General features: G+C 74.0%; 104 protein-coding genes, 3 tRNA genes and 1 pseudogene (1 of these 108 running past the window's edge). 76 read left to right on the top strand and 32 right to left on the bottom strand.

Annotation, left to right across the window (positions count from 1 at the left end; all coding sequences use genetic code 11):
- Positions 1-181: 181 nt before the first annotated feature.
- Positions 182-1,888 carry a sulfatase gene (locus Q0858_RS08635; protein WP_299052772.1) on the bottom strand — a complete coding sequence of 569 codons (1,707 nt, stop codon included), beginning with the start codon at positions 1,886-1,888 and terminating at the stop codon, positions 182-184.
- A 97-nt stretch (positions 1,889-1,985) separates the two neighbouring features.
- Between Q0858_RS08635 and Q0858_RS08630 the strand changes: the two genes are divergently transcribed.
- Together Q0858_RS08630 and Q0858_RS08625 are read left to right on the top strand one after the other, a co-directional pair.
- On the top strand, positions 1,986-3,134 hold the full coding sequence (locus Q0858_RS08630) for an acyl-CoA dehydrogenase family protein (RefSeq protein ID WP_366916002.1): 1,149 nt from the start codon (positions 1,986-1,988) through the stop codon (positions 3,132-3,134).
- Positions 3,135-3,198: 64 nt separating this feature from the next.
- Positions 3,199-3,615 carry a hypothetical protein gene (locus Q0858_RS08625; RefSeq protein WP_299052770.1) on the top strand — a complete coding sequence of 139 codons (417 nt, stop codon included), beginning with the start codon at positions 3,199-3,201 and terminating at the stop codon, positions 3,613-3,615.
- Positions 3,616-3,742: 127 nt separating this feature from the next.
- On the opposite strand, the gene Q0858_RS08620 is transcribed toward Q0858_RS08625, so the two are convergent.
- Positions 3,743-4,966 carry a DUF4032 domain-containing protein gene (locus Q0858_RS08620; protein WP_299052769.1) on the bottom strand — a complete coding sequence of 408 codons (1,224 nt, stop codon included), beginning with the start codon at positions 4,964-4,966 and terminating at the stop codon, positions 3,743-3,745.
- 22 nt (positions 4,967-4,988) lie between these two features.
- On the opposite strand from Q0858_RS08620, the gene Q0858_RS08615 reads away from it, so the two are divergent.
- Entirely contained in the window at positions 4,989-5,894 is a 906-nt protein-coding gene (locus tag Q0858_RS08615; protein WP_299052766.1) for an amidohydrolase family protein, read from the top strand.
- Between the two features lie 21 nt (positions 5,895-5,915).
- Here the strand turns inward: Q0858_RS08615 and soxR are convergent, their stop codons facing one another.
- Positions 5,916-6,362, bottom strand: a complete 447-nt coding sequence (gene soxR / locus Q0858_RS08610; protein WP_299052763.1) for a redox-sensitive transcriptional activator SoxR — start codon at positions 6,360-6,362, stop codon at positions 5,916-5,918.
- A gap of 110 nt (positions 6,363-6,472) precedes the next feature.
- On the opposite strand from soxR, the gene Q0858_RS08605 reads away from it, so the two are divergent.
- The 3 genes from Q0858_RS08605 to Q0858_RS08595 all read left to right on the top strand — a co-directional run bounded on the left by Q0858_RS08605 (position 6,473) and on the right by Q0858_RS08595 (position 7,754).
- Positions 6,473-6,790 carry an alpha/beta hydrolase gene (locus Q0858_RS08605; RefSeq protein WP_299052760.1) on the top strand — a complete coding sequence of 106 codons (318 nt, stop codon included), beginning with the start codon at positions 6,473-6,475 and terminating at the stop codon, positions 6,788-6,790.
- Complete coding sequence (locus Q0858_RS08600) at positions 6,787-7,542, top strand: alpha/beta fold hydrolase (protein WP_299052758.1); 756 nt, start codon at positions 6,787-6,789, stop codon at positions 7,540-7,542. The genes Q0858_RS08605 and Q0858_RS08600 overlap by 4 nt, the downstream gene beginning before the upstream one ends.
- A gap of 139 nt (positions 7,543-7,681) precedes the next feature.
- A tRNA-Thr gene (locus Q0858_RS08595) sits at positions 7,682-7,754 on the top strand.
- Positions 7,755-7,894: 140 nt separating this feature from the next.
- Here Q0858_RS08595 and Q0858_RS08590 read toward each other — a convergent pair.
- Together Q0858_RS08590 and Q0858_RS08585 are read right to left on the bottom strand one after the other, a co-directional pair.
- Entirely contained in the window at positions 7,895-8,197 is a 303-nt protein-coding gene (locus Q0858_RS08590) for a hypothetical protein (protein ID WP_299052755.1), read from the bottom strand.
- Complete coding sequence (locus tag Q0858_RS08585) at positions 8,194-9,414, bottom strand: MFS transporter (protein ID WP_299052753.1); 1,221 nt, start codon at positions 9,412-9,414, stop codon at positions 8,194-8,196. The genes Q0858_RS08590 and Q0858_RS08585 overlap by 4 nt, the downstream gene beginning before the upstream one ends.
- 124 nt (positions 9,415-9,538) lie before the next feature.
- Between Q0858_RS08585 and Q0858_RS08580 the strand changes: the two genes are divergently transcribed.
- Both Q0858_RS08580 and ppsA read left to right on the top strand, forming a co-directional pair.
- Positions 9,539-10,423 (top strand): pyruvate, water dikinase regulatory protein, encoded by an 885-nt coding sequence (locus tag Q0858_RS08580; protein ID WP_299052751.1) that lies wholly within the window; start codon positions 9,539-9,541, stop codon positions 10,421-10,423.
- Positions 10,416-12,824 (top strand): phosphoenolpyruvate synthase, encoded by a 2,409-nt coding sequence (gene ppsA, locus Q0858_RS08575; protein WP_299052748.1) that lies wholly within the window; start codon positions 10,416-10,418, stop codon positions 12,822-12,824. The genes Q0858_RS08580 and ppsA overlap by 8 nt, the downstream gene beginning before the upstream one ends.
- A gap of 164 nt (positions 12,825-12,988) precedes the next feature.
- Here the strand turns inward: ppsA and pdxY are convergent, their stop codons facing one another.
- Positions 12,989-13,870 (bottom strand): pyridoxal kinase PdxY, encoded by an 882-nt coding sequence (gene pdxY, locus Q0858_RS08570; protein WP_299052745.1) that lies wholly within the window; start codon positions 13,868-13,870, stop codon positions 12,989-12,991.
- A 53-nt stretch (positions 13,871-13,923) separates the two neighbouring features.
- On the opposite strand from pdxY, the gene Q0858_RS08565 reads away from it, so the two are divergent.
- On the top strand, positions 13,924-14,613 hold the full coding sequence (locus tag Q0858_RS08565; RefSeq protein WP_299052742.1) for a uracil-DNA glycosylase: 690 nt from the start codon (positions 13,924-13,926) through the stop codon (positions 14,611-14,613).
- 166 nt (positions 14,614-14,779) lie between these two features.
- Here the strand turns inward: Q0858_RS08565 and Q0858_RS08560 are convergent, their stop codons facing one another.
- The 3 genes from Q0858_RS08560 to Q0858_RS08550 form a co-directional block, all read right to left on the bottom strand.
- On the bottom strand, positions 14,780-15,421 hold the full coding sequence (locus Q0858_RS08560) for a sulfotransferase family 2 domain-containing protein (RefSeq protein ID WP_299052739.1): 642 nt from the start codon (positions 15,419-15,421) through the stop codon (positions 14,780-14,782).
- 29 nt (positions 15,422-15,450) lie between these two features.
- Entirely contained in the window at positions 15,451-15,855 is a 405-nt protein-coding gene (gene msrB / locus Q0858_RS08555) for a peptide-methionine (R)-S-oxide reductase MsrB (RefSeq protein WP_299052737.1), read from the bottom strand.
- A 62-nt stretch (positions 15,856-15,917) separates the two neighbouring features.
- Positions 15,918-17,195: a GNAT family N-acetyltransferase gene (locus Q0858_RS08550; protein WP_299052735.1), complete on the bottom strand. Its 1,278-nt coding sequence runs from the start codon at positions 17,193-17,195 to the stop codon at positions 15,918-15,920.
- An 84-nt stretch (positions 17,196-17,279) separates the two neighbouring features.
- Between Q0858_RS08550 and Q0858_RS08545 the strand changes: the two genes are divergently transcribed.
- Together Q0858_RS08545 and Q0858_RS08540 are read left to right on the top strand one after the other, a co-directional pair.
- The gene (locus tag Q0858_RS08545) at positions 17,280-18,131 is read left to right on the top strand and encodes a sulfotransferase (protein WP_299052733.1); all 852 of its coding nucleotides are present in this window, start codon (positions 17,280-17,282) and stop codon (positions 18,129-18,131) included.
- A gap of 28 nt (positions 18,132-18,159) precedes the next feature.
- Positions 18,160-19,254, top strand: coding sequence for a DNA polymerase domain-containing protein (locus tag Q0858_RS08540; protein ID WP_299052731.1), 1,095 nt, complete (start codon positions 18,160-18,162; stop codon positions 19,252-19,254).
- Between the two features lie 441 nt (positions 19,255-19,695).
- Here Q0858_RS08540 and Q0858_RS08535 read toward each other — a convergent pair whose 3' ends face one another.
- Genes Q0858_RS08535 through Q0858_RS08520 form a run of 4 tightly spaced genes read right to left on the bottom strand, consistent with a single transcriptional unit; the run spans position 19,696 to position 23,576 of the window.
- A complete protein-coding gene (locus Q0858_RS08535; RefSeq protein ID WP_299052729.1) occupies positions 19,696-20,640 on the bottom strand; it encodes a hypothetical protein in 945 nt (314 codons plus the stop codon).
- Positions 20,637-21,836, bottom strand: a complete 1,200-nt coding sequence (locus Q0858_RS08530) for a sulfotransferase family protein (protein WP_299052727.1) — start codon at positions 21,834-21,836, stop codon at positions 20,637-20,639. Before Q0858_RS08530 ends, Q0858_RS08535 begins: the two co-directional genes overlap by 4 nt.
- A gap of 49 nt (positions 21,837-21,885) precedes the next feature.
- Positions 21,886-22,464: a hypothetical protein gene (locus Q0858_RS08525; RefSeq protein WP_299052725.1), complete on the bottom strand. Its 579-nt coding sequence runs from the start codon at positions 22,462-22,464 to the stop codon at positions 21,886-21,888.
- Entirely contained in the window at positions 22,461-23,576 is a 1,116-nt protein-coding gene (locus tag Q0858_RS08520) for an ATP-dependent DNA ligase (RefSeq protein WP_299052722.1), read from the bottom strand. The genes Q0858_RS08525 and Q0858_RS08520 overlap by 4 nt, the downstream gene beginning before the upstream one ends.
- A gap of 72 nt (positions 23,577-23,648) precedes the next feature.
- On the opposite strand from Q0858_RS08520, the gene Q0858_RS08515 reads away from it, so the two are divergent.
- Both Q0858_RS08515 and Q0858_RS08510 read left to right on the top strand, forming a co-directional pair.
- Positions 23,649-25,802, top strand: a complete 2,154-nt coding sequence (locus Q0858_RS08515; RefSeq protein ID WP_299052719.1) for an acyltransferase family protein — start codon at positions 23,649-23,651, stop codon at positions 25,800-25,802.
- 30 nt (positions 25,803-25,832) lie between these two features.
- A tRNA-Gln gene (locus Q0858_RS08510) sits at positions 25,833-25,914 on the top strand.
- Positions 25,915-25,938: 24 nt separating this feature from the next.
- On the opposite strand, the gene Q0858_RS08505 is transcribed toward Q0858_RS08510, so the two are convergent.
- Complete coding sequence (locus Q0858_RS08505; RefSeq protein ID WP_299052716.1) at positions 25,939-26,631, bottom strand: hypothetical protein; 693 nt, start codon at positions 26,629-26,631, stop codon at positions 25,939-25,941.
- 161 nt (positions 26,632-26,792) lie between these two features.
- On the opposite strand from Q0858_RS08505, the gene Q0858_RS08500 reads away from it, so the two are divergent.
- Genes Q0858_RS08500 through ddaH form a run of 3 tightly spaced genes read left to right on the top strand, consistent with a single transcriptional unit; the run spans position 26,793 to position 29,389 of the window.
- A complete protein-coding gene (locus tag Q0858_RS08500; RefSeq protein WP_299052714.1) occupies positions 26,793-27,935 on the top strand; it encodes a histidine kinase in 1,143 nt (380 codons plus the stop codon).
- Positions 27,932-28,591: a response regulator transcription factor gene (locus tag Q0858_RS08495; protein ID WP_299052711.1), complete on the top strand. Its 660-nt coding sequence runs from the start codon at positions 27,932-27,934 to the stop codon at positions 28,589-28,591. Before Q0858_RS08500 ends, Q0858_RS08495 begins: the two co-directional genes overlap by 4 nt.
- Before the next feature lie 9 nt (positions 28,592-28,600).
- The gene (gene ddaH / locus Q0858_RS08490; RefSeq protein WP_299052708.1) at positions 28,601-29,389 is read left to right on the top strand and encodes a dimethylargininase; all 789 of its coding nucleotides are present in this window, start codon (positions 28,601-28,603) and stop codon (positions 29,387-29,389) included.
- 68 nt (positions 29,390-29,457) lie between these two features.
- Here the strand turns inward: ddaH and Q0858_RS08485 are convergent, their stop codons facing one another.
- Complete coding sequence (locus Q0858_RS08485; protein ID WP_299052705.1) at positions 29,458-31,551, bottom strand: neutral/alkaline ceramidase; 2,094 nt, start codon at positions 31,549-31,551, stop codon at positions 29,458-29,460.
- The gene (locus Q0858_RS08480; RefSeq protein WP_299052704.1) at positions 31,548-33,092 is read right to left on the bottom strand and encodes an FAD-dependent oxidoreductase; all 1,545 of its coding nucleotides are present in this window, start codon (positions 33,090-33,092) and stop codon (positions 31,548-31,550) included. Before Q0858_RS08480 ends, Q0858_RS08485 begins: the two co-directional genes overlap by 4 nt.
- Before the next feature lie 86 nt (positions 33,093-33,178).
- Here Q0858_RS08480 and glmU point away from each other — a divergent pair, with 86 nt between their 5' ends.
- The 4 genes from glmU to pth all read left to right on the top strand — a co-directional run bounded on the left by glmU (position 33,179) and on the right by pth (position 37,636).
- Entirely contained in the window at positions 33,179-34,630 is a 1,452-nt protein-coding gene (glmU, locus tag Q0858_RS08475; RefSeq protein WP_299052702.1) for a bifunctional UDP-N-acetylglucosamine diphosphorylase/glucosamine-1-phosphate N-acetyltransferase GlmU, read from the top strand.
- A gap of 111 nt (positions 34,631-34,741) precedes the next feature.
- Positions 34,742-35,713, top strand: coding sequence for a ribose-phosphate diphosphokinase (locus tag Q0858_RS08470; RefSeq protein ID WP_299052977.1), 972 nt, complete (start codon positions 34,742-34,744; stop codon positions 35,711-35,713).
- Positions 35,714-36,344: 631 nt separating this feature from the next.
- A complete protein-coding gene (locus Q0858_RS08465) occupies positions 36,345-37,043 on the top strand; it encodes a 50S ribosomal protein L25/general stress protein Ctc (RefSeq protein WP_299052700.1) in 699 nt (232 codons plus the stop codon).
- Positions 37,040-37,636 (top strand): aminoacyl-tRNA hydrolase, encoded by a 597-nt coding sequence (gene pth / locus Q0858_RS08460; RefSeq protein WP_299052697.1) that lies wholly within the window; start codon positions 37,040-37,042, stop codon positions 37,634-37,636. The genes Q0858_RS08465 and pth overlap by 4 nt, the downstream gene beginning before the upstream one ends.
- A 22-nt stretch (positions 37,637-37,658) precedes the next feature.
- Here pth and Q0858_RS08455 read toward each other — a convergent pair whose 3' ends face one another.
- Positions 37,659-38,417, bottom strand: coding sequence for a TetR/AcrR family transcriptional regulator (locus tag Q0858_RS08455; protein WP_299052695.1), 759 nt, complete (start codon positions 38,415-38,417; stop codon positions 37,659-37,661).
- A 308-nt stretch (positions 38,418-38,725) separates the two neighbouring features.
- On the opposite strand from Q0858_RS08455, the gene Q0858_RS08450 reads away from it, so the two are divergent.
- The 3 genes and pseudogenes from Q0858_RS08450 to Q0858_RS21525 form a co-directional block, all read left to right on the top strand.
- Complete coding sequence (locus Q0858_RS08450) at positions 38,726-40,246, top strand: exopolysaccharide biosynthesis polyprenyl glycosylphosphotransferase (protein WP_299052693.1); 1,521 nt, start codon at positions 38,726-38,728, stop codon at positions 40,244-40,246.
- 13 nt (positions 40,247-40,259) lie between these two features.
- Positions 40,260-40,739: a UDP-N-acetylglucosamine--LPS N-acetylglucosamine transferase gene (locus Q0858_RS08445; RefSeq protein WP_299052690.1), complete on the top strand. Its 480-nt coding sequence runs from the start codon at positions 40,260-40,262 to the stop codon at positions 40,737-40,739.
- Positions 40,682-41,137 (top strand): annotated as a pseudogene (locus Q0858_RS21525) (glycosyltransferase); the annotation flags it as partial. The gene Q0858_RS08445 and the pseudogene Q0858_RS21525, both read left to right, overlap by 58 nt.
- A gap of 165 nt (positions 41,138-41,302) precedes the next feature.
- Here the strand turns inward: Q0858_RS21525 and Q0858_RS08440 are convergent.
- Positions 41,303-41,848, bottom strand: coding sequence for a DapH/DapD/GlmU-related protein (locus Q0858_RS08440; RefSeq protein WP_299052686.1), 546 nt, complete (start codon positions 41,846-41,848; stop codon positions 41,303-41,305).
- A 32-nt stretch (positions 41,849-41,880) separates the two neighbouring features.
- Between Q0858_RS08440 and Q0858_RS08435 the strand changes: the two genes are divergently transcribed.
- From Q0858_RS08435 to Q0858_RS08400, 8 genes are all read left to right on the top strand, one after another.
- Positions 41,881-43,275, top strand: a complete 1,395-nt coding sequence (locus Q0858_RS08435) for an O-antigen ligase family protein (RefSeq protein WP_299052684.1) — start codon at positions 41,881-41,883, stop codon at positions 43,273-43,275.
- A complete protein-coding gene (locus tag Q0858_RS08430) occupies positions 43,275-44,411 on the top strand; it encodes a hypothetical protein (RefSeq protein ID WP_299052682.1) in 1,137 nt (378 codons plus the stop codon). Before Q0858_RS08435 ends, Q0858_RS08430 begins: the two co-directional genes overlap by 1 nt.
- Positions 44,408-45,346: a glycosyltransferase family A protein gene (locus Q0858_RS08425; protein ID WP_299052680.1), complete on the top strand. Its 939-nt coding sequence runs from the start codon at positions 44,408-44,410 to the stop codon at positions 45,344-45,346. The genes Q0858_RS08430 and Q0858_RS08425 overlap by 4 nt, the downstream gene beginning before the upstream one ends.
- Positions 45,347-45,348: 2 nt before the next feature.
- Complete coding sequence (locus Q0858_RS08420) at positions 45,349-46,917, top strand: MATE family efflux transporter (protein WP_299052677.1); 1,569 nt, start codon at positions 45,349-45,351, stop codon at positions 46,915-46,917.
- Positions 46,914-47,813 (top strand): sulfotransferase domain-containing protein, encoded by a 900-nt coding sequence (locus tag Q0858_RS08415; protein ID WP_299052674.1) that lies wholly within the window; start codon positions 46,914-46,916, stop codon positions 47,811-47,813. Before Q0858_RS08420 ends, Q0858_RS08415 begins: the two co-directional genes overlap by 4 nt.
- A 124-nt stretch (positions 47,814-47,937) precedes the next feature.
- The gene (locus Q0858_RS08410; protein ID WP_299052671.1) at positions 47,938-49,557 is read left to right on the top strand and encodes a hypothetical protein; all 1,620 of its coding nucleotides are present in this window, start codon (positions 47,938-47,940) and stop codon (positions 49,555-49,557) included.
- Positions 49,558-49,733: 176 nt separating this feature from the next.
- Positions 49,734-51,350, top strand: coding sequence for a delta-60 repeat domain-containing protein (locus tag Q0858_RS08405; protein ID WP_366916003.1), 1,617 nt, complete (start codon positions 49,734-49,736; stop codon positions 51,348-51,350).
- A gap of 130 nt (positions 51,351-51,480) precedes the next feature.
- Complete coding sequence (locus Q0858_RS08400; protein WP_299052666.1) at positions 51,481-53,169, top strand: hypothetical protein; 1,689 nt, start codon at positions 51,481-51,483, stop codon at positions 53,167-53,169.
- A 9-nt stretch (positions 53,170-53,178) separates the two neighbouring features.
- On the opposite strand, the gene Q0858_RS08395 is transcribed toward Q0858_RS08400, so the two are convergent.
- Entirely contained in the window at positions 53,179-54,384 is a 1,206-nt protein-coding gene (locus Q0858_RS08395; RefSeq protein ID WP_299052664.1) for a phosphotransferase, read from the bottom strand.
- 112 nt (positions 54,385-54,496) lie between these two features.
- Between Q0858_RS08395 and Q0858_RS08390 the strand changes: the two genes are divergently transcribed.
- Both Q0858_RS08390 and Q0858_RS08385 read left to right on the top strand, forming a co-directional pair.
- Complete coding sequence (locus tag Q0858_RS08390) at positions 54,497-55,399, top strand: glycoside hydrolase family 16 protein (protein ID WP_299052663.1); 903 nt, start codon at positions 54,497-54,499, stop codon at positions 55,397-55,399.
- Between the two features lie 21 nt (positions 55,400-55,420).
- Positions 55,421-56,194 (top strand): 3'(2'),5'-bisphosphate nucleotidase CysQ, encoded by a 774-nt coding sequence (locus Q0858_RS08385; RefSeq protein WP_299052660.1) that lies wholly within the window; start codon positions 55,421-55,423, stop codon positions 56,192-56,194.
- A 295-nt stretch (positions 56,195-56,489) separates the two neighbouring features.
- Here the strand turns inward: Q0858_RS08385 and Q0858_RS08380 are convergent, their stop codons facing one another.
- Positions 56,490-57,434 carry a lytic transglycosylase domain-containing protein gene (locus Q0858_RS08380; RefSeq protein ID WP_299052657.1) on the bottom strand — a complete coding sequence of 315 codons (945 nt, stop codon included), beginning with the start codon at positions 57,432-57,434 and terminating at the stop codon, positions 56,490-56,492.
- 126 nt (positions 57,435-57,560) lie between these two features.
- On the opposite strand from Q0858_RS08380, the gene mfd reads away from it, so the two are divergent.
- The 8 genes from mfd to Q0858_RS08340 all read left to right on the top strand — a co-directional run bounded on the left by mfd (position 57,561) and on the right by Q0858_RS08340 (position 67,956).
- Positions 57,561-61,163 (top strand): transcription-repair coupling factor, encoded by a 3,603-nt coding sequence (mfd, locus tag Q0858_RS08375; RefSeq protein ID WP_299052656.1) that lies wholly within the window; start codon positions 57,561-57,563, stop codon positions 61,161-61,163.
- A complete protein-coding gene (locus Q0858_RS08370; protein WP_299052654.1) occupies positions 61,160-61,840 on the top strand; it encodes a hypothetical protein in 681 nt (226 codons plus the stop codon). Before mfd ends, Q0858_RS08370 begins: the two co-directional genes overlap by 4 nt.
- Entirely contained in the window at positions 61,833-63,173 is a 1,341-nt protein-coding gene (locus Q0858_RS08365) for a MazG nucleotide pyrophosphohydrolase domain-containing protein (protein ID WP_299052652.1), read from the top strand. The genes Q0858_RS08370 and Q0858_RS08365 overlap by 8 nt, the downstream gene beginning before the upstream one ends.
- A gap of 175 nt (positions 63,174-63,348) precedes the next feature.
- Positions 63,349-64,140 (top strand): mycofactocin-coupled SDR family oxidoreductase, encoded by a 792-nt coding sequence (locus Q0858_RS08360; protein WP_299052650.1) that lies wholly within the window; start codon positions 63,349-63,351, stop codon positions 64,138-64,140.
- Positions 64,141-64,304: 164 nt separating this feature from the next.
- Positions 64,305-64,574 (top strand): DUF4242 domain-containing protein, encoded by a 270-nt coding sequence (locus tag Q0858_RS08355; protein ID WP_299052648.1) that lies wholly within the window; start codon positions 64,305-64,307, stop codon positions 64,572-64,574.
- A 31-nt stretch (positions 64,575-64,605) separates the two neighbouring features.
- On the top strand, positions 64,606-65,823 hold the full coding sequence (locus Q0858_RS08350; protein WP_299052647.1) for an iron-containing alcohol dehydrogenase: 1,218 nt from the start codon (positions 64,606-64,608) through the stop codon (positions 65,821-65,823).
- Between the two features lie 8 nt (positions 65,824-65,831).
- Positions 65,832-67,256: a histidine kinase gene (locus Q0858_RS08345; protein ID WP_299052645.1), complete on the top strand. Its 1,425-nt coding sequence runs from the start codon at positions 65,832-65,834 to the stop codon at positions 67,254-67,256.
- Between the two features lie 4 nt (positions 67,257-67,260).
- Positions 67,261-67,956 (top strand): response regulator transcription factor, encoded by a 696-nt coding sequence (locus Q0858_RS08340; RefSeq protein WP_299052643.1) that lies wholly within the window; start codon positions 67,261-67,263, stop codon positions 67,954-67,956.
- A gap of 187 nt (positions 67,957-68,143) precedes the next feature.
- Here Q0858_RS08340 and mftM read toward each other — a convergent pair whose 3' ends face one another.
- From mftM to mdo, 4 genes are all read right to left on the bottom strand, one after another.
- Positions 68,144-69,061: a mycofactocin oligosaccharide methyltransferase MftM gene (gene mftM, locus Q0858_RS08335; protein WP_299052642.1), complete on the bottom strand. Its 918-nt coding sequence runs from the start codon at positions 69,059-69,061 to the stop codon at positions 68,144-68,146.
- Positions 69,058-70,599, bottom strand: a complete 1,542-nt coding sequence (locus tag Q0858_RS08330; protein WP_299052640.1) for a VWA domain-containing protein — start codon at positions 70,597-70,599, stop codon at positions 69,058-69,060. The genes mftM and Q0858_RS08330 overlap by 4 nt, the downstream gene beginning before the upstream one ends.
- An 18-nt stretch (positions 70,600-70,617) precedes the next feature.
- Positions 70,618-71,892 (bottom strand): MoxR family ATPase, encoded by a 1,275-nt coding sequence (locus Q0858_RS08325; RefSeq protein WP_299052638.1) that lies wholly within the window; start codon positions 71,890-71,892, stop codon positions 70,618-70,620.
- Between the two features lie 99 nt (positions 71,893-71,991).
- A complete protein-coding gene (mdo, locus tag Q0858_RS08320) occupies positions 71,992-73,284 on the bottom strand; it encodes an NDMA-dependent methanol dehydrogenase (RefSeq protein WP_299052636.1) in 1,293 nt (430 codons plus the stop codon).
- Positions 73,285-73,517: 233 nt separating this feature from the next.
- Here mdo and mftA point away from each other — a divergent pair, with 233 nt between their 5' ends.
- From mftA to mftF, 5 genes are read left to right on the top strand one after another with little or no spacing between them, the layout of a single operon-like run.
- Positions 73,518-73,622 carry a mycofactocin precursor MftA gene (gene mftA / locus Q0858_RS08315; RefSeq protein WP_299052634.1) on the top strand — a complete coding sequence of 35 codons (105 nt, stop codon included), beginning with the start codon at positions 73,518-73,520 and terminating at the stop codon, positions 73,620-73,622.
- A gap of 1 nt (position 73,623) precedes the next feature.
- Positions 73,624-73,962: a mycofactocin biosynthesis chaperone MftB gene (gene mftB, locus Q0858_RS08310; RefSeq protein WP_299052631.1), complete on the top strand. Its 339-nt coding sequence runs from the start codon at positions 73,624-73,626 to the stop codon at positions 73,960-73,962.
- Positions 73,959-75,284: a mycofactocin radical SAM maturase gene (gene mftC / locus Q0858_RS08305; protein ID WP_299052629.1), complete on the top strand. Its 1,326-nt coding sequence runs from the start codon at positions 73,959-73,961 to the stop codon at positions 75,282-75,284. Before mftB ends, mftC begins: the two co-directional genes overlap by 4 nt.
- Positions 75,281-76,063, top strand: a complete 783-nt coding sequence (gene mftE, locus Q0858_RS08300) for a mycofactocin biosynthesis peptidyl-dipeptidase MftE (protein WP_299052627.1) — start codon at positions 75,281-75,283, stop codon at positions 76,061-76,063. Before mftC ends, mftE begins: the two co-directional genes overlap by 4 nt.
- Positions 76,060-77,526, top strand: a complete 1,467-nt coding sequence (gene mftF, locus Q0858_RS08295) for a mycofactocin biosynthesis glycosyltransferase MftF (protein WP_299052624.1) — start codon at positions 76,060-76,062, stop codon at positions 77,524-77,526. The genes mftE and mftF overlap by 4 nt, the downstream gene beginning before the upstream one ends.
- Positions 77,527-77,734: 208 nt before the next feature.
- Here the strand turns inward: mftF and Q0858_RS08290 are convergent, their stop codons facing one another.
- Complete coding sequence (locus Q0858_RS08290) at positions 77,735-78,109, bottom strand: DUF202 domain-containing protein (protein ID WP_299052622.1); 375 nt, start codon at positions 78,107-78,109, stop codon at positions 77,735-77,737.
- Positions 78,110-78,232: 123 nt separating this feature from the next.
- Here Q0858_RS08290 and Q0858_RS08285 point away from each other — a divergent pair, with 123 nt between their 5' ends.
- From Q0858_RS08285 to Q0858_RS08225, 13 genes are all read left to right on the top strand, one after another.
- Positions 78,233-81,202: a M14 family zinc carboxypeptidase gene (locus tag Q0858_RS08285; protein WP_299052620.1), complete on the top strand. Its 2,970-nt coding sequence runs from the start codon at positions 78,233-78,235 to the stop codon at positions 81,200-81,202.
- A 292-nt stretch (positions 81,203-81,494) separates the two neighbouring features.
- Positions 81,495-82,772, top strand: coding sequence for a phosphopyruvate hydratase (eno, locus tag Q0858_RS08280; RefSeq protein ID WP_299052617.1), 1,278 nt, complete (start codon positions 81,495-81,497; stop codon positions 82,770-82,772).
- Between the two features lie 19 nt (positions 82,773-82,791).
- On the top strand, positions 82,792-83,277 hold the full coding sequence (locus Q0858_RS08275; protein ID WP_299052614.1) for a septum formation initiator family protein: 486 nt from the start codon (positions 82,792-82,794) through the stop codon (positions 83,275-83,277).
- Positions 83,274-83,819 (top strand): DUF501 domain-containing protein, encoded by a 546-nt coding sequence (locus tag Q0858_RS08270; protein WP_299052613.1) that lies wholly within the window; start codon positions 83,274-83,276, stop codon positions 83,817-83,819. The genes Q0858_RS08275 and Q0858_RS08270 overlap by 4 nt, the downstream gene beginning before the upstream one ends.
- Positions 83,816-84,757, top strand: coding sequence for an exopolyphosphatase (locus Q0858_RS08265; protein WP_299052611.1), 942 nt, complete (start codon positions 83,816-83,818; stop codon positions 84,755-84,757). Before Q0858_RS08270 ends, Q0858_RS08265 begins: the two co-directional genes overlap by 4 nt.
- A 55-nt stretch (positions 84,758-84,812) precedes the next feature.
- Entirely contained in the window at positions 84,813-85,172 is a 360-nt protein-coding gene (locus Q0858_RS08260) for a hypothetical protein (protein ID WP_299052608.1), read from the top strand.
- A 47-nt stretch (positions 85,173-85,219) separates the two neighbouring features.
- Positions 85,220-86,062, top strand: a complete 843-nt coding sequence (locus tag Q0858_RS08255; protein WP_299052605.1) for a uracil-DNA glycosylase — start codon at positions 85,220-85,222, stop codon at positions 86,060-86,062.
- A gap of 68 nt (positions 86,063-86,130) precedes the next feature.
- Positions 86,131-87,138, top strand: coding sequence for an ABC transporter ATP-binding protein (locus Q0858_RS08250; RefSeq protein WP_299052603.1), 1,008 nt, complete (start codon positions 86,131-86,133; stop codon positions 87,136-87,138).
- On the top strand, positions 87,135-87,896 hold the full coding sequence (locus Q0858_RS08245) for an ABC transporter permease (RefSeq protein ID WP_299052600.1): 762 nt from the start codon (positions 87,135-87,137) through the stop codon (positions 87,894-87,896). Before Q0858_RS08250 ends, Q0858_RS08245 begins: the two co-directional genes overlap by 4 nt.
- Entirely contained in the window at positions 87,893-89,011 is a 1,119-nt protein-coding gene (locus Q0858_RS08240; RefSeq protein ID WP_299052597.1) for a histidine kinase, read from the top strand. The genes Q0858_RS08245 and Q0858_RS08240 overlap by 4 nt, the downstream gene beginning before the upstream one ends.
- The gene (locus Q0858_RS08235; protein ID WP_299052595.1) at positions 89,008-89,619 is read left to right on the top strand and encodes a response regulator transcription factor; all 612 of its coding nucleotides are present in this window, start codon (positions 89,008-89,010) and stop codon (positions 89,617-89,619) included. Before Q0858_RS08240 ends, Q0858_RS08235 begins: the two co-directional genes overlap by 4 nt.
- Before the next feature lie 258 nt (positions 89,620-89,877).
- Positions 89,878-89,951 (top strand) — tRNA-Leu (locus tag Q0858_RS08230).
- A gap of 378 nt (positions 89,952-90,329) precedes the next feature.
- The gene (locus Q0858_RS08225) at positions 90,330-91,193 is read left to right on the top strand and encodes a Bax inhibitor-1/YccA family protein (RefSeq protein ID WP_299052592.1); all 864 of its coding nucleotides are present in this window, start codon (positions 90,330-90,332) and stop codon (positions 91,191-91,193) included.
- A 57-nt stretch (positions 91,194-91,250) separates the two neighbouring features.
- Here Q0858_RS08225 and Q0858_RS08220 read toward each other — a convergent pair whose 3' ends face one another.
- On the bottom strand, positions 91,251-92,276 hold the full coding sequence (locus tag Q0858_RS08220) for an SGNH/GDSL hydrolase family protein (RefSeq protein WP_299052589.1): 1,026 nt from the start codon (positions 92,274-92,276) through the stop codon (positions 91,251-91,253).
- 55 nt (positions 92,277-92,331) lie between these two features.
- Between Q0858_RS08220 and Q0858_RS08215 the strand changes: the two genes are divergently transcribed.
- Positions 92,332-93,735, top strand: a complete 1,404-nt coding sequence (locus tag Q0858_RS08215) for a cystathionine beta-synthase (RefSeq protein ID WP_299052587.1) — start codon at positions 92,332-92,334, stop codon at positions 93,733-93,735.
- Between the two features lie 126 nt (positions 93,736-93,861).
- On the opposite strand, the gene Q0858_RS08210 is transcribed toward Q0858_RS08215, so the two are convergent.
- The gene (locus Q0858_RS08210; RefSeq protein ID WP_299052584.1) at positions 93,862-94,707 is read right to left on the bottom strand and encodes a cobalamin-binding protein; all 846 of its coding nucleotides are present in this window, start codon (positions 94,705-94,707) and stop codon (positions 93,862-93,864) included.
- 60 nt (positions 94,708-94,767) lie between these two features.
- Between Q0858_RS08210 and Q0858_RS08205 the strand changes: the two genes are divergently transcribed.
- From Q0858_RS08205 to Q0858_RS08195, 3 genes are all read left to right on the top strand, one after another.
- Positions 94,768-95,562 carry a TSUP family transporter gene (locus Q0858_RS08205; RefSeq protein ID WP_299052582.1) on the top strand — a complete coding sequence of 265 codons (795 nt, stop codon included), beginning with the start codon at positions 94,768-94,770 and terminating at the stop codon, positions 95,560-95,562.
- 61 nt (positions 95,563-95,623) lie between these two features.
- Positions 95,624-96,688 (top strand): YihY/virulence factor BrkB family protein, encoded by a 1,065-nt coding sequence (locus Q0858_RS08200; RefSeq protein ID WP_299052580.1) that lies wholly within the window; start codon positions 95,624-95,626, stop codon positions 96,686-96,688.
- Positions 96,688-97,353, top strand: a complete 666-nt coding sequence (locus Q0858_RS08195) for a sulfotransferase family protein (protein WP_299052577.1) — start codon at positions 96,688-96,690, stop codon at positions 97,351-97,353. The genes Q0858_RS08200 and Q0858_RS08195 overlap by 1 nt, the downstream gene beginning before the upstream one ends.
- On the opposite strand, the gene Q0858_RS08190 is transcribed toward Q0858_RS08195, so the two are convergent.
- Positions 97,326-97,730 (bottom strand): YchJ family metal-binding protein, encoded by a 405-nt coding sequence (locus tag Q0858_RS08190; protein WP_299052573.1) that lies wholly within the window; start codon positions 97,728-97,730, stop codon positions 97,326-97,328. The genes Q0858_RS08195 and Q0858_RS08190 overlap by 28 nt on opposite strands.
- 139 nt (positions 97,731-97,869) lie before the next feature.
- On the opposite strand from Q0858_RS08190, the gene Q0858_RS08185 reads away from it, so the two are divergent.
- From Q0858_RS08185 to Q0858_RS08145, 9 genes are all read left to right on the top strand, one after another.
- Positions 97,870-99,282 carry an MFS transporter gene (locus Q0858_RS08185; protein WP_299052570.1) on the top strand — a complete coding sequence of 471 codons (1,413 nt, stop codon included), beginning with the start codon at positions 97,870-97,872 and terminating at the stop codon, positions 99,280-99,282.
- A 124-nt stretch (positions 99,283-99,406) separates the two neighbouring features.
- Positions 99,407-100,822, top strand: coding sequence for a magnesium chelatase (locus Q0858_RS08180; RefSeq protein WP_299052567.1), 1,416 nt, complete (start codon positions 99,407-99,409; stop codon positions 100,820-100,822).
- 33 nt (positions 100,823-100,855) lie between these two features.
- Positions 100,856-102,883 (top strand): VWA domain-containing protein, encoded by a 2,028-nt coding sequence (locus Q0858_RS08175; protein WP_299052565.1) that lies wholly within the window; start codon positions 100,856-100,858, stop codon positions 102,881-102,883.
- A gap of 69 nt (positions 102,884-102,952) precedes the next feature.
- A complete protein-coding gene (locus Q0858_RS08170) occupies positions 102,953-103,294 on the top strand; it encodes a hypothetical protein (RefSeq protein ID WP_299052562.1) in 342 nt (113 codons plus the stop codon).
- Between the two features lie 53 nt (positions 103,295-103,347).
- On the top strand, positions 103,348-104,061 hold the full coding sequence (locus tag Q0858_RS08165) for an AzlC family ABC transporter permease (RefSeq protein ID WP_299052559.1): 714 nt from the start codon (positions 103,348-103,350) through the stop codon (positions 104,059-104,061).
- The gene (locus tag Q0858_RS08160) at positions 104,058-104,378 is read left to right on the top strand and encodes an AzlD domain-containing protein (protein ID WP_299052557.1); all 321 of its coding nucleotides are present in this window, start codon (positions 104,058-104,060) and stop codon (positions 104,376-104,378) included. Before Q0858_RS08165 ends, Q0858_RS08160 begins: the two co-directional genes overlap by 4 nt.
- Complete coding sequence (locus Q0858_RS08155) at positions 104,375-105,004, top strand: YigZ family protein (RefSeq protein ID WP_299052554.1); 630 nt, start codon at positions 104,375-104,377, stop codon at positions 105,002-105,004. The genes Q0858_RS08160 and Q0858_RS08155 overlap by 4 nt, the downstream gene beginning before the upstream one ends.
- Positions 105,005-105,199: 195 nt before the next feature.
- The gene (locus Q0858_RS08150; protein WP_299052551.1) at positions 105,200-105,727 is read left to right on the top strand and encodes a DinB family protein; all 528 of its coding nucleotides are present in this window, start codon (positions 105,200-105,202) and stop codon (positions 105,725-105,727) included.
- 157 nt (positions 105,728-105,884) lie between these two features.
- Positions 105,885-106,262 carry a pyridoxamine 5'-phosphate oxidase family protein gene (locus Q0858_RS08145; RefSeq protein ID WP_299052548.1) on the top strand — a complete coding sequence of 126 codons (378 nt, stop codon included), beginning with the start codon at positions 105,885-105,887 and terminating at the stop codon, positions 106,260-106,262.
- A gap of 22 nt (positions 106,263-106,284) precedes the next feature.
- On the opposite strand, the gene Q0858_RS08140 is transcribed toward Q0858_RS08145, so the two are convergent.
- The gene (locus Q0858_RS08140; protein WP_299052545.1) at positions 106,285-107,649 is read right to left on the bottom strand and encodes an AarF/ABC1/UbiB kinase family protein; all 1,365 of its coding nucleotides are present in this window, start codon (positions 107,647-107,649) and stop codon (positions 106,285-106,287) included.
- Between the two features lie 75 nt (positions 107,650-107,724).
- Positions 107,725-109,185 carry a GAF domain-containing protein gene (locus Q0858_RS08135; protein WP_299052542.1) on the bottom strand — a complete coding sequence of 487 codons (1,461 nt, stop codon included), beginning with the start codon at positions 109,183-109,185 and terminating at the stop codon, positions 107,725-107,727.
- A gap of 188 nt (positions 109,186-109,373) precedes the next feature.
- On the opposite strand from Q0858_RS08135, the gene Q0858_RS08130 reads away from it, so the two are divergent.
- The 4 genes from Q0858_RS08130 to Q0858_RS08115 all read left to right on the top strand — a co-directional run bounded on the left by Q0858_RS08130 (position 109,374) and on the right by Q0858_RS08115 (position 113,220).
- The gene (locus tag Q0858_RS08130; protein WP_299052538.1) at positions 109,374-110,423 is read left to right on the top strand and encodes an amidohydrolase family protein; all 1,050 of its coding nucleotides are present in this window, start codon (positions 109,374-109,376) and stop codon (positions 110,421-110,423) included.
- Between the two features lie 28 nt (positions 110,424-110,451).
- Positions 110,452-111,246 (top strand): iron-sulfur cluster assembly protein, encoded by a 795-nt coding sequence (locus tag Q0858_RS08125; protein ID WP_299052535.1) that lies wholly within the window; start codon positions 110,452-110,454, stop codon positions 111,244-111,246.
- Positions 111,243-112,277 carry an NAD(P)-dependent alcohol dehydrogenase gene (locus Q0858_RS08120; protein WP_299052532.1) on the top strand — a complete coding sequence of 345 codons (1,035 nt, stop codon included), beginning with the start codon at positions 111,243-111,245 and terminating at the stop codon, positions 112,275-112,277. Before Q0858_RS08125 ends, Q0858_RS08120 begins: the two co-directional genes overlap by 4 nt.
- Before the next feature lie 238 nt (positions 112,278-112,515).
- Positions 112,516-113,220 carry a hypothetical protein gene (locus Q0858_RS08115; protein ID WP_299052529.1) on the top strand — a complete coding sequence of 235 codons (705 nt, stop codon included), beginning with the start codon at positions 112,516-112,518 and terminating at the stop codon, positions 113,218-113,220.
- A gap of 25 nt (positions 113,221-113,245) precedes the next feature.
- On the opposite strand, the gene msrA is transcribed toward Q0858_RS08115, so the two are convergent.
- Both msrA and Q0858_RS08105 read right to left on the bottom strand, forming a co-directional pair.
- On the bottom strand, positions 113,246-113,893 hold the full coding sequence (gene msrA / locus Q0858_RS08110; protein ID WP_299052526.1) for a peptide-methionine (S)-S-oxide reductase MsrA: 648 nt from the start codon (positions 113,891-113,893) through the stop codon (positions 113,246-113,248).
- Between the two features lie 162 nt (positions 113,894-114,055).
- Positions 114,056-114,531 carry the end of an amidohydrolase gene (locus Q0858_RS08105; protein WP_299052523.1) on the bottom strand. It continues 868 nt past the right edge of the window, so only the last 476 of its 1,344 coding nucleotides appear in the window; its start codon lies beyond the right edge, outside the window; it ends in the stop codon at positions 114,056-114,058.

The raw sequence follows: 114,531 nt of genomic DNA, 5'->3' as shown, positions 1-114,531 counted from the left end.
GCCTGGCGGCGGTGGTCTCGACGACGCGGACTCGCTGGCGCGAGTCTGCTGCTCGACCGGCTTGAACGCGGACTCGCTGGCGCGAGTCTGCTGCTCGACCGGCTGAAGGAGGCCCGGTGGTCGAGCAGCCCGCGAGCGCAGCGAGCGCGCGTCGTCGAGACCCGGTGAGGACCGCGCGGCGTCAGCGGCGGTAGCCGTAGACCTTGTCGTGGCGCCGGGCGTACTCGACGCCGCGGGTGCGGTTCTCCGCGGCGTCGGCCTGCAGCTGCCCCGGCAGGGCGACCCGGCAGGACGCACCGCGGCAGTCGCGCAGCTCGTCCCAGACCCCGCGCAGCAGTCGCTGCTGCTCGGCGTACGCCGGGTCGCGGATGACGCTGCGCTGCTGGAACGGGTCCCGCTGCAGGTCGTACAGCTCGTCCTGCCCGCCGCGGTTGCGGAAGTAGGCCCAGCGTGAGGTCCGCACCCCGATCTCGGTGCGGGGGCCGGAGAAGCCGGCCTTCTTCCGCAGCGGGCTGGTCCGGACGGCCTCGGTGGGGACGGCCTGCGTCCACCCCTGGTCGGCGGTGAGGGTGTCGACGCGGCTGGTGCCGTCGAGGCCCCACGGCAGGTCGGCCTCGGCGAGGTCGAGCAGGGTCGCGGACAGGTCGACGGTCGAGACCGGGTCGTAGCGGGTCCCGCCGGAGCGCAGGCCGGGACCGGTCATCACGAGCGGCACCCGCAGCGACGGGTCGTGGGGCCAGACCTTGCCCTGGCGCATGCGGTGCTCGCCGAGGAAGTAGCCGTTGTCGGAGGTGAAGGCGAGGACGGTGTCCTGCCACTCGCCGCGCTTCTTCAGGGCCTTGACGAGGCGGCCGACCTGGCGGTCCATCACGTGGATGGACTCGGCCCGCTGGCGGGTGAGCTCGCGGACGGCGGCCCACTCGCGGGAGGTCGGCTCGGTCAGGGTGCGCATCCGCGGCGGCTTGTCGGAGTTGTCGCGCTCGGCGGGCCCGCCGCGGCGCGGACGGCCCGGCGGGTGGGAGATGACGTCGTCGTACCGGCCCTTGACCCAGTCCGGTCGGGCGGGGGTGGCCGCCAGGTAGGTGCGGCCCTTCGTGTCCTTCATCGGCCGCGGGTCGTCGGGCTCGTCGGGGCCGCCGAAGTGGGGCGCGACGTAGTTGAGGTAGAGGAAGAACGGCTTGCGCCCCGCCACCGACCGCATGGTGCTGATCGACAGGTCGCCGATGACGTCGCTCTGGTAGCGGCCCTCGTAGCTGTTGTCGATGCGCCCGTTGCGGTTGTACGGCGTGTCGAAGTAGTAGTACGTGCCGCCGTGGATGCCCTCGCGGCCCGGGTTCTCGATGGCGGCGTGCCACTCGTCCCAGCCGCGCGGCACGTAGCGGTACGACGGCCGCCCGCTCACCTTCGAGTCCATGACGCCGTAGCCGTTCAGGTACTTGCCGACGAAGCCCGTCTCGTAGCCCGCGCCACGCATCGCGGTCGCGAGCGTGCGGGAGTCGTCGAACGCGCCGTACCCCCAGGGCTTGCTGTGGCTCCAGACCTCGTGGTTGCGCGCGAGGCGGCCGGTGAGGAACGAGGCCCGGGCCGGGCAGCACAGCGGGTAGTTCGAGAACGCGTTGCGGAAGGTCAGGCCCTGTTTCGCGACGAGCTTGCGGATCTGCGGGGCGAAGCGCAGGTCGTCGAACCGCATGTCGTCGGCCATGACGACCACGAGGTTCGGCTTGCGCGGCATGCCCGGCGGCCGGGCCCCGTCGTCGGGCGCGGACGCCCCCGCCGGTGGCGACGCCGGGGCGCGCCCCGCGGGCACCAGGAGGTTGACCCCCACCACCAGTGCCACGGCGAGCAGCACGGCGAGTGCCGCCGTCCCCACGTGCTCCCTGCTCGTCACGGTCGTCCCCTCGTCGGTGTTGCGGTGGTCCTCCCCTCAGGGAGGACGCCCCAAACGCGTCTGGGGTTGCCCCGACGCGGGGCCTACCATGGGCGACATGTCCTTGGACGTCCAAAGAATTCTCCCGTCCTCCGAGGCGACCGACCTGATCGGGCTCGTGCGTGACATCGCCCGGGAGGAGCTGGCGCCCCAGGTGGACGCCGCCGAGGCGGCGTCGCTGTTCCCCGCCGAGGCCTACGCCCTGCTCGGCAAGTCGGGCCTGATGAGCCTGCCGTTCGAGGAGCGGTGGGGTGGCGGCGAGCAGCCGTACGAGGTGTACCTCCAGGTCATCGAGGAGATCGCGGCGGTCTGGCCGAGCGTCGCGGTGGGGACGTCGGTCCACGCACTGACGGCGACCGTGCTCGACAAGAACGGCACCGACGAGCAGCGGGGGACCTGGCTGCCGCGGATGCTGGGCGGGGAGTGGCTGGGCGCGTACTGCCTCTCCGAGGCGCAGGCCGGCTCGGACGTCTCGGGGATCCGGACGAAGGCGGTCCGCGAGGGTGACGAGTACGTCGTCACCGGCACCAAGCAGTGGATCAGCAACGGCCCGCACGCCGACTACTACGTGCTCTTCGCCCGCACCTCCGACGACGGCCGCTCCGGGCTGTCGTCGTTCCTGGTGCCCGCGGACTCGCCCGGCATCAGCCACGGCGCGCCCGAGAAGAAGATGGGGCTGCACTGCGACCCCACCAGCACGGTGACCTTCGACGGCACCCGGGTGCCGGTCTCCCAGCGGATCTCCGACGAGGGCCGCGGCATGGCCGTCGCCCTCTCCGCGCTGGACGCCGGCCGGCTCGGCATCGCCGCCGTCGCGACGGGCATCGCGCACGCGGCCCTGTCGCTGGCGACGTCGTACGCGAAGGAGCGGCAGCAGTTCGGCCAGCGGATCGGTGACTTCCAGGGGATGCAGTTCCTGCTCGCCGACATGGCGGCCGCGGTCGGCGCCGCGCGGGCGACGTACCTGCACGCCGCGCGGCTCAAGGACGCCGGCCAGCCGTTCGGGTCGGAGGCCAGCATCGCGAAGCTCACCGCGACCGACGCCGCCATGAAGGTGACCACCGACGCCGTCCAGGTGCTCGGCGGGGCCGGCTACACCACGGACTTCGCCGCCGAGCGTCTCTTCCGCGACGCCAAGGTCACCCAGATCTTCGAGGGCACCAACCAGATCCAGCGCATGGTGATCGGCCGCTCGCTCCTGAAGTGAAGCCGAGATCCGGTGAGGTTGATTGCGGTCAGAACCAGACCGCTTGACGGGTCATGCTCAGACCATGACCCGCACCGTCGCGCAGAAGATGGGCGTCCGCGAGGGATCGCGCGGCCGCCACGTCGGCCTTCCCGCCCCCGTGGCGACGTCCCTCGGGCTCCCCGCACTCGTCTGGGTGGACGACGGGCCCGTCGACTACCTGCACCTCGCGGTCGTGACCGCCGACGAGATGCGGACGGTGCTGCCGCCCCTGGTCGGGAGCCTCGCGCCCCGCGGCACGCTCTGGGTCTCGTGGCCGAAGGGCCGCCGGCTGGGCTCGGACCTGACCCTGCCCCGCGTCATCGAGGTGGCGTACGACGCCGGGCTGGTCGAGAGCACCTGTCTGCGGGTCGACGAGACCTGGGCGGGCCTGAAGCTCACCCACCCCAAGCCCGGCAAGGTCTACGCCAACAGCTACGGCACGCTGCCCTGGCAGCGCTGAGCTGCGCAGACGTGCCGAGTCGAGGGCTCTGAGCTGCGCAGACGTGCCGACTCGAGGGCTCTGAGCTGCGCAGACGTGCCGACTCGAGGGCTCTGGGGTGCGCAGACGTGCCGAGTCGACCCCGGCGCTACTCCGTCGCCACGGCCTCCTCCGGGTGGGCCGGGAGGACGGTGGCGAAGTAGTCCCGCGCGGCGTCGAAGATGTCGACGCCCTCGCCGGCGCGCTCGGAGAGGTACCAGCGGTGCTCGAGGATCTCGTGGAAGATCTCGGCCTGCTCCAGCTTGCCGTGGCCGCCCGGGGGGACCATCGCCATGATCGGCTCGTAGATCTGCGTCATCCACCGGTTCGCGACGAGGGAGCGGTCCTCGCGGCCGAGGTCGAGGTGGGCGGTGAAGGCCGCGAGGTCGTTGAGCAGGCGGCGGGCCTGCCCGTCCTCGACGTTCATCCCCGTCAGCGACTGGAGCTCGCGGCAGTGGTGCCCCAGCTCGACCACCTTGGGCTGGATCCGGATCTCGTCGCCGCCGAGGTCGGTGACGATGTCGAGCTCGTCCACGTCGAAGCCGAGGTCGTTGAGCCGCTCGATGCGCTGCTCGATGCGCCACATCTCGTCGGCGCCGAACCGCTCCTCGCCGGTCAGCTCCGTCCACAGGGCGTCGTACCGCTCACGGATCAGGTCGACGACCTCGTGGGCGCGCAGCTCGCCCTCGACGGTCTGCGCGGCCTGCAGGTCGAGCAGCTCGGCGAAGACGTTCTCGCAGCCGACGGTGACGTCGTGCTCGCGCATCCCGTCCGACAGGGTCGGACGCAGCTCCCCGGTCTCCGCGTCGACGAGGTACGCCGAGAACGACCCGGCGTTGCGCCGGAACAGCACGTTCGACAGCGACACGTCACCCCAGTAGAAGTCCGAGAGGTGCAGCCGCACCAGCAGGACGACGAGCGCGTCGACCAGCGCCGGCAGGTTGTCGGCGCGCAGGCCGTGGCTGAAGAGGCTGCGGTAGGGCAGCGAGAAGCGCAGGTGCTCGGTGATGAGCGCCGCCGGGAGCTCCTCGCCGTCCGCGCCGGTGCGCCCGGCGACCACCCCCTGGGGGACGACGGCGGGCAGGCCGAGGCGGTGCAGGTCGCGCAGCGTCCGGTACTCCCGGAACGCGATCGGCTCCTGCGTCTCCTTCACCGCGTAGGTCCGGTCGCGGAGCCGGATGATCCGCACGACGTGCCGCGAGAGGCCCCGGGGGAGGGGCACCAGGTACTCCGACCCCCAGTCCTCCAGCGGGGTCGACCACGGCAGCGTGACGATCGCCGGGTCGGGCCGGCTCGCGACGATGCGCAGGGCCGGGTGGGTGGACGAGGGCATGGTCCTCAGTATGGTGCCGGGCGTGCCCTGTGAGGTCGATCTGCCGCCCGACGAGCCCGCGCTGGTACGGCGGGTCTGGGACGACCTCGGCCTGCCGGGGCTGGTCGACGTCCACACCCACTTCATGCCCGACCGGGTGCAGCAGAAGGTCTGGGCGTTCTTCGACGCCGTCGAGGAGCGCACCGGGACCGCGTGGCCCGTCGCCTACCGGCTGCCCGACGAGGTCCGCGCCGAGCGACTCCGTGCGTACGGCGTCCGCGCGTTCACGGCGTTGGCCTACCCGCACAAGCCCGACATGGCCGCGTGGCTGAACGACTGGACCCTCGCCTTCGCGGACCGGACACCGGGCTGCGTGGGCTCCGCGACGTTCTTCCCCGAGCCGGGCGCCCCGGCGTACGTCGCCGCCGCGCTCGAGGCCGGCGCACGGGTGTTCAAGGCGCACGTGCAGGTCGGGGCGTACGACCCCTCCGACCCGCTGCTCGACGGCGTCTGGGGCCTGCTCGCCGAGGCCGGCGTCCCGACCGTCATCCACGCCGGCTCCGGGCCGCACCCCGGCCGCTTCACCGGCCCGGGCCCCGTCGCCGAGGTCCTCCGCCGCCACCCCGACCTCCCGCTGGTGGTCGCCCACCTCGGCATGCCCGAGTACGACGAGTTCCTGACGCTGGCCGAGACCCACCGAGGTGTGCACCTCGACACCACGATGGCGTTCACCGACTACATCACCCCCAGCCACCCGTTCCCGGACGCGCTGCTCGGCCGGCTGGCCGCCGCGGGCGACAAGATCGTGCTGGGCACCGACTTCCCGACCATCCCGCACCCCTACCTCCACCAGCTCGAGGCCGTCGTGGGTCTCGGCCTGGGCGAGGACTGGCTCCGGGCCGTCCTGCACGACAACGGGGCGCGGCTGCTGCGCCTCGACGCCGCCTGACGCCGTTCCGACTGCGCGCGGTCAGGCCGCCCCGCCGCCGGGCTCCAGGAACACCGCTCCGGGCCCGCGGACGGCGGCCCGGTCACCCGGGTTGTTCAGGGCGCAGGTGCTGAGGCTGAGGCAGCCGCACCCGATGCAGCCGTCGAGGTTGTCCCGCAGGCGCTCGATGCGCTCGATCTGGGCGTCCAGGCGGGAGCGCCAGGACGCTGAGAGCCGCGCCCAGTCCGCGCGCGTCGGCGTCCGCGAGGAGGGGAGGGTGGCGAGCGCCTCGCCGATCTCCTCCAGCGTCAGCCCGACCCGCTGCGCCGCCCGGACGAACGCGATGCGCCGCAGCGTGCCGGCGTCGTACCGGCGCTGGTTGCCCGTCGTCCGCGTGGCCGCGACCAGGCCGCGGGCCTCGTAGAACCGGATCGCGGACGTGCTCACCCCCGAGCGCTCCGCCACCTGGCCGATGGTGAGCTGCGTCATGGCCCGAGGATGTCTCGACCTCGATCGAGGTTCAAGAGTCCGGGTGACTGGTGGAGGAATGCGCTATCAGACGGGCCCGAACGTGGAGGATCGACCGCTCCGGCGCGGCGGTGGCCCGCCTCGCCGAGCGCCTCGGCGGGATGCCCGCCTTCCGCGACCCCGTCGCCCCGGAGACCCTGCCGCTGCTGCAGGACCACGCGCTCGCCGACTGGCGCGACGTCGTACGACGCTTCCCGCTGCCGCTCCTCATGATCGCCGGGCGCGAGAGCCAGGTCTGGCCCTGCGAGCACGCCGAGGCGGCCGTGGCGGACACCGCGCACGGCCGCGCCCTCGTCGTCGAGGACGCCGGCCACGCCGTCAGCATCGACCAGCCGGACGCCTTCAACGAGGCGCTCCTGGCCTTTCTCGCCGAGACCGTCCCCGCGTGAGGCTCGCGACCCGGCGGTACGGCGCCGGCGGGCGCCACGTGGCGCTCGTCCACGGCCTCGGCGCGGACGGCGACCTGTGGCGCGGCCTGGTCGAGCGCGTCGTTGCCGCGGGCGGGACCACCGTCACGACGGTCGACCTGCGCGGCCACGGCCTGAGCGACCGGGCCACCGACCACACCCTGGACGCGTTCGCCGGCGACCTCGTCGACACGCTCCCGACCGGGCTCGACCTCGTGGTCGGGCACTCGCTCGGCGGGTCGGTGCTGGAGCGGGCCGTCGCCCGGCTGGCCCCCGCCGAGGCGCTCTACCTCGACCCCGGCTTCCGGCTCGGCCTCCCCTCCGCGGGCCTCACCGGTCGGCTGTTCTGGGCCACGGCCCCGGTCGGGCTCACCGTGGCCGCCCTCGCCCAGCGTCGACGGAGCCGGGGCCGCCCGGAGCCGTCGGCCCGGGACGCGGCCCTCCGGACCGCGGCGACCGACCGCTTCGACCGGGCCATGACCCTGTCGGTCCTCCGCGACGTCGCCCACCACCCGGCATCCGTCGCGGCACCGGTGGTCCCCTCGACGCTCCTGCTCTCCGACGACGCCCCCGCCGTCGTCGCCGACAAGACGGTCACCCGCCTCGCCGCCCTGGGCTGGCGGGTCCGCCGGCTGCCCGGCATCGGGCACGACCTCTGGCTCGAGGACCTCGGACGCACCTGGGACGCCGTCCGCGACGTCCTGCTGGGGGAGCGGCCCGCGATCCGGTCGTGAGCGGTCCGGGCACCCCGCCCGCCGGCCCTCGGGGCCGTCGAGCCGCCGGTGCACCCGTGGAGGGCTGAGGCCGAGGGCGCCCGCGCCGCGCCCTATCCTGGGTGGCCGCGGCGCGCCTCTCGGGGTGGTGCGCACGCACGCCGGTGTAGCTCAGTTGGTAGAGCGCCTCACTTGTAATGAGGATGTCGCGGGTTCGACTCCTGTCACCGGCTCGATGGATGGGTGGGTGCCGCCATGCGTGGTCGAGTCCCTCACGCCGAGCGCACGCCAGCGCCGCGCGCGCTGCCGTCCAGCGTTCGCCGCACGACCCGTCGGCCTTCGGAGGTCGGAGGCAGGTGACGGCGAGGTGGGCTCAGTCGTCCTCGATGTGGCCCGTGACGGGATCCACCATCCACAGGAACCACCGGCACTCCTCGAGGTGGTCGGCCATGTCCCGGTGCCAGCCTCCGGTGCCGGACGAGAACCCGTGCCCGGGGTCCGGCCCGGTGAGGCGGCTGTAGTCGTAGGTGTCCGCGCGGTCCGTCGGCCGGTCGACGAGGAAGAGCTCTCCGTCGACCCAGAGCCGGAAGCGAGCCGGCAGCGTGGAGGGGGGCCTCGGCGGGCGCTTCTTGCTGGTCCACTCGAACCTGTCAGGGTCGTGCTCACCGCTCGTCACGGCGCGTGCGCGCCTCGGCCGCGCGCCATCCGGTGCGCCAGCACCGCCGCGACCAGGCCCGCCGCCACCGGCACGAGCAGCGCCACCCGCAGGCTCGTCGACTCCGAGATCACGCCGATCACCGGTGAGGTCAGCAGGAACCCGAGCCGCATCAACCACCCGATGATCGCGATGCCCGTGCCCTCCGCGAGGCCGGGGATGCGGCCGGCCGCGGCGAACGCGGCCGGCACCAGGGTCGCGCAGCCGAAGCCGGCGAGCGCGAAGCCCACGAACGCGCCCGGGTACGACGGGGAGAGGGCGGCCACGCCGGCACCGAGGGCGATCAGCAGCCCGCCCGTCCGGGCGACCGCGTCCCGGCCGTACCGGTCGGTGAGCGGGTCGCCGACGAGCCGTCCCACGAACTGCGCGCCGATCACGACGGTCAGGCCGAGCGCGGCGACCCCGGCGGGGGCGCCCGCCTCGCCGCCGAGGTAGAGCACGGCCCAGTTGTTGGCGACGTCCTCGACGAGCGTCCCGCAGACCGCGATGACGACCAGCGGCAGCAGCAGGCGCCACGCGCGCCGTCGTACGCCGCCCGTCGGGGCGCCCGCCCGGGTGGTCGGGCTGGCGGCGGGGTCGGGCACCGGCTCGGCCAGACCCGCCTTCACGTCCGCGGGGACGACGGCCAGCCGGGCCGCGACGACCGCCACCACGGCCCACAGAGCTCCGCTCACCGCCATCTGCAGGCCCAGGTCGACCGAGGCGGCGGCGCCGGCGGCGCCGATGAGCCCGCCGATCGCGGCGCCGATGCTCCAGGTGGCGTGCAGCGAGTTCATGATCGACCGGCCGCGCCACTGCTCGACGACGACGCCCTGGACGTTCTGGGCGGCGTCCACGAGCGCGTCGAGCGCCCCGCCGAGCGCCATCGCGACCACGAACGGCGCCACCCCCGGACTGGCCCCCGCGACGGCGAGGGACGCGGCCAGCAGCACCGAGCCGAGCGCGGTGACGACCAGGGCCCCGAGCCGCCGGATCGCGACACCGGCCACCGGGGCGGCGACGATCGCGCCGAGCGGGAACGCCACGACCAGCAGCCCGAAGCGGGCGTCGTCCAGGGCGAACGCGGCCTTGATCTCCGGGTAGCGCGGCAGGAGCGCGCTGAGGATGACCCCGTTGGTGAGGAACAGCAGCGCGACGCCGACGCGGGCCCGTCGCGGGCTCGGTCGGGAGCGGGGCACCGCGCCGACGGTAGGGGACACCGGGGCCGAGAGGTGGGCGGGCCCTCCCGCCCCGGACCCAGCAGCGTTAGGTTGCCCCCAGGCCGCGACGGGGTCGTCGGGGCAGCGGTCGGAGGAGGTCAGTGTGGTGGACGACGACGGTGTGGTGCCGGTCTACTTCCTCTCCGACTCGACCGGCATCAGCGCCGAGACGATGGGCAACGCGCTGCTCATGCAGTTCCCGGACACCGTGTTCGAGCGGACGACGATCCCGTTCATCACGACGGTCGAGGCCGCCCAGGACGTGGTCCGCCAGCTCGACGAGGCCATGGACGGTCCGGTGACCCCGCTCGCCTTCACCACGGCGGCGGAGGACCACATCCGGCTGACGCTGCGGGAGACCCGCGCCCCGCTCATCGACTTCTTCGACATGCACATGGAGCGGGTCGAGTCGATCCTCGACCGCCGCGGCGTCCGCCTGCCCTCGCGGCTCCACGGCGTCCACGACGTGAAGCGGTACAACACCCGGATGGCGGCGGTGGAGTTCACCATCGAGCACGACGACGGGCAGAGCGTGCGCGCGCTCGACCGGGCCGACGTCATCCTGCTGGCGCCGTCACGCTGCGGGAAGACCCCCACGAGCATGTACCTCGCGCTGCAGCACGGCCTGTTCGTCGCGAACTACCCGCTGGTCGAGGAGGACCTCACCGCCAGCGAGCTGCCCGCCCCGGTCCGCGACCACCTCGACCGCTGCTTCGGCATCACCACGACCGCCGAGCGGCTCTCGCGGGTGCGCAACGAGCGCCGCGCCGGGTCGACGTACGCCTCGGCGGGGCAGTGCCGCTGGGAGCTGCGCCGCGCCCAGCAGCTCTTCAGCGAGTTCGGCGTGCCCGTCATCGACTCCGCCACCAAGTCGGTGGAGGAGATGGCCGCGCTCGTCCTGCAGACCCTCAAGCGCAACGGCGGCGTCCCCAGCCGCGAGCGAAGCAAGGCCCGTCACTCCCCGACCGGAAGGCACACCGATGACTGACGAGACCGCCGACAACATCCGTTGGTTCTCCGAGCTCGGCATGGACGACATCGACCAGGTGGGCGGCAAGAACGCCTCCCTGGGCGAGATGGTCTCCAACCTCGCCGACCTGGGGGTGCGCGTGCCCGACGGGTTCGCGACGACCTCGTCGGCGTACCACCGCTTCATCGGGGAGACCGGCCTCGCCGAGCAGATCTCCGGCCTGCTCGACGGCCTCGACACCGACGACGTACGACGCCTCTCCGAGGTCGGCAAGGAGATCCGCGGGCTCGTGGTGGGCCAGGAGTTCCCCGACGACCTCGAGGCCGACATCCGCTCCGCCTACGACACGCTCGTCGAGGGCTCGGGGGAGGAGGCGTCGTTCGCCGTCCGGTCGTCGGCCACCGCGGAGGACCTGCCCGACGCCTCGTTCGCGGGCCAGCAGGAGACTTTCCTCAACATCAAGGGCATCGACGGGGTCCTCGACGCGATCCGCGAGGTGTTCGCCTCGCTGTACAACGACCGCGCGATCTCCTACCGGGTCCACCACGGCTTCGAGCACGGCGACGTGGGGCTGTCCGCCGGCGTGCAGAAGATGGTGCGCTCCGACATCGGTGCCGCCGGCGTGATGTTCACGATGGACACCGAGTCCGGCTTCACCGACGCGGTGTTCGTGACCTCGGCGTACGGCCTCGGTGAGGGCGTCGTCCAGGGTGCGGTGAACCCCGACGAGTTCTACGTCTACAAGCCCGCGCTGCGCGCCGACCGGCCCGCGATCCTCAAGCGCAACGTCGGCGGCAAGCTGACGAAGATGATCTACACCGACGACGCGACGGTGGGACGGACGACCGAGTTCGTGGACGTCGACGCCGCCGACGCGCGGCTGCTGTCGCTGAGCGACGACGAGGTCACCGAGCTCGCCCGGCACGCCCTGACCATCGAGGAGCACTACGGCCGCCCGATGGACATCGAGTGGGCCCGCGACGGCGTCGACGGCAAGCTCTACGTGCTCCAGGCCCGCCCCGAGACGGTGCAGTCCCGGCGCAGCGGCGTCATCGAGCGCTTCAGCGTGAAGTCCGCGGTCTCGAAGGCGTCGACCGTCATCGTCGAGGGCCGCGCCATCGGTCAGAAGATCGGCGCCGGCCCGGTCAAGGTCATGAAGTCGATCGACGAGATGCACGACTTCGACCCCGGGCAGGTCCTCGTCGCCGACATGACCGACCCCGACTGGGAGCCGATCATGAAGCGCGCCTCCGCGATCGTGACGAACCGCGGTGGCCGTACCTGCCACGCCGCGATCATCGCCCGCGAGCTCGGCATCCCCGCGATCGTGGGCACCGGGACCGGCACCAAGGACCTCGCCGACGGCCGCGAGGTCACCGTGTCGTGCGCCGAGGGCGACACCGGTCTCGTCTACGAGGGGATCATCGACTACGACGTCGAGACCACCGAGCTCGACGCCCTCCCCGAGCTCGACGTGAAGATCATGATGAACGTCGGCACCCCCGACCAGGCGTTCTCCTTCGCGCAGCTGCCCAACGCGGGCGTCGGCCTGGCGCGGCTGGAGTTCATCATCAACCGGCAGATCGGCGTCCACCCGAAGGCGCTGCTCGACCTGGAGCGCGACCCCGACTCCCTCGACCCCGACCTCCGCGCCGAGATCGAGGAGATCATCGCCGCGCACCCCGGCCCGCGGGAGTTCTTCGTCCGCCGGGTCGCCGAGGGCGTCTCCATGCTGGGGGCGGCGTTCGCACCCAGCCCGGTCATCGTCCGGATGAGCGACTTCAAGTCGAACGAGTACGCCAACCTGCTGGGCGGCGAGGCGTACGAGCCGCACGAGGAGAACCCGATGATCGGCTACCGCGGCGCGTCGCGGTACCTCTCGAAGGACTTCGCCGAGTGCTTCGCGCTCGAGTGCGAGGCGCTGAAGCACGTCCGCGACGAGATGGGCCTGACGAACGTCTGGATCATGATCCCGTTCGTGCGGACCATCAAGGAGGCCGAGGGCGTCATCCGCCTCCTCGGCGAGCACGGCCTGGTGCGCGGGGAGAACGACCTCAAGGTCGTGATGATGTGCGAGGTCCCCTCCAACGCGGTGCTGGCCGACAAGTTCCTCGACCACTTCGACGGGTTCTCGATCGGCTCCAACGACCTGACCCAGCTGACGCTGGGCCTCGACCGGGACTCCTCCCTGGTCGCGGACGGCTTCGACGAGCGCGACCCCGCGGTGAAGCACATGCTCTCGATGGCCATCACGGCCTGCAAGGAGCGCGGCAAGTACGTCGGGATCTGCGGCCAGGGCCCCTCCGACCACCCCGACCTCGCCGAGTGGCTGATGGAGCAGGGCATCGAGTCGATGTCGCTCAACCCCGACACCGTCGTCGCGACCTGGGAGCGCCTGGGCGGTCTGCAGAAGGGCTGAGCTCGCCGGCCCGGCCGGGCCCGTCTCCACAGGTCGCGGCCGGGTAGCGGGGTAGTCCCCTGAGGAACGGTCGTCGGGCGGGGCTCGGGAGGACCGTCGGTCAGGGGACTATCCCGCGAGGGCCGCCGTGCCTGTGGAACACGCCCGCCCCGGTCTGCGGTGCGCTACCGGACCTGACGGGCCTCGAAGATCTGGCCCGGGCGCACGATCTCGTCCTGCGCGGGCACCAGCCGCAGCTCGCGGTGGCCGGACTCGAGCGTCGCGCGCAGGACGCCGTACACCGCGGACGTCGTCGCCGACAGCGCGGCGGGGACGGAGTCGGCGGTCGTGAGGTGGGCCAGCCACAGCGCGGAGGTCAGGTCGCCGGCGCCGTTGGGGCTGATCGGCAGCTGCGGGGTGGTGACGGTCCAGGCGCCCTCGTCGGTGACGGCGAGGACGTCGAGGTGGCCCTCGGGGACCTCGTCGTGCAGCAGGCTCGTGACCAGCACGGTGCGCGGGCCACGGGCGCGGACGGCGTCCACGGCGTCGAGGACCTCCGCCATCGTGCGGGTCTCGCGGCCCGCGAGGAAGTCGAGCTCGAAGTGGTTCGGGGTGATGAGGTCGGCGGCGGGCACGACGGAGTCCCGCATGAACTCCGGGATGCCGGGCCGGACGAACATGCCGCGGCCGACGTCGCCCATCACGGGGTCGCAGCAGTAGACGGCGGCCGGGTTCAGCTCCTTGACCCGGGCGACGGCGTCGAGGACGACCTGGCCGACGTCCTCGGCGCCCTGGTAGCCGGTGAGGACGGCGTCCGCGGTCGCCAGCACGCTGACCGCCGACCCGTCGGGGCCCGGCACCTCGCGCTCGCCGATGCCGCGGATGACGTCCGCGACGTCGGACGCCGCCAGCAGCGGGCCGCGCCACTCGCCGTACCCGGTGTGGTTCGAGAAGTGGACCGTGATGACGGGCCACACCTCGTGCCCGAGGCGCTGGAGCGGGAAGACCGCGGCGGAGTTGCCCACGTGGCCGTAGGCGACGGACGACTGGACGGACAGGATCCTCACGGCGCGATGGTCCCACGCCCCGTCGTCGCCTCACCGCTCGGCATGATGGCGGGATGGGCGCGCTCGCAGGACTCGTGGACAAGGGCCTCATGGCACCGGACTGGGCGGAGGCCCTGGCGCCGGTCGACGACCGGATCGCTGCGATGGGGGAGTTCCTGCGCGCGGAGGTCGCCGCCGGGCGGGGCTACCAGCCGGCCGGCGAGCGGGTCTTCCGTGCGTTCGAACGGCCCCTGGCCGACGTCCGCGTGCTCGTCGTGGGCCAGGACCCCTACCCCAACCCCGCCCACCCGATCGGGCTGAGCTTCGCCGTGGAGGCCCACGTCCGGCCGCTGCCGGGCAGCCTGCGCAACATCTACGCCGAGCTGCGCGACGACCTCGGCGTCGAGACCCCGGAGCACGGCGACCTGTCCGCCTGGGCCGACCAGGGCGTCATGCTGCTCAACCGGTGCCTGACCGTGCGTCCGGGTGACTCCAACTCCCACCAGGGCAAGGGGTGGGAGGAGGTCACCCAGGCGGCGATCGAGGCGCTCGCCGCCCGCGGCGGTCCGCTCGTCGCCGTCCTCTGGGGCTCGAAGGCGCAGGGCCTCGCGCCGCTGCTCGGCGACGTCCCCGTCGTCGCGTCGACCCACCCCTCCCCGCTCTCGGCCCACCGCGGCTTCCTCGGGTCGAAGCCCTTCAGCAAGGTCGACGCGCTCCTGGCCGAGCAGGGCGCCGAGCCGGTCGACTGGCGCCTGCCGGGCTGAGTCGCGGCGCGGGCGGGGTCGCTGCGGCCGGCGGTTCCCACTGCCGTTTCTGCCGAAACGGTGCCTTCCGGGCCCGGCGAACTGCCGTTTCTGCAGAAACGGCAGCGCCACCGGCCGCCCTCACCGTGATCCGCCGTCGCGTCCTCGCAGGCTCGGACGCGGTGGATCAGAACTCATACCCGAAGTACGCCACGTCCTTCGCGAAGAGCTCGCCGACGCGGGTGCGGGTGGCGTCGTCGTAGTAGGGCCGGTGGGAGTCCGGCGGCGACGGGTCCGCGTTCGCGGACGGCAGCGGCGTCCAGGGCAGGTCGAAGCGGGCGGCGACCGCGCGGAGGTCGGCCTCGAGGGTCTCCTGGCGGCCGACGAAGTCCGGCAGGCGGTCCTTCGTCATCAGGTAGTCGACCTGGGGGCGCTGGAGGCGCGTCCACTCCTCCGTCCCGCGGAGGATGAACGTCTCGAAGTCGGGGCACGTCTGCTCCAGCCCCGACCAGAACGGGTGCGGGTCGGGTCCGCGCAGGCGGGCGACGGCCTCGGGGTCACCCTCGGCGGCCCGCGCCCGGCCGCGCTCGACCATGCGCCACCACGACACCATCCGCGACCACGGGTTCCGGACCACGCCGAACGTGAAGTACGAGCGGTACTCCGGGTGCCGGCCGAGGATCGTGCCGAGCCGCGAGTGCCGCTCGACGTCGGTGTCGCGCGCGGTGACGCCGTCCGGCATCAGCTCCCGCAGTCGGCGCTCGACCGTGACCCCGCCCGTCTTCTGCACGTGGACGAACAGGAAGCGGTGATCCTCGGAGACGAACACGCCCTCATCCAAGCACCCGGGGCCGGGACCTAGGAGCGGTCGTTCTCCTCGAGCGTCAGCGAGATCGAGTTGATGCAGTAGCGGTCACCGGTCGGGGTGCCGTAGCCGTCCGGGAAGACGTGGCCCAGGTGCGAACCGCAGCTCGCGCAGCGCACCTCGGTCCGCTTCATCCCCAGCGAGGTGTCGTCGATGTACTCGATCGTGTCGCTGATCGGCTGGTAGAACGACGGCCAGCCGCAGCCCGAGTGGAACTTGGTGTCCGACTCGAACAGCTTCGCCTGGCAGGCCTTGCACCGGTAGATCCCGACGGTCTCGGTGTCGGTGTACTCCCCGACGAACGGGCGCTCCGTGCCCGCCTGCCGCAGGACCTGGTACTCCTGCGGCGAGAGCTCCTCGCGCCACTGCTCGTCGGTCTTCTCCACGTTGTACGCCACGGCTCCAGGATAGTCCGCCGGGCCAGGCGCCCCGGGGTGCCAGGGGCCCGGGGCGTGCCGGCTCAGAAGTGCGTCGCGCAGTGCGGCGCCGGCCCGCCGTCAGCCATGGCGGCGTACCGCTCCACCGCGGCGGGGTCGCCGTCGTCCGGGACGGTCACCCGGCCGGCCTCCGCGAGCGTGCCGATCGCGACGTCGCCCAGGTACGACGCGCCGAGCGCCTCGACGTCCAGGCTGAGGTCGGGCGCGGCGTCGGTCGCCGTCACCTCGGCGCGGCCCCCGGAGGTCTCGACCCGCCACGACCCCGCGGCATGGCCCAGGGGGTCCTCGACGCCGAGCACGACGGTGCCGTCCGCGCTCCAGGGCCGGGCGCCGAGGGCGCCCGGGACGTCCAGGACGCGCAGCCACAGGTGGTCGTGCAGGCTCGTGGTGCGGACGGCGCGGGGCTCGCGCAGCGCCCACTCCAGGGTCGTGCGCACCGGCGCCGTCTGCACGCGCAGCCGCTGGGTGAGGTCGAGGTCGGCCAGGCGTCGCCACATCCGCAGCTCGAGCTCCGGGGACGCGGCCAGGACGTCGTGGACGTCGGCGGTGCCGACCCCGTCGACGCGACCCATGGGCCGCCACACGGCGTACGCGTCGGGTCGGCCGTCGGTGTCGAGGTGCAGCAGGACCCGCCGCTTGGGGTCGGCCGCCCGGTCCTCGATGTCGTACAGGCCGGTGAGCGAGGCGCGGTACTCGTGCGGACGGTCCACCGCACCCCGCGTCACGGCGAGGTGACGCGCGAAGACCTCCCGCAGCGCGGGCCACGCCTGCGGGGCGGGGAGGACCTCGAAGCGGCCCGGGTCGTCGCCCAGCGGGGCGCGCAGGGCGAACCGCGCGCTGACGTCGATCTCCAGCCGACGCTCCCGCACGGCGGGGCCGAAGCCGAAGCGGCCGTAGATCGAGCCCTCGGTCGCTGTCAGGGCCGCCATCGGCAGCCCGTCGCGGGCGGCGTTCGCGAGGTCGGCGGTCATCATCGAGCGCAGCAGCCCGCGCCGGCGGTGGGAGACCGCGGTGGTGACCGCGGTGACCATGTGCAGCGGCAGCGTCGTGCCCCCGCCGACGTTGATGCTCTGCGCCCAGCTGGCGTACGTCGCCACCGGCAGCGGGTCGGTCGCCCAGGACCGCTCGGGCCACACGGCGTACAGGGTGTGGCCGTCGACCCGGGCGTCCTCGCGCCACAGCGGGACCAGCTCGTCGGGCACGGTGCCCTCCCCGAAGCCGGCCAGCACGGCGCCCAGCCAGCGCAGGCCTTCGTCGGTGTCGGGGTCCACGGTGGTCACGGGGAGGTGGTCTAAGGTCACACACCGCAGGCTAGAAGCACCGGCAGGTGGTCCACGACCGGGTTTCCGGGGCCCGCGAGCCGTCCGTGATCGAGGAGGAGCGTCGTGCCGCCGAGGAACATCGAGTACACGGCCTCCCTGGTCGGGGTCCAGAAGGCCGCGACGACGACGCTGCACGGCATCCTGCGGGAGCACCCCGGCTTCGCACGGCGGAACCCGAAGGAGATCCACTTCTTCGATGACGAGAACGTCGACTGGGACGACCCGGACTACAGCGAGTACCACAAGCGCGCCAAGCGTCCCCGGGAGCGGATCGCGCTGGACTCGACCCCGTCGTACATCTTCATCCCGAACGCGCTGCGCCGGATGTACGCCTACCGGCCGGAGATGAAGCTGATCGCGGCGTTCCGCGACCCCATCGACCGGGCCTTCTCGGCGTGGAACATGGAGTTCGCGCGCCGTGACAGCTGGCCGTCGTTCGGGCAGGCCGTCGCGGACGGCGCCCTGTCCCAGATCCCGCCGGAGAGCACCTGGAAGCGGATCGGCTCGGCGAAGTGGGACCTGGTCGCCCGCGGGCTCTACCACCAGCAGCTGTCCCGCGGCCTCGAGGTCTACCCGCGCGAGCAGTGGCTGCTGATGACGTTCGAGCAGATCGTGAAGGACCCCACCACCGCGGTCAACGACGTCGCGCAGTTCATCGGGCTGCGCCCCTTCGAGCCGGAGACGGCCGACAAGCCGCGCTGGTCCTCGCCCGGCGGTCTCGACGCCGCCCCCGTGACGGCCGCCGACATCGAGGCGCTCGCGTCGGCGTACGTCGACGAGCTGCCGGCGTTCGTGGAGCTCACGGGCTTCGACATCAGCATGTGGACGACGAGCCGGGTCCTCGCCGGCGAGCTGGCGCCCGGTGACGTCGCGGAGCGCTTGAACAAGAAGGCCGGACTCGTCCTGCGCCCCTGAGGCCGATGCACGCCACTAGGCTCGCCGCATGGCTCGTACGCCGGCAGCGGAGGTCGTGGCGGGGGAGCGCTCCGTGCGTGTCTCCAGCCCCGACCGGGTGATCTACGAGGCGACCGCCTCGACGCCCGAGGTGACCAAGCTGATGGTCGCCGAGTACGTCGCCGCCGCCGAGGACGGCCTCATGCGCGCGCTGCGTGACCGGCCGACGGCGCTGGAGCGGTGGACCTCCGGCGTCCGCGAGGGGATGCGCCTCGCGACCGGTCCCACCGACCGCGACGCCGACGCGTTCTACCAGAAGCGCGTGCCGAAGGGCGCTCCCGACTACCTGGAGACCGCCCGCATCACCTTCCCGTCGGGCCGCACCGCCGACGAGATCTGCCCGACCGAGATCGCCGTCCCGGTGTGGTGCGCCCACATGGGGACGCTGACCTTCCACCCCTGGCCGGTACGACGTACCGACGACCCCGCGAGCCTGGACCACCCAGACGAGCTGCGGATCGACCTCGACCCGCAGCCGGGGACGACCTTCTCCGACGCCGTCCGCGTGGCCGGCGTGGCCCGCGAGCTGCTCGCCGAGCACGGCATCACCGGCTTCGCGAAGACGTCCGGCAACCGCGGTGTCCACGTCTACGTGCGCATCGAGCCCCGCTGGGACTTCGTCGACGTCCGCCACGCCGCCATCGGCTTCGGCCGCGAGCTCGCCGCCCGCGACGACCAGGTGACCACCGCCTGGTGGAAGGAGGAGCGGGGGGAGCGGATCTTCGTGGACTACAACCAGAACTGCCGTGACCGCACCATCGCCTCGGCGTACTCGCTGCGGCCGCTGCCCGGCGCCCCCGTCTCGACACCGCTGGCCTGGGACGACCTCGCCGAGGTCACCGACCCCGCGACGCTGAACCTGTTCACGGTCCTTGAGCGGCTCGCGGACGGCGACGCCTGGGCCACGATCGACGACGTCGCCCACGACATCGGCCCGCTGATCGCGCTGTACGACGCTCAGCCCGAGGGCGAGCTCAACTACCCGCCGGACCACCCCAAGATGCCCGGCGAGCCCCCGCGCGTGCAGCCCTCGAAGAAGGTCGCCGCCCATTGGGACGCCGACGGCAACCGCATCGACGGCTGAGCGCCCCCCCCCCGGGCGCCCCCCAGGCGGTCGAGCAGCCCGCGAGCGCAGCGAGCGCGCGTCGTCGAGACCGTCGTACGGCGCCCGGCGGCGTCGGGTGCAGGGATCTCGTGGCTCGGCCGTGGCCGGCCTCGCACCTCGATCTCCGGCCATCCCTCGGAGGTCGAGGTGCTCCGAGCCCTGGCGAGGAGCCACGAGACCCCGCGAGCGTCCGTCGAGACCGTCGTACAGCGTCCGGCGGCGCAGTGTGTCGTCTCCGACCCACCCGCTGCGTCACGGACGACACCCAGTGGCGCGGTCGTGCGTCGGGTGCAGGGATCTCGTGGCTCGGCCGTGGCCGGCCTCGCACCTCGATCTCCGGCCATCCCTCGGAGGTCGAGCAGCACGCGAGCGCAGCGAGCGCGCGTCGTCGAGACCGTGCGCGTACGAAGGGGGGCGGGGCTACGGCTCGTCGTGGGTGCGGCCGACGGCGCGGACCGGGGGCTTCAGCGGGCGTGGGGCCGTCGGCAGCCACGTCTTCGTCACGTAGTCGATGACGTGGGTGCCCTCGGGGGCGTCGATGGTGATGAGCTCCTCGGGGACCTCGCCGTTGGTCAGCGCGTTGAAGACCGACCACTCGTAGCGCTTCCGGGCGTTGCGGGCGCTGGTCGCGAAGGACTCGGGGTCGGTCCAGTGGCCGAACTCGTCGCCGTCGAGGTACTTGAGCTCCACGCACAGGCCGCGGGGGAGGATCGCGTCGACCGTGTTCTCGGGCCGGCGGCGGACCTCCCACTCGAAGGACTTGGTGTAGGTCCAGTCGGGCCCGATGGGGAAGCCCCAGCCCTCGGCGTTGTGCAGGGACAGGTCGAGGTACGCGCGGCGGTCGGACTCGACGTACAGGCCGTGGCGGGGGAACTTCAGGATCACGTCCTTGCGGAACGACCGCCAGCCGAACTCGGCCATGGCGAGCTCGCCCTCGGCCGTGAGCACCATGTCGCCGTCCCACTTCCAGCTGAAGGCGGTGTCGACCTGGGCGAAGGACCAGTTGTAGAAGTAGCTCAGCGAGTGCACCGACAGCTCGGGCTCGGCGAGGTGCTCCGCGCCCGCCCGGGCCACCCGGAACGGGTACTCCACGACGTCGAGGTGGTCCCCGAGGCCCATGTCGACGGCCGTCCGCTTCGCGACCTCGCCGGTGCCGTCGTCGGACTGGTTGTCGACGATGAGGACCTTGTCGCAGACGCGCAGCAGCCCGGGCAGGACCCAGGGCAGGGAGCGGGCCTCGTTCTTGACCCGGAGCACGGCGGTGGAGCCGTTGCGCAGGCCACCGGGCCTCGTCCAGGGCCAGACGATGTCGTAGTCGTGCTCGCCCTGGAGGTTCTGCAGCCCGTCCACCGGGACCTTGCTCATCCGCGGTTCCTGAGGTCCCGCAGCCGGCCCTTGACGGGCTCGGGGAGACGGCGGGCCGCGCGTCGCGCGAGCCCGGTGGCGCCGCCCTCGTCGTCCGCCGCGGGGACGGGTCCGACCTCGGCGCGGGCCGCCTCGCGGCCCTCGCGGCGGCCGCGCTCGACGGCCGCCATCGCGGTGGACCGGGCCACGGCCTCGGCGTCGGCGTACAGGTCGACGAACGCGGTGCGCAGCTGGTCGAGCGTGGCGCGGACCTCGGCGGTGTCGCCCCCGGGGTCGGCCATCGAGTTCAGGGCCGCGTCGGTCTCCTCGACCAGCTCCCGCATGGCGGCCGAGATGGGCGTCCCGGCCAGCGTGCGCTCCGTACGGCGCAGCGCGGGGTCGATGAAGGAGTCGACGTCGGTGACCGCGGTGGTCCCGGCGTGCAGCACGTTCTGGAGCTGCAGCTCCTCGCCGAGCCGCATCACCGTGGACGTCCAGTCAGTGAGCAGGTCGGTGTAGCGCACGAACGAGCGGCCGCCGCCCTCCTGCAGGTCGCGGCCGGCGCGCTCGGTGTGCAGCATCATGTTCAGCCACGACGCGGCGAGGTGGGGGGCACCGAGGCGGTTGCTGTAGTGGTCCTGCTTGCTGCCGATGACCTCGGCGGGCGGGCGCAGCATCGTCACCACGACCGCGGTGGACTCGGTGCGGACCGCGGCCGCCTGCCAGAGCCCCAGGAACCAGCTGAGTCGCGGGTCCTTGATGACGACCTCGCTGCTGAAGCCGAACTGCTCCTCGAGGAACTTGCTGGTGGGCACCCGGCAGTTCGGCATCGCGGCGACGCGGGCGGTGTCGAGCCACGCGTCGGGGCGGGCGTCGGCCATGTTCACGTTCGCTCGGCGCAGCATGCGCTCGTGGTGGCGCACCACCCAGGCAGACTCCCCGAAGCCGCGCGGGTTGGTGGTGTCGGCGTCGACCTCGGGCTGCGGCACGTGCAGGTGCAGACGCTGGAGCACCCCGGCCAGGGTGCTGGTGCCGCTGCGTCCGGCGCCGGCGACCAGGACGACGCGGCGCGGGTAGCGCAGGCGCTTGCGGAGGGCCGCCGTCGCCTCGGCGTCACCGGCGACCTCGCCCGCGGAGTCGCCCGCGGGGCCCGCGGCAGGGGGCCCGCCTACGGGGTCGGCGGCGGGCTGCTGCGGCCGGTCCTCGGTGTCGCTCACCGGATGACCATAAGAGAAGTCGGCCTGGCCCGCCTCCTCGACCCTCCGGTCACAGACCCGTGACACCGCCCTGGTCGCCCGCCTGCTCGGCGAACGTCTCGTGCTCGACCAGGTGGAGGACGGGGATGCCCAGGTGCCGCTGCGCCTTGGAGGCCCAGTCGACGGAGAGGAACTCGGCGACCACGTGCCGCTCGGTGATGACGACCGCCTCCGCGGCGCCGACCGCGGACACGGTGCTGCGCAGCGCGTCGACGGGCGGACCGGGCACGGTCGCGCCCGCGGCCTCCGCTCCCGCCCCGGTCAGCGCGTCGACGGAGGCGGCGAGCCGCCGCTGGGCCTCCTCGCGGAGCGCCTCGTCGACCTCGGACAGGTCCTGCGGCGGGGGAGCCGGGGTGGCGAGGGCGTCCTGGGTCGCCATCGAGCCCATCGCCGCGTGGACCGCCGCGGCGGCCTCGTCGACCGGGAGCAGCAGGTGGTAGCGCACCACCGCGCCGGTCTCCTCGGTGATGCCGCGGTGCAGGGCCGCGATCCGCTCGGCGTCGCCGTGGCTCAGCTCCTGCTCCACCAGCACCACGACGTCGTACGGCGCGGTCTCGTCGGCGGGCGTGGTGTCGGGTACGTCGGTCACGGGGTCTCCTCGGGGCGCAGGATCGCGGACAGGTCGTAGCCCGCGGGCTCGTCGAGCTGGTCGTAGGTGCAGGAGGTGGGGTCGCGGTCCGGTCGCCACCGCTTGAAGTGCGCGGTGTGGCGGAAGCGCCGGCCCTCCATGTGGTCGTACTTCACCTCCAGCACCCGCTCCGGGCGCAGCGGGGTGAAGGAGAGGTCCTTGCCGGCGCTCCACCGGCTCTGGGTCCCGGGCACGCGGTCGGGGTTCGCGATGGCCCACTCCCGCCAGGCACCCCACGGGTGCTCGGAGACGTCGCAGACGAGCGGCGCGAGCTCCTCCATCAGCGCGGCCCGCTTCACCTCGGTGAACGACGCGCTGACGCCGATGTGCTGGAGCGACCCGTCGTCGCCGTACAGGCCGAGGAGCAGGCTGCCCAGCAGCGGCCGCTCCGGCGTGCTCGTCTTGTGCTCCCGCAGCCCCGCGAGGACGACGTCCGCGGTGCGCTCGTGCTTGATCTTCAGCATCGTGCGCCCGTTCTCCGTGTACGGCGCGTCGAGGGGCTTCGCGACCACCCCGTCGAGGCCGGCGCCCTCGAAGGTGGAGAACCACGCGGTGGCGACGGCCGGGTCGGTGGTGGTGCGGGTCAGGTGGCACGGCCCCTCGTCGGGCAGGCCGGCCAGGGCCTCGACGAGCGCGGCCCGGCGCTCGGAGAAGGGCCGGTCGACGTACGAGTCGTCGCCGAGGGCGAGGAGGTCGAAGGCCACGAAGCCGGCGGGGGTGGTCTCGGCCAGCATTCGCACGCGGGAGTCGGCGGGGTGGATCCGTTCCTGCAGCACCTCGAACTCGAGCCGGGAGCCGTCGTCACCGGTGCTCGCGACGAAGATCTCGCCGTCCAGCACGCACCGCTCGGGCAGCTGGGCGAGGACCGCCGCCACCACCTCGGGGAAGTAGCGGGTCAGCGGCTTGGTGTTGCGGCTGGCGAGCTCGACCTCGTCGCCGTCCCGGAAGACCAGGCAGCGGAACCCGTCCCACTTGGGCTCGAAGCTCAGGCCGCCGTGCTTGGCGGGGTCGGGGATCCCGCTGACCGACTTCGCGAGCATCGGTCGCACCGGAGGCATCACGGGCAGGTCCACGCCGCGAGCCTATGCCCGGTGCCCCGGCGAGGATTCCCGGACCGAGGTGCCCCCGCGCCTACACTCGCCCCGATGTCCGGGTCCCACCGCTCCGCCCGCGACACGGTCACGGCACCGCGTCGCGCCGAGCGGGGACCCGCCGAGAAGGGCGGTCCGGTCGCCCCGAAGGCCTCCACGGGCGGCCACGGCGCCGGCCTGCGGCTCGACATCGAGGGCCTGCGCGGCATCGCGGTGCTGACCGTCCTGCTCTACCACCTGGGTGCGCCGGTGCTGAGCAGCGGCTTCGCCGGCGTCGACATCTTCTTCGTCATCTCCGGCTACCTGATCACCGGTCTGCTGATCCGCGAGGCCGAGCGCTCGGGCCGGGTCTCGATGCTCGACTTCTACGCGCGCCGTGCCCGGCGGCTCCTGCCCGCCGCCAGCCTGGTGCTCCTCGTCACCGCGGCCGCGGGCTGGTGGCTCCTGCCCGGCTCGACCCACGTCAACCTGGGCCGTGACGTCGTGGCCTCGACGTTGTACGTCCTGAACTGGGAGCTCGCCGCCCGCTCCGTCGACTACCTCGCCGAGGACGCCGCCCCGTCGGCCCTCCAGCACTACTGGTCGCTGTCGGTCGAGGAGCAGTTCTACGTCGTCTGGCCGCTGCTGATCCTGCTGTGCCTGGTGCTGGTCCGCCGGTTCGGCCTGCGGCTCCGGCCGACGCTCATCGTGGCCATCGGCGGCGTCGGGGTCGCGTCGTTCGGGTGGTCGGTCTACGCGACGGCGGTCGAGCCGGCCACGGCGTACTTCGTGACGACGACCCGCGTCTGGGAGCTCGCCGTCGGCGCCGGCCTCGCGATCGCCGCCAACCGGCTGGCGCTGGCCGGCCGGAGCGTCGTCCAGGTGCTGGCCTGGCTCGGCGCGGTCGGGATCGTGCTCGGCGTCACCGTCTTCTCCGGCAGCACCCCCTGGCCCGGGTACGCCGCCGCCCTGCCGGTGCTCGGGACCGCGGCGCTGATCGCCGCGGGCGGCACCGGCCACTCGACGCTGCCGGGCCGGGCCCTGTCGTGGCGCCCGCTGGTCTGGATCGGCGGCCTGTCGTACGCGACGTACCTCTGGCACTGGCCGCTGATCGTGCTGAGCAAGGAGGTCTTCGGCAAGCCCGGGCTGCTGCAGGCCCCCGTCCTCGCCGCCGCCTCGATCGGCCTGGCGTGGCTGACCGGCAAGCTCGTCGAGCGCCCCGTGCGCTTCCACCCCGCCCTCGTCGCCCGCCCGCTGCGCTCGCTCCTCGTCGCGCTGGTGGCCATGGCCGTCACCTGCGCCGCGGGCGTCGCCGTCGCGCTCAGCGTGCCCACGCTCCCGGCGTACGACGACGTCACCGAGCCTGGCGCCCGCGCACTCGTGGCGAACCCGGACGGCGAGGAGTGGACGGTCATCTCCGACCCCCGCGACGCGTTCGACCGCTCCGGCACGCTCGTCCCGGACCCGTCCGTGGCCACCCTCGACCAGCCGCTCGTCGACGAGTGCCAGGTCCGCGGCCCGCTCGCCGAGCTCCCGCCCGAGCGCTGCACCTTCGGCGACGTCGACGGCGACGTCGAGGTCGCGATGATGGGCGACTCGAAGATGGTCCAGTGGTTCCCGGCCCTCGACCGGCTCGGGGACATCGAGGGCTGGCGCATCCGCACGCTCGGCAAGGCCGGCTGCGTGCCGAGCCGCACCGGCAAGACCGACCAGAAGTGCGACGAGTACTCGAACAACGTCCTCGACTCGTTCGCCGAGGGCGACGCCCCGGACCGCGTGATCATCTCGGTGCGCGGGGCCTACAAGAACTCCGGCCGCGGCTTCGCCGCCGCGATCGACGAGATGCAGGAGATGGGCATCGACGTCGTCCTGCTGGCCGACAACCCGGGCCCCCCGTCCGGCAAGCGCGTCTACCAGTGCGTCGACCGCAGCGAGCGGTACGGCGGGTGCGGGTTCGACGCCCAGCGCGGGTACGACGAGAGCGGGCTGGGGATCATGGAGGACGCGGCCGAGGAGACCGGCGCCCCTCTAGTCGACCTGAACCCGTTCATCTGCCCCGAGAGCCGGCCCCGGTGCTCCCCGGCCATCGGTGGCGTCCTGGTCTACCGCCAGAGCAGCCACCTGACGCAGACCTACGTCTACACGATGCTGCCGATGCTCCACCGCGAGCTGGCCCGCCTCGGCTGGTCCGACGTCGACCCGGACACCATCACCCTCGACCTGCCCTGAGCTCCCGCCCGTCCTAGGGTGAGCACCCGATCCCCGGTTGGTCTGCCGGCAGGGCCCGCCTGACTTTGAATCAGGACTAGCGACGTAGGTTCGACTCCTACCCGGGGAGCCACGACGTCCCCGGGCCGCGCCGTCCTCACGGGTGGTCCGCGACGCCGCCGGCACAGGGCGCAGGACGAAGGTGCACGGCCAGCAGCACGCCGATCGCGATGACGAAGGCCACGGTGCCCCAGGCGAACCCGGACAGGTTCGCGGCGACGCCGAGGACGGCCACCGCGAGCGGCCACCAGCCCGTCCGTCGGCTCCGGCGGGCCGCCACGGCCAGCAGGACCGCCACCAGGGTGGTCCCGACGACGAGGCCGAGGATCGACGCGGCGGCGCCGGGCCCCTCGGCCATCGGCACGAGCGACTCCGGCGTCGCGCCACCGGCCAGGGCGTCGAGCCCCCCGAGAGTGGTCGCGTGGTGCATCGTCAGGCCGGCCCCGCCGAGGACCGCGCACCCGGCCGCGACCCACAGCGGACGTCGTCCGCGTCCGGGGGTGCGGGCGGCGACGAGGACCACCGAGACGGCGAGCAGGACCCCGGCCAGCGACCCGAGCAGGGAGGCAGCGGTGAAGCGTCCCTGGTGGGCGAGGAGGAAGGCGCCCTCGCCCGCGGTGTCGAGCCCGGCGGGGAAGCGGGGCGCCAGCAGCTCCGACGTCAGCAGCAGCGCCGGGCCGGTGAGGACGGCGACGGCGCGACCGACGGAGCGACCGCCCGCGCGGTGAGGGCGCCCGGGGTGCGCGCGGTCGGTGGTGGGTGGGGTGGGCAGTGCGGCGGTGTCGGACACGGTGTCCTCCTCGTCTCGGGTGACCCCCAGCCTCGGCGCCGGTGGCGGGTCCGGCCACCGACCAGCGGCCCGACCGCCACCGACCGCCGACGGCTCGTGCGCGCCGCGACCACCGACCCGGGTCGGTGTCGCGGACGCCCCGTCGGGTCTAGGTTGCGGGCATGCCCCGGGCAGCTGCGCGGCTCCACGCCGCCGTCAGGCTCCCGGACGCTGCCCTGGCCGCGGCCCTCGCCGTGCTCGCCGCCGTGGAGACGCTGCTGACCGTCGACGTCCTCCCCGGTCCCCGGGCCGGGCTCGAGGCGCTGTCCGTCCTCGGACTGCTGGTGCGGACGACGTACCCCGGTCTCGCGTGCCTCTGGGTCGCCGCGGGTGTGCTGCTCGAGACGGTGGCCCTCGACTCGCCCGACGCCGTCGGCGTGCTGCTGGCGGTGGTCGTCGCGGCGTACTCGGCGTTCGCGCACGCCCCCGTCCGCCGGGCCCTGCCCGGGGTGGTCGTGCTGGCGGCGGCCGTGACCGTGTCGGTCCGGCTCGACTCGTCGGGCACCGGGGACGACGTCGTCGCGACGCTGCTGCTGTTCTTCCTGGTCCCGTGCGGCCTGGGCTGGGGGGTCAGGGCGCGGAGCGAGCGGATCCGGCTGCTCGAGAGGGAGCGACTGGTGCTCGAGCGCGAGGCGGCGACCGCGGCGGCGGGCGCCGCGACCGCGGAGCGCCGGCGGATCGCACGCGAGCTGCACGACGTCGTGTCCCACGCGGTCACGCTCGTGGCGGTCCAGGCGGAGGCGGGCCAGGCCGTCCTCGAGGCCGACCCCGACGCCGCCCGCCGCGCCCTCGCCGCGATCGGCACGGCCAGCCGGGAGGCCCTCGACGAGCTGCACCGCATGCTCGGCCTGCTCGAGGGCGAGCCGGGCGGCGGGGGGCTCGCGCGGCTGCCCGGTCTGGTGGACGGCGCCCGGTCCGCCGGGCTGGCCCTCTCCGTGACGACGTCCGGGGTCGCCCGGGCCCTGCCCGACGACGTCGACCACTGCGCCTTCCGCGTCCTGCAGGAGGGCGTCACGAACGCCCTGCGCCACGCGGCGGAGCCCCGTGCCGACCTGGTCGTGGCCCACTCCGACAGCGCCGTCGAGGTCGTGGTCCGCAGCACGGGACGGCGCTCACGGCTCAGCGCCTACGGCGGCGCCGGCCGCGGGCTGGACGGGCTCCGCGACCGCGTCGAGCGGCTCGGCGGGGAGGTGTGGAGCGGGCCCGAGGGGGACGGCTTCGTGCTGCGCGCGCGGGTGCCGACGACGGCGGATGGCCGGGAGTGACGATCACCGTGGTCGTGGCCGACGACGAGGAGATCATCCGCGAGGGCCTGGTCGCGATCGTCGGGGCGGAGCCCGGCCTGAGGGTCGTGGCGACGGCGGGTGACGGGGCGGCGGCCGTCGAGGCGGCCCGCCGGACGCGCGCCGACGTGGTCCTCATGGACGTCCGCATGCCCGGGGTCGACGGGATCGAGGCGACCCGGCGCCTGGCGGAGGGGCCGGCGAGGGTGCTCGTGCTGACGACCGTCGAGTCCGACGAGGTGGTCGTGGCGGCGCTGCGCGCCGGTGCCAGCGGCTTCCTGCTGAAGAGCTCCCCGCGGGAGCAGCTGTACGCCGGGGTCCGCGCCGTCGCCGCCGGGGAGGCGCTGCTCGCGCCGAGCGTCACCCGTCGCGTGATCGAGAGCGTCCTGGCCGGGGGAGTCCCGGCCGCGCCGCCGCTGCGGCTGACCGACCGGCAGCGGGAGGTGGTCCGGCTGGTCGCCGCCGGGGCCTCCAACGCCGAGATCGCGCGGAGCCTGCACCTCGCCCCCGCGACGGTGAAGGGCTACGTCAGCGACGTGCTGCTCGCCCACGGCCTCCGGGACCGCGCGCAGCTGGTGGTGCGGGCCTACGAGAGCGGCCTGGTGCGGCCCGGTGACGGGGTGCCCGGCGCTCCCTAGGCTCACGCCATGGTCACCGCACGCCGCGCGCTCGTCCGTCGGCCCTCACCGCATCTCGCCGACGGCCTGCTCACCCACCTGGAGCGCACGCCGGTCGACGCCGACCTGGCGCTCGCGCAGTGGCAGGGGTACGTCGACGCGCTGCACGCCGAGGGGTGGGAGACGGTCGAGGTGCCGCCGGCGCCCGAGCACCCGGACTCGGCGTTCGTCGAGGACACCGTCGTGATGTACGGCGACGCGGCGGTTCTCGCCCGACCCGGCGCGCCCGAGCGGGCCGGCGAGGTGGCCGGGACCGAGGGCGTGCTGCGCGACCTCGGCTACCGCGTCGTCGCGATCACCGGGCCCGGCACCCTCGACGGCGGCGACGTCCTCAAGCACGACGGGGTGGTGTGGGTCGGCCTGAACGGCGGTCCGGGCGGTCGTACGAACGCCGACGGCATCGCCCAGCTCGCCGACCACCTCGCGCCGCAGGGCGCCCGGGTCGAGACCGTGCCGCTCAGCAGGGCGCTCCACCTCAAGTCCGCCGTGACCGCGCTGCCCGACGGCACCGTCGTGGGCTGGGACCCGGTCGTCGACGACCCGGGCGTGTGGGCGTCGTACGAGCCGGTGCCGGAGGAGCCCGGCGCCCACGTCGTCGTCCTCGACGAGCGGACCGTGCTGATGTCGAGCGCGGCCCCACTCACCGCGGCGTCGTACGAGGCCCGGGGGCTGCGCGTCGTCGCCGTCGACATCGGCGAGTTCGAGAAGCTCGAGGGCTGCGTCACCTGCCTGTCGGTGCGCCTGCGCCACACGCCCTGAGGTTCCACGGGTCACCGGGTCTCGTGGCTCGGCCGTGGCCGGCCTCGCACCTCGACCTCCGGTCCGACTCAGCGGCGCACGGTGAACGTCCGGGTGGTGCCGCGGACCGGGGTCAGGGCGCCGTCGGGGCCCTTCGCGTCGCCGAGGTAGCGCAGGCGGTAGCGGCCGGCGCGGCCCGTGGCCGGGACGTCCCAGCTCAGCGTGACCTCGGACGTCGTGGGGCCGGTGCGCCTCCAGCCGAACCGGGTGGCCCAGTCGTCGTCCGAGGCGACCCGCACCCAGCGGTCGCCGGTCCGGCGCTCGACGGTCAGGTAGGTGCCGCCGCGGCGCAGGTCGTTGTTCGGGTGGGCGCCGACGAGGACCGCCTCGACGGTCCCACCCGCGCGGTACGACGCCCGCGGCTGCGTGACGACCTCGCCGAGCTCGCTGCCGGGCGGGGCGGTGTCGAGCCGGTTCCGCCCGGTCAGCGGTGGGACCTGCTCGGCGGACCGGTCGCGCTCCTTCTCGCCGAGCGGCAGGCTGGTGCCGTCGCGCATCGACCGCGCCAGGCGGTCGGCGACCTGGGTGAACGCCGGCAGCTCGAGGCGGCCGAACAGGGTGGAGCCGCCCTCGTACTGCTGGGCGTCGTACTCCTCCGGCGTCGTGAGGTAGTGCGCGAACGCGTTGGCGTAGCCCTGGGTCAGGACGTGGCGCAGCGGGGCGCCCACCACCCTGGCGACGGCCTGCCGCAGCCGGAGGCCGGCGACGATCGTCGGCTCGACGGGGACGCCGACGAGGTAGAGCGGGCCGATCCGGACGAGCTGCACCGGGAGCCGCTGCTGGACCAGGTCGGCGGTGCCCACGGGGGCCAGGACGTCCTTCGGTGCCTGGCAGTCCCGGAGCTCCGGGGAGGCGGTGTAGAGCAGGTCGGAGACCAGCCCGACCACGGGGTTGACCGCGAACTCGCCCTCGCCGTCGCCCTCGGTGAAGCCGGGCGGGGCGCCGCCGCCGTCCTCCTGGCTGCCGGCGGCGAAGGACGTGCCGAGCGCGCCGGTGCAGGTGCGGCCGGGCTCGCCGTCCGGCGTGAACCGGCCGGCCACGTCGACGTCCGACATGTCGACGTAGACCAGCCGGGAGTCGACGCCGCCGGTGACGGGCTCGACGCGGTCCCCGGCGCCGGACGCCGTCCGCGCCGCCTGCTGCTGGCGCCGGCCGATGATCGCCGCGTTGCGGAACTCGTCGGTGGTCGGGCCCGTGCCGGGCCGGAGCCGCAGGTTCGGCGACATGTCCCCGGCGTTGGTCTGCGCGAACGCGGCGACGAGGTCGGGGTCGGCGTCGCGGCGGTCCACGCCGCGGCCGAGCCGCTCCCAGGCGTAGGCCGCGTACCCCTTGTTGTCGCCGCTGACCAACCGGTTCTCGGCGGTCAGGCTGGTGCCGTGCACCGCGAACCAGGTGAGCGCGCCGACGAGGACGCCGCCACGGCGCACCGTGAGCGTCGTGGACTGCGGGTCGATGCCGCCGGGGAAGCGCCGGCGGTCGCGCCGGGGGTTCAGGGCGAACGACTCGGCCGACCGGTTGACGCTCGCGTCCGTCAGCGTCGTCGTCGCCAGGCCGAGGGTGGACGGCGCGAGGTCGTCGTGGGCGCGCCCGATCGACTCGACGATCCCGTCGACGGCGGCGTCGAGGGCCTGCGGCTGGTGGCCGTAGGGGAGGTCGTACAGCGCGTGGTGCGACTGCCCGCCGACGCCCGCGTGGGTGTGGGTGACGGTGAGCATCACGTTGCGCTCGCCGTACACCGCGCCGTACCGCTGGCGCAGGCGCGCCAGCACCCCGTCGCGGACGCTCTGGAACATCAGCCCCAGGTCGGCGGTGACGTGGACGACCCGCTCGCCGGTCCGGCGGTCGACGACCACGAACGCCCGCGACCACTGGCGCTGCTGGAGACCCGCGCCGAGCTGGGCGGTGTCGGCGTACCCCATGAGCTGGACGTCGGCCACCGGACCGGTGACGTCGGCGATGCCACGTCCGACGAGGTAGCGACCGCCGTCGCGCTGCGTCGCCCCGGTCGTCGCCCCGGTCGACGCCCCGGGAGCGGCCTGCGCCACGACGGTCGGCGTGGTGGTCAGCGGACCGGCGGCCAGCGACAGGCCCAGCGCGAGGCCGCCGAGCAGCCGGCGCCTCATCGTGCGCCCGCCCGTCGGCCGAGCGCGGTGACGACCTCGTCGGCGGCGCGCTCGCCGGCGCGCACGGCGCCGTCCATGTAGCCCGACCAGTACGTCGCGGTCTCGGTGCCGGCCCAGTGCACCCGCCCGAAGCGCCGGCGCACGGCGGGACCGAAGGTCGAGAACGACCCGTCGGCGGCGTGGACGGCGGTCGGTCCACCGCCGGTCCACCGCTCACGGGTCCAGTCCTGCTCGGTGTACTCGACCGGACGGAGCGCCTCGTCGCCGAACAGCCCGGCGAACCCGGCCAGCACGGCCCGGCGCCGCTCGGCGCGCGGCAGGCGGCCGTAGCGGCGCCACGTCGAGCCGCCCAGGAACGCCAGCAGGACGCCGGGGGAGCCGTCGGGCGGTGAGTTGTCGAACACGACCCGCCCGGCGCCCGCGTCGGAGATCCCGAACCCGTTCAGCCCGGCGTCGCGCCAGAACGGGCGCCGGTAGACCGCGTCGACCTTCATCAGGTCGCCCATCGCCCCCGAGCGCAGCAGACGGCGCCGCCGGGCCGGCAGCCCGGGCGCCCAGTCGATCTCCAGCGCGGTGGGCGGCGGGACGGCGACGACGACCCGGCGGGCCTCGACGACGCCGCGGTCGGTGCGGACCCGGACCCGGTCGCCGGCCTGGTCGACCCGTCGTACGGGCGCTGCGAGGGCGACGTCGTCGCCGAGGTCGCGGGCCAGGCGCAGGGGGACGAGCCCGGACCCGCCGACGAACCGCCGCTCCTGGGCGCCGCCGGAGGTGTCGGAGGAGCGGGAGAAGGTGCCGGGGTTGTCCTCGTTCCCGGCGGTGGCGACGTACCAGAGGGCGAAGAGCAGCGACAGGTCGTGCGGGTCGGAGCCGAAGGTCGGCTGCGTCCACGACGCGAGCAGCCGGACGAGACCGGGACCGTCCACGCCGCCGTTGCGCTCGACGAAGGCGCCGAGGGTGGTGGCGTCCCACTCGGCGGCGCGGGGGTGGTCCCACGGGGCGGCGACGTCGATCTGGCCGGCGTACACGTCGACCTGGGCGAGCACGACCGCGGCGCCGGGCAGCAGCACCGGGTCGGGCGGGATCGTGCCGGCGTACTCGACGCGGCCCAGGCGGGCGGATCGGTAGACGCTGAGGCCCTCGACGTGCTGGTCGAAGGTCGCCACGCGCAGCTCGCGGGCCAGCGCGAGGATCCGGTCCTGGGTGGGCCCGACGAACGCGCCGCCGGCCTCGACGACCTCGCCGGCTCCCGCGCGGGAGCGCAGCGCGTGGTTGAGGACCCGGCCGCCGACCCGGTCGCGGGCCTCGCACACGAGCACGTCCAGCCCGGCTGCTCGCGCCCGACGGGCCGCGACCATCCCGGAGATCCCGGCGCCGACCACGAGGACGTCGACCCGTCGGGGCAGGTCGCCCTGCCGCCCGGCGGGAGCGGCCGCGGCGGGGCCGGCGGCGGCGCCCGCGGCAGCCCCGGCCAGCAGCCCGGCGGCGGTGCCGCCCAGCAGGACGCGACGGGACAGGGACTCGGTCGGCACGGTCGTCATCGGCACTCCGGTTCGGCTCGGTTGAGGTGCCCAACGGTCCCGCCGCGCCGAGGTCACGGCCCCACCCGGCAACTAGGGTGCCGGTCATGTCCGACGTGACCGTGATCGTCCTGGCCGCCGGCGGCGGCACCCGCATGCGGTCGAAGACCATGAAGATGCTGCACCGCGTGTCGGGCCGCAGCATGCTCGGCCACGTCCTCGCGGCCGTCGACGTCTGCGAGCCCAGCCGCGTGGTGGCCGTCGTCGGCCACCAGCGCGAGCAGGTGGAGACCCACCTCGCCGAGATCCGCCCGGAGGCGCTGCTCGCCGTCCAGGAGACCCAGGAGGGCACCGGCCACGCCGTCCGGGTCGCGCTCGAGGCGATGGCCGCGGCGGACCACCGGCCGACGGGCCCGGTCCTCGTCGCGCTCGGGGACACCCCGCTGCTGCGCGGGAGGAGCCTGACCACGTTCCTCGACCGGCACCGCGCCTCCGGCCAGGCCGTGAGCATCCTGTCCGGCCTGCTGGACGACCCCTCCGGCTACGGGCGCGTCGTCCGCGCCGAGGACGGGACGGTCGAGGCCATCGTCGAGGAGAAGGAGGCCACCCCCGAGCAGCGGGCGGTCCGCGAGATCAACTCCGGCATCCTCGCCTTCGACCCGGACTTCCTGCTCGACGTCGTGCCACGCATCGGCAACGACAACGTCAAGGGCGAGTACTACCTCACCGACGCGATCGCCCTCGCGCGGGCGGCGGGCCACCAGGTCGGGGCGCACCCGGTCGAGGACCCGGACGAGACGCAGGGCGTGAACGACCGGGCCCAGCTGGCCGCGGCGGGCCGGGTGATGAACGCGCGGATCCTCGACGAGTGGATGCGCCGGGGCGTGACCGTGATGGACCCGGCGACGACCTGGGTCGAGGACGACGTCGTCCTCGAGGCCGACGCGACCCTGCTGCCCGGCGTCCAGCTGCTCGGCGCCACCCACGTGGCCGAGGACGCCGTGGTCGGGCCGGACTGCACGCTCGAGGACTGCGAGGTCGGCGCCGGCGCCCGGGTCGTCCGGACCCACGCGCAGCTGGCCGTCGTCGGCCCCCGCGCCCAGGTCGGTCCGTTCGCCTACCTGCGGCCCGGGTCGACGATCGCCGAGGGCGGCAAGGTCGGGACGTTCGTCGAGACCAAGAACTCCACCATCGGCGCCGGCGCGAAGGTGCCCCACCTGTCGTACGTCGGTGACGCCGACATCGGGGAGGGCACGAACCTCGGCGCCGGGACGATCGTGGCCAACTACGACGGCGTCGCGAAGCACCGCACCGTGGTCGGCGCCCACGCCCGGACGGGCTCCAACAACACGTTCGTCGCGCCCGTCACGATCGGGGACGGGGCCGGCACCGGGGCGGGGACGACGGTCCGGGACGACGTCCCGCCCGGCGCCCTGGCCGTCTCGGCCGGCCCGCAGCGCACGATCGAGGGCTGGGTGGAGCGGCGTCGTCCGGGCACCGCCCAGGCGCGGGCGGCGCAGGAGGCGACGCGCGACGCCGGGGCCGACGACACCGACTGAGTCACATCCGGCGTCCATCGGGTGACCCCGGCTGCGAGGGTGGGGCGTCGTGGGTCAGAATCGAGCACCGACTCGCCCCACCTCCCCGAGGAGCCATCGCGCGTGAGCGGAATGAAGCGCACCACCGAGAAGAACCTCATGGTCTTCTCCGGCCGGGCCCACCCCGAGCTGGCCGAAGAGGTCGCCGAGCTGCTGGGGACCGGCCTGGTCCCGCAGTCGGCGTACGAGTTCGCGAACTCGGAGATCTACGTCCGCTACGAGGAGTCGGTCCGGGGCTGCGACGCCTTCGTGATCCAGAGCCACACCGCACCCATCAACGAGTGGGTGATGGAGCACCTGATCATGGTCGACGCGCTGAAGCGCGCCTCGGCGAAGCGGATCACCGTGGTGCTGCCGTTCTACGGCTACGCCCGTCAGGACAAGAAGCACCGCGGCCGCGAGCCCATCTCGGCGCGGCTGATGGCGGACCTGTTCAAGACCGCCGGCGCCGACCGCCTCATCGCGGTCGACCTGCACGCCGACCAGATCCAGGGCTTCTTCGACGGCCCCGTCGACCACCTGATGGCGCTGCCCGTGCTCGCCGACCACGTCAAGGCGCGCTACGGCCACGAGCCACTCGCCGTGGTCTCGCCCGACGCCGGCCGCATCAAGGTCGCCGAGCGCTGGTCGGCGAAGCTGGACGGCGCCCCGCTGGCGTTCATCCATAAGACCCGGCGCACCGACCGCCCCAACGAGACCGTCGCCAACCGCGTGGTCGGCGAGGTCGAGGGCCGCATGTGCGTGCTCGTCGACGACATGATCGATACCGGCGGCACGATCGTGAAGGCCGCCGACGCCCTCATGGTGGAGGGCGCCAAGGGCGTCATCATCGTCGCGACCCACGCGATCCTCTCCGACCCGGCCGTCGACCGCCTCAAGAACTCCCCGGCCACCGAGGTCGTCGTCTGCAACACCCTCCCGATCCCGGCGGACCGCCAGTTCGACAAGCTCACCTGCCTGTCCATCGCGCCGCTCATCTCCCGCGCCATCCGGGAGGTCTTCGAGGACGGCTCCGTCACCTCGCTCTTCGGCGGGGAGACCTGAGCCCACGCCCTCGCCTCGCCGGGTCACAGGGGCCTCTCCCGCCTCAGGTTTCACCGGCTGGCTGGTGAAACCCCGGCTGGGCTGACGAAGTTTCGCCAGCCCAGTCGGGGTTTCGTCCGCCCGGTCGCCGCGTCCGCCGGTCCGGTCCCCGCGAGCGCCGTACGCCGCTCTCGGCAGGTCCCACCTGCCCCACCGGCCTCCGGTTTCGCCAGCCGGCTGGTGAAACCCCGACCGGGCTGACGAAGCTTCGTGGGCCAGGACGGGGTTCCGTCAGCCCGGCCCCGCCCGGCGGGCCTCAGCCCGGCCCCGTACGCCCGGCCACTCCCGCCGGCCCGCCGGCCCGCCGGCCCGCCGGCCCGCCGGCCCGCCAGCCCGCCAGCCCGGCCACTCCCGCCAGCCCGCCAGCCCGCCGGCCCGCCGGCCCGGCAGCGACGAGGCGGGGTGGGCCGACTTGGAGGCCCGCTGGAGGGGCGACTACAGTTGCGGGGTTGCCTCGGCGAGGGAGAGCGACCCGGGTCCGGCCCGGAGGCGCCTCCGTGATCGACGTTGGCGGGCGCTCCGCGTGCCCGGCGTCGAGTCCCTCCGCCGGGCCCACCCGCCACCACGCAGACGTACGAGGAGTGCCCCACCCATGGCCAGCGAGAAGATCACCGCCGAGACCCGCACCGAGTTCGGCAAGGGCGCCGCGCGTCGCATCCGTCGCGCCGACAAGGTGCCCGCCGTGATCTACGGTCACGGCAACGACCCGGTCCACATCAGCCTGCCCGGTCACGCGACCTGGCTGGCGCTGAAGAACGGTGGCGCGAACGCGCTGCTGGAGATCGACGTCGAGGGCACCACGCAGCTCGCCCTGACCAAGCAGATCCAGACCGACCCGATCCGCCGCACCCTGGAGCACATCGACTTCGTCGCCGTGCGCCGCGGCGAGAAGGTGACCGTCGACGTCCCGATCGTCGTCGTCGGCGAGGCCGGCCCGGAGACCCTGGTCGTGACCGAGGCCGGCACGGTCTCCCTCGAGGCCGAGGCCACCGCGATCCCCGAGTCGATCGAGGTCTCCGTCGAGGGCGCCGAGGTCGGCACCCAGATCCCGGCCGCCGAGCTCGTGCTGCCCGAGGGCTCCACGCTGCTCACGGACCCCGAGGCGCTGATCGTCAACGTCACTAACGCGCCCACCGCCGCCGAGGTCGAGGCCGAGCTGGAGGAGGCCGAGGCCGAGGCCGGCATCGAGCGCGACGAGTCCGACGAGGAGGCCGAGGCCGCTGCCGAGGCCACCGAGGGCGAGTCCGACGACGACGCGTCCGGCGAGGCCGAGGACTCCGAGAAGGAGTGACCGCGGACGACGGCGGCTGGCTGGTCGTCGGTCTCGGCAACCCGGGACCGTCGTACGCCGGCCACCGCCACAACGTCGGCTACCTGGTGGTCGACGAGCTGCTGAGGCGCCTCGGCGGCCGTCTGCGCGCCCACAAGTCGGGCCGCGCGGAGGTCGCCGAGGAGCGCCTCGGACCGCCGGGACCGGACGCGCCGCGGGTGGTGCTCGCCCGTCCCCGCACCTACATGAACGACCTGGGCGGGCCGGTCAAGGCGCTCGCCGGGTTCTACCGCGTCGAGCCGGCCCGGATCGTCGCCGTCCACGACGAGCTCGACCTGCCGTTCGGCAGCCTGCGCTGCAAGCTCGGCGGCGGTGACAACGGCCACAACGGCCTCCGCTCGATGCGGACGTCGCTCGCGACCGGTGACTTCCACCGCGTCCGGGTCGGCATCGGGCGTCCGCCCGGGCGCCAGGAGGTCTCGGACTTCGTGCTGTCCGACTACTCCCGTCGCGAGCGTCCCGAGCTCGACCTCCAGGTCGCGCTCGCCGCGGACGCCGTCGAGTCGCTGGTGACCGACGGCCTGGAGCGGACGCAGCAGCGCTTCAACTCGTGAGGTCGCGCAGGGACCCCGGCGCTCAGCGGGCGCCGAGCGCCATGACGATCAGGGTGAGCTGGCGCTCGAACGCCGCGTCGGGGTCGTCGAAGAACCGCGACAGGTGGCCGAACAGCTCGAGCGCCACGAACCCGTGCATCGCGGCCCAGCTGGTCACGAGCAGGTTGAGGTCGTTGTCGGCCATGTCCAGGCCGGCGCCGCTGAGGTAGGTCATCGTGCGCTCCGACAGCGGGTTCGGACCCGTGTCGGCGAACCTCGAGGAGATCTCGCCCGTGGCGACGCCCTGGACGTACGTCGCGAGCGGGACGGCGAAGAAGTCGACGAGGGTCTCCGGGTCGACGGCGCCGGGGCCCTCGCCCAGGTCCTCCTGGTCGGTGCCGAAGATCAGGGTGAACTCCGCGGTGTGGTCGTGCGCCCAGACGCGGTAGGCCCGTCCGAGGGCCCGCAGCCGGTACGCCGCGGCCTCGTCCGCCGTCTCCGCGGCCACCTCGTGGAAGCGTCGGGTGATCGAGGCGTAGGCGTCCTTCGCGACGGCCCCGACGAGCTCCTGCTGCGAGCCGAAGTAGCGGTAGATGGCCGAGGGGGTCAGGCCGACGTCGCGGGCGACCGCGCGCAGCGAGAACCGGGCCGACGAGGCGAGCGTCAGCTGCTCGCGGGCCGCGGCCTTGATCTCCTCGACGGTCTGACGACGGGCGCGTTCACGGCGGGTCTCGACCGGGGCGTCCGAGGAGTCCGAGGAGTCCGAGTCGTCGCGGCTCTCCGGGGTCGCGGCCGAGCTCATCGGCGGTCGCCTCCTTCCGGGCGGCACCTCTCCACCGCTCCCGAGTCGCGGCCGGCGCGCGGCCCCCACGGCCCGCCCGGTCCGGGACGAGGGTATCGGTACGTGGTCCGCTCAATGAATGCTCAGCGTTTGCGCCAGGAATAATGGTTCCGATTGACAACGCTGTTCGTGACTGTGGACAGTGTTCTTCAAGTGAAGGCGAAGTGGGGCAGGCTCGTGCGCGACGCGCACCGGGTCTGACCTGGAGCCACCGGGCAACGGTGGCACGGCCGGGGTCGTCTCCGGTTTTATCGAGGGGGGGCCTCGAGTTGACGAAGCAACGAGCGCTGGGCAGCACCCAGCTCTCCGTGGCCGGCCGCGTGCCGCCCGCGGGGGCTGCCGGTGACCCCGTCGCCGCCGGCGACGACCGTGTCGTCGCCCGGGAACCGTCCGTGCCGCGGAACGTGTCGTCGATACTGCCCGCCCCGGCGGGTCCCGACTACGCCCGTCCACCGCGCGCCGCCTCCCTGGGGGCGGTGCGGTCCCTGGCGGACCTCCTCGTCCTCGTGCTGGCCGTCGTCGGCGCCGCGACGTACGCCGGGTCGCCCGGCGCCCTGACCGCAGCCTCGCTCGGCGGCTGGCTGGTGGCCTGCGTCGCCTTCGGCGCCGGGAGGTCCTCGACGGCGATCGCCTGGGACGTCCCGCTGCGCGCCGGGTTCTACGTCGCCTCCGCCGCCGCCATCGTCGCCGTCCTCGCGGGCACCGCCCGCGCCGTCGTGCTCGACGTGATGCTCGTCGCCGTGCTCGCGACCGCGGTCGCCCTCGTCCTCTGCGCCCTGCGGGTGTGGCGCCGCGGGCCGAAGCGCGTCCTCGTGGTCGGGGAGCCCGAGGTCACCGCCGCGGCCTTCCGCCGCTGGTCCGACCGCCGCGACGCGATCGTCGTCGGCCTCTGCGACATCACCGTGGACGGTGACCCCGGCTACGTGCACCGCTACCCGGGCGCCCCCATCGAGGAGGGCCACTCCGACATCGCGGCCGCCGTGACCGCCTGGAAGGTCGACCTCGTCCTCGCCACGAGCGGTGCCGGGATCGGGACCGACACCTTCCGCAAGCTCAGCTGGCACCTCGAGCACACCGGGGCCGACCTGGGCGTGCTCGACGAGTCCGGGTCGCTCGCGCCGCACCGCATCTCGGTGTCCGGCGTCGCCGACAGCACCGTCGTCTCCGTGGCCCCGCCGCGTCCGCGCATGCTGGCCGCCGTCGCCAAGATCCTGTTCGACCGGCTCGCCGGCCTGGTGCTGCTCACGATCGCCGCGCCGGTCATCGGCGTCGCGGCCCTGGCGATCCGCCTCGACTCCCGCGGTGACGCCCTCTTCACGCAGACGCGCATCGGCCGCTACGGCCGGCCCTTCACGATCTACAAGCTCCGCACGATGACCGACGACGCGGAGGACCGGCGCACCCTGCTCACCCACTCCAACGAGTCGGACGCGGTGCTGTTCAAGATCCGCCGCGACCCGCGCATCACCCGCGTCGGTCGCCTGCTGCGGATCACCTCGCTGGACGAGCTGCCCCAGCTCATCAACATCGTCAAGGGCGACATGTCGCTCGTCGGTCCGCGCCCGGCGCTGCCGGAGGAGGTGGCCCTGTACGACGAGGCCACCCGCCGCCGCCTCGCGGTGAAGCCCGGCCTGACCGGGCTCTGGCAGGTCAGCGGCCGCTCGGACCTGGCCTGGGAGCGCGCCGTCGCGCTCGACCTGCACTACACCGACAACATCACCGTCGGCGGCGACCTCGCCATCTGCCTGCGGACGCTGCGCGCCGTGCTGCGCAGGGACGGTGCCTACTGATGGGCACCGGCTGATGGACCCCGCCGACCGCGGCTCGGGGGGCGGTCCGGTGCTGCTGGTCAGCACCCAGGGCGGTCACCTGGCCCAGCTCCTCGCGCTCCGGGGCTGGTACGCCGCCCACGACCGCGTCTGGGTGTGCCCCGACACCGCCGACGTCCGCGACAAGCTCGCGGACGAGCGGGTGGTGACGTCGTACTCGCCGACCACGCGCCACGTGCCGAACCTCCTGCGCAACCTGGGGCTCGCGCTCCGGGTGGTCCGGGCCGAGCGGCCGGCGCTCGTGCTCTCGACCGGCGCGGGCGTCGCGGTGCCGTTCTTCGTCGTGGCCTGGCTCATGCGGATCCCGACGGTCTTCATCGAGGTCTACGACCGCGTCGACTCGGCCACCATGACCGGCCGCCTGGTGGCGCCCTTCACGACCCGACGGATCGCCCAGTGGGACAGCCAGCTCGACGTGTACCCCGACGCGCGCCTGGTGGGGCCGCTCCTGTGAGTGCACCCCTCTCGGGACCCGTGCTGTTCCTGACCGGAACCGACCACCACCCGTTCGACCGGCTGGTGGAGCTCGCCGACGGCTGGAGCGACCGGTGTGGCCGCGAGGTGCGCGTCGTCGTCCAGCACGGCACCTCCCGGGCCCCGCGCCGGGCGGAGGGTCACCCCCACCTGCCCTACGCGCAGCTGCGCTCCCTGATCGCCGAGGCCTCGGCGGTGGTGTGCCACGGCGGTCCCGGCCTGATCAGCGACGCCCGTCGCCTCGGCCACCGACCCGTCTGCGTGCCCCGCGACCCCGGTCGCGGCGAGCACGTCGACTCCCACCAGCTGCGCTTCGCCGCCGCCGCCGAGCGCGCCGGGCTGGTCCGCCTGGCCCTCGACGCCGACGACCTCGACCGTGAGGTCCACGCGGCGCGGGCCGAGGGCAGGGTCAGGCCGGTCGGCGGGCCCGAGGCCGTCGTCGACCCCGTGACCCAGGCCTCGCTCCGCCGGCTCGGCGACGAGCTGGACGGTCTCCTCGGCTCCCGTCCGCGCCGACGCTCCAGCCTCGTGCGGACCCTGCGCTCACGCGTGGCCGGACGTCGCGTCGTCGACCTCGCGGAGCCGCCGCGCCGGGACGCCGCCGTACACGCCGCCGGGGGCGCAGTCGCTCGCGACCACGGCACCGGCGGCCACGACGCAGCCGTCGCCGACGACCACGCCGGGCAGCAGCGTGGCCCGGGCGCCGAGCCACACGCGGTCGCCGACGACGGTGGTGAGGTAGCGCGACTCGCTGGTGGCGCCGCCGGCACCGTCGCGGTCGTGGGTCGCGGTGAGGATCATGACCTGCGGGCCGAGGTGGCACCGCTCACCGATGTCGACGCGTCCCCGCGCGACGTCGAGGTAGCAGTCGTGGTTGAGGAAGGTGCCGCGCCCGATGTGCAGGTCGGTGCCGGTGATCCGGGTGCCGCTGAAGATGTTCGGGGTGCGCACGTCGAGGCCGGCGAGGCGGTAGACCGCGAAGCGCAGGGGCCGCGGGGTCAGCGCGGACCCGGCGAGCACGGTGAGGACGAGGTGCCGGACGGCGATGGCGCCGTCGAGGCGCAGGGCCCGGAGCAGGGCGGCGAGCATGCGCCGAGGGTAGAGCACCGGCAGGTCCGCCGATGACCGTCACCGACCTGGTCCGCCAGCACCCCGGCCGCCGCGTGGCGCCCCGCGAGGAGCGTCGCGCCGACGGGCGCGCCGCGGTGGCGCGGGCCGCCCGCCCGCTCGCCGTCCTGCTGCTCGGCTACCCGCTGTGGTGGGTGCTGGGCATCCAGATCCCGCTGTGGCCCGTCGCCGCGCTCCCGCTGCTGGCCTGGCTCGTCACCAACCGCCGCCAGGTCGTCCTGCCGCCCGGGTACGGCGTCCTGCTGGTCTTCCTCGGCTGGGTGCTGATCTCGGCGCTCATGCTGACGTCCGCGCGGTACGCCCTGGCGTACGGCCTGCGCACCACGCTGTACGTCGCCGTCGCGATCATGGCGTTCTTCGTGTGGAACGCCCTGCACCGTGGGCTCGACCGCCGCCGGGTGCTCGGCTGGCTGCTCGCCCTCTGGGGCGCGGCGGTCCTGCTCGCCCTGCCGGGGCTGCTGGTCGCGCCGCTGGAGATCCCGACGCCGTTCGGCACGGCGCTGCGCACGGTCGGCATCAACAACCCGTACGTCGTGGCGATGACGCGCGCCCGCTTCACCGAGTTCGACCAGCTCTACCAGACCGCCCGGCCCGCGGCGCTGTTCCCGTACACCAACGACTGGGCCGCGGCGATGGGGATCCTGACCCCGGTCGCCGTCCACGGCGCCCTCACCGCGGCGACCCGTCGTCGCCGCGTCCTGATCGCCGTCCTCCTGGCGGTCTCGGCGGTCCCGATCCTGATCTCGGTGAACCGCGGCGCCTGGGTGTCCATCACCGTCGCCGTCGTCTACGTGATGGTGGTCCGGGTCGCCGCCGGCCGCCCGAAGGTGCTCCTCGGCGTCCTGGGGGGCGCCGGGGTCGTCGCCACCGTCGTCGCCACCGTGCCCGGGCTGCTCGACACCCTCACCAGCCGCTTCGAGTACAGCAACGTCAGCACCCGCGAGACCCTCTACCAGGCCTCGTGGGAGCTGGCCCTGCGCTCCCCGTTCTTCGGGTACGGCGCCCCGCAGTCCTCGGAGGGCCTCGCCGACAGCAACGACGTCTCCATCGGCACCCACGGGCAGCTCTGGACGACCATGGTCTCCCACGGCCTGGTCGGCGCCGCCCTGCTGCTCGGCACGATCGCCGCGATCTGGTGGCACTCCCGGCCCGCCCGCGCCGCCTCGCCCGACCTGTGGCTCCACGCCACCGGCGTCGTGGTCGTCGTGCAGACCGCGTTCTACGACATCCTCCCGGTCCCGCTCGCCACGGCGCTCTTCGCGCTCGCGGTGTGCGCGACGGGGAGGAGGGGGGAGGGGACCGACCGGTCCGCCGACCCCCGCACCACACCCGAGCCCGCCGGCGGTCCGTACCTCGACCGCCGACGCCCCGAGAGGAAGCACTCCTGATGAGCGCCCACACGCCTGAGCCCCTGCGTCCCGTGACGGGGATCCTCCCCGCCGCCCGCGACCGCTGGGTCCTCCTGCTCGTCTGCACGCTCGCCGGCATCGGCCTCGGGGTGGCCGCGATCCCGCTCGCGCCCGTCTCGGCCACCGCGACGGCGACGGTGCAGGTGGGGCCCGGCCTGGTGCGGATCCTGGAGCTGGCGCCGGCGCCTGCCTCGGCGGAGGACTCGGTCGCCCTGGCCGCGACCCGGCCGGTCCACGCGGCCATCGCCGAGGAGCTCGGCACGGACGTCGAGGAGGTCGAGGACAGCCTCACCGTCGCCGTGCGCGACGGCACCTCCTTCATCGACTTCCGGTACACCGCCCCGACGGCCGTCGACGCCGAGGCCGGGGCGGACGCCGCCTCGGTCGCCTACCTGGAGGCCGCCCAGGCCGACGCCTTCGAGCGCTGGCAGCGACAGAAGCAGAAGGTCTACAACCTGATCGAGACGGCCCCGGCCACGCAGACCAACCGGCTGCGCCAGCAGAGCCAGAGCCTGAACAGCACGATCGTCGACGTCGGCCAGATCGCGCAGCCGGCCGAGGACACCGCCGAGGAGAGCGCGCTGCCCACCGGGGTGCTGCCCCTCGCGGGTGGCCTCGCGGGCCTGCTGCTGGCCGTGGTGGCGGCGTACCTCCTGGAGGCCCGCTCGCCGCGCCTGCGCCGCCGGGGTGCGGTGTCCGTGCCCGGCGTCCGTGACCTCGGTGCCCTCGAGGGCCGGGCCAGCGTCGGGATCGCCGGCGTCGCCGCGATGCTCGGGGTCGGGCGCCGCCTCGGCGGGGTCGACGGCGACGACGCGCGCCACGTCCGCCTCGGTGTCGACGTCATGGCGAAGGGTCGCGACGACCTCGTCGGCGTCGTCCGTCGCCAGCTCGCGGAGGCCGCACCCGACCTCGAGGTCCGGGTCGTCCCCGTCGACCTCGAGACCGTCGACGGCCTCGACGAGGCCGCGTCCTGCGACGGCATCGTCCTCATCGGCGTCGAGGGCATCACCCGCGTCGACGAGATCGACCAGACCGTGGCCCGCCTCGACTTCGTCGACGCCCCCTGCTTCGGCATCGCGACGGCCGGCGGCCGCAGGTGGGCGGCCTCGGCGTGAGCGCACAGGGGACGGGCACGCAGCCGCCGGTCGGGGTCGTGATCGCGACCCGCGACCGGTTCGGCCTGCTGGCACGCGCCCTGGAGGCCGTCTGGACGCAGAGCTACGCCGGCGAGGTCAACGTCGCCGTCGTCATCGACGGGGAGGTCCCGGACCACCTCGAGCTCCCCGAGCCGCCCGAGCCCGACCGGCAGACCCTCACCGTGCACCTCAACCAGCGCGAGCCCGGGCAGTGCGGTGCCCGCAACACCGGCATGGAGGCGCTCACCGAGGACTACCTCGCCCTCTGCGACGACGACGACGTGTGGACGCCGGACCGGCTCGCGCTGGGCGTGGCCGAGCTCGAGGCGCACCCCGAGTCGGTCGCCGTCGGCGGCAGCATCCGCATCGTCCGCGGCGACACGGTCACGCTGCGCCGGGCTCCGTTCGCCGAGGTGGGCCTCGACGAGCTCCTCGCGGACCGGATCATGGAGCTGCACTCCTCGGCGATGCTGTTCCGCCGGGAGCCGCTGGAGAAGGTCGACGGCTGGGACGCCTCCCTGCCCGGGGGGTACGCCGAGGACTACGACCAGCTGCTCAAGCTCGCGCGCCTCGGAACGATCCGCCTGGTGCCCGAGGTGGTCGCGGACATCGAGTGGAACGGCGGCTCGTTCTTCTTCAGCCGGTGGCGCATGATCGCCGACGCCCTGACCGAGATGCTGCGGCGCTACCCGGAGTTCGAGCGCCAGCGCGCCGGCCGGGCCCGCATCGAGGCGCAGATCGCCTTCGCCCACGCCGCGCTCGGCGAGCGGGCGGAGGCCCGCCGGTGGCTGCGCGCCGCCCGCGCCGACAACCGCCGCGAGCCGCGCATCGCGCTCACGCTGCTCGTGCTGTCGCGGGTCGTCTCCGCCGACCGGCTGCAGCGCGCCCTCCACGCGAGGGGCCGGGGGATCTGATCGTGACCGTGTCCAGCGAGCCCACCGAGCGTCGTCCCGACGCCGGTCGGACCCCCGGTCCCACCCCCGCCGGCGCGGACCGGAAGGGCCTGGCGCGCTCCGGGGCGATGACCCTCGCCGGCTCGGTGTACGCCGCGCTCGCCGGCTTCGCCCTGACGGTGCTGGTCGGCCGCTGGTTCGGCGCCGAGCTGTCCGGCCTCTACTTCATGGCCGTCGCCGTCTTCATGATCCTCAACGTCGTGGCCATGGCCGGCGGCGACAGCGGCCTGGTCCGCAGCGTCGCGGCGTACCGCGCCACCGGCGCCCACGAGGACGCCTGGTGGGTCTCGAGCGCGATCCTCGCCCCGATGCTGGCCTGGAGCCTCGTGGTGGCCGGCGGCCTCGCCGCCCTCGCGGGCCCGCTGGCCGCCGTCCTCACCCCGGACGACGTCAACCTCGGCCGCACCTTCCTGCTCGTGCTCGCGCTCACGCTCGTCTTCTCGGCCGTCGGCCAGGCGAGCGTCAACGGCACCCGCTCGCTGGGTGGCGCGCGGACCTTCGTCCTGCTCTACCAGGTCTGGCTCCCCACCGGCCGCCTCCTCCTGCTCGGTCTGCTCTGGCTGACCGACGGGCCGACGGCGCTGCTGCTGTGGACCTGGACCGTCCCCCTGGTCCTGATGGACCTCGTGGCGTTCGGCCTGCTGCGCCGGACGCTGCGCCACGATCGCCTGGCGTCGGGGATCGCCCCCCGACCCCGACGCCAGGTCCTGCGTGAGGCGTGGGCCTTCAACCTGCCCCGCGGCCTCGCTTCGCTGTGCGAGATCGGCATCAAGTGGGCCGACGTGCTCCTCGTCGGTCTCCTGCTGGGTCCGGCCGCCGCCGGCGTCTGGGCGGCCGCGAGCCGCTTCGTCACCACCGGGATCATGGCGATGGAGGCGCTGCGGATCGTCACCGCGCCGCTGCTCGCCTCCGCCTTCGCCCGCGACCGGCACGACGAGGCGGCCGAGGTGCACGCCATGTCGACGACCTGGCTGGTGCTGCTGTCCTGGCCGATGTTCCTGACCCTCGCCGCCTTCTCGCCGCTCGTGATGTCGCTGGTCGGTCCCGAGTTCACCGCCGCGGCCCCCGCGCTGACCGTGATGTGCCTGGGCCTGCTCGGCTACCTGGCGCTCGGCAACATCAACTCGATGCTCCTCATGGCCGGCCTGAGCCGGCTCACCGCGGCCAACTCGGTGGTCTCGCTCGGCCTCAACCTGGGCCTCGGCCTGCTGCTGATCCCGGTGTGGGGCCTCCCGGGCGCGGCCGTCGCGTGGTGCCTGGCGCTGACGAGCGACTCGGTCCTCTGCGCGCTGCGGCGCCGCGGCCGCGTCGACGTGGCGCTGCCCTGGCGCGAGGTCGGCCTGGCCGGCGGCGTCGCCGTGCTCGCCTTCGGGCTGCCCGCGCTGGCGGTGGTGCTGGTCCTCGGCCCGGGCCTGCTCGGCCTGGCCGTCCAGCTGCCCGTCTCCCTCCTCCTGTACGTCGCCCTGCTGCTGCCGCTGCGCCACCGGCTGCACCTCGGCGAGGTCCGCGCACTGATCGGAGCACGACGATGACCAGCGCAGCCACGAGCCCGTCGACCCTCGCCAAGCGGCTGCTGCCGCAGGGCGCCAAGGACGTCGTCGAGTCGGGCATCCGCGCCGCGACCACCGCGAGCGCCGGCCTGCGGCAGGGCCCGGACTTCCTGGTGGTCGGCACCAAGCGCGGGGGGACGACGTTCACCTGGTCCACGCTGGTCACCCACCCGCAGGTGATGACCACCGTCCCTGCCGCGAAGAACATCAAGAGCCCGCACTACTTCTACCGCTACACCGACCGCGGGCCGGACTGGTACCTCGGCCACTTCCCGACCCGGGCCGCCCGCCGCCGGCACGCGGCCCGGCACGGGGCCGCGGTGGCGTTCGAGGCCAGCCCGTTCTACCTGTTCGACCCCCGCGTCGCCGAGCGGGCCCGCGCGCTGCTGCCCGCGGCGAGGATCGTGATGCTGCTGCGCGACCCCGTCGTCCGCGCGCGCTCGCACCACCAGGAGCGCACCCGCGCCGGCGTCGAGACCCTGCCGTTCGCCGAGGCGCTCGCGGCCGAGCCCGAGCGGCTGGCCGGCGAGCAGGAGCGGATGCTCACCGAGCCCGGCTACTACAGCCGCCCCTGGGACTGGTTCTCCTACCGCACCCGCGGCGAGTACGCACCGCAGGTGAAGCGGTGGTTCGACGCCTACGGCCGCGACCGCGTGCTCGTCCTGCGCAGCGAGGACCTGTACGCCGACCCCGACGACACCCTGGGCCGCATCCAGGAGTTCGTCGGCATCGACCGGGTCGGGCTGGCGGGTGCCAAGCGCAACCGCGGCCGTCCGGAGGACCCGATGGACCCCGCGCTGGAGGAGGGGCTGCGTGCGCACTACGCCCCCCACAACCAGGCCCTCGCCGACCTGCTCGGCGAGCCGACGTGGTGGTGAGCCCGGGTGATCTTGTGGGATTGCTGAGTCGTCGCCGGGCGGCGCTTGAGGTGCCCCGCGCACCGTGGAGGCAGCGCGTCGCACGAGCGTGCGCGCCCCCTTCGTCGCAGGAAGAGTCGTGAGCATGTCGCGTCGTACGTCCTCGGGTCGCACCGGTCTCCGCCGTGCTGCGACGTTCCTCGCCACCGGCCTCGTCTCGCTGGGCGTGGTGACCGCCCTGGGCGTCGCGCCCGCCCAGGCCTTCGACCCGGTGCACACGGCGATGCAGGGCTCCCCGACCGCGACGGGTCAGACGAACGGTGCCGTGTGGACCCTCGAGGTCGCGGGCGGCCGCATCTACGCCGGCGGCGAGTTCACCTCGACGCGCCCGTCGGGTTCCGCCCGCGGCACGGGGGAGACGCAGATCGCGAACCTCGCCGCCTTCGACGCGACCACCGGCGCCCCGATCACGTCGTTCGCGCCGCAGCTGACGAACGCCTTCACCGGCCGGCAGGGCGTCGTCCGCGCCTCGGTGCTCACCCCGGACGGCTCCCAGCTCATCGTCGGCGGCGACTTCAACCGGGTCGACGGCCAGCGGGCCGACTACCTGGCCCGCTTCGACGCCGCCACCGGCGCGTTCCTCGGCGGGGTCGGGCAGAACGGCGTCGACGGACCCGTCAGCTCGCTGGCGGTCTCGCCCGACGGCACCGCCCTGTACGTCGGCGGGCGCTTCAGCCGCGTCGGCAACGCCACCCGCCGCAACGTCGGCGCCATCAGCCTGACCACGAACCGGACGCTCCCGTGGGCGCCCACCGTCGCGCTGCCGACCAGCAACGAGGCCCTGCGCGTGACCGCGCTGGCCGTCTCCTCCGACAACCAGCGCGTGTTCCTCGGCGGCCCGTTCCGGCAGGTCAACGGCCAGGCCCAGCAGGGCTTCGCCGCCACCAACGCCGCGGACGGCACGCTCGCCGCGGGCTTCCGCGGCGACTACCTCTTCGCGCCGTACAGCTGGGGCACCGCGATCGAGGTCGCCGGCAACGAGGTCTACGTCGGCTCCCGGGCCGACAACACCGGCGGTGACCTCCGCCGTACCGAGGGCGTGACCAGGCTGGACGCCACCACGGGTGCCCGCACCTGGTACGCCAACTGCTACGGCGACACCTTCGGGCTCCAGGTCCTCGGCGACGAGGTGTACGTCGCCACCCACGCCCACGACTGCTCGCGGGCCGGTGGCCACCCCGAGGTCAACCCCCGCACCTACCTGGCGGTCGTCGCCCTGAACCGGTCGACCGGTGTCGTGCGGCCCTACTTCGTGCAGACCGACGGCGTCGAGCAGGACCAGCGCAGCCTGCTGCTGTCCCGGGCCCTCGCCAGCGACGGCACCCAGCTCGTGATGGGCGGCGGGTTCAACAAGGTCAACGGCTCCGACCAGGAGAACCTTACCCGCTTCCTGCCGGGCTCGGCAGCGCCGGAGCGGGCGGCGTACCCGACGGCGACCGCGGGGCCGGGCTACGTCGACCTGCGGATCCGGCTCGGCTACGACCGCGACGACACCCAGCTCACCTACGAGGTGTTCCGGGGGTGGCGGACCGACGTGCCGGTGTACTCCGAGACGCGCGAGTCGGTGAAGTGGCGCACCGAGTCCTTCACATGGCGCGACACCGCGGTCACGCCGGGCCAGAAGGTCTACTACCGGGTCCGGGTCAGCGACCCGGCCGGCAACCAGGTCATGAGCGTCCGCACGCCCGACACCACGGTCGGTTGAGCTGATCACATGAGTCCCGTGAACCCCCTTCGCCACACGAGAACACCGTTCACGGGAGGTCTTGCGGAAACCTTGAGTTTCCGCGTCGAGGCGCTTGAGCCCAGTTACCTACCGTTCACTGAGCAGAGCGACGCGGACAGGGCCGCGCCGCGCCCACACAGGAAGACCACGTGAGCATGTCGCGTCGCACGATCTCGGGTCGCACCGGCTTCCGCCGGGCCGCGACGCTCCTGTCCGCCGGTCTGCTCTCCCTGGGGGTCGTCACGTCCCTCACCACCGCACCCGCCCAGGCTTGGGACCCCGTCCACACCGTGATGCAGGGCTCCCCCACCACGATGGGCCAGACCAACGGCGCCGTGTGGACCCTCGAGGTCGCCGCCGGCCGCATCTACGCGGGGGGCAACTTCACCTCGACCCGCCCGTCGGGCGCGGCCCGCGGCACGGGCGAGACGGGGGCCGCCAACCTCGCCGCGTTCGACGCCACCACCGGCGCCCCGATCACCTCCTTCGCGCCCCAGCTCACGAACTCCTTCAACGGCAACCAGGGCGTCGTCCGCACCTCGGTGCTGACCCCGGACGGCTCGCAGCTGATCGTCGGCGGCGAGTTCAACCGCGTCGACGGCCAGCGCGCCGACTACATCGCCCGCTTCAACGCCAGGACGGGCGCGTTCCTCGGCGGGGTCGGCCAGAACGGTGTCGACGGCCCGGTCGGGGCGCTCGCCGTCTCGCCCGACGGCAGCACCCTCTACGTCGGCGGTCGCTTCAGCCGGGTCGGCAACGCCAAGCGCAAGAACCTCGGGGCGATCAGCCTCGTCACCAACCAGACCCTGCCGTGGGCACCCACCCTCGCCTCCCCGACGCGGAACGAGGCGCTGCGCGTCTCGGCCCTCGGGGTCTCCTCGGACAACCAGCGCGTGTTCGTCGCCGGCCCGTTCCAGCAGGTCAACGGCCTGGCCCAGCAGGGCTTCGCGGCCACGAACGCGTCCGACGGCTCGCTGGCCGCGGGCTTCGCGGGCAACTACCTGACCCCGCCGTACAGCTGGGGCACGGCCATCGAGGTGGCGGGCAACGACGTGTACGTCGGCAGCCGCGACGACTTCTCGCCCTCCGCGGACCGCACCGAGGGCGTCAACTCCATCAACGCCACCACGGGCGCCCGCACCTGGTACGCCAACTGCTACGGCGACACCTTCGGCGTCCAGGTCGTCGGCAACGACGTCTACGTCGCCTCGCACAACCACAACTGCGGGGCGCTCGGCGGCCAGCCGGAGCTCAACCCGCGCACCTACCTCGCCATCCACGCCCTCGACCGGGCGACCGGGCAGCTGCGGCCCTACTTCGTGCAGACCGACGGCACCAAGCAGGACCAGCGCAGCCTGCTGCTGTCGCGCGCCCTGGCCAGCGACGGCAACCAGCTCGTCATGGGCGGCGGCTTCAACTCCGTCAACAGCAGCCCCCAGGAGAACCTCACCCGCTTCCTCGCGGGGTCCTCGGCGCCCGAGCGCGCGGCGTACCCCACCGCGACGGCGGGTCCCGGGTACGTCGACCTGCGGGTGCGGCTCGGCTTCGACCGCGACGACGTCAACCTGACCTACGAGGTCTTCCGCGGCTGGCGCACCGACGTCCCGCTGTACACCGAGACGCGGGAGTCGGTGAAGTGGCGCACCGAGACGTTCACCTGGCGCGACACCGGGGTCACCACGGGTCAGAAGGTCTACTACCGGGTGCGGGTCAGCGACCCCGCCGGCAACCAGGTCATGAGCGTCCGCACGCCCGACGTGACGGTCGGCTGAGCGCGGGCCCCGGATCCTCCGTTCCCGCCGGGAGGCCCTCGCCGGCGGGGACGGAGCCGTCGATGCCCACGCCTGCCGCACACTGAGGCAGCACCTTCCTGCAGCACCGGACCCGACTCGGAGGTCGATCATGGGGACGATCAACGACCGGCGCCGCCGCCGCACCACCCTGGGCGCGGCAGCACTGGCACTGGTGGCCGGCGTCGCCGCCCTGCTCGGCGGCGTGAGCGCCCCGGCGGCGGCGTACGAGCCGGGGCACACGCTGTTCAAGGGCGCCGTCGACGCGGGTGACCCGGGGATGGGCCAGACGAACGGCCCGGTGCTCACCCTCGAGACCGTCAACGGCCAGGTCGTCGCCGGGGGCAACTTCACGTCCACCCGGCCCGCCGGCGCCGCGGCCGGCACAGGTGAGACGCGGCAGGGCTACCTCGCGTCCTTCGACGAGCGCACCGGCCAGCCGAGCAGCTTCCTGAGCACGCCGCTGACGTTCCAGGACTGCGAGAAGTGCCCGAACGTCGAGAGCCCGGTCGTGCGTGCGACCGCGTTGTCGCCCGACGGGGGCACCCTGTGGGTCGGTGGGGACTTCAACCGGGCCGGCGACACGGTCGTCAACTACATCGCCCGCTTCGACACCACGACCGGGCAGCTGCTCGGGAGCATCGGCCGATCCTGGCCGCAGGGCACGGGCGTCGACGGCCCGGTCCACGCGCTGAGCGTCTCGCCCGACGGTCGCACCCTGTACGTCGGTGGGACCTTCCAGCGGGCCGGTGACAACCCCGACCGGCGGTTCGCCGCGGCCTTCGACATCGCCACCGGCGACGTCACCGGCTTCGCCCCCCGGATCTCCACGACGCTCTCGCCCAAGGAGGCCGTGCGCGTCGTCTCCGTCGGCGTCTCCGGGGACAGCCAGAACGTCCTGCTCGGCGGGACCTTCACGAAGGCGAACGGGCGCACCGTCCAGGGCTTCGCCCCCGTGTCCGCGACCACGGGCAGGAACCTGCAGGGCACCTGGGCCCAGCCGTACCTGCGGGGCAACCGCACCTGGGCCACCGTGATCGAGTCGGGCGGCGACGGCACGATCTACGTGGGCGCCCGGTCCGACTCGCGCGGCGACCTGAAGGAGCGCACCGAGGGCGTCTACCGCCTGGACGACACCACCGGCGCGGTGCGGTGGTACGCCAACTGCTACGGCGACACCTACGCCATCCAGCCGGTCGGCCCCGACGTGTACGTCGGCTCCCACGCCCACAACTGCGGGCCGGCGGGCGGCATGCCCGAGCAGAACCCCCGCATCCGGCTCGCCGTCCACGCGGTGAACAACGCGAACGGCAAGGTCCGGCCCTACTTCGTCCTGACCTCCGGCCAGACGGACGAGACGCGGTTGCTGTCGCGGGCGTTCACCGTCGACAGCGGTCGCACCCAGCTGGTCATGGGCGGCGGCTACAACCGGGTCAACGACCAGCTGCAGAACAACCTGGTGCGCTTCGCCCGCGGCTCCGCGCGGCCGTCGCAGGCCGCCGTGCCCTCGGCCAGCACCTGCCGGGGGTGCGCCCGCGCGCGGGTGGCGTTCAGGCTCGGCTTCGACCGAGACGACATCGATCTGACCTACGAGGTCTTCCGCACCGTGCAGGGGCAGAAGGAGCGCCGGATCAGGACGCTGTCCCGGCAGTCGTTCTTCTACGCCCCGCGCACGGTGGCGTTCCAGGACAAGGGCGTGAAGCGCGGGCAGAGGGTCCGCTACCGCGTGCGCGTCAGCGACCCGGCGGGGAACCGGCTGATGTCGGGCCGGACGGCCGTGCTCACCGTCGGCCGGCCCTGAGGGGGCGACTCAGGCCAGCTCGGCGAGGAGCTCGCGGCCCCAGCGGGCCGAGGCCTCCTCGCCGCCGGCCCCCAGCGCCGTACGGCGCACGGCCATGTCGAGCAGGTAGAGCTCCCGCGACCGCGGGTCGGCGACCCCGGCCGGCAGCGCCCGCAGGCGGGCTGCGGACTCGGCGGTGGACAGGCCCCGCACGCCGGTGTCGAAGGCGAAGTGCCAGTTGCTCCGGTCGAGCCCCAGCGGTGCGGACGGCTCGCTGAACTCCCAGTCCCACACCGCGAGGCCGCCGGCCTCACGTGAGCGCGCCATGTTCCAGCACGACCAGTCGCCGTGGCGCAGGCCGTGGGGGAAGGTCGTCCCCGCGTGGCGCTCGACCGTGCGCTCGACCGCCGCCGCCAGAGGGGCGCCGACGTCCGACGGGAGGGACGCGGCGACCGCGCGCAGCCGCGCCGTCCACGGGGACCCGGCGAGCGCGAGGTCGGCGACCGGCCGGGTGGCGACGAGGGCGTCCAGGTAGGGCTGCACGGCCTCGAGCTCGTCGACCTCCACCCGTCGTACGTCGAGGGGGAGGGGCTCGATGCCGACGACGAGGGCGCCGTCCCACTCGCGGCGGAACAGCGGCCCCGGCACGAGGACGGGGGAGTCGTCGGGCTGGCGCATGGCGACCAGGACGTCGTGCTCGGCGTCGAGCTCGGCGCGGGTCTCGGCGGTGTCGGCCACCTTGACGAAGACCCGGGGCCGCCCGGAGGTGTCGACGACGGTCACGGTCGGGGTGAGCGGCCCGGTCCCGGGACGCACGGCCACCGACAGCACGAGGTCGTCGGCGGGCAGTCCGAGGGCGTCGGCGACGACCTCCCGCAGGCCGGGTCCCGGACCCGGCGGCGCGAGCAGCAGGCGGCGGCCGGGGCGGGGGAGCCCGACCGCGGCCAGCGAGGCCAGGGCCAGCCGCTGGACGCGGCGACGGTTCGTCCGCAGGTGGTTGTAGTGGCGCAGCAGGCGGGCCCGCGCGCGGGGTGGCGCGTCGAGCGGCAGCAGGAACGCGGGGCTGCTCGGTGACGGGACGGCGGCGTACCGCTCGGTGCCCGGCGGGAGGGGCTCGGCCGTCCCGGCCCACCGCACGCGGTGGCCACCCGCGCCGTCGGGCCAGAGGACCCGGGCGAGACGGTCGAGCGACGGCGGGTAGCGTCCTGGTCCAGCAGGAGGTGCGGCGTCGGTCACGGACGTCCCTCCCGTCTCGGATCCACGGAACGCCGGACAGCGCCGAGCGCCTCTGCGACAGTCAATTGGACCCCTTCGGACATCCCCCACCCGGAGAGAACGGACCCCGACGATGAGCGTCTCGCATCCTTCCACCCGTGCCGCCACCCGGCGCCGCCGCCCACGGCTGGCGCCCGCGATCGCCAAGGCCCTCGCGGCCGGGATCGCCAAGGCCCTCGCGGCCGGGATCGCCGCCAGCCTGCTGCCGGCCCTCGGCGTGGCGGCGCAGGGCGCCCCGGTCACCGGGTCCGCCGGGGCCGTCGAGGCCGGCGGCTCGGCCGCCACCGCCCCCGTCGCGGAGCGGCGCAAGCGCGCCTGGAAGCAGGTCGGCGCGGAGCCGTTCAACCGCTTCGACGCCAGCCGCTGGGGGAAGTTCGACGGCGGCGCGAGCTGCTGCGCCGACACCACCTGGGACCGCTCGATGGTGACGGTGCGCGGCGGCAAGCTGCAGCTGCACACGGGACCCCGCAACGGCCGCTGGCTCTCGGGCGGCGTCGGCGGCTGGGGGTGGGACGCCGCGGTGCGCACCTACGGCCGGTACGACGCCCGCATCCGCTTCGACCGCGGCACCGGCGTCTCCGCCGCCGCCCTGCTGTGGCCGTCGAGCGGCCCGTGGCCCCCGGAGCTCGACTTCTACGAGATCTTCGACTCCTGGGGCGACCGCTCGCGGATGCAGGTCACCACCCACTGGCGCCGCAACGGGCAGCACGAGGTCAGCCAGCGGGTGGTGAGGCGCGACTTCACCCGCTGGCACACCGCGAGCGTGCGCTGGCGCCGCGACCGGGTGGCGTACTTCCTCGACGGGAAGCGGATCAAGGTCGACACCGCGCCGGCCCGCATCCCGCGCGGCGACATGTGGCTCGGCTTCCAGACCCACGCTCACAAGCGGAACGGTCGCTACGTCCCGCTGCCGTCGGGCCGCCGGTCGGTGGCCCTCGAGGTGGACTGGGTGAAGGTCTACCGCCGCAACGCCTGAGCGCGGCACTAGCCTGACCCGGTGACCGAGACCGGACAGACCGCGCAGCCCCCGACCGACGACCACGCGTTCGCCGCCTGGGCGGCCACGCTCGCCGGGGAGCGGCTGCTCGCCGTACGCGGCGAGGGCCTCGAGGGCCGGGAGCTCAAGGACGCCGGCGACGCCGCCGCCCAGGCGCTGCTCGCGGAGCTGCTCGCGACCCACCGACCCGACGACGCGGTCCTCTCGGAGGAGGCGGCCGACGACCGCGCCCGCCTCGAGGCCGAGCGGGTCTGGATCATCGACCCCCTCGACGGGACCCGGGAGTTCTCCGAGCCGCCCCGCGACGACTGGGCCGTCCACGTCGCGCTGTGGTCGGGCGGGGACCTCGTCGCCGGGGCCGTGGCGCAGCCGGCGCTGGGGGAGTGCTTCGTGACCGGCCAGGCGATCGAGCTCGCCCCGCGCCGATCGGAGCGGGTCCGCATCGCCGTGTCCCGCACCCGCCCGCCCGCCTTCGTCGAGGCGCTCGCCGCCGAGATGGACGCCGAGCTGGTGCCCATGGGCTCGGCCGGCGTGAAGATGATGTCGGTGGTCCGCGACGTCGCCGACGCCTACGTCCACGCCGGCGGCCAGTACGAGTGGGACTCCGCCGCCCCCGTCGCCGTCGCCCGCGCCGCCGGCCTCCACACCTCCCGCGTGGACGGCTCGCCGCTGGTCTACAACCAGCCCGACGTCTCGCTGCCCGACCTCATCGTCTGCCGCCCCGAGCTCGCCGCCGACATCCTCGCCTTCGTGGAGCGCCACGGCACGGAGTGACGGGTCGAGTCGGCACGTCTGCGCAGCCCACGGGGCTCGAGTCAAGCCGCCGCGGCCGAGCCTGCGAGGCCGCGACGCGGCGCAGGTCGAGCGAGCGCGCGGCCGAGCCTGCGAGGCCGCGCCCGCGGGTCGAGACCGGGTGAGAGGGACGGCCAGGTCTCCGAAGCCTCCGGGCGCAGAGAACCTGCCGACTGGGCGTCGCACGGGTGCGCAGATGTGCCGACTGGGCGTCGTACAGCTGCGCAGATGTGCCGACTCGACGTCGTAGGGGTGCGCAGACGTGCCGACTCGGCGGTCAGGGGTTGGCGCGCAGCCAGCGGTCGACGGGGACGGGGGAGTCCTCGTCGTACCCGACGGGCAGGGTGACGTCGCCGCGAGCGGTGGAGAAGACGACGTCCCAGGCGTGGTAGCCGAGGAAGGCCCGGGGGTTGCGCTCCATCACCTGGGCGTGGAGCCGGATGGCGCGCACGTACCGGACGTCGTTGTTGTAGGCGTAGATCGCGTCGTCGATCGCCGCGGGGTCGTCGGCGTCGAAGCCGCGGGCCGCCAGGTAGCGGCCGGCGGCCATGATCGCGTCCTCGGGGTCGGTGACGTCGCCCTCGCCGTACTGCTCCCAGGTGGGGTCGATGAACTGCATCGGACCCTTCGCGCCGGCGACCGAGTCGCCGACGATGCGGCCCATGCCGGTCTCGATGAGGTTGATGGCGGCGAGGTACTCCCAGCCGACGCCGAACTCGGCCTCGGCGGCCTCGTAGTGGGAGCGGAGCTCGGCGGCCGGCCGCGGCCGGACGATCCGCCACGCCGGGACGGTCTCGTTGGCCGGGTACTCGGCCTGGAGCGCGACCATCTCCCGGCGCGCCGCCACGTTGTCGCGGACGACGCTGCGCCAGCGGGGGGCGAGGAGCTCGCGGACCCGGGCGTCCCAGCCGGGGCGTACGGCGAGGGTCCGGTAGGCGAGCTGCTCGAGGCGCCCCGCGGCGGCGAGGTCGCGGGGCGAGGTGCGGGCGTCGCGGATCGCGGCCTCGCTCGCCTCGATCTGCCGCACCACCTCCCAGGGCGCCTCGGCCCGGCGCAGCGGCGGGAGGGCGCCCGTGACGCCGTCCGACCCGGAGGTGGCGGAGCCCGGTCGCCGGTCGGAGGAGGGGGAGTCCGCGTCCTCCCCGGCACCGCAGGCCCCCGTCGTCAGCAGCGCTGCGGCGGCGAGGCCCGCGAGGGCACGTCTCGTCGTCGTCTCAGCCATCCCTCCCAGGATGCACAGCCGCTGGTGACGCCCCTGCCGGGATGCGCTCGTAGACTGGCGGGCGTCCCCGTCGTGCTCGCGCGCCGGGCCCGCACCCCTGCCTGAAGTCGACTCCTAGGGAGACCCGTGTCGCTCGCCGGCCTGGCCGACGCCGTCCTCGCCGAGCCCGCCCTGGCGGACGTGCTGGCCCAGGCGTCCGACGCCGCGGGGCTCGACGTCACCGCCCCCGCCGCGCTGCGCCCCTTCCTCGTCGACGGGCTGCGGCGAGCCGGTCGCACCGTGCTCGCGGTCACCCCGACGACCCGCGACGCCGAGCTGCTGACCGAGGCCCTGGGCTCGCTCCTCGACCCGGACCTGGTCGCCCACTACCCGAGCTGGGAGACCCTCCCGCACGAGCGCCTCAGCCCCCGCAGCGACACCGTCGGACGTCGGCTCGCGGTGCTGCGTCGGCTGCGTCACCCCGGCACGGAGCCGGGGAGCGGTCCCCTGGCCGTGGTGGTCGCCCCCGTCCGGAGCCTGCTCCAGCCGCAGGTCAAGGGCCTGGCCGACCTCGTCCCCGTCGAGCTCGCGCCCGGCGTGGAGCGCCCGCTCGACGAGGTCGTGGAGGCGCTGGCCGGGGCGGCGTACAGCCGGGTCGACCTCGTGGAGAAGCGCGGGGAGTTCGCGGTCCGGGGCGGCATCGTGGACGTCTTCCCGCCCACCGAGGAGCACCCCCTGCGGGTCGAGTTCTGGGGCGACGAGGTCGAGGAGATCCGCGCGTTCTCGGTCGCCGACCAGCGGGCGCTGGAGCCCGTGCCGCACCTGTGGGCGCCGCCGTGCCGCGAGCTGCTGCTGACCCCGGAGGTCCGCGCGCGGGCCCGGGCGCTCGGCGAGGAGCACCCGCCGCTGCGCGAGATGACCGAGAAGATCGCGGAGGGCGTCGCCGTCGAGGGCATGGAGTCGCTGACCCCCGCCCTCGTCGACGAGATGGAGCTGCTCGTCGACCTGCTCCCCGCCGCGTCGCACGTGCTCGTGCTCGACCCCGAGCGGGCGCGGCGCCGCGCCCACGACCTGGTGGCGACCAGCGACGAGTTCCTCGACGCCAGCTGGGCCGTCGCCGCGGGCGGCGGCCAGGCCCCGGTCGACCTCGGGGCGGCGTCGTACCGGCCGCTCGGGGAGGTCCGCGAGCACGTCGTCGCCTCCGGACGGGCGTGGTGGACCGTCAGCCCGTTCGGTCTCGCGGACACCGAGGAGCTGGACGGCGTCGCGCCCGCGGTGGAGCTCGGCGTCCCGACCCGGACCTTGGCGGCGCAGCCGGTCGAGTCCTACCGGGGCGACCTGGCCAAGGCCGTCGACGACATCCGCGGCCACCTCGGTCTCGGCCACCGCGTCGTCGTCGTGCACCCCGGCCACGGTCCCGCCCAGCGGATGGTCGAGCTGCTCGGCGAGAACGACGTCCCCGCCCGCCTCGTCGACTCCCTCGAGGCCGGCGACGACCTGGACCCCGCGGTCGTCACAGTGACCTGCGGCAGCCTCGTCGAGGGCTTCACCGACGAGGCGGCGCGCCTGGTCCTGCTCACGGGTGAGGACCTCACCGGCCAGCGCAGCTCGACCCGCGACATGCGGAAGATGCCCGCGCGCCGCAAGAAGCAGATCGACCCCCTCGAGCTGGCCGGCGGCGACTACGTCGTCCACGAGCAGCACGGGGTCGGCCGCTTCGTCGAGATGAAGCAGCGGGTCGTGCACGGCGCGACCCGGGAGTACCTCGTGCTCGAGTACGGCCCGTCCAAGCGCGGCGGCCCGCCCGACCGGCTCTACGTGCCGGCCGACGCCCTCGACCAGGTCACCCGGTACGTCGGCGGCGAGCAGCCCAGCCTCGACCGCCTCGGCGGCGGCGACTGGACCAAGCGCAAGAACCGCGCCCGCCGCGCCGTCCGCGAGATCGCCGCGGAGCTCATCAAGCTGTACGCCGCCCGGCGGGCCACCCAGGGCTTCGCGTTCGGTCCGGACACCCCGTGGCAGCGCGAGCTCGAGGACGCCTTCCCGTTCACCGAGACCCCCGACCAGCTGACGACGGTCGAGGAGGTCAAGTCCGACATGCGTCAGACCGTCCCGATGGACCGGCTCATCTGCGGCGACGTCGGCTACGGCAAGACCGAGATCGCGGTGCGCGCGGCCTTCAAGGCGGTCCAGGACGGCAAGCAGGTCGTCCTGCTCGTGCCGACCACGCTGCTCGTCAGCCAGCACTACTCGACGTTCGCCGAGCGGATGGCCGGCTTCCCGGTCGTGATCAAGGGCCTGTCCCGCTTCCAGACCGACGCCGAGGCCGCGGCCGTGATCGAGGGGCTCGCGGACGGGTCGGTCGACATCGTCGTCGGCACCCACCGGCTGCTGAACCCCGACATCAAGGTCAAGGACCTCGGCCTGATCATCGTCGACGAGGAGCAGCGCTTCGGCGTCGAGCACAAGGAGCAGATGAAGCGGCTCCGCACGGCGGTCGACGTCCTCTCGATGAGCGCGACGCCGATCCCGCGGACCCTGGAGATGGCGGTCACCGGCATCCGCGAGATGTCGACGATCACCACCCCGCCGGAGGAGCGCCACCCCGTGCTGACCTACGTCGGCGCCTACGAGGACCGGCAGGTCACCGCCGCCGTCCGCCGCGAGCTGCTGCGTGACGGCCAGGTGTTCTACATCCACAACAGGGTCAGCTCGATCGAGAAGGCGGCCGCGAAGATCCGCGAGCTGGTGCCGGAGGCGCGGGTCGCGACCGCCCACGGCCAGATGGGGGAGCACCAGCTCGAGCAGGTGATGGTCGACTTCTGGGAGAAGCGGTTCGACGTCCTGGTGTGCACCACCATCGTCGAGTCCGGCCTGGACGTCTCGAACGCCAACACGATGCTCATCGAGCGCGCCGACACCCTCGGTCTCTCGCAGCTGCACCAGCTCCGCGGCCGCGTCGGCCGTTCCCGCGAGCGGGCGTACGCCTACTTCCTCTACCCGGCCGAGAAGCCGCTGACCGAGACCGCCCACGAGCGGCTCGCGACGCTGGCCCAGCACTCGGACCTCGGTGGCGGCATGGCCATCGCGATGAAGGACCTCGAGATCCGCGGCGCCGGCAACCTGCTCGGCGGCGAGCAGTCCGGGCACATCGCGGACGTCGGGTTCGACCTGTACGTGCGCCTCGTCGGGGAGGCCGTGGCGGACTTCAAGGGCGACCCGGCCGACGCCGACGACCTCGGCGAGGTCCGCATCGAGCTCCCGGTGGACGCCCACCTGCCCCACGACTACATCGCCTCGGAGCGGCTGCGCCTGGAGATGTACAAGCGCCTCGCCGAGGTGCGCACCGACGCCGACGTCGACGCGATCCGCGACGAGCTCGTCGACCGGTACGGCGAGCCGCCGATGGAGGTCGCCTCCCTGCTGTTCGTGGCGCGCTTCCGGGCGCGGGCACGGCAGGCGGGCATCACGGAGGCGGGGGTGCAGGGCAAGTACGTCCGCTTCGCCCCGGTCTCGCTGCCCGAGTCGCGCGCGGTCCGGCTCCAGCGCCTCTACCCGAAGTCGCTGCTGAAGACGGCCAACGACGTGCTCCTGGTGCCCCGCCCGCAGACCAAGCCCGTCGCCGGGTCACCGCTGTCGGGCCCCGCCCTGCTTGAATGGGCCCGCTCGGTGCTGGACACGGTGGTCGACCCGCCGTCGTCCGAGGCCCAGCAGGTCCAGCAGCAGAAGCAGAAGGAGTCAGTCTCGTGAGGACCCGCGCTGTCCGGACGGCCGCCCTCCTCGGCGCCGTCGGTGTGCTCACCCTGTCCGGGTGCTCCCTGCGCCCCGGCGTGGGTCTCGCGGTGGGGGACGAGACCGTCTCCAACGATCGGATCGACGCGCTGACCGCCTCGGTCTGCGAGATCCAGGAGCCGCAGCTCAGCGCGCAGCAGCAGGTGATCCCGCTGTCGCTGCTGAAGGCCAACGTCGCGAGCACGCTGCTCAACCGGGAGATCACGGAGCAGGCTGCGGCGGCGTACGACGTGGAGCCGGACGAGACCTACCAGCAGTCCGTCGAGCAGACCCGCCAGCAGGTGCCGGTCGCCGACGAGGGCGAGCTGGCCGACTACGTCGAGCTGCTCACCACCCAGGCCTACACGGAGTCGATCATCACGGCGATCGGCGTGGCCGAGGCCGGCCCGGGGGCGACCGAGGAGGAGGCGCAGCAGGCCGGCGCCGACGCCTTCACCGCCTTCGTCGCCGACACCGACATCGAGGTCGACCCGCGTTACGGCTTCTCCTACGACGGCGCCACGATCAGCGGCACCGAGGGCGCCTCCTCGGTCGCCGCCAGCGAGCGCGCGCTGCTGGCCGCGGACGTGACGGACCCCACCGGGGTCGCCGAGTACGCCGCGAGCCTGCCGCCCGACCAGACCTGCGGTGGCTGACGCTCCGACGGATCCGGCGCGGACGTCCGCGCTGCTGGAGTTCCGCGCCGTCATGGCGCGGCTGCGCGCCGAGTGCGGATGGAAGTCCGCCCAGACCCACCGGTCGCTCGCGCGCTACCTCCTCGAGGAGACCCACGAGACCCTCGAGGCCATCGAGACCGGGTCCGCCGCCGACCTGCGCGAGGAGCTCGGCGACCTGCTGCTGCAGGTCTACTTCCACGCCGCCATCGCGGAGGAGTCCGGCTCCTTCGACCTCGAGGACGTCGCCGCCGACGTGGTCGCGAAGATGCGGCGGCGCAACCCCCACGTGTTCGGGCCGGACGGCGCCGCGGCCTCCGGCCGCCCCACCGACCCCGCCGCGGTGAACGAGCTGTGGGAGTCGGTCAAGGCGACCGAGAAGCAGCGCTCCGGGGTCCTCGACGGGATCCCGCCGACGCTGCCGGCGCTGCTGCTGGCCGACAAGGTCCTCGACCGGCTGACCCGCGCGGACGGGCCGACCGGGGCCTGGCCGGCGTTCCTGCTGCTGCCCAGCCCCTTCCTGGGGCCGTCGTCGATGGAGCCGCTGGCCGCCTGGCTCCGCGGTCGCGGACGACGGGCGACCGTGGTCCGGCACGACGCGTCGGCGCCGGGGCCCGTGGTGGAGGAGGTCCTCGAGGCGGCCCTCGCCCACGCCGAGGGGGTGGGGCCGGTCGTGCTCGTCACCCACAGCAACGCCGGGCTGTACGCACCCCTGCTCGCCTCGCGCGCCGAGGTCGTCGCCACCGTCCACGTGGACGCCGCCCTGCCCACCGGGGCCGGACCGACGCCCCTGGCCGTCCCGGCGCTCCGCGACCTCCTCGCCGACCGCGCCTCGCCGGACGGGCGCCTCCCCGGCTGGACGCGCTGGTGGGACGCCGCCGCCCTCGCCGTCCTCGCACCCCCGGCGGTCCTGGCCGCCGTCGAGGCCGACCAGCCCGCCCTCCCCGCGGCGTACCTCGACGCCACGATCGACGTCCCGGCTGGCTGGGAGCGGGCGCCCGCGGCGTACCTCGCGCTCGGTGACGCCTACGCCGAGGAGCGGGCCGCTGCCGCCGGTCACGGCTGGCCCGTGCGGACCGTCCCCGGCGGTCACCTCCACGCGGTCGTCGACCCGGCGGGCGTGGGCGCAGCCGTCCTCGCCCTCGCCGACGACCTCGTTGGCCCCCACGACCTCGGCACGCGGCTCCTCGGCCTCGTCGCCGAGGCCCGCGCCACCGGCGCCGACCCCGAGCAGGCCCTGCGCGAGCTCGCCCGCGGGCTCGCCGCGTCGTCCCAGGGGCCCCAGCCGCCTCGGGTTTCACCGGCTGGCCCGTGAAACCCCGTCCTGGCCCACGAAGCTTCGTCAGCCCGGTCGGGGTTTCGCCAGCCGGCTGGTGAAACCCCACCGCGGCCGGGCCCCACATCAGCCCGAGACCAGCCCGAGACCGGCCCGAGGCCGCCAGAGGCTGCCCGGACGGCGGTAGCGTGCGCGGCATGAGGACGTCGGGCTGATGGTGGAGCGGGTCGCGCTGGTGACCGGCGCCGCGGGCGGGATCGGGTCGGCGGTGGTCGACGCGCTGGTCGCGGACGGGTGCCGGGTGCTGGCCCTCGACCTCGCGGTGGGTGCCGACCACGGGCTGCCCGGCGTGACCCACCCGCTCGCCGCCCCGGAGGCGCTCGACGCACTGACCGCGCGGCACGGCGAGGCGGTGCTCACCGAGGTCGGCGACGTCCGCGACCCCGCCGTCGCCGAGGACGCCGTCCGCCGGTGCGTCGAGACCTGGGGGCGTCTCGACGTGGTCGTCGCGGCGGCGGCGGTGATCGCGGGCGGCAGGCCGCTCTGGGAGACCGCGACCGAGGAGCTCGACACGCAGTGGGACGTCGGCGCGCGGGGCGTGTGGCACGTCGCGCGGGCCGCGGTGCCGGCGATGCTCGCGAACCCCGACCCGGGCGGGTGCCGGTTCGTGGCCGTCGCCAGCGCCGCGGGGTCCCGGGGGCTGTTCGCGCTGAGCGCCTACACGATGGTCAAGCACGCCGTGGTCGGGCTCGTGCGGGGCCTGGCGGCGGACCTCGTCGGCACCGGCGTCACCGCCGTCGCCGTCTCCCCGGGGGCCACCGACACCCCGATGCTGCGCGCCACCGCCGACCTGTACGGCGTCACCCCGGCCGACCTCGCCGCCCACCAGCTGCTGCGCGAGGCCCTCGACCCCGCCGACGTCGCCGCAGCCGTGCGGTTCTGCTGCTCGCGGGAGGGGCGGGTCCTCAACGGGTCCGTCGTGGCCGCCGACGGCGGTTTCGGCTAGGGCGTGCCGCCCACGGGCCCGCGAACCGACGCCGGTACCCACCGCGCGGGCGGGGCCAACCTTGTCACAACCCCTCCCGACGCAGGGTGTGGTCGCACGACGCCCCCGTGAGGGTGGTCACAGTGGTCCTCGGGGGCCACGACGCGAGCAGACGGAGGTATCTGATGGACCGCTACGTGATCGAGCGCGAGCTCCCCGGCGCCGGCCGGCTCAGCGAGCAGGAGCTCCACGACATCAGTGCCAAGTCCAACGAGGTGCTGGCCGGGATGAACGACGTCGAGTGGGTCGAGTCCTACGTCAGCGACGACAAGCTCTACTGCGTGTACGACGCCGCCGACCCGGCCCTCATCGCCGAGCACGCCGAGCGCGGCGGCTTCCCGTGCGACCGCATCAGTCAGGTCCGCACCACGATCAGCCCCGCCACCGGCCGCTGAGACCCCGGCCGGGCCGGGTGAGGAGGACCGCGTGACCGTGCTGACCCAGGCCCCCCACTGCGTGCGCGAGGGCGTCGACGAGCCTCGGCGTCCCGAGCCCGGTGGCCTGGTGAAGTTCCACGCCCCCGAGATCGTCTTCGGCCACGGGTCGCTCGGGGAGGCCGGGTTCGCGGCGGCCCGGCTCGGCGCGCGGCGTCCCTTCGTCGTCACCGACCCCGGGGTCCTCGAGGCGGGCTGGCCCGACGAGCTGGTCGGGCACCTGCGGGAGGCGCGGATGCGCCCGACCGTGTGGTCGGCGGTGACGCCGAACCCGAAGGACCACGAGGTCCGCGCGGCGTACGACGCCTACGTGGCGGCCGGCTGCGACGTCATCATCGGCCTCGGCGGCGGGTCCGTCATCGACGCCGCCAAGGGCGTCGCGATCCTCACCGGCGGGGCCGGCGACATCCTCGACTTCGCCGGCGTCGACCGGGTCTCCTTCCCGATCCCGCCGCTGCTGATGATCCCCAGCACCTCGGGGACGGGGGCCGACGTCAGCCAGTTCTGCATCGTCACCGACACCGACCGCTCGGTGAAGATCACGATCATGGGCCGCGCGCTGGTGCCCGACATCTCGGTCACCGACCCGCGGCTGCTGGTCACGATGCCGGAGGACCTGAACGCCGCCACCGGGCTCGACGCCCTCACCCACGGCATCGAGTCCTTCGTGTCGCTGGCCCACAACCCGCTGGCCGACGGCTACGCGCTGGGCGCCGTGGGCCTCGTGTGCCGCCACCTGCGCAGCACCATGACCAGCCCGCGCGACCTGGAGCCGCGCGGCAAGATGGCGCAGGCCAGCCTGCAGGCGGGCCTGGCGTTCACCAACGCCATCCTCGGGGCCACCCACGCGATGAGCCACCAGGTCGGCGGGCTGCTGGACGCCCCGCACGGCGTCGTCAACGGCGTCCTGCTGCCCCACGTGATCCGGTACAACGCCCGCGCCACCCCCGAGCGCTTCGTCGACCTCGCCGGCGCCGCGGGGATCGACGTGGACGGCGTCGACGGCCAGGAGGCCGCCGAGCTGCTCGCCGGGCACGTCCGCCGGCTCGCCGACGACGTGGGCGTCCCGACCGGCCTCGGCGAGCTCGGCGTGACTGCCGAGGACCTGCCGGTGCTGGCGCGCACCACCCTCGACGACGCCTGCCTGTCGACCAACCCCCGCGAGGCGGGCGAGGACGACGTCCTCGGTCTCTTCCGCGACGCCCTCTAGGACCGGCGGTGGCGACGACACCGGACCTCAGCGTCCTGACCGGGGTGCGGTCGGGCAAGAAGTCGTACTACCGCGCCTACGTCCGCTCCGACGAGCGCACCCAGCGCGCGGTCCACGCGATGGACTCGATCTCCCGGGCGCTGGTCCGCACCAACCAGGGGCCCCGCGGGCTGCTCGAGGAGGTCGTCCGCGCCGCCGCCGAGCACCTGCAGGCCGACTGGACCATGCTCGCCGTCGCCGACGGCCACCTGCCCGGGGCGCGCCCGCGGTTCCTCGCCCTGGCCGGGTACGACGGCGGCCCCGGCGACTGCGGACCGTTCGCCGACGACGACTCCGCGCTGCCGGATGCCGTCCGCGCCGAGGTCGCCGCGGTCCGCGCGGGGCTCGACGGCGCGGGCCCGGACGACGCCCGGTGGGTGCGCGTCCCGATGACGCTGGAGGGCCGCCGGATCGGCAGCCTCGTCGCTCGCCACGGCCTGCCGCAGGACCCCGAGCCCGGCGACCTGTCGGTGCTGCGGATCCTCGCCAACCAGGCGGCGGTGTCGCTGCACACCTCCGAGCAGTACCACGCCGGCCTCGCCATCCACCGCCGCGCGCAGCGGCTGTACGACGAGGCGCAGGCCCAGGCCCGCGACCTTGCCCAGCGCACCGCCGAGCTGCGCCACGCCGAGGACCGGCTCCTGCTGGCCGACCAGCGCGAGCTCGTCGACGCCGAGCGCCACCGCATCGCCCGCGAGCTCCACGACTCGGTCACCCAGTTCGTGCTCTCGGCGGGCATGGTCGTCGAGGTGGCCCGGGGCGAGGCCGAGCAGGCCGGCGCCCACGAGATCAGCGCCCAGCTGGAGCGGGCGAAGGGCCTGACCGCGGAGGCCGTCGACCAGCTCCGCCGGGCGATCTACGCGCTGCACCAGCCGCACAGCGACCGGGTCTCCACCCTGCCCGGGCTGCTGCACGAGGTGGCGGCGCACCACCGCCCGCAGCTCGACGTCCGGGTGCGGGTCGAGGGCACCGACGAGCGCGACGACCTCGGCGTGGACGCGACCCACGAGCTGGCCCGGGCGGTGGGGGAGGCGCTGTTCAACGTCGCCCACCACGCCGGCGCCACACGCTCGGTGGTCCGGGTGCGCTACCGCCCGACCGGGCTGCTCGTCTCCGTCGCGGACGACGGCGACGGCGACCCGACGACGCTGAGCCGGCTGCTGCGCGAGCAGCGGGGCCACGACGTCGACGGCCGGCACCGCGGGCTCGCCAACATGGAGGCCCGCCTCGCCGGCCTCGGTGGCACCCTGGCGTTCCGCCGGGCCCGCCTCGGCGGCGTCCGGGTCGAGATGCGGGTGCCGCTGCCGCTGCGCGACGCAGGACGACCGGGCCTCATCAGCGGCCTGGTGACCGACGGCCGGACCCCGTCCGTGCCGTCACGAGGAGGGACGTGAACACATGGCCACGCTGACCCCGAGCACGGCGCCGTACGCCGAGGCGGAGAAGGCGGCGACCGGCGAGATCGGCATCATGCTCGTCGACGACCACGCCATCGTCCGCCAGGGCCTGCGCTCGATCCTGGAGCGCGAGCGGGACCTGCGGGTCCTCGCCGAGGCGTCCACCGCCGCGGAGGCCGCCACCGTGGTCGCGCGGGTCGAGCCGGACGTCGTCCTGCTCGACCTCAAGCTGTCCACCACGTCGGACTCCGAGGGGCTGACGCTCTGCGCGCAGCTCGTCGCCGAGCACCCGGACCTGGCCGTCCTCGTGCTGACCACCTTCCTCGACGAGAAGCTCGTGCTGTCCGCCGTCCGCGCCGGCGCGAAGGGGTACGTCGTCAAGGACGTGGACACCTCGGGCCTGGTCCGCGCCATCCGCGACGTCTCCCGCGGCGGGTCCGCCTTCGACGCCCGCAGTGCCGCCGCGATGGTCCGCGGCCTCAACGCCCCGGAGCCGGAGCAGCACCAGCACCTCACCGACCGCGAGCGGGAGGTCCTCGCGCTGCTGGCGCGCGGCCTGTCGAACCGCGCCATCGGGGAGCGCCTCTACATCTCGGAGACCACCGCCAAGTTCCACGTCGGCAACATCCTGCGCAAGCTCGGCGTCTCCCGCCGCGCCGAGGCGGTGTACGAGGCGACCAAGCTCGGCGTGATCTAACCGGCCGCCTCCCGGTGATCGAGGCGCGAGGCCGGCCACGGCCGAGCCACGAGATCCGGTGGGATGTGCGAGGTCACTCGCGGGGTCTCGTGGCTCCTCGCCAGGGCTCGTCGCACCTCAACCTCCGGAACGGAGGTGGTCGAGCAGGGAGCGATCTCTGGCGAGCGACCGCGTCGAGACTGACGGTTCACAGGTCGACGACGAGCCACCCGCCGTGGTGCTCGTGGACGTCGTGGGGGCGGCCGCTCGCCGCGCCCCAGGCCTCGAGGTCGGCCAGCGAGACGGTGCGGACGTGGCCCCAGGTGTCGTCGGCGACGTCCTCGAGCGGGACGGCGACGACCACGCGGCGACGGGCGACCCGCAGGGCCTCGGCGACGACGCGGTCGCCGTGGTCGGGGTCGAGGTGCTCCAGGAGGTGCAGCGCGATCACGGTGTCGTACGACGAGTCCGGCGCCGGCACGTGGGCGGCGTCGGCCACCACCGCCCCGACGGGCAGGCCCAGCGCGGGGGCGATGCGGGCGAGCAGGTCGACGGTGCCGGGGGAGACGTCGCTGGCGGTGACCCGGTGGCCCTCCTGGGCGAGCCGCAGCGCGAAGAACCCGAAGCACGACCCCAGCTCCAGGACCGAGGCCGACCCCTCGGCGTACGGCAGGGCGTGGTCCCAGACCGGGGCGTAGCCGGCGATGGTGCCGTGGGCGCCGGGGTCCGTCCCTGCCGGCGGGGGTCCGGGGTCGGCCGCCCGCGCGAGGGTGTTGCGGTAGAACGCCGTCCACGCGGTGACGGCGTCGTCGTCGACGCTCCGGACGACGCCGGTGAACAGCCGCTCGAACATCTCCGAGCCACGGAGCCACCCGGGTCGGAACAGCTCGTCGGCGAGCAGGCCGGCGAGGTCGTCGTCGACCTCGTCGGGGCCGATCGAGTGCGTCACCCTCACGGGTCCGGGGCCCAGCAGCACGTCGAAGTGCGGGGTGCGCACGGCGCCGGGCTCGGGCGTCGGGCGGGGGCCGGCGCACCGCACCTCGACCGCGCCGTCGCGGTAGGTGCCGCCGACCAGCGCGGCGAACGGGTCGAGGGCCGGGGCGGCCTGGGCCGTCTCCGCGGTCACCGGGGGCCGCCGACGGGTCGCTCGGTCGCGCGCTCCAGCCCGGAGAGGTTGCGGACGACCTGGATGCGCGAGCAGAGCTCGGCGTACGCCGGCAGGTCGCAGCGCCCGAGGCCCCACGAGTAGCGCGGCTCCGGGGTCAGCCAGACGGTCTCCCGCGCGCGGCGGGTGAGCTCCTCGAACGCCGGCAGGCCGGGGTCCTTGCCGTTGCTGCGGCCGTCACCGAGCACCACCAGCGTCGTACGACGGGTGACGGCGCTGCCGAACTGCTCGAGGAAGTCCTCGAAGACGTTGCCGTAGTCGGAGTCCGCGTCGACGTCGAGGATCCCGCCCGCCGGGAGGCCGGACAGCACCAGCGACAGCGCCTCCTCGGTGCGGTGCTCGGCGAACAGGTCCGTGGTCTCGACGACGTCCGCGACGAACGCGAAGGTGCGCACCGACGCGGCGACGGACTGCAGCCCGTGCACCATGTGCATGGTGAAGCGCGCCGTCGAGCGCACCGACAGCGAGACGTCGCACAGCACCAGCAGCCGCGGCCGGTCCTCGACCTTCGAGACGGTGACCGGGCGGAACGGGACGCCGTCGTACCGCATGTTGCTGCGCATGGTCCGCCGCCCGTCGACGGTGCCGCGGGCCGAGGCCTTGCGGCGTGGCCGGGGAGCGCCGTGCAGCGAGCGCAGCAGCCGGCGCAGCGACTCCTCCAGCGCGGCGCGCTCCGACTCGTCGATGGTCTCCGCCTGGGCGGCCTCGATCTCCCGCTCCTCGATCTCGAGGTCGGCCGCCATGAGCTTCTCGAGGTGGTCCTTGAGCTTCTCCGGCAGGGACGCGAGGAACGGCGCCAGCGCCTCGCGGAGCCCGGCGAGGGAGGCCGTGTGCTCCGGGTCGTCCTCGTCGTCCTGGTCGTCCTCGGCCTGGTCCAGCCAGGCGAGCAGCGTCATCTCCTCGGCGACCGTCAGCTCGGTCTCGAGCTCGAGCCCCGGCGTGCCGGCCAGCTCGCCGGGGTTGCCCGGGTTGTGCATCCGCTGGGTCGACATCTGCACCCGCGCGGCCTCGCCCATCGAGTCCTTCGTGTCGTCCGAGAAGACGATCTCGTCGGTCATCGACGCCATGTCGAGGCGGTTCGCCTCCTGGTGCAGGTTGAACTGCTGCGCCATGTCCTCGGGGTTGAAGAACTCCTTGATGTCCTTCGGCCTGTCGTGGTTGTGCCCCTCCTCCGGGGTGCCGCCAGGGTCCTCGGACAGGGAGAACTTCTCCAGCTCGCCGTCGTCGTCCAGGTCGTCGTGGCCGTGCCCGTGGCCGTGGCCGACCTCGTCCTCCGCGATGCGCACCAGCCCGAAGAACCGGTCGAAGACCTTGTCGAAGGTCGCCAGGTCGCGGCGGTCCTTCACCAGCGTGACCGCCAGCGCGGACTTCAGCACGGCGCGGTCGTCCAGGACGCCGGGCGCGGAGACCGCGTGCATCGCGTCGATGGCCTCGGCGGTGCTGACCCGCACCCCGTGCACCCGCAGCCAGCGGATGAACCGGTGCAGCGCGCCCTCCACGACTCTCGCCCCGTCCGCTCAGAGGGGACGCTTGCGCGTTCCCTGGAAGGAGCGGGCGCCCTGGCTGCTGCTCACCGACCGCGAGCCGGGCGACCTCCCTGGTGAGGACGTCGACCCGTAGTAGGCCTCGTCGTGGCGACCCGGCTGGTCCTTCGAGGCGCGCTTCTCCTTGCCCGACGGGCCGCCGAGGTCGTCCTCGTCGTCCACCACGGGCGTCCGCGGCGGGGAGGGCGGCCGCTTGGGCTCCTCGTCGTGCCCGTGGCCGTGTCCCTCGCCGTGCCCGTGGCCGTGGCCGTGCCCGGAGGGGTCCGGGACCTCGGCGTTCGGGTCGGACAGCGCCGGGACCTCGCGCAGGGCGCGGGCCAGGTCGCGCTCGTACTTGACGACCACGTTGAGCGTCGAGGACAGCACCTCCGCGGAGAGCTCGGAGACGCCGAGGACGGCGAGGGTCCGGGCCCAGTCGATGGTCTCCGAGATCGAGGGGGACTTGCGCAGGTCGAGCTCGCGCAGCTGGCGCACGACCTCGACCAGCCGCGTCGCGAGGGTCTCCGAGAGCCCGGTGTCCTTGCTCGCGATGATCTCCAGCTCGCGCTGGGCGTCCGGGTAGTCCAGGAACAGGTGCAGGCAGCGGCGCTTGAGGGCCGCCGACAGGTCGCGGGTGTTGTTGGAGGTCAGGACGACGTACGGCTTGTGCTCGGCGACCACGGTCCCGATCTCCGGGATCGAGATCTGGTACTCGGCGAGCAGCTCCAGGAGGACCGCCTCGAGCGCCTCGTCGGCACGGTCGACCTCGTCGATGAGCAGGACGACGGGCTCCGGCGAGGTGATCGCCTCGAGCAGCGGCCGGGGGGCGAGGAACTTGTCGGAGAAGAAGACGCTGTCCTGGGCGGCGATGCGGTCCACGGCCTCGGGGATGGTCGAGGTGTCCTCGACGATCTGGCCGATCTTCTCCCGCAGGATCTGGGTGTAGAGCAGCTGCTTGCCGTAGTCCCACTCGTAGAGGGCCTTGGTCTCGTCCTGGCCCTCGTAGCACTGCAGCCGGACCAGCCGGCGACCGGTCACCTGGGCGAGGCTCTGCGCGAGCTGGGTCTTGCCGACTCCGGCGGGCCCCTCGAGGAGCACCGGCTTGTCGAGGCGGGTCTGGAGGAAGACGGTCGTCGCCAGGCGTTCGTCCACGAGGTAGCCGGCCTCGGAGAAGCGCTCCCGGACGTCGTCCACGGACGCGAAGTCCACCGCGGGGTCCACCGTGGGGTCCGCCGGGGCGTCGGTCGGCTGGTCCTGGCTCGTGGTCAACGCGTCTCCTGGGGATGTCGATCGGGTGGGGCCGGACGGGTCTCGACAGGCTCGACCACCGGGGGTCGAGCCTGTCGAGACCGAGGGGATGGTGCCGACTCAGATGAGCAGGTCGTCCAGGTCGCCGTTCATGCAGTGGTCGACCACGGGGCGGACCGTCTCGAACGTGCACTCCTTGGCGTTGCCCGGGGTGCAGGCGTCGCCGAGGACGTGGTTCGTGATGCGGTCCACGTCGGCGTCGTCGCCGGTGATGACCTTCTCGTTCTCGTAGAACTTCGTCGGGCCGGTGCCGAGGCGGTTCTTCGAGTAGGTGTCCTGCGTGACGTCGGTGAACTTCTCGGTGATCCCCACGTCGCGGAGCAGACGGATCGACGCGGCGAGCGCGGCGTCCGCGGCCTGCACCGTCGTCATGCCGCCGACGTCGACGCCCATCGCCACGGCGATCTCGGCGAAGGCCTTGTAGCGGGCCGGCATGTTGAATGCCCACACCCGGGGCAGCGCGATCGCGTTGTTGAGGCCGTGGTGGGTGTCGTAGAACGCCGACACCGCGTGGCTGATCGAGTGGATGATCCCGAGGCCGCCGGAGTTGAAGGCCTGGGCGGCGATGTACTGCGCGTACATCATGCCCTCGCGGCCCTTGAGGTCCTGGCCGTTCCAGACCGCCTCGCGGAGGTTCTCGCTGGTCAGCTTGATCGCGCGGATCGCGTTGCCGAGGCTGGGCTCGAAGTTGAGCCGGGAGACGTACGGCTCCGAGGCGTGCGCGAGGACGTCGAACCCGCACTGGGCGGTGTAGTCGACCGGGCAGTCGTAGTAGAGCACCGGGTCGTCGATCGCCAGGGTGGTCACCGAGGCGTCGTCGAAGGCGACGTACTTGTGCGGGTTGTCGGGGTCCGTCGTGGTGTCGGTGATGACGTAGGCCCACGAGGTCTCCGAGCCGGTGCCGGCCGTGGTGGAGACCGCGATGTGGGGCGGGTTCTTCGGGTTCTCGGACATGTTGAAGCCCTCGAACTCGTTCACGTTGCGCCCGTCGTGGGCGACCGAGACGCGGGCGCCCTTGCAGGCGTCGTGCGACGAGCCGCCACCGATGGAGACGAAGGAGTCGCAGGCGTTCTCCTGGTAGAGCCCCACCGCGTCCATGACGTTGTAGTCCTTGGGGTTGGACTCGACCTTGTCGTAGATGACGACCTCGAGGCCGTGGTACTTCATCGACTCCGCGATCTTGTGGACGATGTCCGTCCCGCGCAGGCCCGAGGTCATGATCAGGGTCTTCTTGAAGCCCAGCTTGAGGGCCTCGGGGCCGATCATCTCGTGCGCGCCGGGGCCCATCAGGGCCCGCGGGAACGGGTGGAACTCCTTGATCGGGAACGGCTTGAGCAGCTCGTCTACTTGCATCGGTTCTCCTCCAGGAGGGGGCGCGGGCTGGTGGTGGTGCTGGGCGTGGACGCTAGGAGCGCGCGGCCCCGGGGAGTAGGTGGGGATCGCAAGACACTGCCGCTGACCAGGACCGCACCTGCCCGATCGGGCAGGTGGTGCCGTCGCGAGGGTGGGTGCCCGGTCGGTGCTGCGTTCCTAGCGTGGTCACGGACGGGGCCACCGGGGTCCCGCTCACCCCGAGGAGGACGCGCATGGAGCCGGACACCACTTCCATCGACAGGGGAGACGAGGCCGAGCTGACCAGCGACGCGCTGGTCGAAGAGGTCTCCATCGACGGCATGTGCGGGGTCTACTGACATGACCTCCGGGACGCAGCCGACCGAGACCGTCGCCCCGGGCGAGCCGTCCAGCAGCACGGCGGCACCGCTCGTCAGTCCGGAGGGGACCTGGGGCCTCTCGGGATCGGTCGCGCTGCGTCCCGAGCCGTTCGGCGCCCTCGCCTACGACTTCCACACCCGCCAGCTCAGCTTCCTCAAGACCCCGACCCTCGTCACCGTGGTCCGCGGCCTCGCCGACGCGCCGTCCGTGACCGAGGCGCTCGCCGCCGCCGGCGTGGCCGAGCGCGAGCGGATGGCGTACCTCGGGGCGCTGGAGACCCTCGCCCGCACGGGCATCATCAAGGAGCGCGCCGCATGACCGTCCTCGATCACCGGGCCCCCGAACGCCCGACCCTCGACGCCCAGGACCACGGCGCCCTCGAGCCCGTGCTGCCGCAGCGGCCCACCCCGAAGCAGAACCGGCTGGTCGACCAGTTCGAGCTCGGTCTCGACGCGCCCATCTGCCTGACGTGGGAGCTGACCTACGCCTGCAACCTGTCGTGCCTGCACTGCCTGTCGAGCTCCGGTCGCCGCGACCCCCGCGAGCTGACGACCGACGAGTGCAAGGCGCTCATCGACACCTTCGAGGCGATGCAGATCTTCTACGTCAACATCGGCGGCGGCGAGCCGACGGTGCGACCCGACTTCTGGGAGCTCCTCGACTACGCCGTGGACCACCACGTGGGCGTGAAGTTCTCCACCAACGGCTTCCGGATCACCCCCGAGCGGGCCGCGCGGCTCGCGGCGACCGACTACGTCGACGTCCAGATCTCCCTGGACGGCGCCACCCCCGAGGTCAACGACGCCGTCCGCGGCGTCGGCACCTACGACGCAGCGATGACCGCGATGGCCAACATGCAGGCCGCGGGCATGAAGGACTTCAAGCTCTCCGTGGTCTGCACCCGCCACAACATCTCCCAGCTCGACGAGTTCAAGGCGATCGCCGACCACTACGGCGCCCAGCTGCGGCTCACCCGCCTGCGTCCCTCGGGTCGCGGCGCCGACGTCTGGGACGAGCTGCACCCGCTGCCCGAGCAGCAGCGCGAGCTGTACGACTGGCTCGTCGCGAACGGCGAGGGCGTCCTGACCGGGGACTCCTTCTTCCACCTCGCGGCGTACGCCGAGCAGGACGGCACCGGCGGTCTGCCGGGCCTGAACCTGTGCGGCGCCGGCCGGGTGGTGTGCCTGGTCGACCCGATCGGGGACGTCTACGCCTGCCCGTTCGCGATCCACGACCGGTTCCTGGCCGGCAACGTCCGCGAGGGCCACGCCGACCCGCGCGGCGAGCACGTCGACGGCTTCGACGGGGTGTGGAAGCACTCCGAGCTGTTCGCCGACCTCCGCAGCCCGCAGACCGGCGGGGCCTGCACGCAGTGCTCGGCGTACGACGCGTGCCGGGGCGGGTGCATGGCCGCGAAGTTCTTCACCGGCCTCCCGCTCGACGGGCCCGACCCCGAGTGCGTGAAGGGCAACAGCGCCGAGGCGCTCGCCGCGGTCGACCGGACGACGCTGCCCGGTCAGTCGCAGGACCACTCGCACACCGGGACGGTCCGCAACGCGCCCAGCGGGATCGTGCCGCTCACCCTGATGCGGAGGAAGCCGACGAGCGCCTGCGACGAGAGTCCGCTGGCGGGCGTGTGAGCGCACCCGGCGGGCCCCCGCGGCACGTGCACCACGCGCTCGCCCAGCGGCGCTGGCCGCTGCTGGACGACGACCGCGGCACGTTGCTGCTGGTGCCCGTCGGGTCGACGGAGCAGCACGGTCCGCACCTGCCGCTGGGCACGGACACGATGGTCGCCGCCGCGGTCGCCCGGCTCGCGGCGGAGCGGCTGGTCGCCGAGGGCCGGGCGGTCGCCGTCGCACCGACGCTGTCGTACGGCGCGTCCGGCGAGCACGAGGACTTCCCCGGCACGGTGTCGATCGGGCACGAGGCGCTGTACCTGCTGCTCGTCGAGCTCGGCCGCTCGGCGTGCCGGTGGGCGCAGGGCGTGGTGTTCGTCAACGGCCACGGCGGCAACGTCCCGACCCTGAAGCGGGCCGTGGCCCTGCTGCGCCACGAGGGGAGGCCCGTCGCCTGGACGGGCTGCGGCGTGCCCGGCGGCGACGCCCACGCAGGGCGCACCGAGACCTCGATCCTGCGCCACCTCGCGCCCTGGTCGGTCCAGCCCGGCCTCGCCGAGCCCGGCGTGACGACGCCGGCGCGCGAGCTCATGGCCGAGCTCGTCGCCCGGGGCGTGCGGGCGGTGTCGCCGAACGGCGTGCTCGGCGACCCCACCGGCGCCACCGCCGAGGAGGGCCGGGGGATCGTGGAGTCGCTGGTCCGCCGGGTCGTCGGCGAGCTGGTCGACATCGACGTGGACGAGGACGGCCGCCTGCGCCCTGGCACGTCCCGCGCGCGGGCGACGGAGTCCGCCCCGTGACGACCGCCCCCCTCGACGTCCCGACCGGACGCCTGCCGGACGGGTTCGCCCTCCGGCTGTCCCGTCGTACGCGGGCCGCGGCGGCGGGCGACGGCCTGCTGCTGGTCGGCGGCACCGCCGGGACCGTGCTGCGCCTGACGCCCGCGGCCGTCGCTCGACTCGGGGGAGCGGGCGGTCGCGGGCTGGTCGTCCGCGACGCCGTGGACGCGACGCTGGCCCGCTCGCTGCTCGACGCCGGCCTGGCCGACCCGGTTCCCGGGTCCGGACCGCTCCGGCTGGGCGAGGCGGTGACCGTCGTCGTGCCGGCGTACGACGACGCGGACGGGGTCGCCGTCCTGCTCGCCGCGCTGCCGCCCGAGGTCGGCGTCGTGGTGGTCGACGACGCCTCCCCGGACGCGCTGGCGCTGCGCCGGGTGGTCGCCGCCCGACCCGGCGCGATCCTGCTGCGCCACCGGGCCAACCGCGGCCCGGCCGTCGCGCGCAACACCGGGCTCGCCGTCGTCCGGACCCCGGCGGTCTGCTTCTGCGACGCCGACGTCCGGCCCGAGGGCGGGGACGGCGGGGTGTGGCTGCGTCGGCTCCTGGCCCAGCTCGACGACCCGCGGGTCGGGCTCGTCGCGCCGCGGATCACGGCCGTCGCGCCCGGCGGCGGGCCCGAGGGTGGCGGGCGCGAGGGGTGGGTGGCGGCGTACGAGCGGGACCGCTCGTCGCTCGACCTGGGCGACCTCCCCGCCGGCGTCCGGCCGGGCTCGGCGGTGTCGTACCTGCCCAGCGCGTGCCTGGTGGCGCGGACCGAGGCGGTGCGCGGCGGGTTCGACCCCGACCTGCGCGTCGCGGAGGACGTCGACCTCGTCTGGCGCGCCGTCGCCGCCGGGTGGCGCGCCCGCTACGACCCCGAGGTCGCGGTCGCCCACCGCCACCGCACCGCCACCGGGGCCTGGCTGCGCCGCAAGGCCTACTACGGCACCGGCGCCGCGCTCCTCGCCGCCCGGCACGGGGACGCCGTCGCCCCCGCCGTGGTGGCGCCGTGGAGCGTCGCCCTCACCGTCGCCGTCCTCGCGCAGCGGCGGTGGTCGCCCCTGGCCGCCGCGGCCGTGCTCGCCGTGACCACCCACCGGATCGCCGGCAAGGTCCCCGCCGCCGACCACCCCCACCTCGTCGCCGCCCGCCTCGTCGGCTCCGGCGTGCGGGCCACGGCCCACCAGACCGCCGGGTCGATCACGAGGCACCACTGGCCGGTCGCGCTCGCGGCCTGCGCGGTGTCGCGGCGCGCCCGCCGGGTCGTCGTCCTCGCCGCCGTCGCGGAGGCGGTGGCCGACCACCGCCGTACGCGCGCGACCCAGGACGTCGTCCGCCACGGCCTCGCCCACCGCCTCGACGACCTCGCCTACGGCACCGGCGTCTGGCTCGGCGCCTGGCGCGCCCGCTCCCCCCGCGCCCTCCTGCCCCGCTGGACGTCCTGAGTCGGGTCGAGTCAAGCCGCCACGGCCGAGCTCGCGAGGCCGTGACGCGGCGCAGGTCGAGCGAGCGCGCGGCCGAGCTTGCGAGGCCGCGACCGCGGGTCGAGACCGGGTGAGAAGGACGATTCGTCCTGCCACTTTCGTGGGCTCGGGGTGCGCAGACGTGCCGACTCGGCGGTCCTGGGGTGCGCAGACGTGCCGCCTCGGCGAGCTACAGGAGCGCGAGGACGCTGGTGACGGCGACCCCGAGGACGAGGGTGAACACCCCGACGCCGAAGGCGAGCCCGCCGCCGAAGCCGGGCAGGTGGCCGGTACGGCGGAGCGCCCTCTCGGTCCGCTGCCAGCGCCACCATCCCTGGCCGACGCAGGTGGCGGCGAGGATCAGCAGCCACGCCGAGAGCAGGGTGCCGGTGACCCGGCCCAGGTCGAGGACGGGGGAGTGGACGGCGACCGCGCCGGCGACGAGCGCGAGCCCGGTGCGGACCCAGGCGAGGTAGGTGCGCTCGTTGGCCAGCGAGAAGCGGACGTCGGGGTCGACGCCGTCGTCGAACACGCCGTGGGGGAGTCGACGTCCGGGTTCCGTCACGTCCCCATCCTCGCGCACCGGCCCGCAGCCCGGCGACGGTCGCAAGCGTTACCGAACCGCGACCACAGGAAGCACAGGTTCCGACAGGATCCACACATCACCCGTCGAAAGGACCCCACCCCCGTGAGTCGTCTTGGTCCCCTGGCGGGCGGCAGCCTCGCGCTGCTGCTCACCGGCACCCTCGTCACCGGCGCCACCAGCGCCACCGCGGCTCCGGAGGACGGTGTCCGGGCCCCGGACAGCCGCTCCGCGGCGCCGTCCGCCCCCGCCCGCTCGGTCCGCACCTCCCCCGAGGCGACCGCCCGTGAGCTGGCCGCCACCTCGGACGTGCCGGCCCCGCCGTCCAGCTACCCGTCGCAGCCGCAGCTCAAGGTCTTCCCGGCGAACCCCGCCGACGCCTCGATCGCCCGCGGCGCCTTCCCGTACGACGAGATCGCGCCGCGCCTGCAGCGGGTCATGCGCAGCACGGACGCCGTGTCGACGCAGGTCGTCGGCCAGTCGACCCAGGGCCGTGACATCTACCTGGTCACGCTCACCGCTCCGGAGACCGCCGAGCAGACCGCCCAGCAGGCGCAGTGGCGCGAGGCCATCAAGGAGGACGCCGCCGCTGCGGCGTCCGACACGGCCCTGCAGGCCGGCTACAAGCTGCCGATCTGGTTCAACGGCAACATCCACGGCAACGAGTGGGAGGGCGCCGACATGACGCTCGACTACATCGACGAGGTCGTGGACGCCTACGAGTCCGGCGACCGCGCCGCGCTGAACCTGCTGCGCGGCAACCGCATGTACTTCACGGTCACCAACAACCCCGACGGTCGCGTCAACGGCACCCGCCAGACCGCCCTCGGTCTCGACCCCAACCGTGACTTCATCACCAACACCACGCCCGAGACGACGATCATCCGCGACCTCGCGGACGACATCCAGCCGCTGTTCTTCTCCGACCTGCACGGCTACACCGGCAACCTCCAGGTCGAGCCGACCGGCCCGCCGCACGGCGAGAACTACGACTACGACCTCTTCATCCCCCACGCCTACGAGTCGGCGCTGGAGATCGAGGACGCCGTCGTCGAGGCCGACATCGAGGGCAACCCGCTGACCTCCGCCGGCGGCATCCTCATCCCCTACCGCGACATCCCGTCCGGCTGGGACGACTGGCCGCCGATCTTCACCGCCCAGTACATGGCGTTCCAGGGTGCGGTGACCAGCACGGTCGAGCTGCCCCTGGGTCGCGGGACGACGCCGGTGCAGTACACGCCGGCCCAGCGCACCGCGATCAACAAGGAGGTCGGCGCGGTCGTCATGGACACGACCGTCGACTACTTCGCCGAGAAGGGCGACGAGCTCCTCGACAACCAGATCGAGACGTTCCGTCGCGGTGAGGCGGGCGAGCCGCTGGAGCCGATCCTGGACCCGACGACGGTCCCCGGCCCCACGCAGTGGCAGTCCGAGTGGGACGCCGACGGCGGTGAGGCGTACGCCGCCGACCTGCCCCGCGCGTACGTGATCGGCACCGGCGGCACGCAGCGCTCCGAGACCGACGCCGCCGCGCTCGTCGACTTCCTCGTCGCCCACGACATCGAGGTCTCGCGGGCCACCGCCGACTTCGACGTCGACGGCACGACGTACCCGGCCGGCTCCTACGTCGTCGACATGCACCAGCCGATGCGCGGCCTGGCCAACGCGCTGCTCGACGAGGGCAGCGACATCTCCGACCGCGTCGAGTCGATGTACGACGTCTCCGCCTGGGCCCCGGGCCTCATCTGGGGCGCCACGACCCGCCCCGTGGGCTCCACCACCGACGCGGACCTGCCCGTCGCGGTCGAGGCCGTCGACGGTGCCGCCCTCACCGGCTCGGTGCCGGCGGCCGGCGACTACCTGGGTCTGAAGCTGCTCGGCGGCGCCGAGCTGCGGGCCCTGAACGACGTGCTCGCCGCCGACGTCCCCGTGACGTGGCTGCCGTCCGGCACCGCGGTGCTCGGCGACGACCCCGCGTCGTACGCCGCCGCCGAGGCCGCCGCCGCGGAGCACCGGGTCACCTTCACCACCGTGGACCCCGCCGTCCTCGAGTCCGAGGGCGCCAAGGGGCTCGACGACCTGCGGATCGGCTACACCGGCACCGCCGACGACCGCCTGGCCCTGGGCCAGATGGGCTTCGACGACCTCACGCTGCTGACGGCCGCGGGCGTCACGGACGGCTCGATCGACCTGGGTGACCTGGACGTCCTCTACATCGGCGCGCCGCTCACCTTCACCGCCGACCAGACGGCCGGTGCGGACGCCGTCCGCGCCTTCCTCTCCGAGGGACGCGGCGTCGTCGGGCGCGGCTCGGCCGCCGCGACGTTCGCCACCACCTACGGGCTGCTGACCGCGACCTCGGTCGTGGGCAACAGCGAGGGCACGGGCATCGTCGACATCGAGACGCCCGAGGGCAGCCTCCTCGAGCCGGTCGCCCAGGCGTACGGCCTGATCGTCCCCGCGACCTGGTTCACCAACCTGGGCGTGAACACCGACGTCGAGGCGCGGTACGGCGCCGGCAACCCGCTGGTCTCCGGCCACTGGGACACCACCGACCCGCGTGGTCTCCCCGCTCTCGGCCCGGACGCCGCCGCCGGCAAGGCGGCCGTGATCTCGGGGACCACCCGCCGCGGCGCCAACGCCATGGTGTTCGGCACGACGCCGACGTTCCGCACCTACACGCGGGGCGCCTACAGCCAGCTCGGCCACGGGCTGCTGTGGGCCGCCGGGAGCGTCGAGGGCGTCCAGCCCCCGACCGACCCGGAGCCCCCGGTCGAGCCGACCACACCGGAGCTCGGGATGACGCTCGAGCGGAACCCGATCAGGGTCGGCCAGAAGCCCCGCGCGCTGGTCGAGCTGGACCTCGGTGACGCCGACGTCGAGCAGGTGACGCTGCAGGTCCGCAAGGCCGGGACGGTCATCGCGACCCGCACGGTCAGCCGCGACGGCTCGTTCGTCGTGGGCCTGCCGAAGCAGCCGGCCGGCAAGCACCGCATCCGCGCGGTGGTCCTGCCGACCGAGACCACGACGCGGGCGAACAGCCCGCTGCGGATCCTCCGGGTGACGCGCAACTAGGGACCCGCAGCCAGCAGGACCCAGCAGGACCCAGCAGGACCCAGCAGGACCCAGCAGGACCCAGCAGGACCCAGCAGGACCCAGCAGGACCGGGCAGGACCGGGGCGGTCCGGTGCCACGTGCACCGGGCCGCCCCGGCTGCGTGTGACGGCCGCGCGCGACGGGCGCGTGTGACGGGCGCGCCCCGTCCGGGCGCGGGAGGCGACAGCGAGGGCTCCGACGCCGTTAGGCTGGCGAGCGCCCGTCCGGGGCCGGTGAGCCCCTGACACCCCCTCGACCCCAGGAGCACCACGTGGCAGCCATCGAAGCCGTCGGAGCCCGCGAGATCCTCGACTCCCGCGGCAACCCCACCGTCGAGGTGGAGGTCCAGCTCGAGGACGGCGCGTTCGGTCGCGCCGCGGTGCCCAGCGGCGCCTCCACGGGGGCCTTCGAGGCGGTGGAGCTCCGCGACGGTGGCGACCGCTATCTCGGCAAGGGCGTCCGCAAGGCCGTGGACGGCGTGAACGACACCCTGGCCGCCGCGGTCGAGGGCCTCGAGGCCGACGACCAGCGCCTGGTCGACCAGGTGATGATCCAGCTCGACGCGACGCCCAACAAGGCGACGTACGGCGCCAACGCGATCCTCGGTGTCTCCCTCGCCGTGGCCAAGGCCGCCGCGGAGTCCGCGCAGCTCCCGCTGTACCGCTACGTCGGCGGGCCCAACGCCCACGTGCTGCCGGTGCCGATGATGAACATCCTCAACGGCGGGGCCCACGCCGACACCAACGTCGACGTCCAGGAGTTCATGATCGCGCCGATCGGCGCCGCGTCGTTCTCCGAGGCCGTCCAGCAGGGCGCCGAGGTCTACCACGCGCTCAAGTCGGTGCTGAAGAAGAAGGGCCTCGCCACCGGTGTCGGCGACGAGGGCGGCTTCGCCCCCGACCTGAAGTCCAACCGGGCCGCGCTCGACCTGATCGCCGACGCGGTCAAGGCCGCGGGCCTGACGCTCGGCACGGACGTCGCGCTGGCGCTCGACGTCGCGGCCACCGAGTTCTGCGAGAAGGGCAAGTACACCTTCGAGGGCAAGAAGCGCACCGCCGCCCAGATGACCGACTACTACGCCGAGCTCGCCGCGGCGTACCCGATCGTGAGCATCGAGGACCCGCTCGACGAGGACGACTGGGAGGGCTGGAAGGCCATCACCGACCTCATCGGCGACAAGGTCCAGATCGTCGGCGACGACCTGTTCGTCACCAACCCCGAGCGGCTGCGCCGCGGCATCGAGGGCGGCCAGGCCAACGCGCTGCTGGTCAAGGTCAACCAGATCGGGTCGCTGACCGAGACCCTCGACGCCGTCGACCTCGCGCACCGCTCCGGCTACCGCTGCATGATGAGCCACCGCTCCGGCGAGACCGAGGACGTCACCATCGCCGACCTCGCGGTCGCCACCAACTGCGGCCAGATCAAGTCCGGCGCCCCGGCGCGCTCCGACCGGGTCGCGAAGTACAACCAGTTGCTGCGCATCGAGTCCGAGCTCGGCGACGCGGCCCGGTACGCCGGTGCCGCGGCCTTCCCGCGCGCGGCCCGCTGAGCGCAGCAGGCGGACGACGATGACGACGACGCGGCGGCCGGGACCCCCGGGGACCGGCCGCACCGAGCGGCCCCGGGTGACCGGGCGGGGAGCCGTCCTCGCGCTGGTCCTCGCCGTCCTCGTCGTCTCCTACGCCTCGTCGCTGCGCGCCTACCTGGTGCAGCGCGAGCACATCGCCGACGTGAAGGCCGAGATCCTCCAGCGCCAGGACGCGATCACCGCCCTCGAGCGGGAGCAGCGCCGCTGGGAGGACCCGGTCTACCTGGCCTCCCAGGCGCGGGCCCGGTTCGGCTACCTGATGCCCGGCGAGACCGGGTTCCAGGTGCTCGACGAGGACGGCGAGCCGCTCGGCGCCGGCAACGGACTGCCGGACGTCGAGCCGGAGCCCGAGCGACCGACCGCCTGGTGGGAGACCGCCTGGGAGTCCGTCGAGATCGCCGGACGCCCGGAGCGGCTCGAGGAGAAGGAGCCGGCCGAGCAGATCGGGCCCGGGTCCGGCCGGTGACCGCCGAGGAGCACGAGGCCGCGAGCGAGCAGGACCTGGCCGCCGTACGACGCCAGCTCGGCCGCCCCGCGCGCGGCGTGCACGCCGTGGGTCACCGCTGCGGGTGCGGCCTGCCCGACGTCGTCACCACCGAGCCGCGACTGCCCGACGGCACCCCGTTCCCCACCACCTTCTACCTGACCTGCCCGCGGGTGGCCTCGCTGATCGGCACCCTCGAGGGCACGGGCCAGATGGCCGGCATGCAGGAGCGGCTCGCCACCGACCCCGACCTCGCGGCGGCGTACGCGGCGGCGCACGAGCGCTACCTCGCCGCCCGGGCCGCGATCGAGGCGGAGGTCGGCGAGGTTCCGGAGATCGCCGGTGTCTCCGCCGGCGGGATGCCCAGTCGCGTCAAGTGCCTCCACTCGCTCGCCGCGCAGTCGCTGGCCCAGGGCCCCGGGGTCAACCCGCTGGGCGACGAGACCCTCGAGCGGCTGGGGCAGTGGTGGGCCGACGGACCGTGTGTCGGCCTCGAGGAGCCCGCCGGTCCCGCGTCCGGATGAGGGTCGCGGCCGTCGACTGCGGCACCAACACCGTCCGCCTGCTGGTGCTCGACGACGCTGGCGAGGTCGTCCTCCGCGTGGGCCGCATCGTGCGGCTCGGCGAGGGCGTCGACGCCACCGGGCGCCTCGCGCCGTCCGCCCTGGACCGGCTCCTCGCCGCCCTCGACGAGTACGCCGCGGTGCTGGCCGACGCCGGTGTCGACCGGGTCCGCTTCTGCGCCACCTCGGCGGTGCGCGACGCCGCCGGGCCCGAGGACCGGGCGCGTCTCGCCGACGGTGTCCGCGCCCGGCTGGGCGTCGAGCCGGAGGTGCTGAGCGGTGACGAGGAGGCCGCGCTGACGTTCGCCGGCGCGGTCGCCGGCGTGCCCGCCGACACGCCAGGTCCCGTCCTTGTGGTCGACATCGGGGGCGGGTCGACCGAGCTGGTCCTCGGCGAGGCCGGCGGGGCGACCGGACCGGCAGGGCCGCAGGTCCTCGCCGCCCACAGCGCCGACGTCGGCGCCGTCCGCCTCGCCGAGCGTCACCTCCACCACGACCCGCCCACGCCCGAGGAGCTCGTGGCCTGCGCCCGCGACGTCGACGCCGCCCTCGACGCCGCTCTCGACGCCTCCGGGGTCGACCTGGCCGCGGCGCGCACCGTCGTCGGGGTGGCGGGCACCGTCCTGACCCTCGCCGCCGGCCTGCACGGGGTGGGCGACCTCGCCGCGGCGGACGGCCTCGCCTGCGACGTCGACGCCGTCAGGGACCTCGTCGCCAGGCTGGCGGCCATGACCACCGAGCAGCGGGTCGCGACGGGTTGGGTCGACCCCGGCCGCGCCGACGTCCTGCCGGCCGGGGGTGTCGTGCTGGAACGGGTACTGGCGCGCATCAGGACGTCGGAGGTCCTCGCGTCGGTGGGCGACGTCCTCGACGGGATCGCCGACGGCCTGCGCCAGTGAGATGACGGGCGCCCACCACTAGGGTTGGGCGACCACCACGAGGGAAAGGACCCCCATGAGCAAGCTGACGATGCTCGCCGCCTTCGGGGCGGGGTACGTGCTCGGCGCCAAGGCCGGACGGGACCGCTACGAGGAGATCCTCGCCGCCGCCGGGAAGGTCCGGAGCAACCCGCAGGTCCAGCGCGCCACCGAGCAGGTGACCGAGACCGTGAAGGAGCAGGCGCCGGTCGTGGCCGACAAGGTCAAGGAGACCGCCGCGCAGGCTGCCGGCAAGGTCCAGGAGACCGCGTCGCAGGCCGCGGACACGGTGCAGGAGAAGGCCGACGAGGTCCGCTCCGACTCCTCGGGCTCCTCCGACTCGCCGACGCCGAACTTCAACGCCCAGCCCCCGGCCGGGCCGCCGCCGGCCTCCTGAGCACCACCCCAGGACCGCACGAAGGACTGCCGCACCCCCTGACGGGGGTGCGGTTCGTCTCTCCGGTCCCACCCGGCACCGGGTGGCCCGGCGACCTCGCCGACGACGCCACCCCCGTGGCCCGCACCCCCGCCGCCGTACGACGGGTGGCCGCCGCCGCCGTCCGCACCGGAGGAGCCGCCGGCCTGGCGGACCTCGACGCCGCCGCCACCGTCTGCCGCGCGTGCCCGCGCCTCGTCGACTGGCGCGAGGAGGTCGCCGCGACCAAGCGGGCGTCGTACGTCGACGAGCCCTACTTCGGGCGGCCGCTCGCCGGCATGGGCCCCCTCGACGCCCGGATCGTCGTCGTCGGGCTCGCCCCCGCCGCCCAGGGCGGCAACCGGACGGGCCGCATCTTCACCGGCGACCGGTCCGCCGACTGGCTCCACGCCGCACTGCACCGCAGCGGGATGGCCACGCAGGCCACCAGCCTCCACGCCGGCGACGGCCAGGAGCTGCTCGGCGTCCGCATGACGATGGGCGTCCGCTGCGCCCCGCCGGCCAACAAGCCGACCACCGCCGAGCGCGACACCTGCGCTCCGTGGATCACCGCCGAGCTGCGGCTGATGCCCGCGGTGCGGGTCGTCGTCGCGCTCGGCTCCTTCGGCTGGGACGTCGCCCTGCGCACCCTGCGCGACCTCGGCCACGAGGTGCCCCGCCCCCGGCCGCGGTTCGGCCATGCCGCCGAGGCCCTGCTGCCGGCGCCCCGTGCCGGGTCCGGGGACGGCCGCCCCGACGTCCTGCTGGTCGGCTGCTTCCACCCCAGCCAGCAGAACACCTTCACCGGCCGGCTCACCGAACAGATGCTCGACGCCGTCCTCGCCCGCGCCCGGGAGGTCGCCGGCCCGTGACGGATGTCAGGGGCAGGACGTGACGCCTGCTCCGGGCGATCGGGCCGCGGCAGGGCCAGAGTCGGGGCATGCACACGACAGGGCACACCCCCGGCCGCAGCGCGGCCGACACCACCGGCGGGGCCGCGATCGAGCTGGTCGGCCTCGAGAAGACCTTCCGCACCCGCGACGGTGACGTCCTCGCCGTCCGCGGCATCGACCTCACCGTGGACGCCGGCGAGGTGGTCGCGGTCCTCGGCCCCAACGGGGCCGGCAAGACCACGACCCTCGACATGGTGCTCGGGCTCACCGAGCCGACCGGCGGCACCGCCCGGGTGTTCGGGCAGCGCCCCCGGGAGGCCGTGACGGCCGGCCGCGTGGCGGCCGTGCTGCAGACCGGCGGCCTGCTGCGCGACCTCACCGTCGCCGAGACGGTCCGCCTCGTCGCGTCGACGTACGCCGCTCCGTCGCCCGTCGACGAGGTGCTCGAGCGGGCGGGCATCGCCCACCTCGGCGCGCGGCTGGTCTCGAAGTGCTCCGGCGGCGAGCAGCAGCGGCTGCGCTTCGCGCTGGCGCTGCTGCCCGACCCCGACCTGCTCGTCCTGGACGAGCCCACCGCGGGCATGGACGTCACCGCCCGCCGTGAGTTCTGGGACGCGATGCACGCCGAGGCCGCAGCCGGCCGCACCGTCGTCTTCGCCACCCACTACCTGTCCGAGGCCGACACGTTCGCCGACCGCATCGTCGTGATCGGCGCCGGCCGGGTGCTCGCCGACGGCACCACGGCCGAGATCCGCAGCCGCGTCGCCGGGCGCGCCGTCAGCGTCGACGCCCCCGCGGACCCCGCGGCCCGCGAGCGGCTCGTGGCCGTCGCGCGGTCGCTGCCCGGTGTCGCCGCGGCCGAGGTCACCGGCGGACGGCTCCACGTCACGGGCACCGACTCCGACGCCGTCGCCCGGGCGCTGCTCGTCGACCACGGGGCCCACGGCCTCGAGGTCGTCGCCGGCTCCCTCGACGACGCCTTCGCCACCCTCACCCGGCCCGAGACCCGGCCCGAGAACCGGACCACCTCCGACGAGACGGAGCAGACCCGATGAACACCACCTACCTGGGCCTCGAGCTCAAGCGCTTCGCCCGCGACCGCGTGACGCTGTTCTTCGTCGCGATCCTGCCGGCGTTCTTCTACCTGATCTTCGGCGTGGCGCAGGACTTCGGGTCCGAGTCGGCCGGCAACGGCAACGTCGCGCTCTACATCATGGTCTCGATGGCGGCGTACGGCGCGGTCACGGCCACCACGGGGATCGGCGGCGCCGCGGCCGTCGAGCGGATGCAGGGCTGGGGCCGTCAGCTGGGCCTCACCCCGCTGCGCGACTCCGGGTACGTCGCGGTCAAGGCGACGCTCGCGGTCCTGGTCGCGCTCATCCCCGTCAGCGTCATCGCCGTCCTCGGCATCCTCACCGGCGCCGCGGGCACGGCCGCGGCCTGGGGCCTGAGCCTGCTCGGGGTCCTCGCCGGCGCCTGGGTGTTCGCCCTGTTCGGCCTCGTCGTCGGCCTGGCGTTCCGCACGGAGGGCGCCGTCAACGCGATCGGCGGGATCGTCGTCGTCCTCGGCTTCCTCGGCAACATCTTCATCCCGCTGTCGGGGACCCTGCTCGACATCGCCCGCTTCACGCCCCTCTACGGCTACGTCTCGCTGGTGCGCTACCCGATCACCGAGGGGGCGCTGCCCGACAGCTCCGGCGGCACGGCCGCGGTCGACCCGCTCTGGCTGCCGCTGCTAAACCTGGGCGCGTGGGCACTGATCCTGGGACTGCTGGCGACGTGGCTGGTCCGCCGCGGACGCGGTCGTCAGTGAGCGTGCCTGCCCCGTCGGCCCCGTCCGTCGCGGCGCCCGCCGCCGCCCCGGACCCCTCCGAGCGCTGGGGGATCCTCTACGCGAGCGTCTGGCTGGCGTTCCTGATCTTCCCGGTCGTGGACGCCGTCCAGCTCGACGCCCCGCTGTGGGTGCGCTCGACCGTGCTGCTCGGGGTCGCGGTGTTCGCGGCGGTGTACGTCGCGGCCTGGGTCGGCGAGCACCGGCGGCCCGAGGACACGCAGCGTCGTACGCCGTGGTTCGCGCTGGGCCTGCTGGCGCTGTGGGCCGCGGTCACCACCCAGCTCGGCTCGACCGCGATGGGGATGCTCGTCTTCGTCGTGGTGCTGTGCTGCCTGCTCGGCACGCAGCGGGTGGCCGTGGCGTCGGTCGTCGGCGTCCCCGCCCTGGCCGGCCTGACGTGGTGGCTGGTGGGCGACCTCGCCGCGGCGTTCCTGTTCGCGCTGGTCGTGATGATGACGGTCGTCAGCGTCGTCCTGCGGGGCATGGAGCAGCAGCGCGAGCTGCGGCAGGCGGTCCAGGAGGAGGCGGCGATCGCGACCGAGCGGGAACGGGTGGCGCGCGACGTCCACGACGTCCTCGGGCACAGCCTGACCGTCATCACGACGAAGGCGGAGCTCGCCCAGCGGCTGCTCGAGAAGGACACGCCTGAGACCCGGGAGCGGGCCGTCGCCGAGCTCGCGGACGTCCAGTCGCTCGGCCGGGAGGCGCTGGCCGAGGTGCGCGCCACCGTCGCCGGGCTCCGGATCGCCCGCCTCGGTGACGAGCTCGCCGGCGCCGACCGCGCCCTGGCCGCCGCCGGGGTCGAGGCCGAGGTGCCCACCGACGTCGCCGTCGTCGACCCGCGCCGTCGCCTCGTCCTGGCGTGGGTGCTGCGGGAGGCCGTGACGAACGTCGTCCGCCACGCCGGGGCCACCCGTTGCGTCGTCGAGCTGGGACAGCACTCCCTGGTCGTCCGCGACGACGGCCGCGGCCTCGGGCACGCCGGCCACGGCAACGGCCTGCGGGGCGTCGCCGAGCGGGTCCGGGCCGCCGGGGGAGTCCTCGAGGTCACCGACACCGCCCCGGGCACCCGGCTGGAGGTGTCGTGGCCGTGAGCACGATCCGCCTGCTCCTCGCCGACGACCAGGCGCTGGTCCGCGGTGCCCTCGCCGCCCTGCTCGACCTCGAGGCGGACCTCGAGGTGGTCGCGCAGGTCGGACGCGGCGACGAGGTCGTCGGCGCCGCCCGCGCCGCCGGGGTCGACGTGTGCCTGCTGGACATCGAGATGCCCGGCGCCGACGGGCTCGAGGCCGCCGCCGCGGTGAGACGCGAGCTCCCCGGCGTCCGGACCCTGGTGGTCACCACCTTCGGCCGCCCCGGCTACCTGCGCCGCGCGATGGAGGCCGGGGCGTCGGGGTTCGTCGTCAAGGACACCCCGGCCGCCGAGCTGGCCGACGCCGTACGACGGGTCCACGCCGGGCTCCGCGTCGTCGACCCCACGCTGGCCGCGGAGTCGCTGGTCGGGGGAGCGAGCCCGCTCACCGCCCGCGAGGCCGACGTCCTCCGCGAGGCCCTCACCGGCGCCACCGTCGCCCGGATCGCCGCCGCCGTCCACCTCTCGCCCGGGACCGTCCGCAACCACCTGTCGTCCGCCATCGGCAAGACCGGCACCGCCACCCGGGCCGAGGCCGCCCGCACCGCCCGCGAGCAGGGCTGGATCTGAGCCGAGTCGGCCCGGACGCACGCCGTGGGGGTGTCGAGTCGGCCCGGGCGCACGTCGTGGGGGCGTCGAGTCGGCCCGGGCGCACGCTGTGGGGGCGTCGAGTCGGCCCGGGCGCACGTCGTGGGGGCGTCGAGTCGGCCCGGGCGCACGTCGTGGGGGCGTCGAGTCGGCCCGGGCGCACGCCGTGGGGGCGTCGAGTCGGCCCGGGCGCACACGCGGCGCGGGTGTCGGTCCGGTGCTCGTTAGCGTGCTGCCCACGCCCCCGTGCCCCAACCGGCAGAGGGAGTCGCCTTAAAAGCGATCAGTTCTGGGTTCGAGTCCCAGCGGGGGCACTGCTCCACCGCGACGTTCGGGCCGACTCGGCGTGCGGGAGAGGGACGTTCGGGCCGCCTCGGCGTGCGGGAGGGGGACGTTCGGGCCGACTCGGCGTCCGGGAGGGGTACGTCCGGGCCGACTCGGCGTGCGGGAGGGGGACGTCCGGGCCGACTCGGCGTCCGGGAGGGGTACGTCCGGGCCGACTCGGCGTTCTGGAGGGGTCCGTTCGGGCCGACTCGGCTGTCGCCCGTGTCACACCGCCCCGCGGCCCCGCGGGGGCCGGTGAGGGAACGAACCGACCCTCTTCCTCGTTGTTTCCTGTGAGACCCCGATACCCTGGGTTCTCGGCGAGCCGCCACCGCAGGCGGCCACCCCCCAGCCTCGAGGAGAGACTGATGAGAAGCAGCAATCCGGTGTTCAACCGCTCCGCCGAGTTCAACGGGCAGCGCGGTGGACAGGGCGCCGGAGCCCCGTACGGCGGCTACGCGCAGCCCGGGCAGTACGGCCAGTACGGCCAGGGCGACCCGTCCCAGTGGGACGTCGCGCAGGGCGGTCACGGCGCCGGCTACAAGTCCACCCCCATGACGATCGACTCGGTCGTCCAGAAGACCGCCATCTCGCTCGGCATCGTCATCGTCGTCGCCCTGGCGACGTGGATCATCACGCCCCCGATCACCGACCAGCAGACGCTGGCGACGGTGTCGGGCATCGCGGGCTTCGGTGCGATCGCCGCCTTCGTCCTGTCGATGGTCAACTCGTTCAAGCGGGTCGTCAGCCCCGCCCTGGTCATGGCCTTCGCCGTGTTCGAGGGCATCGCGCTGGGCGCGCTGAGCAAGTCGTTCGACGTCATGTTCGGCACGGGCGTCGTGAGCGGCGCCGTCTTCGGCACGTTCGCCGCGTTCGCCGGCACGCTCACCGCCTACAAGGTCCTGAACATCAAGGTGGGCGACAAGTTCCGCAAGGGCGTCGTCGCCGCCGCGTTCGGGATGATCGGCCTGATGCTGCTGTCGTTCGTGCTCAGCCTCTTCGGCGTGCAGACCGGCCTGTTCGGCTTCGGCGCGCTGGGCCTGCTGACCGCCGTCGCCGGCCTCGTGCTCGGTGTGTTCTTCCTGATCCTCGACTTCGACTTCGTGGAGAAGGGCGTCGCCGCCGGTCTCGACGAGCGCGAGTCGTGGCGCGCCGCGTTCGGCCTGACCGTCAGCCTGGTCTGGATCTACATCAACCTGCTGCGCATCCTGGCGATCTTCAGCCAGGACTGACCCGCACGCACCTCACGCACGAGGCCCCGGTCGTACGACGGCCGGGGCCTCGTCGCGTCAGGACGGGACGTGCTCGGCGGACTCGCTGGCCTGCGGGCCCTCGGCCGCCTCCTGCGGACGACGGCGCCGGTGCCGCAGCTCCACCCAGCGGCCGCGGACACCGAGGCGGTCGCCCCGGACCTCCGTGCCGCCGAGCTCCGTGCCCGGCTGCCGTACGGCGGCCACCGCGGCCCGCGCGACCGGCATCACGGCCTCGCCGCGCAGGGCCTCGAGGTGCTCCTCGTCGTCGGGCTCGAGGCCGAGCGCCGCCAGCACCGACGGCAGCATCACCGCGACCAGCGAGCGGTAGCCGTCGGCGGAGGGATGGAACTGGTCGGGCCCGAACAGGATCGCCGGCGCCGCCTCGAACTCGGGGCCGAGGATCGACCCCACCGACACGGTGCGCCCGCCGGCCTCGACCACGGCGATCGTCTGAGCGGCGGCCAGCCGGCGCGACCAGGTGCGGGCGACCTGCTTGAGCGGGGGAGCGATCGGCTTCAGCGTCCCGAGGTCGGGGCACGTGCCGACGACGACCTCGACGCCGGCGTCGCGCAGCCGCCGTACCTGCTCGGAGAGGTGGCGCACCGACTCCTTCGGCAGCACGGTGTGGGTGACGTCGTTCGCGCCGACGAGGATCACGGCGACGTCGGGCTCGATCAGGAGCGCGGAGTCGACCTGGGGCGAGATCTCGCTCGTCTGGGCGCCGACGACGGCGAACGACCGGAGGTAGACGCGTCGCCCGGTGCGCTGCGACAGCCCGGAGGCCAGGGCGGCGCCCGGGGTGTCCTCCACGGTCGCGACGCCGTACCCGGCCGCGCTGGAGTCCCCGATCAGCGCCACCCGGTGCGCCGGACCCGGGCGGCCACGGCCGTACCACCCGGTGGCGTCGGGGACGGGCTCCTCGAGGCGGACGCCGATGATGCGGCGCGCGACCTTGGCCTCGACCCGCAGCAGGCCGTACAGACCGGCGCCCACGGCGGTCATCCCGCCCCCTCCGAGGGCGGCGGCCGACGCGAGCTTCCTGGCGGCTCCGGCTCTCCCCACACCGGGGACTCTAGTGAGCGTCTGTGAACAGCAGGGGACGCCCTAGGGTCGGGGTATGCAGTACGTCGACTCCGTCCTCGACCTCATCGGCGACACGCCCCTCGTGCGGTTGCGCCGTGTCCTCCACGCACCCGGGTCCTCGGGGGACCAGGACCTGCCGCTGGTGCTCGCGAAGGTCGAGTACATGAACCCCGGCGGCTCGGTGAAGGACCGCATCGCCACCCGCATGGTCGACGCGGCCGAGGCCGAGGGCCTGCTGCAGCCGGGCGGCACGATCGTCGAGCCGACGTCCGGCAACACCGGCGTGGGTCTCGCGATGGTCGCGCAGGAGCGCGGCTACCACTGCGTCTTCGTGTGCCCCGACAAGGTGAGCGAGGACAAGCGCAACGTCCTCCGCGCGTACGGCGCCGAGGTCGTGGTCTGCCCGACGGCCGTCGCGCCGGAGCACCCGGACTCCTACTACAACGTCTCCGACCGGCTCGCCGCCCAGCCGGGCGCCTGGAAGCCCGACCAGTACTCCAACCCCCACAACCCGCGGTCGCACTACGAGACCACGGGCCCGGAGATCTGGGCGCAGACCGAGGGCCGGATCACCCACTTCGTCGCCGGCGTCGGCACCGGCGGCACCATCTCCGGCGTCGGGCGCTACCTCAAGGAGCAGAACCCCGACGTCCAGGTGATCGGCGCCGACCCGGTCGGCTCGGTCTACTCCGGAGGCACCGGTCGCCCGTACCTGGTCGAGGGCGTCGGCGAGGACTTCTGGCCCGATACCTACGACCGCACCGTCGCCGACCGGATCATCGCCGTCTCCGACGCGGACTCGTTCGCCTTCACCCGCCGCATGGCCCGTGAGGAGGCGCTGCTCGTCGGCGGCTCGTGCGGGATGGCGGCGTACGCCGCGGTGCAGCTCGCCCACGAGCTCGCCGAGGAGGGACGGACGGACGCCGTCGTCGTCGTCCTGCTGCCGGACTCCGGCAAGGGCTACCTCGGCAAGGTCTTCTCCGAGGAGTGGCTGAGCCGCTTCGGCTTCGCCACCGGTGAGGGCACCCACGCCGGGCGCACCGTCGAGGACGTGCTCCGCCGCAAGGACGGGCGCCTGCCCGACCTCGTCCACACCCACCCCGCGGAGACCATCGCCGAGGCCGTCGGGATCCTGCGCGAGTACGGCGTCTCCCAGATGCCCGTCGTCCGCGCCGAGCCGCCCGTGGTCGCCGCCGAGGTCGCCGGGTCGGTCTCGGACCGGGACCTCCTCGACGCCCTCTTCGCCGGCACCGCCCGCCTCACCGACCGCGTCGAGGACCACATGTCCGCGCCGCTGCCGACCATCAGCGTCAGCGCCCCCTCCGAGGACGCCGTCGTCGCCCTGGAGGCCGCCGACGCGCTCCTCGTCCTCGCCGACGGCAGCCCCGTCGGCGTCCTCACCCGTCAGGACCTGCTGGACCAGCTCGGCACCGCGTAACGCCGAGTCGGCACGTCTGCGCAGCTGCAGGGCGTCGAGTCGGCACGTCTGCGCAGGTGCGTGCTTGTGGGGTGCGCAGACGTGCCGACTCGAGCCCTCTGAGGTGCGCAGATGTGCCGACTCGGCCTAGGGGTGCAGGGCGGTGGCGAGCTCCTCGATCCCGTCGACGAGGCGGGGGCCGGGGCGGACCCAGTGGGCGTCGGCGTCGACGGGGTGCAGCGCCACGTGCGCGGGCAGGAGGCCCTCGGCGCGGATGCGGTCGGCCATGGCGGTGGTGGCGGGCAGGTCGTAGCCGCAGGCGGCCACCACGACGACGTCCGGCTCGGTGGCGGCGATCGCCTCCCAGGTGGTCCGCACCGACCGCTCGCCGACGCCGCCCAGCACGTTCTCGCCGCCCGCGGCCGTGACCATCTCGGGCACCCAGTGCCCCGGCGCGTACGGCGGGTCCGGCCACTCCAGCACGGCGACCCGCGGCCGGGGCCGGTCGGCGACCCGCGCCGCGACGGCGTCCAACCGCGCCCGGAGGTCCGCGACGACGACCTCGGCCTCCTCGGGCCGCCCGACCGCGCGGCCGATCCGCAGCACCGACTCCCACACCTCGGCGAGCGTGTGGGGGTCGACGGTGAGCACGTCCGCCGTGGACCCGAGGTGCGCGAGCGCACCCGACACCGTGTCGACGTCGATCGCGCACACCGCGCACAGGTCCTGGGTGAGCACCAGGTCGGCGCCGAGGTCGGCGAGCGCGCCGGCGTCCAGGTGGTACAGGTCCTCCCCGCGCCGCGACGCCGCCGCGACCCACGCGTCGATCCCCGCCGGGTCCAGCCCCTCGGGCATCGTCGAGGTCGACACCACGCGCCGGGACCGGGCCTCCGGCGGGTGGTCGCACTCGAAGGTCACCCCGACGACGTCGTCAGCGGCCCCGAGGGCGAAGAGGATCTCGGTGGTCGAGGGCAGCAGGGAGCAGATCCGCACGCCCCCATCATCACCCTCCCCGGTCATCGGCGGCCGCCCCCGGGTGAGACGGTGACGGGCGTGAGCCTGCTCGCCGGACCGGAGATCTCGCTGACGGTCCTGGCGCTGCTCGTGCTGGCCGCGGCCACGGCGGGGTTCGTGGACGCCGTGGTCGGCGGCGGCGGCCTCATCCAGCTGCCGGCGCTGCTCGTCGCGCTCCCCGGGTCCGCGACGGTCGAGATCCTGGCGACCAACAAGCTCGCCTCCGCGATGGGCGTCAGCGTCAGCTCGGCGACGTACTACCGCCGCGTGCGACCCGACCCGAAGGTCTTCGGCCCGATGATGGCGGTGGCGTTCGCGGGTGCGGCGGCGGGCTCGCTGACCGCGTTCCTCATCCCGCGCGGCGCCTTCGACCCGATCGTGCTCGTCGTCCTGCTGCTCGTCGGGGCCTGGGTGCTGCTGCGTCCCGACGTCGGCGCCGAGACGGCGCTGCGCCACTCCGCGGGCCGCCACACCGTGCTGGCGATGCTCCTCGGCGCGGGGATCGGGTTCTACGACGGCGTCCTCGGGCCCGGCACCGGCTCGTTCCTCGTCGTCGGCCTGGTGACGCTCGGCTACAGCTTCCTCGACGCCTCGGCCAACGCCCGCCTCGCGAACCTCGCGACCAACGTCGCCTCCCTGGTGGTCTTCGTCCCGCAGGGCGCGGTCCTGTGGGGGGTCGGCCTGGCGATGGGCGTGGGCAACGTCCTCGGCGCGTACGTCGGCGCCCGCGTCGCCGTCGCCCGCGGGGCGTCGTTCGTGCGGGCCTTCTTCGTCCTGGTCGTCGCGGCCTTCGCGGTCCGGATCGGCGGGGACGTCCTCGGCCTCTGGGGTTGACGGACCCGCGGGTCGGGGCCAGGATGCCCCGCCACCGTGCGCGCAGGACTACCGTTCTCCCGTGGCCAAGGTGTCGGACGTCCTGGATCGTTTCCAGCGACGATTCAAGCCGATCTCGATGCCGCTGGCGACGATCTACAAGTACTTCGACGACCAGGGCAACTACCTCGCCGCCATCATCACCTTCTACGCCTTCCTGGCGATCTTCCCGGTGCTGCTGCTGGCGACGTCGATCCTCGGCTACGTCCTGCAGGGCAGCCCCGAGCTCCAGGGGATGATCCTCGACTCGGCGCTCAGCAACTTCCCGATCGTGGGGGAGCAGCTCGGCCGCCCCGAGGGCCTCCAGGGCTCCTTCGCGGGCATCGTCATCGGTGTCCTGACCGCGCTGTACGGCGCCTCCGGGCTCGGCCAGGCCATCCAGAACGCCATGAACGTCGCCTGGTCGGTGCCGCGCAACAGCCGGCCGAACCCGTTCCTGCTCCGCTTCAAGAGCCTGGTCCTCCTGCTGACCGCGGGCCTGGCGGTGCTGGCGCTGACGGTCGTCTCCGCGATCGGCAGCTCGACCGAGGTCTTCGGCGGTGCCGTCGACGGCACCCTGCGGGTCGTCATCCGGGTCGCCACCGTCGTCGTCATCGGCCTCGGGCTCACCCTCCTCTTCCGGCTCGCCGCGGCCCGCCAGCACACGCTCGGCAGCGCCGCACCGGGCGCCTTCGTCGTGGCGATCCTCTGGCAGGGACTGCAGTACGTCGGCACCCTGTACGCCACCCGCGTCCTCGGCGAGACCACGTCGATGAACCAGACGTTCGGCCTGGTCCTCGGCCTGCTCGGCATCATCTACATCGCCGCCGTGATCGCCATCCTCGGCATGGAGGTCAACGTCGTCCTCGCCCGCCGGCTCTACCCCCGGGCGCTGCTCACGCCGTTCACCGATGCCGTCGACCTCACCGAGGCCGATCGCCGTGCGTACGCCGGTTACGCCCGCGCCCAGCGCCACAAGGGCTTCGAGCGGGTCGAGGTCGTCTTCGACGACGACGTCGAGACCGAGCGGCTCCCGGTGCAGCCGCGCCTGGAGGCCGTCCCGGACCCGCCCGCGGACACGGCCGACCGGGCGAAGCCCGCGGGCTGATGATCCGTCTCGTCGGCGCCGGCCTGCCCCGCACCGGCACGTCCTCGCTGCGCGAGGCGCTGCGCCTCCTGCTGGGGGCGCCGGTCTACCACATGCGCGAGGCGTTCCAGCACCCCGAGCACGCCGCCGCCTGGGTGGCCGCGATCCGGGGCGACCCGCCGGACTGGGATCGCTTCCTCGACGGGTACGCCGCCGGTGTCGACACCCCGTTCTCGACCTGCTGGCGCGACCTCGCCGCGGCCTACCCCGAGGCGCCGGTCCTGCTGTCGCACCGCGGCGACGCGGGGACCTGGTACCGGAGCATGGAGACCACCGTCCTGGCGGCGTTCCGCCACTACCGGGACGGCGACCCGCGCGACCCGATGGTGCCGCTGTTCCGGTCGGTCTTCGCCGGTGACTTCACCGATCCCGACGACCCGGACGACGTCATGGCGGGCTACGAGCGCCGGCTCGCCGACGTCCGGGCCGCGATCCCGGCCGATCGGCTGGTGGAGTGGCAGCCCGGTGACGGGTGGGAGCCGCTGTGCACGGCCCTCGGGGTGTCCGTGCCCGACCTCGACTTCCCCCACGAGAACTCGCGGGCGGCGTACCACGCCCGGGCGGAGGGCCGGTCCGAGCGGGACGCCGACCGGAGGGCTCACCCCCTCTCGTCGCCGTCCACGTAGACCCACCGGCCGCCCCGGCGGGAGAAGCGGCTGCGCTCCCGCAGCACCTCCCGACCCCCGGGTCCGTCGTACGTCGCGGTGAAGGCCACCACTCCCTCGGCGTCGTCCGGCCCGCCGTCGACGACCTCCTCCACGACGAGCCCCCGCCACGTCAACGCGTCGCGGGAGGTGACCCGCTCCGGACGCGTCCGGGGGTGCCACGTGCGCCACAGGTGGTCGGTCTCGCCCAGCGCGTACGCCGAGTAGCGCGACCGCATCAGGGCCTCGGCGGTCTCTGCGACCGCACCGCGGTGCAGCGGCCCGCAGCACGCGCCGTACGTCGTCCCGCTGCCGCAGGGACACGCGTCCTCGGCCCCGATCCCGAGCATTCCGGTCATGGCGCCACCGTAGGGGGGAATAGACGGACCGCCCGACGCCTTCGGTTAGATCGTTGCCCTCGGTAACAATCGTCATGTCGGAACGAAGGGAAGGAGCAGAGCCATCAGGGCACGCGGGGACCACCGGATCACGTTCGCGGTGCTGCTGGTGGCGGTGGCGTCGTTCACGCTGCTCCAGTCGATGGTGATCCCGGTGCTGGGCCAGCTCGCCATCAGCTACGACACCGACCAGGCCACGGTCTCGTGGGTGCTGACGTCGTACCTGCTCGCCGCCTCGGTCGCGACGCCCCTGCTCGGCCGTCTCGGCGACGTCGTCGGCAAGCAGCGGATGCTGGTCGTCACGCTCGTCGCGCTGTCCGTCGGCTCGCTCCTGGCCGCGCTCGCCCCCTCGATCGGGTGGCTGATCGCCGCCCGCGTCGTCCAGGGCGCCGGCGGCGGCGTGCTGCCGCTGTCCTTCGGGATCATCCGCGACGAGTTCCCCCGCGCGAAGGTGAACGGTGCGCTGTCGATCGTGGCCTCGCTGGCCGCCGTCGGCTTCGGCATCGGGATCGTCGTCGCGGGCCCGATCGTGGACACGCTCGGTTTCCACTGGCTCTTCTGGCTGCCGATGCTCGTCACGGCGCTCGCGGCCGCGGCCACGCTGCTGTGGATCCCGCGGAGCCGGGCCACCGGCCCCGCCCGTCTCCCGCTGCTGCCCGCCGTCCTGCTCGCGGGCTGGCTGGTGGCGGTCCTGCTGGGCGTCAGCCAGGGCAACACCTGGGGCTGGACCTCACCCGTGGTGCTCGGCCTGATGGTGGGCGGCGTCGCGCTCATGGTGCTGTGGATCTGGCTGGAGCACCGGGTCCGCACCCCGCTGATCGACATGGCGATGATGCGTCGCCGCGGCGTCTGGACGACCAACGTCGTCTCCGCCTGCGTCGGCTTCGGCCTCTTTGCCTCCTTCGGCTTCCTGCCCCAGTTCCTGCAGACCCCGTCCGAGGCCGGCTACGGCTTCGACGCGACCATCGCCGAGTCCGGCTGGTTCCTGCTGCCGTCGGCGATGGCGAGCTTCGCGGTCGGGTTCCTCACCGCCCGGCTCGTCCGCGGCCTGGGTGCGCGCGTGGTCGTCACCTCCGGTGCGCTCATGACCGCCGTGGCGTTCGCGCTGCTCGCGCTCTCGCACGACGAGGCCTGGCAGATCTACGCCTGGACGACGCTCCAGGGCCTCGGCTCCGGCCTCGTGTTCTCCAGCCTCGCCGGCGTCGTGATCGCCTCCGTGCCCGCCCACCAGACCGGTGTCGCCAGCGGCATGAACGCCAACATCCGCACCATCGGCGGCTCCCTCGGCTCCGCTGTCATGACCGGGGTGGTCGTCGGTCACGTCACCGCCACCGGTCTGCCGTCCGAGGCCGGCTACACCATCGGCTTCCTCGTGCTCGCGGGCGCGATGGTCGTCGCCGCGGTCGCGGCCGTGGTCATGCCCGACATCCACGACCAGCCGGACGACGAGCGGCCGGACGACGCGGACAGCCGCGAGGCCGTCGACGCGGACCCGGCCCTGCGCGCCGCCTGACCGCTCACCGCGGCACGTCGACCGCGCCACGCGGTGACGTCGGCGTGTCGCGGGCCCACCGGTGTGCCGACGGGCGCGTCCGAGCCCGTGGCGCGCCCCTTGGCGACCGACCTACGGTGGACGGGTGAGCCTCGGAGCGTCCTCGACCGACCACCGTCCCGCCGACCTGCCCGCCACGCTGGGCCAGCTGCGTGCCTCCGGGCACGAGCAGAAGCCGTTGCGGACGGAGATCCGCGACAACCTCCTCGCCGCGCTGGCCGAGGGGCGTGACCCCTGGCCCGGCCTGCACGGGTTCGAGCACACGGTCGTGCCGCAGCTCGAGCGGGCGCTGATCGCCGGCCACGACATCGTGCTGCTCGGCGAGCGCGGCCAGGGCAAGACCCGCCTGCTGCGCACCATGGTCGGGCTCCTCGACGAGTGGACCCCGGTCATCGCCGGCTCCGACCTCGGCGAGCACCCGTACGACCCGATCACCGTCGAGTCCCGCCGCCGCGTCGCCGAGCAGGGCGACGACCTCGCGGTCGCGTGGCGCCACCGCGACGAGCGGTACGCCGAGAAGCTGGCCACCCCGGACACCTCCGTCGCCGACCTCATCGGTGACGTCGACCCCATGAAGGTCGCGGAGGGCCGCTCGCTGGGCGACCCGGAGACGATCCACTTCGGGCTCATCCCGCGCAGCCACCGTGGCATCGTCGCGATCAACGAGCTCCCCGACCTCGCCGAGCGGATCCAGGTCGCGATGCTCAACGTGATGGAGGAGCGGGACATCCAGATCCGCGGCTACGTGCTGCGCCTGCCGCTCGACGTCCTCGTCGTCGCCAGCGCGAACCCCGAGGACTACACCAACCGCGGCCGGATCATCACCCCGCTGAAGGACCGCTTCGGCGCCGAGATCCGCACCCACTACCCGCGCGAGCTGGACGCGGAGGTCGCCGTCGTCCGGCAGGAGGCGGAGCTCGTCGCCCACGTGCCCGACCACCTCCTGGAGGTCCTCGCCCGCTTCACCCGCAACCTGCGGGCGTCGTCCTCGGTCGACCAGCGCTCCGGTGTCTCGGCCCGCTTCGCGATCGCCGGCGCCGAGACCATCGCCGCCGCGGCGCTGCACCGCGCGACCCGGCAGGGCGAGGAGCGGGCCGTCGCCCGCGTCGTCGACCTGGAGACCGCGGTCGACGTCCTCGGCGGCAAGATCGAGTTCGAGACGGGCGAGGAGGGTCGCGAGGCCGAGGTCCTCACCCACCTGCTCCGCACCGCCGTGGCCGAGGTGGTCCGCGCGCGCTTCCGGGGCATCGACTTCGCGCTGCTCGTGGACGCGATCGAGTCCGGCGCGATGGTGACCACCGGCGAGCAGGTCACCGCCCGCGACTTCCTCGCCGGCCTGCCGGTGCTGGGGGAGTCCGACCTGTACGACCGGGTCTGCGACGCCGTCGGCGCAGGCGACGACGGCGAGCGGGCCGGGGCGATCGAGCTCGCCCTCGAGGGCCTCTACCTCGCCCGCAAGGTCGGCAAGGACTCCGACGGCTCGGAGACCGTCTATGGCTGAGACCGGGACGGTCGAGCAGGCGGGACGGCGGTCGTGAAGGACCGCACCCGCTTCCGCAGGTACGACGGCGGCGACCCGCTCGCCGCGCCCGTCGACCTGGCCGACGCGCTCGACGCCATCGGCGAGGACGTCATGGCCGGCTACAGCCTCGAGCGGGCGATGCGGGAGTTCCTGCGTCGCGGCTCGCCCGACCAGCAGGGCCTCGACGACCTCGCCCGTCGCGTCGCGCAGCGGCGCCGGGAGCTACTCGACCGCCACGACCTCGACGGCACGCTCCGCGAGATCCGCAAGCTGCTCGACACGGCCGTCCTGGAGGAGCGCAAGCAGCTCGCCCGCGACGCGCTGATGGACGACGACGACCGGGCGCTGCGCGAGATGACGATGGAGAACCTGCCCAGCGACACCGCCGCCGCGGTGAGCGAGCTGTCGTCGTACGACTGGGCGAGCAGCGAGGCCCGGCAGGCGTACGAGCAGATCAAGGACCTGCTCGGGCGCGAGATGCTCGAGCAGCGGTTCCAGGGCGTGAAGCAGGCGCTCGAGAACGCCACCGACGAGGACCGCCAGGCGATCGCCGAGATGCTCGACGACCTCAACGAGCTGCTCGAGAAGCGGCAGCGTGGCGAGGACACCGCCGAGGACTTCGCGGAGTTCATGGCCAAGCACGGGCAGTACTTCCCGGAGGACCCGCAGAACCTCGACGAGCTGCTGGACGCCATGGCGCAGCGCGCGGCCGCGGCGCAGCGGATGATGAACTCGATGAGCGCCGAGCAGCGCCAGCAGCTCATGGAGCTCTCGCAGCAGGCGTTCGGGTCGCCCGCCCTCAACGAGGCGCTGTCCCGCCTGGACGGGAACCTCCAGTCGATGCGTCCCGGCGAGGACTGGGAGGGCGGCGAGCAGATGGGCGGCGAGGAGGGTCTCGGCCTCGGCGACGGCACGGGTGTCTTCCAGGACCTCGCCGAGCTGGACCGGCTCTCCGACCAGCTGGCCCAGTCCCGCCCCGGCGCCCGCACGTCCGACCTGGACCTGGACGCCATGGCCCGCCAGCTCGGGCCCGAGGCCGCCGTCGACGCGCGGACCCTGCAGAAGCTCGAGCAGGCGCTGCGCGACGGCGGCACCCTGCGCCGCGGCTCCGACGGTCAGCTCAAGCTCACGCCCAAGGCGATGCGCCAGCTCGGCAAGGCGCTGCTCAAGGACGTCGCCCAGCGGATCTCCGGCCGCTCCGGCGCCCGCGACACCCGGACCGCCGGGGCCGCGGGGGAGCGCTCCGGCGCGACCCGCGAGTGGGCGTTCGGCGACACCGAGCCGTGGGACCTGCCCCGCTCGCTGCTGAACGGCATCCAGCGCCGGGCCGCCGAGGGCGGTGCCGGCCCGCTGCTGACCGTGGACGACGTCGAGGTCCAGGAGACCGAGGCCCGCACCCAGGCGTGCGTGGCGCTGCTCGTCGACACGTCGTTCTCGATGGCGATGGACGGCCGGTGGGTGCCGATGAAGCGCACCGCGCTCGCGCTGCACACGCTGATCCGCTCGCGGTTCAGGGGCGACGCGCTCGAGCTGATCGCGTTCGGGCGTCACGCCGAGACGATGGACATCGAGGAGCTCACCGGCCTCGACGCCCGGTGGGACAAGGGCACCAACCTCCACCACGGGCTGCTGCTGGCCAACCGGCACTTCCGCAAGCACCCGGGCGCCCAGCCGGTCCTGCTGATCGTCACCGACGGCGAGCCGACCGCCCACCTGGAGGCCGACGGCGAGGTGTTCTTCGACTACCCGCCGCACCCGCGGACCGTGTCGCTCGCGGTCCGCGAGCTCGACAACGCCCGTCGCCTCGGCGCGCAGACCACGTTCTTCCGCCTGGGGGAGGACCCCGGGCTGGCGCGCTTCATCGACCAGATGGCCGCCCGCGTCGACGGCCGCACCGTCGCCCCGGAGCTGGACGACCTCGGCGCCGCGGTCGTCGGCTCCTACCTGGGATCACGCCGGGCCGGGCGCCCGGGCGGGATGTCCGGCGGGCCGTCGTACGGCGACTGGTTCGGCGGCCGCGGGTTCTGGGTGGGCGAGTAGGAGGGGTACCCCGGGACACCGTTCGCTACACCTGTGTACTCAGCAACAAAACGGGCGTAGTGTCAAGGAATGAGCACCCCAGTCGACCTCGGTGGTCTCGACCGTGCCATCGCCCAGCGCCTCCCCGGCTACCTCGTGACGGTCTCGGCGCGGGGCCGCGTGCGGACGGCCAGCGTCGAGCCCCGGATGGAGGACGGCCGCGTCGTCATCGACGGGGCCGGCCCCGGGGTGGTGAAGGACCTCCGCGCCAACCCGGCGCTCACCCTGATCCTCCCGCCCGCGACGCCCGACGGCTTCACGCTGCTCGTGGACGGCGACGCCGACCGGCCCGACCGCGGCAGCGGCCGGGTCTGGGTGACGCCGTCCGACGTGGTGATGCACCGCTCCTCGGGCCGCGCCGCCATCGCCTGAGCAGCCACCCTCCCGCCCGGGGGGTCGCGGCACGTCGGCCATGATGGGCCGCGATGACGACGGAGGGGTCAGCGCGGGACGCGGGGGAGGACCCCGAGGACCGCTCGTCGTTCCGTCCCGGCCTGCGGGTCGGCGTCCCCATCGGGATCGTCGTCGGCCTCGTCGGTGTCTCCTTCGGTGTCGTCGGGGTCCAGGCGGGGCTCACCCCGCTGCAGGCGGTGGTGATGTCGGCGCTGGTGTACGCCGCCTCCGGGCAGATCGCCGCCGTCACCGTCGTCGGCAGCGGCGGGGGACTGCTCCCCGCCGTCCTCGCCTCCGGGCTGATGAGCTCCCGGTTCCTCGCCATGGGCCTGGCGCTCACGCCGTCCCTGCGCGGCAACCGCCTGTCGCGTGCGGCGCAGGGGCAGGCCGTGGTCGACACCTCGTGGGCGATGTCCAACAACGGCGACGGCACCTTCGACCGCTGGCTGCTGTTCGGGTCCTCCGCCCCGCAGTACGTGCTCTGGGTGGCCGGGACCGCGCTCGGGGCGTACGGCGGCGGCCTCCTCGGCGACGTCGACCGCTGGGGCCTCGACGCCGTCTTCCCGGTCTTCTTCCTGTCGTTGCTGCTCGGTGAGCTGCGTGGCAACGGCTCGCGCGCCATCGCGGCCGCCGGCGCGGTCGTGGCGCTGGCGCTGATCCCGCTGACGCCGCCCGGCGTGCCGGTGCTGGCGGCCTCCGCCGTCGCCCTCGTCGGCCTGCGCCGCCGTGCCGGGGGTGCGGCGTGAGCACCGCCCAGATCTGGGTCCTGATCGGGGTCGTCGCGCTGCTGACCGCCCTGATCAAGGGGGCGGGTCCGCTGGTGCTCGGCTCCCGACAGCTGCCCCCGCGCATGATCGGCGTGATCACGCTGCTGCCCTCGGCGCTGCTCGCGGCGCTGGTGGTCACGACCGCGCTGGCCGACGGCGACGTCCTGCGCGTCGGGGCGACCGCCGGGGGTGTGGCGGCCGGGGGGCTGGTGCTGCTCGTGCGCGCACCGCTGGTGCTGGCGGTCGTGGTCGCCGTCGGGGTCACCGCGGGGCTGCGGGCCCTGGGCGTCGCGTGAGCGTCGACGCCTACCGGGTGCCCGCCCGGGCGGCCACCGCCGAGACCGAGGTGACCCGCTCGCGCTTCCTCGCCACCGTGGAGCGCGTCGACGACGAGGACGCCGCCCGCGACGTCGTGGCCCGGCTCCGTCGTACCCATCCCGACGCCGGGCACCACTGCTCGGCGTGGGTGCTCGGCCCCGACGGCTCCCTCGAGCGCAGCCACGACGACGGCGAGCCGGCCGGTACCGCCGGTGCCCCGATCCTCGAGGTCGTCCGCGGCTCGGGCCTCTGCGACGTCGTCGTGGTGGTGACCCGCTGGTTCGGCGGAACCCTGCTCGGCGCCGGCGGTCTCGTCCGGGCGTACGGCGACGCCGCCCGCGCGGGTCTGGACGCGGCCGGCAGCCGGCGGCGGCTGCTGCTCAGCGAGCTCACCCTCGACCTGGACCACGCCGACGCGGGACGGGTCGAGTCGGCGCTGCGTGACGCCGGGGTGGCGGTGCTCGACATGGCCTGGGCCGACACGGTGACGCTGCGGCTCGGCGTACGACCCGACGAGGTGGCCGACCTCGACGCCCGCCTCGCCGCGCTCACCGGAGGGAGCGCGTCCGCCGTCGCCAGCGGCGAGCGGTGGGTCGACGCGTAGGGGCCGTCGGGTCGCGGTCCTCAGGCGGGCGGGGGTCCGGCGGGCGGGGGGTCCGGGGTAGTCCCTGACGTCGTGACCCGGAACCGGCCCGGAATCGGGTCGAGACGTCAGGGAGTACCCCGCCGGGGGCCTGGCCGAAGCCCACCCCCGGGGAAACCGGTCGCGGACGGGGGACACCCTGGCGAGGATGGGCCGGTGACCGACCTCCTGCCCCGCCCCCCGATCGCCGGCACCGAGCAGGAGGTCCTGCGCGGCTTCCTCGACTTCCTCCGCGGCGTCCTGCGACGCAAGGCCGCCGGTCTGTCCGCGCCCGACCTCGACCGCGCCCTCGCCCCGTCGTCGATGACCCTGGGCGGGATCCTGAAGCACCTCGCCTTCGTGGAGGACTTCTGGATCTCCTACGTCATGGCCGGGCGCGAGCCGACCGAGCCCTGGGCCTCCGCTCCCTGGGGTGACGACGAGGACTGGGACTGGCACTCCGCTGCTGACGACGACCCCGCCGACGTCCTCGCCCTGCACGAGCGGACCGCCGCCGACTGCGACGCACTGCTCGACGAGCTGGCCGCGGGACCCGAGGGCCTCGACCGACTCGCCGTCCGCGAACGGAGCTACGGGCTGGTCAGCCTCCGGTGGGTCCTGGCGCACCTGGTGCAGGAGTACGCCCGCCACGCCGGGCACGCCGACCTGCTGCGCGAGGCCGTCGACGGGGTCACCGGCGACTGAGTCCGGGTGGGCTCGGCGGCCCCGGCGCTGCCGTTTTGTGCGAAACGGCGGTCCGGCGGGCCCGAAATCTGCCGTTTGTGCAGAAACGGCGCCCCGAGGGCGCCCGACCGCACCCGACCACCCGGGGCGCGGCGCGGGCCCGGCGTACGGTGGCGCCATGAGCAAGCAGGTGGACCTCGCGGACCTCGCCGACGCCGTCGCCCAGCACCCGCCGGGCTACCTCGTCACCGTCTCGGCGGACGGCGGCGTGAAGGCCGTGACGGTCGAGCCGCGCGTCGAGGACGGCGTCGTGGTGCTCGACGGGCCCGGCAAGGGGTCGACCGCGAACATCGGGGCCAACCCGGCGGTCACCCTGATCCTGCCGCCGGCGCAGCCGAAGGGGTTCACCCTGCTGATCGACGGCACCGCCGAGGTCGTGGGCGGCCCCGACGGTCAGGCACGGGTCACACCGGCGACCGCCGTCCTGCACCGCCCCGCCAAGCACGCCGACGGCCCCACGGACACCGCCTGCGGCCACGACTGCGAGCCGGTCTGAGTCACCCGGCCCCCAGGCGCGGCTAGACCGGCTCCTCCGCGAACCCCGGGAGCCACTCCTCCAGGATCGCCCGGAACGGCGCCTCCGCCTCGAGCTGGCAGAGCACGCCGATGCCGCCGAGCCAGGTCCGGTGGATCAGCAGGTACGACGGGGGCAGGTTCAGCTTCAGCGCCACGTTGAACGCCGGGTTGCGGGGGTCGTTGATCCGCTGGAACACCTCGCGCATCCACGCGCGGCTGAAGCGGAACCGCTCGACCTTCGTCGGCGTGATGAACGGCTCGAGGTAGTCCAGGACGAGGTGCGGGTCCACCGTCACCTTGTCCCGGACGAAGCCCTCGCGGCGTAGCCCCTCGAGCAGCGCGACGTCGTCCTCCTGCCCGCCGATGCGGATCAGCGCGCCCATCGCCCGGGGCAGCGACCGGTCGGGCAGGCGGGCGACGGCGCCGTAGTCGAGCACGCCGAGCTGCCCCAGCCCGCCGTCCGCGGCGGGGATGACGCGGTAGTTGCCGGGGTGGGGGTCGGCGTGGAGCATGCCGGTGCGCCCCGGCCCGGAGAAGAGGAAACGGCTGAACAGCTCGCCGTAGTGGTCGCGCTCCTCGGTGGTCCCCTCCGCGATCGTGCGGGCCAGGGAGTGCGCGGAGTCCATCCACTCGGTGATCAGGACGGTCTCGCCCACCTCGACCACGTCGGGGACGACGATGTCCGGGTCGTCGCGGAACTCCGCGGCGAACGCGCGCTGGGCCTCGGCCTCGAGGGCGTAGTCGAGCTCGTCGGTGGAGCGCTCCTGCAGCTCGGCGACCAGGGGTCCCAGCTCCATGCCGGGGAAGAGCGGTCCGACGCTCTTCGCCAGCCGCGCCAGCGCCTTGAGGTCGGCGCGGAGGTTCTGCCCGGCGTCCGGGTACTGCACCTTCACCGCGACCTCGCGGCCGTCATGCCAGGTGCCCTTGTGGACCTGCCCGATGGACGCCGCTGCGCTGGGGCCGCCGTCCAGCCAGGTCAGGCGCTCCTGCCAGTCGGCGCCGAGCTCGCGGGCCAGGATCTGCTTGACCGTGCGGGTCGCCATCGGGGGAGCGGCGTCCTGGAGCTTCGTCAGCTCGTCGCGGTACGGCGCCGCGGCCTCCTCGGGCAGCGCCGCCTCGAGCACCGACAGCATCTGGCCCATCTTCATCGCGCCGCCCTTGAGCTGGCCCAGGGTGCGGAAGATCTGCTCGGCGGTGCGCTGCTGCACCTCGCTCATCACGGCCTCGGCCGGACGCCCGCCGAGCCGCTTGCCGAAGCCGACCGCGCGGCGGCCGGCGTACGACATCGGGAGCGCGGCGAGCCGCGCCGTCCGGGCCGCGGCCTTCCGGGTCAGGTCTCGTCCACCCTCGTCGCGGTCACCGGCCATGTCCCTAGTGTGCCCAGCGCCACCTACGCTCACGCCGATCGACGCGCACCGATCGCGGTGCGGCGGGCGCCGCGCTCACGTCTTCGGCACGCGGATGCCGTAGCGCGAGACCTTCCGATAGACGGTCGCGCGGGACATGCCGAGCTCGTCCGCGGCCTCCTGCATGGAGGTCCCCGACCGGGACAGCACGCGCACCAGCTCGTCGCGCTCGAAGGCCTCGATGCGCGACAGCCGCGGCCCCGCCGGGGTCAGCACGGACGTCGGCAGATGGCGCACGTCGACCAGGTCGGTGCGGGTGGCGGCCGACCGGACCGCCGCCACGAGCTCGGTGACGTTGCCGGGCCAGGCGTGGTCGGACAGCGCCCGCTCCGCGGACGGCGTGAAGACCACCTCGCGGCCCCGCGCCCGCCAGGCCGCGTGCCGCGCCAGGGGCAGGACGTCGGACGGTCGCTCCCGCAGCGGCGGCAGCTCGAGCAGGGTCTCGACCAGCCCGGCGAGGGCGGCGGGGACGTCCTCGAAGCGCTCGGCGGTCATCGACAGGGCCACCCCGGTCCGGCCGTCGCCGCGGGCCGCAGCCGTCGCCCGGGCGGACAGCACGAGGTCCCGCAACCGCTCGGCGGCCCACGCGGGCAGGGTGTCCACGCCGCAGACCACGATCGAGGTGTGGGGCTTGGCGAGCTCGGGGCTCCACAGGTCGAGCCAGGCCTCGACGTCGGTCGCGGCGGGCGCGGACGCCGCGAGGATGCGCCCGCGCGGCGAGAGCTGCCGCTCGGCCTGGGCCAGCAGGGTCGCGCGGCCGACGCCGTTCTCGCCGACCGCGGTGACGATCCGGCCGTCGCGCAGCGCCGAGACCGCCCGTGCGGAGGCCTCCGCCCAGGCCCCGCCCAGGTCGGCGAGGGTGCCCGCCCCCGGCTCGAGGCGGGGAGCGGTGACCCGGAACAGCGGTGAGCGCGCCGGGGAGGGTGCCTCGTCGCTCCCCGCGCGGGCCAGCATCAGCGCCGACGTCGTGGCGGCCGCCGACTGCGACAGCGCGAGCAGCAGGTCGCTGCGCTCCCGCGACCAGGTCGTGAGGTTGACCGCGCCCAGCAGGTGCCCGGTGCGCGGGTCCTGCACGGGCGTCGCCGCGCACGTGTACGCCGCGAGGCTGTGCGAGTAGTGCTCCTCGGCCCGCACCACCGTCGGCATGCGGTCGGCCAGTGCCAGCCCGAGCCCGTTGGTGCCCGCCTCGCGCTCGGCGTACGAGAAGCCGGGGGCGAGGTGGACCGCGTCGAGCTCGCGCAGCAGGCGCTCGTCGCCGGAGCGTCGTTCGAGGACGACGCCGTCGGCGTCGGTGAGCATCAGGCCCACCGGCTCCCCGCCCAGGGTCCGGTGGAGGTCGGCGAGCACCTCGGAGCCGCAGCGGTGGAACAGCGAGGTCTCCTCCACCCGGCCCGAGAACACGGGCTGGACCTCGTCGGCGGGGACGCCGTACTCCTCGCTGCGCAGCCAGGACGCCCGCAGGCGGGCGGGGACGCCGTCGACGCAGGTGCAGTCCACAGGCGTGTGATGTGTGAGGTGGTTGTGGCTCATCGGACCCCCAGGGCGGCACGCGACGCTGCGGCCGGCTGTGACCGAGGTTACGTCTCAGAGTGAGACAGCACGAGGGTCCGCTCACCCACCGGGCGGACGTAGCGTCCGAAGGGTGCCGCCGTGACAGCCGTCACGCGCGATCTCTAGGAGGCTGCATGTACACGAAGGACGGCGAGAAGTACTTCATCGTCGACGCCCACATCGCCCTGTGGGACGCCCGCGAGGAGAACCAGCGGAACATTCACGGCAAGCAGTTCATCGACTGCTTCTACGACTATCACCGCAACCTCTCCCCGGAGTCCGAGGTGTGGTCGTACGACGAGTACCTGTACCAGGGCGGCGAGCGCCTGATGAAGGACATCTTCACGGACGGCTACGCCGACCACGCCATCTTCCAGCCGGCCTACCTCCACGAGTTCTACAAGACCGGCTTCGGGCAGTCCGAGGAGGCCTCGCAGCTCGCCGCGAAGCACCCCGACAAGCTCACGTACAACCACAACTTCGACCCGCGCAACGGCGAGGCCGGCCTCGAGCAGCTCCACAAGGACGCCGAGAAGTACGGCCTGAAGGGCGTCAAGCTCTACACCGCCGAGTGGCACGGCGAGTCCCGTGGCTGGAAGCTCGACGACCCGTGGGCCTACCGCTACTTCGAGGCCTGCCGCGAGCTCGGCATCAAGAACATCCACATTCACAAGGGCCCCACGATCCGTCCGCTGGACCGCGACGCCTTCGACGTCGCCGACGTCGACCACGTCGCCTCGGACTTCACCGACCTCAACTTCATCGTCGAGCACGTCGGCCTGCCGCGCCTCGAGGACTTCTGCTGGATCGCCACCCAGGAGCCCAACGTGCACGGCGGCCTCGCGGTCGCGATGCCGTTCATCCACACCCGTCCCCGCTACTTCGCGCAGATCATGGGCGAGCTCCTGTACTGGATCGGCGAGGACCGCATCCAGTTCTCCTCCGACTACGCGATCTGGACGCCGAAGTGGCTGGTCGAGAAGTTCGTCGACTTCCAGATCCCCGAGGACATGAGCGAGTACGCCCCGATCACCACGGCGCAGAAGAAGAAGATCCTCGGTCTCAACGCCGCCAAGATGTACGACATCCCGGTGCCTGCCGAGCTCCAGCTGCCCGAGGACGACGCCACCGCGACGGGTCCCCGCGACACCGACGCGGTCGACGCCGACCTGCAGCCGGCCTGAGCCGACCGACGTACCGAAGGGAGTGGCAGTGACCAGCACGCTCATGCCCGCGTCGACGGGGGAGCTGACCCGGGACGAGGTGATGACGGCGCTCGACGTCGTCCTCGACCCCGAGCTCGACGAGCCCATCACGGACCTGGGCTTCGTCCAGTCGGTGACGTTCCGCGACGACGACGTCCTCGAGGTGCACCTGCGCCTGCCGACGTCGTTCTGCTCGCCGAGCTTCGCCTACCTGATGGTGTCCGACGCCAAGGACGTGCTGACCGCACTGCCCGGGTACGACGCCCCGGGTCGGGTGGTCGTCGAGCTCGACGACCACCACGACTCGGAGCGGATCAACGCCGGCCTCGCGGCCGACGCGGGCTACCGGGGCACCTTCGGCCACGAGGCCGAGGACAGCCTGGACGACCTGCGGGCGATCTTCCGCCGCAAGGCCCACACGGCAGCGATGGAGCGGTGCCTAACGGCGCTGCTCCGGGCGGACGACGAGCTGGCGGAGGCCGACCTCGGCACCGTCACGCTCGCCGACCTGCCGTCCGGCGACCACGCGACCGACGCGCTCCTGCGTCGCCGCGAGGCGCTCGGCCTGCCGGACGCCGCGGACGCCCCGGTCATGGTCGACGCCACCGGCCGGACCTACGCGACCGAGGAGGTGCCGATGGCCCTGCGCCGGGCCCGCTCGACGCGGATCTCCATCGACGGCAACGCCCACTTCTGCCGGGGGCTGCTGGCGACCCGCTACCCGGGCTCGGACGCCGACCAGGCGCCCCGCGAGCCCGAGACGTTCTTCCCCCTCACCACCCTCAAGGAGCAGCTCCGATGAGCACCATGCGCGCCGTCCGCGTCGTCGGCTACCACCAGGACCTGCAGATGGACGACGTCCCGATGCCGGAGGTCTCCGGGCCGATGGACGTGGTCGTGAAGATCGGCGCGGCGGGCGTCTGCCGCACCGACCTCCACATCCTCGAGGGGCAGTGGGAGGAGAAGTCGGGCGTCGCGCTGCCGTACACGATCGGCCACGAGAACGCCGGCTGGGTGCACGCCGTCGGCTCCGGGGTCACCAACGTCGCCGAGGGCGACAAGGTGATCCTCCACCCGCTCGTCACCTGCGGCCTGTGCCGCGCGTGCCGCTCGGGCGACGACGTGCACTGCGAGAACAACCGGTTCCCGGGCATCGACTCCGACGGCGGCTACGCCGAGTACCTGCTGACCACCGCCCGCTCGGTGGTCAAGCTCGACGACTCGCTCGAGCCGTCGGACGTCGCGGCGCTCGCGGACGCCGGCCTCACGGCGTACCACGCGGCGGCGAAGGCGGCGAAGCGCCTGACCCCGCGCGACAAGTGCGTGATCGTCGGCGCCGGCGGGCTCGGTCACATCGGGATCCAGGTCCTCCGGGCCCTGACCCCGGCCGAGCTGATCGTCGTCGACCGCAACCCCGACGCGCTGAAGCTGGCGCTGAGCATCGGGGCCGACCACGGCGTCGTCTCCGACGGCACCCACATCGACCAGGTGCTGGAGCTGACGAACGGGTTCGGCGGCGAGGTGCTCGTCGACTTCGTCGGCGAGGGCGGTGCGACCAAGGAGAACGTCCAGATGCTCCGCCAGGCGGGCGACTACCACGTGGTCGGCTACGGCGAGAACATCGACATCCCCACCATCGACATCGTCTCCACCGAGATCAACATCATCGGCAACCTCGTCGGGTCCTACAACGACTTGTGCGACCTGATGGCGCTGACCGCGCGTGGCGCGGTGACGCTGCACACCCAGAAGTACGCGCTGGACGACTTCCAGTCGGCCATCACGGACCTCGACAACGGCCGCGTCCGCGGCCGCGCGATCCTGGAGCCCTGAGCACCGGCTCCCGCTGCTGCACACCGAGCGCCCCGACCCCCTGCGGGTCGGGGCGCTCGCTGCGTCCGCCCCCGCCCACCGGTGGTCGAGCAGCAGTGACGACGCTTCGAGGGCCGCTGGGTCGAGGGTCGACAGCGCCTTTGCGGTCCGTTTTCCGTGCCAGGAGCGGAGAACCGACCGCAAAGGCGCCGCAAGGTGGCTCGTCACCGACCACCGGTTGTCGGACTACCGTGAGGCGATGCGCCCCGCCGACGCCGCCCTCGCGGGCTCCTGTGCCGCGTTCGTCCTCGTGCCGACCCTGGGTCCGCTGCTGAGCGACGGCGAGGGGTACGACACGGGGCCGCAGAGCCCGATCGCGCCGCCCGGCTACGCGTTCGGGGTCTGGTTCCCGATCTTCGCGGCCTGCGCGGCCGACACCGTCGGGCGTGTCCGTCAGCCGCAGGAGGGCGACGAGGCTACCCGCTGGCCCCTCGTGGCGGCGTACGCCGGCAACACGGCGTGGGCGCTGCTCGCGCAGACGGACCACTACCGGCCCACCCCCGCGGTGCTGTCAGCGGCCGCGGCATCGAGCGCCCTCGCCGTACGCCGGCTCGAGCAGCGCGGCGCCGGACGGGGGACGACCCCGGTGGCGGCCGGGCTGCTCCTCGGCTGGACGATGCTCGCCAGCGCCGTCAACGTCACGACGGAGGCCCGCCGGTCCGGGCTCGTGAACAGCGACCCCCTAGCCACGCCCCTCGACGTCGCCGCGCTCGTCGCGGCGGCGGGAGCGCCGCTCGCGGTCGTCCGGCGGCGCGGGCCCGGGGTCGGCGCCGTCACCACCACCGCGACGTGGGGGCTGGCCACCACCGCGGTGACGTCGCAGCGACCCGCCGGCGTCCGTGCTCTCGCGGCGGTGGCCGCAGCCGCCCTCGTCGCCGCCGTGACCCGCCCGACCCGGGGCTAGTCCGGGTCGGGCCGGCCGAAGGACGTCAGGCCGTCGCCGGGAACCGCACGCCGGTGTTGGCGTGGCAGCGGTAGCCGAAGGGGTTCTTCGCCAGGTACTGCTGGTGCTCGTCCTCGGCGTAGTAGTACTCGCCCGCCGGGGCGATCTCCGTCGTGACGTCGCCGAAGCGGCGGTTGGTGAGCTCGTCGGCGTAGACCTTGGTCAGCTCGCGCGCCGTCTGCTCCTGCCCGGGCGTCGTGAAGTAGATGGCGGAGCGGTACTGCGAGCCCACGTCGTTGCCCTGGCGCATGCCCTGCGTGGGGTCGTGGATCTCGAAGAACCGCTTCACCAGGTCCGCGAAGGTGACCACGGAGGGGTCGAACACGATCCGCACGGCCTCCGTGTGGCCGGTGCGGCCCGTGCAGACCTCGCGGTACGACGGGAACGGCGTGTAGCCGCCGGCGTACCCGACGGATGTCGACCAGACGCCGTCCATCTGCCAGTAGATCTCCTCGGCGCCCCAGAAGCACCCGAGGCCGAAGATCGCGACCTCGTAGCCGTCGGGGACCTCGTCGGTGCGCACCGGCGCGTCCAGCACCACGTGCTTCGGCGCGAGGTGGACCCACTCGCGCTCCTGGCCCTTCAGGGCGTCCTCGGGGGCGATCATCTGCTGCTTGTTTCCCAGACCGAACATGCCTCCATAACAGCGCGGGGGGCGAAAAGGTTCCACCCCTCGTCGCCGAGGCCGGCTGGTCAGTCAGTGTCTCGACACGGCCGTCGCGACCTCGTGCCTCGGTCGCGGGCCTGCTCGACCCGACCGACCGACGCCGACCTCTCGTTCCTCGAGGTCGGCTGGTCAGTCGAAGTAGGCGGCGACGTCCAGCGCGCCGCCCGCGTCCTCGAAGTCGGCGCGGACCGCGTCGGCGAGGACGTCGTCGGCGAGCAGGTCGAGCGCGACGGCGGCGAGGCCGGCAGCTCCGTCGACCGCCGCGCGGGCCGCCGCGTCGGAGCGCGCAGCCTCGGCGAACTCGGCGGTGTGCAGCGCGACGTCCTCCCCGGCGATCCCGATGAGCGGGTGGATGCCGGGCACGCGGTAGCTGACGTTGCCGAAGTCGGTCGACGCGGCGAGGGTCTCCGGCACCACCCCCGGCGGGTACGGCGACCGGCCGCGGGCCTGCTGCGCCACCGACCAGCGGCCGGTCAGCGGGCCGTTGCCGCGCACGGGCAGGGACGGCGGGTGCTCGTCCCAGACCACGTCGACCCCCACGCCCGCCATCCGCGCTGCGCCGTGGAGGACGTCGTCGACCCGGCGCGACAGGTCCGCGAGGGTCT

The sequence above is a fragment of the uncultured Nocardioides sp. genome (genome assembly GCF_947489365.1).
Taxonomy (GTDB): Bacteria; Actinomycetota; Actinomycetes; order Propionibacteriales; family Nocardioidaceae; genus Nocardioides.
This window is presented reverse-complemented; position numbering and strand designations above follow the sequence as displayed.

What these genes read in the sequence shown, in the direction of transcription:
- Q0858_RS08140 (WP_299052545.1), bottom strand. Translation starts at nt 107,649, where the DNA reads ATGGCCGGTGACCGCGACGAGGGTGGACGAGACCTGACCCGGAAGGCC.
- Q0858_RS08465 (WP_299052700.1), top strand. Translation starts at nt 36,345, where the DNA reads ATGGCCAGCGAGAAGATCACCGCCGAGACCCGCACCGAGTTCGGCAAG.
- msrA (WP_299052526.1), bottom strand. Translation starts at nt 113,893, where the DNA reads ATGTTCGGTCTGGGAAACAAGCAGCAGATGATCGCCCCCGAGGACGCC.
- Q0858_RS08390 (WP_299052663.1), top strand. Translation starts at nt 54,497, where the DNA reads ATGAGCGTCTCGCATCCTTCCACCCGTGCCGCCACCCGGCGCCGCCGC.
- Q0858_RS08620 (WP_299052769.1), bottom strand. Translation starts at nt 4,966, where the DNA reads ATGCCCTCGTCCACCCACCCGGCCCTGCGCATCGTCGCGAGCCGGCCC.
- Q0858_RS08265 (WP_299052611.1), top strand. Translation starts at nt 83,816, where the DNA reads ATGAGGGTCGCGGCCGTCGACTGCGGCACCAACACCGTCCGCCTGCTG.
- mftC (WP_299052629.1), top strand. Translation starts at nt 73,959, where the DNA reads ATGACCGTCCTCGATCACCGGGCCCCCGAACGCCCGACCCTCGACGCC.
- Q0858_RS08405 (WP_366916003.1), top strand. Translation starts at nt 49,734, where the DNA reads ATGTCGCGTCGCACGATCTCGGGTCGCACCGGCTTCCGCCGGGCCGCG.
- Q0858_RS08225 (WP_299052592.1), top strand. Translation starts at nt 90,330, where the DNA reads ATGAGAAGCAGCAATCCGGTGTTCAACCGCTCCGCCGAGTTCAACGGG.
- Q0858_RS08275 (WP_299052614.1), top strand. Translation starts at nt 82,792, where the DNA reads ATGACGACGACGCGGCGGCCGGGACCCCCGGGGACCGGCCGCACCGAG.
- Q0858_RS08360 (WP_299052650.1), top strand. Translation starts at nt 63,349, where the DNA reads ATGGTGGAGCGGGTCGCGCTGGTGACCGGCGCCGCGGGCGGGATCGGG.
- Q0858_RS08400 (WP_299052666.1), top strand. Translation starts at nt 51,481, where the DNA reads ATGGGGACGATCAACGACCGGCGCCGCCGCCGCACCACCCTGGGCGCG.
- Q0858_RS08115 (WP_299052529.1), top strand. Translation starts at nt 112,516, where the DNA reads ATGCGCCCCGCCGACGCCGCCCTCGCGGGCTCCTGTGCCGCGTTCGTC.
- Q0858_RS08215 (WP_299052587.1), top strand. Translation starts at nt 92,332, where the DNA reads ATGCAGTACGTCGACTCCGTCCTCGACCTCATCGGCGACACGCCCCTC.
- Q0858_RS08535 (WP_299052729.1), bottom strand. Translation starts at nt 20,640, where the DNA reads ATGAGCAAGGTCCCGGTGGACGGGCTGCAGAACCTCCAGGGCGAGCAC.
- glmU (WP_299052702.1), top strand. Translation starts at nt 33,179, where the DNA reads ATGTCCGACGTGACCGTGATCGTCCTGGCCGCCGGCGGCGGCACCCGC.
- Q0858_RS08250 (WP_299052603.1), top strand. Translation starts at nt 86,131, where the DNA reads ATGCACACGACAGGGCACACCCCCGGCCGCAGCGCGGCCGACACCACC.
- Q0858_RS08165 (WP_299052559.1), top strand. Translation starts at nt 103,348, where the DNA reads ATGACGACGGAGGGGTCAGCGCGGGACGCGGGGGAGGACCCCGAGGAC.
- Q0858_RS08485 (WP_299052705.1), bottom strand. Translation starts at nt 31,551, where the DNA reads ATGAGGCGCCGGCTGCTCGGCGGCCTCGCGCTGGGCCTGTCGCTGGCC.
- Q0858_RS08170 (WP_299052562.1), top strand. Translation starts at nt 102,953, where the DNA reads ATGAGCACCCCAGTCGACCTCGGTGGTCTCGACCGTGCCATCGCCCAG.
- Q0858_RS08145 (WP_299052548.1), top strand. Translation starts at nt 105,885, where the DNA reads ATGAGCAAGCAGGTGGACCTCGCGGACCTCGCCGACGCCGTCGCCCAG.
- ppsA (WP_299052748.1), top strand. Translation starts at nt 10,416, where the DNA reads ATGACTGACGAGACCGCCGACAACATCCGTTGGTTCTCCGAGCTCGGC.
- Q0858_RS08120 (WP_299052532.1), top strand. Translation starts at nt 111,243, where the DNA reads ATGAGCACCATGCGCGCCGTCCGCGTCGTCGGCTACCACCAGGACCTG.
- Q0858_RS08355 (WP_299052648.1), top strand. Translation starts at nt 64,305, where the DNA reads ATGGACCGCTACGTGATCGAGCGCGAGCTCCCCGGCGCCGGCCGGCTC.
- Q0858_RS08340 (WP_299052643.1), top strand. Translation starts at nt 67,261, where the DNA reads ATGGCCACGCTGACCCCGAGCACGGCGCCGTACGCCGAGGCGGAGAAG.
- Q0858_RS08435 (WP_299052684.1), top strand. Translation starts at nt 41,881, where the DNA reads ATGACCGTCACCGACCTGGTCCGCCAGCACCCCGGCCGCCGCGTGGCG.
- Q0858_RS08565 (WP_299052742.1), top strand. Translation starts at nt 13,924, where the DNA reads ATGGGCGCGCTCGCAGGACTCGTGGACAAGGGCCTCATGGCACCGGAC.
- Q0858_RS08415 (WP_299052674.1), top strand. Translation starts at nt 46,914, where the DNA reads ATGACCAGCGCAGCCACGAGCCCGTCGACCCTCGCCAAGCGGCTGCTG.
- Q0858_RS08440 (WP_299052686.1), bottom strand. Translation starts at nt 41,848, where the DNA reads ATGCTCGCCGCCCTGCTCCGGGCCCTGCGCCTCGACGGCGCCATCGCC.
- mftA (WP_299052634.1), top strand. Translation starts at nt 73,518, where the DNA reads ATGGAGCCGGACACCACTTCCATCGACAGGGGAGACGAGGCCGAGCTG.
- Q0858_RS08190 (WP_299052573.1), bottom strand. Translation starts at nt 97,730, where the DNA reads ATGACCGGAATGCTCGGGATCGGGGCCGAGGACGCGTGTCCCTGCGGC.
- Q0858_RS08245 (WP_299052600.1), top strand. Translation starts at nt 87,135, where the DNA reads ATGAACACCACCTACCTGGGCCTCGAGCTCAAGCGCTTCGCCCGCGAC.
- mftB (WP_299052631.1), top strand. Translation starts at nt 73,624, where the DNA reads ATGACCTCCGGGACGCAGCCGACCGAGACCGTCGCCCCGGGCGAGCCG.
- Q0858_RS08500 (WP_299052714.1), top strand. Translation starts at nt 26,793, where the DNA reads ATGCCCCGGGCAGCTGCGCGGCTCCACGCCGCCGTCAGGCTCCCGGAC.
- soxR (WP_299052763.1), bottom strand. Translation starts at nt 6,362, where the DNA reads ATGACGCAGCTCACCATCGGCCAGGTGGCGGAGCGCTCGGGGGTGAGC.
- Q0858_RS08260 (WP_299052608.1), top strand. Translation starts at nt 84,813, where the DNA reads ATGAGCAAGCTGACGATGCTCGCCGCCTTCGGGGCGGGGTACGTGCTC.
- Q0858_RS08515 (WP_299052719.1), top strand. Translation starts at nt 23,649, where the DNA reads ATGTCCGGGTCCCACCGCTCCGCCCGCGACACGGTCACGGCACCGCGT.
- Q0858_RS08470 (WP_299052977.1), top strand. Translation starts at nt 34,742, where the DNA reads ATGAAGCGCACCACCGAGAAGAACCTCATGGTCTTCTCCGGCCGGGCC.
- Q0858_RS08195 (WP_299052577.1), top strand. Translation starts at nt 96,688, where the DNA reads ATGATCCGTCTCGTCGGCGCCGGCCTGCCCCGCACCGGCACGTCCTCG.
- Q0858_RS08130 (WP_299052538.1), top strand. Translation starts at nt 109,374, where the DNA reads ATGTACACGAAGGACGGCGAGAAGTACTTCATCGTCGACGCCCACATC.
- Q0858_RS08410 (WP_299052671.1), top strand. Translation starts at nt 47,938, where the DNA reads ATGTCGCGTCGTACGTCCTCGGGTCGCACCGGTCTCCGCCGTGCTGCG.
- Q0858_RS08380 (WP_299052657.1), bottom strand. Translation starts at nt 57,434, where the DNA reads ATGGCTGAGACGACGACGAGACGTGCCCTCGCGGGCCTCGCCGCCGCA.
- Q0858_RS08430 (WP_299052682.1), top strand. Translation starts at nt 43,275, where the DNA reads ATGAGCGCCCACACGCCTGAGCCCCTGCGTCCCGTGACGGGGATCCTC.
- Q0858_RS08540 (WP_299052731.1), top strand. Translation starts at nt 18,160, where the DNA reads ATGGCTCGTACGCCGGCAGCGGAGGTCGTGGCGGGGGAGCGCTCCGTG.
- Q0858_RS08625 (WP_299052770.1), top strand. Translation starts at nt 3,199, where the DNA reads ATGACCCGCACCGTCGCGCAGAAGATGGGCGTCCGCGAGGGATCGCGC.
- Q0858_RS08480 (WP_299052704.1), bottom strand. Translation starts at nt 33,092, where the DNA reads ATGACGACCGTGCCGACCGAGTCCCTGTCCCGTCGCGTCCTGCTGGGC.
- Q0858_RS08630 (WP_366916002.1), top strand. Translation starts at nt 1,986, where the DNA reads ATGTCCTTGGACGTCCAAAGAATTCTCCCGTCCTCCGAGGCGACCGAC.
- Q0858_RS08455 (WP_299052695.1), bottom strand. Translation starts at nt 38,417, where the DNA reads ATGAGCTCGGCCGCGACCCCGGAGAGCCGCGACGACTCGGACTCCTCG.
- mdo (WP_299052636.1), bottom strand. Translation starts at nt 73,284, where the DNA reads ATGCAAGTAGACGAGCTGCTCAAGCCGTTCCCGATCAAGGAGTTCCAC.
- ddaH (WP_299052708.1), top strand. Translation starts at nt 28,601, where the DNA reads ATGGTCACCGCACGCCGCGCGCTCGTCCGTCGGCCCTCACCGCATCTC.
- Q0858_RS08445 (WP_299052690.1), top strand. Translation starts at nt 40,260, where the DNA reads ATGGACCCCGCCGACCGCGGCTCGGGGGGCGGTCCGGTGCTGCTGGTC.